This is a genomic window from Pontibacter sp. GD7, assembly GCF_058216375.1.
This window is the reverse complement of the sequence record NZ_JBYZMP010000006.1, coordinates 173,015-288,357: the sequence shown is the minus strand read 5'-3', so window position 1 is coordinate 288,357 and position 115,343 is coordinate 173,015. Positions and strand designations below refer to the sequence as shown.

At 47.7% G+C, this 115,343-nt stretch carries 90 protein-coding genes, 2 tRNA genes and 1 pseudogene (2 of these 93 running past the window's edge); 32 read left to right on the top strand and 61 right to left on the bottom strand.

The window, feature by feature from the left end; all coding sequences use genetic code 11:
* Positions 1 to 2,377, top strand: the 3' portion of a protein-coding gene (locus AC4BAP_RS11905; RefSeq protein ID WP_490582875.1) for a TonB-dependent receptor. 737 nt of this gene lie to the left of the window's left edge; only the last 2,377 of its 3,114 coding nucleotides appear in the window; the start codon falls outside the window, past its left edge; its stop codon occupies positions 2,375 to 2,377.
* A 67-nt stretch (positions 2,378 to 2,444) separates the two neighbouring features.
* Here the strand turns inward: AC4BAP_RS11905 and AC4BAP_RS11900 are convergent, their stop codons facing one another.
* On the bottom strand, positions 2,445 to 3,590 hold the full coding sequence (locus tag AC4BAP_RS11900; RefSeq protein WP_490582874.1) for a hypothetical protein: 1,146 nt from the start codon (positions 3,588 to 3,590) through the stop codon (positions 2,445 to 2,447).
* Between the two features lie 11 nt (positions 3,591 to 3,601).
* The gene (locus tag AC4BAP_RS11895; RefSeq protein WP_490582873.1) at positions 3,602 to 6,157 is read right to left on the bottom strand and encodes a TonB-dependent receptor; all 2,556 of its coding nucleotides are present in this window, start codon (positions 6,155 to 6,157) and stop codon (positions 3,602 to 3,604) included.
* Positions 6,158 to 7,251: 1,094 nt separating this feature from the next.
* Here AC4BAP_RS11895 and AC4BAP_RS11890 point away from each other — a divergent pair.
* The 5 genes from AC4BAP_RS11890 (at position 7,252) to AC4BAP_RS11870 (ending at position 14,789) form a co-directional block, all read left to right on the top strand.
* Positions 7,252 to 10,572, top strand: coding sequence for a TonB-dependent receptor (locus AC4BAP_RS11890; protein ID WP_490582872.1), 3,321 nt, complete (start codon positions 7,252 to 7,254; stop codon positions 10,570 to 10,572).
* Positions 10,573 to 10,775: 203 nt separating this feature from the next.
* Complete coding sequence (locus tag AC4BAP_RS11885; RefSeq protein ID WP_490582871.1) at positions 10,776 to 14,030, top strand: TonB-dependent receptor; 3,255 nt, start codon at positions 10,776 to 10,778, stop codon at positions 14,028 to 14,030.
* Positions 14,031 to 14,241: 211 nt separating this feature from the next.
* Positions 14,242 to 14,315 (top strand) — tRNA-Ala (locus AC4BAP_RS11880).
* 170 nt (positions 14,316 to 14,485) lie between these two features.
* The gene (locus AC4BAP_RS11875; protein ID WP_490582870.1) at positions 14,486 to 14,737 is read left to right on the top strand and encodes a GIY-YIG nuclease family protein; all 252 of its coding nucleotides are present in this window, start codon (positions 14,486 to 14,488) and stop codon (positions 14,735 to 14,737) included.
* Positions 14,720 to 14,789: transfer RNA gene (locus AC4BAP_RS11870), tRNA-Leu, on the top strand. Before AC4BAP_RS11875 ends, AC4BAP_RS11870 begins: the two co-directional genes overlap by 18 nt.
* 59 nt (positions 14,790 to 14,848) lie before the next feature.
* Here AC4BAP_RS11870 and cysK read toward each other — a convergent pair.
* The 6 genes from cysK to AC4BAP_RS11840 all read right to left on the bottom strand — a co-directional run bounded on the left by cysK (position 14,849) and on the right by AC4BAP_RS11840 (position 20,964).
* Entirely contained in the window at positions 14,849 to 15,766 is a 918-nt protein-coding gene (gene cysK, locus AC4BAP_RS11865; RefSeq protein ID WP_490582869.1) for a cysteine synthase A, read from the bottom strand.
* A gap of 10 nt (positions 15,767 to 15,776) precedes the next feature.
* Entirely contained in the window at positions 15,777 to 16,619 is an 843-nt protein-coding gene (epsC, locus tag AC4BAP_RS11860; protein WP_490582868.1) for a serine O-acetyltransferase EpsC, read from the bottom strand.
* A gap of 141 nt (positions 16,620 to 16,760) precedes the next feature.
* Complete coding sequence (locus AC4BAP_RS11855) at positions 16,761 to 17,888, bottom strand: hypothetical protein (RefSeq protein ID WP_490582867.1); 1,128 nt, start codon at positions 17,886 to 17,888, stop codon at positions 16,761 to 16,763.
* A gap of 317 nt (positions 17,889 to 18,205) precedes the next feature.
* On the bottom strand, positions 18,206 to 18,850 hold the full coding sequence (locus tag AC4BAP_RS11850; protein ID WP_490582866.1) for a hypothetical protein: 645 nt from the start codon (positions 18,848 to 18,850) through the stop codon (positions 18,206 to 18,208).
* Positions 18,851 to 19,185: 335 nt separating this feature from the next.
* Positions 19,186 to 20,385, bottom strand: coding sequence for an MFS transporter (locus tag AC4BAP_RS11845; protein WP_490582865.1), 1,200 nt, complete (start codon positions 20,383 to 20,385; stop codon positions 19,186 to 19,188).
* A gap of 84 nt (positions 20,386 to 20,469) precedes the next feature.
* Complete coding sequence (locus AC4BAP_RS11840) at positions 20,470 to 20,964, bottom strand: hypothetical protein (RefSeq protein WP_490582864.1); 495 nt, start codon at positions 20,962 to 20,964, stop codon at positions 20,470 to 20,472.
* Positions 20,965 to 21,316: 352 nt separating this feature from the next.
* Between AC4BAP_RS11840 and AC4BAP_RS11835 the strand changes: the two genes are divergently transcribed.
* The gene (locus AC4BAP_RS11835; protein ID WP_490582863.1) at positions 21,317 to 23,257 is read left to right on the top strand and encodes a peptidylprolyl isomerase; all 1,941 of its coding nucleotides are present in this window, start codon (positions 21,317 to 21,319) and stop codon (positions 23,255 to 23,257) included.
* 1 nt (position 23,258) lies between these two features.
* Positions 23,259 to 23,678, top strand: coding sequence for a VOC family protein (locus AC4BAP_RS11830; RefSeq protein ID WP_490582862.1), 420 nt, complete (start codon positions 23,259 to 23,261; stop codon positions 23,676 to 23,678).
* Between the two features lie 51 nt (positions 23,679 to 23,729).
* Here AC4BAP_RS11830 and AC4BAP_RS11825 read toward each other — a convergent pair whose 3' ends face one another.
* Together AC4BAP_RS11825 and AC4BAP_RS11820 are read right to left on the bottom strand one after the other, a co-directional pair.
* A complete protein-coding gene (locus AC4BAP_RS11825) occupies positions 23,730 to 24,392 on the bottom strand; it encodes a thioredoxin family protein (RefSeq protein WP_490582861.1) in 663 nt (220 codons plus the stop codon).
* 231 nt (positions 24,393 to 24,623) lie between these two features.
* A complete protein-coding gene (locus tag AC4BAP_RS11820) occupies positions 24,624 to 25,544 on the bottom strand; it encodes a DUF1684 domain-containing protein (RefSeq protein ID WP_490582860.1) in 921 nt (306 codons plus the stop codon).
* Positions 25,545 to 25,864: 320 nt separating this feature from the next.
* Between AC4BAP_RS11820 and AC4BAP_RS11815 the strand changes: the two genes are divergently transcribed.
* Together AC4BAP_RS11815 and AC4BAP_RS11810 are read left to right on the top strand one after the other, a co-directional pair.
* Positions 25,865 to 27,274, top strand: coding sequence for an alpha/beta hydrolase family protein (locus AC4BAP_RS11815; RefSeq protein WP_490582859.1), 1,410 nt, complete (start codon positions 25,865 to 25,867; stop codon positions 27,272 to 27,274).
* Between the two features lies 1 nt (position 27,275).
* Positions 27,276 to 27,749 (top strand): GNAT family N-acetyltransferase, encoded by a 474-nt coding sequence (locus tag AC4BAP_RS11810; RefSeq protein WP_490582858.1) that lies wholly within the window; start codon positions 27,276 to 27,278, stop codon positions 27,747 to 27,749.
* Between the two features lie 50 nt (positions 27,750 to 27,799).
* Here the strand turns inward: AC4BAP_RS11810 and AC4BAP_RS11805 are convergent, their stop codons facing one another.
* The 3 genes from AC4BAP_RS11805 to yidD all read right to left on the bottom strand — a co-directional run bounded on the left by AC4BAP_RS11805 (position 27,800) and on the right by yidD (position 30,363).
* Positions 27,800 to 28,495 (bottom strand): ABC transporter ATP-binding protein, encoded by a 696-nt coding sequence (locus tag AC4BAP_RS11805; protein WP_490582857.1) that lies wholly within the window; start codon positions 28,493 to 28,495, stop codon positions 27,800 to 27,802.
* A gap of 21 nt (positions 28,496 to 28,516) precedes the next feature.
* Complete coding sequence (locus AC4BAP_RS11800; RefSeq protein WP_490582856.1) at positions 28,517 to 29,995, bottom strand: DUF5687 family protein; 1,479 nt, start codon at positions 29,993 to 29,995, stop codon at positions 28,517 to 28,519.
* A 146-nt stretch (positions 29,996 to 30,141) separates the two neighbouring features.
* Positions 30,142 to 30,363 (bottom strand): membrane protein insertion efficiency factor YidD, encoded by a 222-nt coding sequence (yidD, locus tag AC4BAP_RS11795; RefSeq protein ID WP_490582855.1) that lies wholly within the window; start codon positions 30,361 to 30,363, stop codon positions 30,142 to 30,144.
* 100 nt (positions 30,364 to 30,463) lie between these two features.
* Here yidD and AC4BAP_RS11790 point away from each other — a divergent pair, with 100 nt between their 5' ends.
* Together AC4BAP_RS11790 and AC4BAP_RS11785 are read left to right on the top strand one after the other, a co-directional pair.
* Positions 30,464 to 32,794, top strand: coding sequence for a S46 family peptidase (locus AC4BAP_RS11790; RefSeq protein ID WP_490582854.1), 2,331 nt, complete (start codon positions 30,464 to 30,466; stop codon positions 32,792 to 32,794).
* Between the two features lie 126 nt (positions 32,795 to 32,920).
* A complete protein-coding gene (locus tag AC4BAP_RS11785; RefSeq protein ID WP_490582853.1) occupies positions 32,921 to 33,781 on the top strand; it encodes a PorV/PorQ family protein in 861 nt (286 codons plus the stop codon).
* Here the strand turns inward: AC4BAP_RS11785 and AC4BAP_RS11780 are convergent.
* Positions 33,778 to 35,025, bottom strand: a complete 1,248-nt coding sequence (locus AC4BAP_RS11780) for a cation:proton antiporter (protein WP_490582852.1) — start codon at positions 35,023 to 35,025, stop codon at positions 33,778 to 33,780. The genes AC4BAP_RS11785 and AC4BAP_RS11780 overlap by 4 nt on opposite strands.
* Before the next feature lie 83 nt (positions 35,026 to 35,108).
* On the opposite strand from AC4BAP_RS11780, the gene AC4BAP_RS11775 reads away from it, so the two are divergent.
* The gene (locus AC4BAP_RS11775) at positions 35,109 to 37,196 is read left to right on the top strand and encodes a ComEA family DNA-binding protein (RefSeq protein ID WP_490582851.1); all 2,088 of its coding nucleotides are present in this window, start codon (positions 35,109 to 35,111) and stop codon (positions 37,194 to 37,196) included.
* A gap of 768 nt (positions 37,197 to 37,964) precedes the next feature.
* On the opposite strand, the gene sigZ is transcribed toward AC4BAP_RS11775, so the two are convergent.
* The 5 genes from sigZ to AC4BAP_RS11750 all read right to left on the bottom strand — a co-directional run bounded on the left by sigZ (position 37,965) and on the right by AC4BAP_RS11750 (position 43,625).
* On the bottom strand, positions 37,965 to 38,579 hold the full coding sequence (gene sigZ, locus AC4BAP_RS11770) for an RNA polymerase sigma factor SigZ (protein ID WP_490582850.1): 615 nt from the start codon (positions 38,577 to 38,579) through the stop codon (positions 37,965 to 37,967).
* Between the two features lie 98 nt (positions 38,580 to 38,677).
* On the bottom strand, positions 38,678 to 39,091 hold the full coding sequence (locus tag AC4BAP_RS11765; RefSeq protein WP_490582849.1) for an ArsI/CadI family heavy metal resistance metalloenzyme: 414 nt from the start codon (positions 39,089 to 39,091) through the stop codon (positions 38,678 to 38,680).
* Between the two features lie 110 nt (positions 39,092 to 39,201).
* Positions 39,202 to 39,648, bottom strand: a complete 447-nt coding sequence (locus AC4BAP_RS11760) for a hypothetical protein (protein ID WP_490582848.1) — start codon at positions 39,646 to 39,648, stop codon at positions 39,202 to 39,204.
* Positions 39,649 to 39,665: 17 nt separating this feature from the next.
* The gene (locus AC4BAP_RS11755) at positions 39,666 to 41,567 is read right to left on the bottom strand and encodes a DUF3857 domain-containing protein (RefSeq protein ID WP_490582847.1); all 1,902 of its coding nucleotides are present in this window, start codon (positions 41,565 to 41,567) and stop codon (positions 39,666 to 39,668) included.
* Positions 41,568 to 41,657: 90 nt separating this feature from the next.
* On the bottom strand, positions 41,658 to 43,625 hold the full coding sequence (locus tag AC4BAP_RS11750; RefSeq protein WP_490582846.1) for a DUF3858 domain-containing protein: 1,968 nt from the start codon (positions 43,623 to 43,625) through the stop codon (positions 41,658 to 41,660).
* A 238-nt stretch (positions 43,626 to 43,863) separates the two neighbouring features.
* Here AC4BAP_RS11750 and AC4BAP_RS11745 point away from each other — a divergent pair, with 238 nt between their 5' ends.
* The gene (locus tag AC4BAP_RS11745; protein ID WP_490582845.1) at positions 43,864 to 44,559 is read left to right on the top strand and encodes a hypothetical protein; all 696 of its coding nucleotides are present in this window, start codon (positions 43,864 to 43,866) and stop codon (positions 44,557 to 44,559) included.
* 59 nt (positions 44,560 to 44,618) lie between these two features.
* Here the strand turns inward: AC4BAP_RS11745 and AC4BAP_RS11740 are convergent, their stop codons facing one another.
* The 4 genes from AC4BAP_RS11740 to AC4BAP_RS11725 form a co-directional block, all read right to left on the bottom strand.
* A complete protein-coding gene (locus AC4BAP_RS11740; protein ID WP_490582844.1) occupies positions 44,619 to 44,987 on the bottom strand; it encodes a hypothetical protein in 369 nt (122 codons plus the stop codon).
* A gap of 160 nt (positions 44,988 to 45,147) precedes the next feature.
* Entirely contained in the window at positions 45,148 to 45,936 is a 789-nt protein-coding gene (locus AC4BAP_RS11735; protein ID WP_490582843.1) for a TIGR03915 family putative DNA repair protein, read from the bottom strand.
* A gap of 13 nt (positions 45,937 to 45,949) precedes the next feature.
* Positions 45,950 to 46,084: a hypothetical protein gene (locus AC4BAP_RS11730; protein WP_490582842.1), complete on the bottom strand. Its 135-nt coding sequence runs from the start codon at positions 46,082 to 46,084 to the stop codon at positions 45,950 to 45,952.
* Positions 46,085 to 46,171: 87 nt separating this feature from the next.
* Entirely contained in the window at positions 46,172 to 47,437 is a 1,266-nt protein-coding gene (locus AC4BAP_RS11725; RefSeq protein ID WP_490582841.1) for a putative DNA modification/repair radical SAM protein, read from the bottom strand.
* A 229-nt stretch (positions 47,438 to 47,666) separates the two neighbouring features.
* Here AC4BAP_RS11725 and AC4BAP_RS11720 point away from each other — a divergent pair, with 229 nt between their 5' ends.
* The 6 genes from AC4BAP_RS11720 (at position 47,667) to AC4BAP_RS11695 (ending at position 55,225) form a co-directional block, all read left to right on the top strand.
* A complete protein-coding gene (locus tag AC4BAP_RS11720) occupies positions 47,667 to 49,562 on the top strand; it encodes a BamA/TamA family outer membrane protein (RefSeq protein WP_490582840.1) in 1,896 nt (631 codons plus the stop codon).
* Positions 49,563 to 49,745: 183 nt separating this feature from the next.
* Positions 49,746 to 50,582 (top strand): CvfB family protein, encoded by an 837-nt coding sequence (locus AC4BAP_RS11715; protein ID WP_490582839.1) that lies wholly within the window; start codon positions 49,746 to 49,748, stop codon positions 50,580 to 50,582.
* Positions 50,583 to 50,656: 74 nt separating this feature from the next.
* On the top strand, positions 50,657 to 53,110 hold the full coding sequence (locus AC4BAP_RS11710) for a DUF5916 domain-containing protein (RefSeq protein WP_490582838.1): 2,454 nt from the start codon (positions 50,657 to 50,659) through the stop codon (positions 53,108 to 53,110).
* A gap of 9 nt (positions 53,111 to 53,119) precedes the next feature.
* Complete coding sequence (locus AC4BAP_RS11705; protein ID WP_490582837.1) at positions 53,120 to 53,791, top strand: oxidoreductase; 672 nt, start codon at positions 53,120 to 53,122, stop codon at positions 53,789 to 53,791.
* 42 nt (positions 53,792 to 53,833) lie between these two features.
* The gene (locus tag AC4BAP_RS11700; RefSeq protein WP_490582836.1) at positions 53,834 to 54,619 is read left to right on the top strand and encodes an SAM-dependent methyltransferase; all 786 of its coding nucleotides are present in this window, start codon (positions 53,834 to 53,836) and stop codon (positions 54,617 to 54,619) included.
* Between the two features lie 114 nt (positions 54,620 to 54,733).
* The gene (locus AC4BAP_RS11695) at positions 54,734 to 55,225 is read left to right on the top strand and encodes a hypothetical protein (protein WP_490582835.1); all 492 of its coding nucleotides are present in this window, start codon (positions 54,734 to 54,736) and stop codon (positions 55,223 to 55,225) included.
* A 557-nt stretch (positions 55,226 to 55,782) separates the two neighbouring features.
* On the opposite strand, the gene AC4BAP_RS11690 is transcribed toward AC4BAP_RS11695, so the two are convergent.
* From AC4BAP_RS11690 to cmk, 8 genes are all read right to left on the bottom strand, one after another.
* Entirely contained in the window at positions 55,783 to 56,724 is a 942-nt protein-coding gene (locus AC4BAP_RS11690; RefSeq protein WP_490582834.1) for a succinylglutamate desuccinylase/aspartoacylase family protein, read from the bottom strand.
* Between the two features lies 1 nt (position 56,725).
* Positions 56,726 to 57,628 carry a 30S ribosomal protein S6--L-glutamate ligase gene (gene rimK, locus AC4BAP_RS11685; protein ID WP_490582833.1) on the bottom strand — a complete coding sequence of 301 codons (903 nt, stop codon included), beginning with the start codon at positions 57,626 to 57,628 and terminating at the stop codon, positions 56,726 to 56,728.
* A 4-nt stretch (positions 57,629 to 57,632) separates the two neighbouring features.
* Complete coding sequence (locus AC4BAP_RS11680) at positions 57,633 to 58,118, bottom strand: ATP-dependent zinc protease family protein (RefSeq protein ID WP_490582832.1); 486 nt, start codon at positions 58,116 to 58,118, stop codon at positions 57,633 to 57,635.
* A 132-nt stretch (positions 58,119 to 58,250) separates the two neighbouring features.
* A complete protein-coding gene (locus tag AC4BAP_RS11675; protein ID WP_490582831.1) occupies positions 58,251 to 59,432 on the bottom strand; it encodes a PQQ-dependent sugar dehydrogenase in 1,182 nt (393 codons plus the stop codon).
* Between the two features lie 79 nt (positions 59,433 to 59,511).
* The gene (locus AC4BAP_RS11670) at positions 59,512 to 60,324 is read right to left on the bottom strand and encodes an alpha/beta fold hydrolase (RefSeq protein WP_490582830.1); all 813 of its coding nucleotides are present in this window, start codon (positions 60,322 to 60,324) and stop codon (positions 59,512 to 59,514) included.
* Between the two features lie 183 nt (positions 60,325 to 60,507).
* Positions 60,508 to 61,050 carry a DUF502 domain-containing protein gene (locus AC4BAP_RS11665; protein ID WP_490582829.1) on the bottom strand — a complete coding sequence of 181 codons (543 nt, stop codon included), beginning with the start codon at positions 61,048 to 61,050 and terminating at the stop codon, positions 60,508 to 60,510.
* Between the two features lie 75 nt (positions 61,051 to 61,125).
* On the bottom strand, positions 61,126 to 62,016 hold the full coding sequence (locus AC4BAP_RS11660) for a 4-hydroxy-3-methylbut-2-enyl diphosphate reductase (protein WP_490582828.1): 891 nt from the start codon (positions 62,014 to 62,016) through the stop codon (positions 61,126 to 61,128).
* On the bottom strand, positions 62,013 to 62,735 hold the full coding sequence (gene cmk, locus AC4BAP_RS11655; RefSeq protein ID WP_490582827.1) for a (d)CMP kinase: 723 nt from the start codon (positions 62,733 to 62,735) through the stop codon (positions 62,013 to 62,015). Before cmk ends, AC4BAP_RS11660 begins: the two co-directional genes overlap by 4 nt.
* A gap of 262 nt (positions 62,736 to 62,997) precedes the next feature.
* Between cmk and ade the strand changes: the two genes are divergently transcribed.
* On the top strand, positions 62,998 to 64,632 hold the full coding sequence (gene ade, locus AC4BAP_RS11650; protein WP_490582826.1) for an adenine deaminase: 1,635 nt from the start codon (positions 62,998 to 63,000) through the stop codon (positions 64,630 to 64,632).
* A 52-nt stretch (positions 64,633 to 64,684) separates the two neighbouring features.
* Positions 64,685 to 65,533 carry a sulfite exporter TauE/SafE family protein gene (locus tag AC4BAP_RS11645; protein ID WP_490582825.1) on the top strand — a complete coding sequence of 283 codons (849 nt, stop codon included), beginning with the start codon at positions 64,685 to 64,687 and terminating at the stop codon, positions 65,531 to 65,533.
* Positions 65,534 to 65,660: 127 nt separating this feature from the next.
* On the opposite strand, the gene AC4BAP_RS11640 is transcribed toward AC4BAP_RS11645, so the two are convergent.
* Both AC4BAP_RS11640 and AC4BAP_RS11635 read right to left on the bottom strand, forming a co-directional pair.
* Positions 65,661 to 66,083 carry a response regulator gene (locus AC4BAP_RS11640; RefSeq protein ID WP_490582824.1) on the bottom strand — a complete coding sequence of 141 codons (423 nt, stop codon included), beginning with the start codon at positions 66,081 to 66,083 and terminating at the stop codon, positions 65,661 to 65,663.
* 222 nt (positions 66,084 to 66,305) lie between these two features.
* Positions 66,306 to 67,289 (bottom strand): annotated as a pseudogene (locus AC4BAP_RS11635) (PLP-dependent cysteine synthase family protein); the annotation flags it as partial.
* Between the two features lie 314 nt (positions 67,290 to 67,603).
* Between AC4BAP_RS11635 and sucD the strand changes: the two are divergent.
* Positions 67,604 to 68,494: a succinate--CoA ligase subunit alpha gene (gene sucD, locus AC4BAP_RS11630; RefSeq protein WP_490582823.1), complete on the top strand. Its 891-nt coding sequence runs from the start codon at positions 67,604 to 67,606 to the stop codon at positions 68,492 to 68,494.
* 86 nt (positions 68,495 to 68,580) lie between these two features.
* On the opposite strand, the gene AC4BAP_RS11625 is transcribed toward sucD, so the two are convergent.
* Positions 68,581 to 69,054 carry a Dps family protein gene (locus AC4BAP_RS11625; RefSeq protein WP_490582822.1) on the bottom strand — a complete coding sequence of 158 codons (474 nt, stop codon included), beginning with the start codon at positions 69,052 to 69,054 and terminating at the stop codon, positions 68,581 to 68,583.
* A gap of 154 nt (positions 69,055 to 69,208) precedes the next feature.
* Between AC4BAP_RS11625 and AC4BAP_RS11620 the strand changes: the two genes are divergently transcribed.
* Complete coding sequence (locus AC4BAP_RS11620; RefSeq protein WP_490582821.1) at positions 69,209 to 70,153, top strand: hydrogen peroxide-inducible genes activator; 945 nt, start codon at positions 69,209 to 69,211, stop codon at positions 70,151 to 70,153.
* A gap of 748 nt (positions 70,154 to 70,901) precedes the next feature.
* On the opposite strand, the gene rny is transcribed toward AC4BAP_RS11620, so the two are convergent.
* The 6 genes from rny to AC4BAP_RS11590 all read right to left on the bottom strand — a co-directional run bounded on the left by rny (position 70,902) and on the right by AC4BAP_RS11590 (position 78,820).
* Positions 70,902 to 72,467, bottom strand: a complete 1,566-nt coding sequence (gene rny, locus AC4BAP_RS11615; protein ID WP_490582820.1) for a ribonuclease Y — start codon at positions 72,465 to 72,467, stop codon at positions 70,902 to 70,904.
* Positions 72,468 to 72,587: 120 nt separating this feature from the next.
* Positions 72,588 to 72,878 (bottom strand): cell division protein ZapA, encoded by a 291-nt coding sequence (locus tag AC4BAP_RS11610; RefSeq protein ID WP_490582819.1) that lies wholly within the window; start codon positions 72,876 to 72,878, stop codon positions 72,588 to 72,590.
* A gap of 76 nt (positions 72,879 to 72,954) precedes the next feature.
* Positions 72,955 to 73,251: a hypothetical protein gene (locus AC4BAP_RS11605; protein WP_490582818.1), complete on the bottom strand. Its 297-nt coding sequence runs from the start codon at positions 73,249 to 73,251 to the stop codon at positions 72,955 to 72,957.
* 4 nt (positions 73,252 to 73,255) lie between these two features.
* A complete protein-coding gene (pheT, locus tag AC4BAP_RS11600) occupies positions 73,256 to 75,673 on the bottom strand; it encodes a phenylalanine--tRNA ligase subunit beta (RefSeq protein WP_490582817.1) in 2,418 nt (805 codons plus the stop codon).
* Positions 75,674 to 76,349: 676 nt separating this feature from the next.
* On the bottom strand, positions 76,350 to 76,970 hold the full coding sequence (locus AC4BAP_RS11595; protein ID WP_490582816.1) for a DUF1684 domain-containing protein: 621 nt from the start codon (positions 76,968 to 76,970) through the stop codon (positions 76,350 to 76,352).
* Positions 76,971 to 77,332: 362 nt separating this feature from the next.
* Positions 77,333 to 78,820 (bottom strand): NADP-dependent isocitrate dehydrogenase, encoded by a 1,488-nt coding sequence (locus tag AC4BAP_RS11590; RefSeq protein WP_490582815.1) that lies wholly within the window; start codon positions 78,818 to 78,820, stop codon positions 77,333 to 77,335.
* Between the two features lie 195 nt (positions 78,821 to 79,015).
* Here AC4BAP_RS11590 and AC4BAP_RS11585 point away from each other — a divergent pair, with 195 nt between their 5' ends.
* From AC4BAP_RS11585 to AC4BAP_RS11575, 3 genes are all read left to right on the top strand, one after another.
* Positions 79,016 to 80,857 (top strand): pyruvate kinase, encoded by a 1,842-nt coding sequence (locus tag AC4BAP_RS11585; protein WP_490582814.1) that lies wholly within the window; start codon positions 79,016 to 79,018, stop codon positions 80,855 to 80,857.
* 444 nt (positions 80,858 to 81,301) lie between these two features.
* Positions 81,302 to 81,787 (top strand): hypothetical protein, encoded by a 486-nt coding sequence (locus tag AC4BAP_RS11580; RefSeq protein WP_490582813.1) that lies wholly within the window; start codon positions 81,302 to 81,304, stop codon positions 81,785 to 81,787.
* 59 nt (positions 81,788 to 81,846) lie between these two features.
* Positions 81,847 to 82,047 (top strand): YwbE family protein, encoded by a 201-nt coding sequence (locus AC4BAP_RS11575; RefSeq protein WP_490582812.1) that lies wholly within the window; start codon positions 81,847 to 81,849, stop codon positions 82,045 to 82,047.
* A gap of 409 nt (positions 82,048 to 82,456) precedes the next feature.
* On the opposite strand, the gene radC is transcribed toward AC4BAP_RS11575, so the two are convergent.
* Entirely contained in the window at positions 82,457 to 83,179 is a 723-nt protein-coding gene (radC, locus tag AC4BAP_RS11570) for a RadC family protein (RefSeq protein ID WP_490582811.1), read from the bottom strand.
* Positions 83,180 to 83,332: 153 nt separating this feature from the next.
* On the opposite strand from radC, the gene AC4BAP_RS11565 reads away from it, so the two are divergent.
* From AC4BAP_RS11565 to uvsE, 4 genes are all read left to right on the top strand, one after another.
* Complete coding sequence (locus AC4BAP_RS11565) at positions 83,333 to 84,571, top strand: metallophosphoesterase (protein WP_490582810.1); 1,239 nt, start codon at positions 83,333 to 83,335, stop codon at positions 84,569 to 84,571.
* Between the two features lie 182 nt (positions 84,572 to 84,753).
* Complete coding sequence (locus AC4BAP_RS11560; RefSeq protein ID WP_490582809.1) at positions 84,754 to 85,194, top strand: hypothetical protein; 441 nt, start codon at positions 84,754 to 84,756, stop codon at positions 85,192 to 85,194.
* Positions 85,195 to 85,383: 189 nt separating this feature from the next.
* Complete coding sequence (locus tag AC4BAP_RS11555; RefSeq protein ID WP_490582808.1) at positions 85,384 to 86,019, top strand: carboxypeptidase-like regulatory domain-containing protein; 636 nt, start codon at positions 85,384 to 85,386, stop codon at positions 86,017 to 86,019.
* Between the two features lie 48 nt (positions 86,020 to 86,067).
* On the top strand, positions 86,068 to 86,961 hold the full coding sequence (gene uvsE / locus AC4BAP_RS11550) for a UV DNA damage repair endonuclease UvsE (protein WP_490582807.1): 894 nt from the start codon (positions 86,068 to 86,070) through the stop codon (positions 86,959 to 86,961).
* Here the strand turns inward: uvsE and AC4BAP_RS11545 are convergent.
* The 3 genes from AC4BAP_RS11545 to AC4BAP_RS11535 form a co-directional block, all read right to left on the bottom strand.
* Positions 86,958 to 87,455 (bottom strand): DUF4112 domain-containing protein, encoded by a 498-nt coding sequence (locus tag AC4BAP_RS11545; RefSeq protein WP_490582806.1) that lies wholly within the window; start codon positions 87,453 to 87,455, stop codon positions 86,958 to 86,960. The two genes, uvsE and AC4BAP_RS11545, sit on opposite strands and share 4 nt — an antisense overlap.
* Before the next feature lie 81 nt (positions 87,456 to 87,536).
* On the bottom strand, positions 87,537 to 87,767 hold the full coding sequence (locus AC4BAP_RS11540; RefSeq protein ID WP_490582805.1) for a hypothetical protein: 231 nt from the start codon (positions 87,765 to 87,767) through the stop codon (positions 87,537 to 87,539).
* A gap of 194 nt (positions 87,768 to 87,961) precedes the next feature.
* The gene (locus AC4BAP_RS11535) at positions 87,962 to 88,231 is read right to left on the bottom strand and encodes a hypothetical protein (RefSeq protein WP_490582804.1); all 270 of its coding nucleotides are present in this window, start codon (positions 88,229 to 88,231) and stop codon (positions 87,962 to 87,964) included.
* A 272-nt stretch (positions 88,232 to 88,503) separates the two neighbouring features.
* Between AC4BAP_RS11535 and AC4BAP_RS11530 the strand changes: the two genes are divergently transcribed.
* Entirely contained in the window at positions 88,504 to 90,150 is a 1,647-nt protein-coding gene (locus AC4BAP_RS11530) for a UxaA family hydrolase (protein WP_490582803.1), read from the top strand.
* Between the two features lie 152 nt (positions 90,151 to 90,302).
* Here the strand turns inward: AC4BAP_RS11530 and AC4BAP_RS11525 are convergent, their stop codons facing one another.
* The 17 genes from AC4BAP_RS11525 to AC4BAP_RS11445 all read right to left on the bottom strand — a co-directional run.
* Positions 90,303 to 90,959: a LamG-like jellyroll fold domain-containing protein gene (locus AC4BAP_RS11525; protein ID WP_490582802.1), complete on the bottom strand. Its 657-nt coding sequence runs from the start codon at positions 90,957 to 90,959 to the stop codon at positions 90,303 to 90,305.
* Positions 90,960 to 90,976: 17 nt separating this feature from the next.
* Positions 90,977 to 91,735 carry a rhamnogalacturonan acetylesterase gene (locus AC4BAP_RS11520; protein ID WP_490582801.1) on the bottom strand — a complete coding sequence of 253 codons (759 nt, stop codon included), beginning with the start codon at positions 91,733 to 91,735 and terminating at the stop codon, positions 90,977 to 90,979.
* Positions 91,735 to 92,175 carry a VOC family protein gene (locus AC4BAP_RS11515; protein WP_490582800.1) on the bottom strand — a complete coding sequence of 147 codons (441 nt, stop codon included), beginning with the start codon at positions 92,173 to 92,175 and terminating at the stop codon, positions 91,735 to 91,737. Before AC4BAP_RS11515 ends, AC4BAP_RS11520 begins: the two co-directional genes overlap by 1 nt.
* 46 nt (positions 92,176 to 92,221) lie before the next feature.
* The gene (locus tag AC4BAP_RS11510; RefSeq protein WP_490582799.1) at positions 92,222 to 93,451 is read right to left on the bottom strand and encodes a dienelactone hydrolase family protein; all 1,230 of its coding nucleotides are present in this window, start codon (positions 93,449 to 93,451) and stop codon (positions 92,222 to 92,224) included.
* 238 nt (positions 93,452 to 93,689) lie between these two features.
* Entirely contained in the window at positions 93,690 to 96,287 is a 2,598-nt protein-coding gene (locus AC4BAP_RS11505) for a pectinesterase family protein (protein ID WP_490582798.1), read from the bottom strand.
* Between the two features lie 223 nt (positions 96,288 to 96,510).
* Positions 96,511 to 97,323, bottom strand: a complete 813-nt coding sequence (locus AC4BAP_RS11500; protein WP_490582797.1) for a rhamnogalacturonan acetylesterase — start codon at positions 97,321 to 97,323, stop codon at positions 96,511 to 96,513.
* Between the two features lie 433 nt (positions 97,324 to 97,756).
* The gene (locus AC4BAP_RS11495) at positions 97,757 to 99,505 is read right to left on the bottom strand and encodes a glycoside hydrolase family 28 protein (RefSeq protein ID WP_490582796.1); all 1,749 of its coding nucleotides are present in this window, start codon (positions 99,503 to 99,505) and stop codon (positions 97,757 to 97,759) included.
* A gap of 12 nt (positions 99,506 to 99,517) precedes the next feature.
* Positions 99,518 to 101,224, bottom strand: coding sequence for a glycoside hydrolase family 43 protein (locus tag AC4BAP_RS11490; RefSeq protein ID WP_490582795.1), 1,707 nt, complete (start codon positions 101,222 to 101,224; stop codon positions 99,518 to 99,520).
* Positions 101,225 to 101,238: 14 nt separating this feature from the next.
* The gene (locus AC4BAP_RS11485; protein WP_490582794.1) at positions 101,239 to 102,927 is read right to left on the bottom strand and encodes a T9SS type A sorting domain-containing protein; all 1,689 of its coding nucleotides are present in this window, start codon (positions 102,925 to 102,927) and stop codon (positions 101,239 to 101,241) included.
* A 37-nt stretch (positions 102,928 to 102,964) separates the two neighbouring features.
* A complete protein-coding gene (locus AC4BAP_RS11480; RefSeq protein WP_490582793.1) occupies positions 102,965 to 103,951 on the bottom strand; it encodes a pectinesterase family protein in 987 nt (328 codons plus the stop codon).
* A gap of 207 nt (positions 103,952 to 104,158) precedes the next feature.
* Entirely contained in the window at positions 104,159 to 105,388 is a 1,230-nt protein-coding gene (locus tag AC4BAP_RS11475; protein ID WP_490582792.1) for a glycoside hydrolase family 88/105 protein, read from the bottom strand.
* Between the two features lie 27 nt (positions 105,389 to 105,415).
* Positions 105,416 to 106,363 (bottom strand): pectinesterase family protein, encoded by a 948-nt coding sequence (locus tag AC4BAP_RS11470; protein ID WP_490582791.1) that lies wholly within the window; start codon positions 106,361 to 106,363, stop codon positions 105,416 to 105,418.
* 9 nt (positions 106,364 to 106,372) lie between these two features.
* Positions 106,373 to 107,764, bottom strand: a complete 1,392-nt coding sequence (locus tag AC4BAP_RS11465; protein WP_490582790.1) for a pectate lyase family protein — start codon at positions 107,762 to 107,764, stop codon at positions 106,373 to 106,375.
* 59 nt (positions 107,765 to 107,823) lie between these two features.
* Entirely contained in the window at positions 107,824 to 109,128 is a 1,305-nt protein-coding gene (locus tag AC4BAP_RS11460; protein WP_490582789.1) for a DUF4861 domain-containing protein, read from the bottom strand.
* Between the two features lie 84 nt (positions 109,129 to 109,212).
* The gene (locus tag AC4BAP_RS11455; protein ID WP_490582788.1) at positions 109,213 to 110,859 is read right to left on the bottom strand and encodes a DUF4957 domain-containing protein; all 1,647 of its coding nucleotides are present in this window, start codon (positions 110,857 to 110,859) and stop codon (positions 109,213 to 109,215) included.
* A gap of 21 nt (positions 110,860 to 110,880) precedes the next feature.
* On the bottom strand, positions 110,881 to 112,671 hold the full coding sequence (locus AC4BAP_RS11450; protein WP_490582787.1) for a RagB/SusD family nutrient uptake outer membrane protein: 1,791 nt from the start codon (positions 112,669 to 112,671) through the stop codon (positions 110,881 to 110,883).
* 19 nt (positions 112,672 to 112,690) lie between these two features.
* Positions 112,691 to 115,343: the 3' portion of a SusC/RagA family TonB-linked outer membrane protein gene (locus tag AC4BAP_RS11445; RefSeq protein ID WP_490582786.1), read on the bottom strand. Its footprint extends 542 nt past the window's final position; 2,653 of the gene's 3,195 nt are visible here — the last part of the coding sequence; its start codon lies beyond the right edge, outside the window; it ends in the stop codon at positions 112,691 to 112,693.

Sequence of the window (115,343 nt, the reverse complement as noted above, 5' to 3'; positions counted from 1 at the left end):
TACATTTTCAGGTTCGGTGTATGGCTTTGGCCGTAACGAGAATACCATTGGTAAAGCGATACAAGGGCCGCGCGTAAAGGCAGATGAATTCAGCAATTACCAGTATGGTGTACGCTTGGGAGGACCTATAATCAAAGACAAGCTGTTTTTCTTTACCAACTACGATGCTACCCGCATTACGGAACCGTTGCGTTTTGCGCCAGGCTCGGCAGAGTCGCAGATACCACTTAGCGCAGCGCAGCAGCTTGCCACATTTGTGCGTGAGACTTATGGATATGATGTTGGCTCTTTTGGAAGTATAGACAGGGACACAGAAAGTGACAAGTTCTTTATCCGCTTCGACTGGAACGTGTCTAATAATCACCAACTGACCCTGCGGCACAACTACGTGGATGCTTTTGATGACAATATATCCAGGAGCAACAGCTTTATTCGTTTTGGCAATAATGCCTACCAGTTTAATAGTACTACAAACAGCACTGTGCTTGAACTGAACAGCCGTTTCAGCAACTCTATCTCAAATAACCTGATCATGGGCTACTCTCGCATCAGGGAAAGCCGTGATATACAGGGGGAGCTTTTCCCTCAGGTAACTATTGCAGACCCAGTTGGCACTTTTGAGTTTGGCGCACAGCGTTCATCAACAGCCAATGAACTGGACCAGGACATATTTGAAATAACGAATAACTTAACATACCTCGTTGATCGCCACAACTTCACATTCGGTACACATAATGAGTTTTTCAATTTCCGTAACCTCTTTATAAATAACCTGAACGGCCGATGGGACTTCCGTAGCCTGAGCGACTTCTTTAATAACCGGCCAACCCGTATACGCGCCACGTATTCACTCACAGATGACCCTCGCCCTGCAGCTGAGTTTGATGCCATGCAGCTAGGTTTTTACCTGCAGGATGAATACACAGCATCCGAACGATTAAAATTAACGTTTGGTCTGCGCCTTGATATTCCTGTTTTCCCGGACAAGCCTGCTGAAAACACGAAACTTGAGAACGACTTCCAGAATATTTTCCCGGGCTTAGAAACTGACCGTGCTCCTAGTGGAGAGTTATTATGGGCCCCTCGCTTTGGCTTTAACTTCACCCCAACCGATGAGCGCACCTTCCAGATACGAGGTGGTACAGGGGTATTTACCGGACGCGTGCCTTTTGTATGGCTTTCAAACCAGTTTATAAACACAGGTACTATTTTAGGTACTGTGGATGTGAGAAACCCGCAGACATTTATTCCAGATCCAACACAGCAACGAACTGCTGGGCCTCCGGTAAGGACTGTTGAGGTAAACGTGATAGAAGATGATTTTAAAATTCCGCAGGTTTGGAGAAGTAACCTGGCCGTGGATTATACTTTGCCTTGGGAGGTATTCGCCACTCTGGAAGGTATTTACTCCAAAACACTCAATGATGTAGTATACCGCGACCTTAACCTCGTGCAGCCAACCGGCACACTTCCTGGCGCAGACAACAGAGAGCTATTCCCGGTAAACAGACGCATAAACTCAGACTATACCAACGTGATCCTGCTTGACAACACGAACGAGGGTTACCGTTATAGTATAACCGGTCAGTTGCGCAAGGATTTTACCAATGGTATCCAGACCTCGGTAGCTTATACTTATGGCAAGTCCAAGGATGTGAACTCGGGCACAAGCTCAACTGCGTTGTCAAACTATGAGTTTAACCAGGTGGTAAATAACCCGAACGATCCGCCGCTGTCATTTTCAAGATTTGATGTACGCCATAGAGTTATAGGTACCGGTGGCTATACTTTCAGATGGGGCGATAACTTTGCAACTGGCTTGTCACTGTTTTACCAGGGCCAGTCTGGCCTGCCATTTACTTACCTTTATAACGGCGACCTGAACCGCGACGGTAACTTCGCCAATGACCTGATCTACGTTCCTCGCAGCCAGAGTGAGATCACCCTGGTTACATTTACATCCGGAGGCACCACCTTTACCCCTGCACAACAGTGGGAGGCCCTGGATGCCTTTATTTCAGGAGACGCTTACTTGAACGACCGCAGAGGCCAGTACGCAGAAAGAAATGCTGCCCGTATGCCATGGACACATCAGTTTGACGTACGCCTGTTGCAGGATTTCTACATCAATGCCGGAGATCAGCGCCATACTTTCCAGATCACTTTCGATGTGTTTAATGTGGGCAACCTTATAAACAAAGACTGGGGCCGACAATACTTTGTAAACAACAGTGCCAATGAGGTCATACGCTTTGCCGGTTTTAATACGGCAGGCCAACCTACTTTTACATTCAACCCGAATACACAGGCGTATAATATTGCACAGTTCGATTCCAGATGGCAGGGGCAGTTAGGCGTAAGGTATATCTTTAACTAATTAAACTACCAATAAAAAAGCCCTCCCGATCAGTTTCGGGAGGGCTTTTAATTTATACTACAGCTTCTTAGATAGCTTTGTAGCTACCGTCAGCCTGAAGTTCCAGGGTTACAGTGGCAGTTATGTTACCGCTATTGTAAGCCGCATAAGTAAGTTGGTACTTCTGGCCTTCTTCTGCATTCGGATACTTTTGCTTCAACAAAGCGCCTAATGCTGCTACGATCTGGTCGTTACTCCAGTAGTTGCTTGAGTTAGGATTGCTCTGATAGAAGTTACCATAGTTCGCCAGGTTTCCTCTGTTGGTTTCTGTACCTAACGCAGGGTTAGTTGCGATCCACTGATAGTCAGCTGCCACAAGTGTATACCTGATAGTCAGGTCTGGCTTCCAAACACCGTCTTTCTTTGCGAAAGCCAGCAAACCGGCAGTTGTCAAATTCTCTGTTACAGCATGCCATTTAGCGCCGTCATATACCATGGTGTATACTTTCTGGGTTGTTTTGCCGCTGCTAAAGTATGCATAGCTTACATACTCCACGTCTCCAGCCTCAGCACCAACAATGTTATCTGTCAGGAACTTGTTAAAGAAAACTGGCAGCATGTCATCGTCAGCAGAAGTAAAGTTATCGTAACGGCCACGATCTACCAGTGCATAATCATCCTCAGTCACGAAATAAATGTTGCTCCATTCGCCGTTCATGAAGTAGAATGCATCTTTCACACGCTTGGTAGTGCCAGTGTAATAGTCAAATGTAAGCGTCACCAACATGTTTTCTGCAGCATCAGGGTATTTATACTCCAGAAACTCAATCATCTCGTTAGCACTGTCAAAGTTGTCGAAGCGGTGGCCCATGGCATCGTAATCATCGCTGGTTACAGTGTATGAAACCGCTGATGACACTTTATTGCCCTTAAACTCAAAAGCCAGCTTCTCAAAGCTTACAGCCACAGAGGTGCCGTTCCCCATCTGCGGATACTTTTTATCAAGAATAGTCGGGATCAGATCTGCTGCTTCTTGCTCGGAAGCAAAGTAATAGTTTTTAGCAACTGGCTCACCCTTTAGCAACTCGTAATCCTTTTTCTCGAGTTCGATGTTCATGTCTTTTGCATAAACATCAGGATTCTGCTTATCCAGTTCCTCATATACATCTTCCATTGGGTCACAGGCCGTGAACACCAGCATCAGGGAAGAGATAAGATAAAATATCTTTTTCATCTAAGTATTTTTTAGAAGTTGATTTTTAAACCAGTTGTCCAAGTTCTGCCAGTACCAAAGAACACTGCAGAGTTAGCAGCATTGCTTACACCTGTTTCCGGATGGAATGAAGCCTGCGAATCAGAGATATACTCTGTGTTAAACAGGTTGTTCACATTGCCATAGAAAGAGGCTTTCAGACCACCAAGCTCAAAATTGTAAGAAGCATTAAGGTCAACTAGTGAGTAAGTAGGCACTTCCCAAACTGCCAAGCCAGGCTTACCTAATGATGTTGGATCGAAGTCACTGAAGTTATCAGTGAAGTAATTGTAATCCGCACCAATTTTCAGGCCCTCAAGCAGTTTGTAGCTGATACCGAATGCTGCAGTTGTCTGGGCAGCATCACCAACTTTAAGGCCTTTCATGTACATCGCACCAATTTCGTCAACAGGATTCTGGTTCTCATCAAAGATAGTTACACCTGAAAGGTTGTTCTGCCATGTCCAGTCGCCGAATGAAGCCATACCTGTAATAGTAAGCTTTGTGGTTGGCTGATAGTTAAAATCAAACTCAACACCTTGGTGAAGCGCGTCAACCCCTAACAGGTTGGCATAGTAAATCTGACCGCCTATGGCTCTTGACTTCGTGAAAGATCTGTCAGCCCAGGTAGTTCTGTAAAGGTTCACATTGGCACTCAAAACAGAAGATCTAAAGCCATAACCTAACTCATAGCTAAGGATCTTCTCGTTCTCAGCTTTTTCATTGATGTCGTTCTTGTTGTTCAGGAAAACAGCGTTAAAGAAAGGTGCTCTCTCGAAATAACCCACGTTAGCAAACACATTGTGGTTCTCTGTCAGGTTATAGTTAGCGCCGCCCTTTGTCTGGTAACCAAAGAAGTTAACAAAGTCAGTTTCCTGAAGTGGATCGCTGTCCAGGTAGTTAAAGTAGTCGATACGCTTGTATGAAGTGTTAGAGGCTGCCAGGGAAACAAATGCAGAAAGAGGACCTGATTTGTACTCACCCTGAAGGAAGCCACCTTCCCAAAGCACGATACCGTCGTTGTTGTAGCTGATCTTATCGCCTACTGTAGCTCTGTTTACAGGATTGTTCTTGTCTCTTGAATCCAGCACATAGTCAGCGCCTAACAGGTTTGTAACTTCTGTAAAGTGCTCGCCTTTGTAGTAGCGCAGGTCTAAACCGGCCAACAGGTCGAACTTATTGCTCAGGCTCTTCTGGTAAGTAGAAAGGGCGCCATACCATTTGTGGTCGTTTCTGGATGCTCTCAAATAACCTAAAGCACTTCCGTCCTGTGAGTTAAGATTAGTTTCTACAACTGCATCAAGATCATAAGGAGAGAATTTATCTCCTGTTCTGAAATCCGCAACGTTACCAGCGTAGCCACCGCCACCGCCTGTACCAATAGAAGCGTAAACAGCTGTGGAAAGGAAAGAAGACTGATCGATTGTCCAGTAGTGGTTAAGAGAAACCTGAGGTTTGTGGTAGAAGTTGTCCTCAACATTTACAACTTCGCCATTCAGCACCCCCCAGTCAGAGTTCCATCTTAAACCTTGAGGAGCGTTTCTGTAGTCTTGAATCAATTCTCTGCTCTGACGCTGACCATGACGCTGCGGAGCGCCGAAACCAGTTAATGACAAAGTGTGCTTGTCATTGATAAGCTTAGAAACATTGAAAAAGTAGTTATAACCTTCAAACTGAAGACCTTCAGCCCAGCCATTGCCCTCTGTTTTAGAACCAGATGCCGCTACAGCCCAGCCATCTTCTGTCAGGCCACTCGCGAATGAGAAAGCAACTTTGCTATAACCGTTGTTACCGATACCATAGAATACAGAACCACCTTTTGTAGCATCAGTAGTTCTTGTCTGGATGTTGATCGTACCACCAATAGAAGGCACAGCCACCTTAGAGGCACCTAAGCCACGCTGCACCTGCATCGACTTGGTAACATCTGTTAAACCAGCCCAGTTAGACCAGTACACACGGCCATTTTCCATGTCGTTTACCGGCACACCGTTGATCATCACAGCAACGTTCTGGCTCTGGAAGCCACGTATATTTGTACGTGCATCTCCAAAACCACCACCCTGCTTTGTAGCATAAACACCAGGTGTAGACTTTAACAATTCCGGAAACTCCTGGTTTGACGCCTTCTCAGTGATGATCTCACTTGTAATAGTAGACATTGCCACAGGTGTTTCTCTGTCGATTGCAATGCTGTTTGCGGTAACAATTACTTCGTTAATAGAAGTAGCATTCGCAGACAAGGCAATAGTGCCTAGGTTTTTAACACCATTAACACCTGCAATAGAAACCTCCTTCTGTACGTAGCCAATGTAGTTGACCAGTACAGCCGAGGCATTCGGGTCCTCTACTTTTAAAGCAAAGGTACCATCAGCAGAAGTAGGAACAGCTTGGCTTGTTCCTTTTAAAATGACTGTTGCTCCTGGCAAAGGCTCTTTCGTTGCAGCATCTACAACTTTGCCCTTCACCATACCCTGAGCGAACAAATCCATTGGTGCCAGACTGATTACCAGTGCCAGCATCACAAGACTGAGTAAATTGTACTTCATCTTTAGTGTTTTTGTATTTGGTTGGTTGATTTGGGTGCGAATATACAGTGTTAAAACATTAATCAGCAAATAATTGAATTAAAAATAATACAAATTTAACACTGGGTAAATTTCAGTAAAATTGACTTGCACACATCAAAAACATCCACATCTATAAAATTTACAGATATTTACAAATCCACCAACAGCAAACACAAAATCAACCAAAACACAAAGTACAATTATATCACCAAAACACTGTTTAGACATTGTTTTTAATTTTACTAATATTAACTCAAACAGTCGCCAAGCCTGATAAATTAAGTTTTAGCGCATTTATAGCGAAATAGTATTTACTCTAGATACTTCTACTATATTTTCACTCAATTTCATCGTCCATAATTTTTTTATGATTCAATCGCTGAACAGATAAAACAAAAACACCCTATGTTATATAAATTATACAACACAGGATACATCAAATCTTTTTTACATTAAAGTCACTTTCTTTAATCAGACAAATCTCATATAGATATTATACAAGCATTTATCAGCTTAAAAGCCTGACAACAGGTAAAAAAAATGCGCAGACCACCGTAACCCTATATTGTTAACACAGCGCAAGTTACCTGTATCTCACCAGTGCTCTTTTGACAAGTCCCTATAGCATACTGCAAACAGAATAATACAGTATGCCAGCTAGCAAAAAACAGCTCATATCTAGACTGACCCAATTCAACATAGGGCATATAAACATGATTTAACACAAAACCTCACACCTCTTACTATTTATTGCACTATTCAAACACATAGCACATACCCGCTTAAGCAAATACTCTTTTTATATCGATAGAATTAACATTACATATACAGGTTGATAACATAAAATACACTCAACCAAATAAATGTTATAACACTCATTGTTTCAAGCTATAACAAATACATTAGGTTTCAGCAGCTTGTCAAAGATTTGCTTATACGGTTGTATAAAATAGATTAATAAATAAATAACATTCCGACCGCTTGTAATTTGGATAACTCCAATTACATTTGCGCCAAAATCAATCAACCCATTTATGAAAAACATTTATAGTGCATTATGTCTAGCTCTGGCTATGATACTGTGTGTACAGTATAGCTGGGCGCAAGGGGTAACCACCTCTTCTATGACAGGTATTGTAACAGATTCTAAAGGCGAGGGATTACCCGGCGCTACAGTAGTTGCAGTACACACTCCTTCCGGTACACAGTATGGTACCGCTACTAACGCAGATGGTCGTTTCAACATCGTTAACATGCGTGTTGGTGGGCCTTATGTTGTAAATGTTTCTTACCTGGGCTTCCAGACAAGAAAAGTTGAAAATGTAACTCTTAAACTTGCTGAGCCATTCGTATTAAATACCACTCTTAGCGAGTCTGGAACTGAACTTAAAGAAGTAGTTATCTCTGGTACAAAAGACAAATTGTTGAATGCAGAGAGAAGCGGCGCAGTTACTAACGTAGGCATCCAGCAGATACAGGCTTTGCCAACAGTATCTCGTAGCTTAAACGACTTCACTCGTATTACTCCTCAGGCCAATGGTGCTTCTGTGGGTGGTGGTAACTATCGCCAGAACCAGATCACTGTAGACGGTGCTGACTTTAACAACAACTTCGGTATTGGCGCAAACATGCCAGCCGGTGGTTCTCCAATCTCTCTTGATGCGATCGAAGAGATCTCTGTAAACGTTACTCCATTCGACGTTCGTCAGTCTGGTTTTATTGGTAGTGCTGTAAACGCAATTACGCGTTCTGGCTCTAACAACTTCTCTGCTTCACTTTACAACTATTTCAGAACTGAGAAGCAGCAGGGTAGCAAAGTAGGCGACTTCGAGATCACAAAGCAGAAGATGGATTTTGCTCAGTACGGTTTCAGAGTTGGTGGCCCGATCCTGAAAAACAAATTATTCTTCTTCTTAAACGCTGAAACAGAAGAGCAGACAAGACCTGGTCAGTCAAGAGTAGCAGCTACTGCAGCCAGACCTTACGGCCCTTCAAACCCTGATGTTTCTCGTCCAACAGAAGATGAGCTGAATAACATCAGCAATTACCTGAGAAACACTTATGGTTACGAAACTGGTCCTTACCAGGGCTATGACTTCGTAAGCGACAAAACTAAATTCCTTGCCCGTATCGACTGGAACATCACTAACAACCACCGTTTCAATGTGCGTTATAGCCAGGTAGAAAGCAAAGACCCTAGTTTTGTTAGCTCTTCAAGAAGCCCACTTGCTGGCTACGCAAGCAGCGCTGGTCGTACAAGCATCAACGCGCTTCACTTCAAGAACTCTAACTACTACAGCGATGCGAATTTTTACTCGCTTGCTGCTGAGTTAAACTCTAGCCTTGGTGGTAACCTTGCTAACACTTTTAGAGCAACTTATACTAAGCAGAACGACCCACGTAGCTCTGATAGCTCTCCGTTCCCGTTTGTTGACATCCTGAAAGACGGTCAGCCATTCACTTCTTTTGGTTATGAGCCATTTACTTATGGCAACTTAAGAGATGTTGAGATGTACTCTATCGTTGATAACTTTACCTGGATCAAAGGTTCTCATAACTTCACTTTTGGTGCACAGGCTGATTTCAACACAACCAAAAACGGTTTCCAGCGCTTCGCAACAAGCTACTATACTTTCAGATCTTGGGATGACTTCGTAAACGGTGTTAAACCGCTTGACTTTGCTTTAACTTACTCACTGGAGCCAGGTTTTGCTCAGGCTTTCCCAACGTTTAAGTTTGCTCAGTACTCTGCTTATGCGCAGGATGAGTTTAATGTAAATGATAAATTGAAATTAACTGGTGGTCTTCGTCTGGAGTATGCAACTTACCCTGAAGCCCTTAAAGAACACCCACTGGTATCTAACCTTGCTTTCGCAGGTGGCGAGAAACTGAATACAGCTAACCTTCCTAAGTCAGCGCTGATGTTCTCTCCAAGAGCAGGCTTTAACTGGGACGTAAAAGGTGACCGTTCTATCCAGCTTCGCGGTGGTACTGGTATCTTCACTGGTAAGGTTCCATTTGTATGGATCGTTAGCCAGGCAGGTGATGCTGGTATGCTACAGATCACACAGCAGTTTGAAACTCCAACAGCTGACAGAAACAACCCGGCTAAATTCGTAACTCCTGGTCCATTCAACCCGAACCCAGCTGCTTACCGTCCGGAAACAGTTCCTGTAGCAGGTAAATCTCTTCCAAGCTCAATCACTGTGATCGATGAGAACTTCAAGATGCCACAGACTTGGAAAACAAGCTTTGCTGTTGATGCGAAACTTCCACTTGGTATCGTTGGTACTTTAGAGGGTATCTACAACAAAGACCTTAACACTGCTTATTTCCGCAATCCAAACCTGGTAGACCCAACTGCTCTTAGCATTGCAGGTTACCCAGACAACAGAATGATCTACCCTGCAAATACTCAGGACAGATATTACAACCCGGCAACTAGACCTACTGCAGCTAATGGTTATACTTCAGTTCCAGTAGCAAAAGGTACTGCTGGTGCTCAGGCCTTCAACACTGTAGTTCTGGACAATGGCTCTAAGGGATACTACTGGTCTGTTACTGCTAAATTAGAAAAACAGTTTGGCAATGGCCTTTCAGCTACAGCTGCTTACGTGAAGAGTGCTGCTAAGAACCAGTACGATGGTAGCGGTGACCAGCCACTAGGCGCTTGGGGTGGCAACCAGACAGTAAATGGTGCTAACTTCCCGGAATTCAGCCATGCTGGTTATGTAGTTCCTGATCGTGTTATTGCATCACTTTCTTTCCGTAAAGAATACTTCAAGCACTTAGGTACTACAATCTCATTATTCTACGAAGGCTCTATTCAGGGTAGATTCTCTTATGTTTACTCTGCAGACTTCAACAGAGATGGTCAGAACGGTGACTTGATTTACATTCCTAGAAATGCTTCTGAGATCACTTTCGTGCCTCTGACTGTAGGTTCAGGTTCAACTGCTAAAACTTATACAGCACAAGAGCAGAGTGATGCATTCTTCGCTTATATCGCACAGGACAAATATCTAAGCTCAAGAATGGGCCAGTATGCTGAGCGTAACGGTGCCGTAATGCCTTGGAGAAACCAGTTTGACGTTAAACTTCTTCAGGATGTATTTACTAACATCGGTGGCAAGCGTAACACGCTTCAGGTTACCCTGGATATTTTCAACGTAGGTAACTTCATCAACAGCGAGTGGGGTATTTACAGAACAGTAAATGCAAGTGCACTGTTAACGCCTACAAACATCTCTACATTGTCTTCAACAGGTACGCAAGTGCCTACTTTCAGACTAGCAACATTTGGTGGCGAGCCTGTAAAGACAACGTTTAGCGATAACCGTAGCATCACATCAACTTACTACATGCAGTTCGGTCTGCGTTACATCTTCAACTAAGCTTTAATAGTTTGGTTAACAAAAGGGGCAGCAGTAGCTGCCCCTTTTTGTTTCCAATGCATCAGATCGTTACCTGTTTTCTTAGCCATACCAAGGCACAACGTATAACTATTGTTATATAAATATTACAAATAATTAATATTGGATAACTTGATTTGACAAAAAGTACTTCTACTTTTGCGGCCAAATTAATCAATCCATCTATGAAAAACTTTTACAGTGCGCTGTGTCTTCTGCTGATGATGACACTTACAGTGCAAAAAGGCTGGACACAAGGAAGCACCACTTCCGCGATGAACGGCAAGATTACAGATGAAAGCGGCACAGGCCTTCCGGGCGCAACAGTTGTCGCAGTTCATACTCCTACCAACACACAGTATGTAGCCGGAACTAACGTAGACGGACGTTACAATTTCCAGAACTTGCGTGTTGGCGGACCTTATACCATTAAAACCTCTTACGTTGGATTTCAGGAGCAGCGTTTTGACAACATTTTCCTGAAATTAGGACAGAACCTTAACCTGGACATCAAGCTTACTTCTGGTAATGTAAACCTGAGCGAGGTTGAGATCGTTAGCCAAAAAAATTCAGTGATCAATGCGGATCGTACGGGTGCAGCCACAAACATTGCCCGCGAGCAAATCGAGAAACTGCCAACGCTAAGCCGCAGCTTACAGGATTATACCAGATTAACGCCACAGGCAAACGGCAACTCATTTGCTGGCCGCAGCAGCAGCTACAACAACACAACCATTGATGGCGCCCTTTTCAACAACTCTTTCGGTCTTCAGTCAAACGTAGGCTCGCAAACCAGCGCACAGCCAATCTCGCTAGACGCAATCGAGCAGATCCAGGTTAACCTGGCTCCTTATGATGTGCGCCAGGGTGGCTTTACAGGTGCTGGCATAAATGCAGTTACCCGCTCCGGAACAAACGATTTTTCAGGTTCAGTTTACTGGTTCGGTCGTAACGAGAGCCTGGTTGGCCTGAACGTAGGCGATACAAAGATGCCAAAGCAGGAGTTTACCTTGTCACAGCGTGGCGCACGGGTAGGCGGCCCGATCCTGAAAGATAAAGTTTTCTTTTTCGTGAACTATGAGCAGGAGCGCCAGTCGGCACCGGGCTCAAGCTTTGTAGCGTCCAGACCAGGTTTAAGCGGTTCTAATGTGTCTTCTGCAGACGCAGCGCAGTTAGACCAATTAAGCAAATTCCTGAAAGACAAGTTCGGTTACGAAACAGGTCCTTATGAGAACTACAACATGGAGACTTGGAACAACAAGATCAACACGAAGCTTGACTGGAACATCAACAAGAACCACACGTTCTCTTTCAAGTATAACTACCTGAGATCGTGGAAGGATATTCCGGCATCAAACTCTGGCGCACCGGCAAACAACCGTCAGCCAAGTATAACTTCTCTTCCGTTCAAAGCTTCTACGTACATCATCAACAACAACCTGGACTCCTTTATTGGTGAGTTGAACAGCCGTTTTGGTGATAAGTTTGCCAATAACTTTATTGCCGGCTATACCGCTTTCCGTGATTTCCGTGAGAGCCGTGGCGGTATATTCCCGCTTGTGGATATTGAGAACGGAAATGGTGCTACATTAACATCATTCGGTTACGAGCCATTTTCAGCTAACAACCTTCTTAACTCTGATGTGTACCAGTTAAGCAACAACTTCTCGATCTTTGCCGGAAAGCACATCTTTACGATCGGTACAGCTAACGAGGCTTACAAATTCCAGAATGGCTTTGCACCAAACTACTATGGCCGTTTCCGTTACAAGTCGCTTCAGGACTTCTATGATGACGTGAACAACGGTACAGCAAAAGCAAGTGAGTACCAATTACAGTACTCTGCACAGCCAGGCGGTTTCCCTTACGCAATTATCAAAGCAATGCAGTTTGGGTTGTACGTACAGGATGAGTGGACTGTAAACAATAAACTGAAACTGACAGCTGGTTTACGCGGCGATCTACCGATCATCAACACTGACCTGCTAAGCAACCCTGCGGCGGCTGCTCTTACTTTCCGTAACGGCGAGAAAATAGACGTTAGCAAAACACCAGAAACTAAACTGTTATGGTCTCCGCGCTTCGGTTTTAACTGGGATGTAAAAGGCGACCAGACAACTCAGGTGCGTGGTGGTACTGGTATCTTTACGGGTCGTGTGCCATTTGTTTGGATCTCTAACCAGGCATCAAACAATGGTGTGTTGTTCGGTTCGTTCCTGGATACGAAGCAGAACTACAAGTTTAACCCTGACGTAACTGCTTACATCCCGAGCGGAGGCGCTGCTTCATCAACTTACAACCTGGCAGTAACCGACCCTGGTTTTGAGTTCCCGCAGGTTTTCAGAAGTAACCTGGCAGTAGACAAGCAATTGCCATTTGGTCTGATCGCCACTGTAGAAGGTATCCTGACAAAAGACCTTAACGCTGTGTACCACAGAAATGCTAACCTGCCTAATCCATCTGCTAGCCTAAAAGGACCTGACAACCGTCCGATCTTCTACAAAGTTAACGCAAATGGTGTTCCTGTATACGAGGGTGGTAAACTGGTAGCGCTTAACAGGATCAACTCCAACATCTCGGATGCGATCGTAATGGAGAACACGAACAATGGTTACTCTTATACAGTAACAGGTCAGTTACAGAAGTCATTCACAAATGGCCTGTATACTAGCCTAGCTTATACTTACTCTGATGCTAAGTCTGTAAACGACGGCGGTACTATCGCTCAATCAATATGGAGAGACCGTCAAGTATCCGGCGACCCGAATGCCAATGTGCTGTCATACTCTAACTTCCTGACAGATCACAGAGCAATCATGGCCCTGTCTTATAAGAAAGAGTATTTCCGTCACCTGGCTACTTCAGTTTCTGCATTCTTCGAAGTGTCGTCTGGTAACAGATTCTCTTATACTTACTCCGGCGACCTTAACGGCGATGGCTTAACAAGCAATGACCTGATCTACATCCCACGCGATGCAAGTGAAATCGTACTAGTTCCAGCTAACGGCAGCGACACGCGCGACGCCTCTGTGCTATGGAACCAGCTGGACGCTTATATCAAGCAGGACGATTACCTGAACTCAAGAAGAGGACAATATGCAGAGCGTAACGGCGCTGTTACACCTTACACTACCCGCATGGACGTGCGTGTGCTGCAGGACCTTTTCACAAATGTTGGTGGCAAGAAGAACACACTGCAATTGAGCTTTGACATCTTTAACTTTGGTAACCTGTTGAATAAAGAGTGGGGTATTGTTGAGTCGGCTAACCGACCTACATTGTTAAACTTTATGGGTTACAATGCACAGGGTCAGCCAATGATCTCTTTCCCTTACCTGAATGCAGCAAACAAAACAGTGTTAGAGAAATCATTCCGCGATAACACTGGTGACATTTCTCGCTGGAAAGCCCAGGTTGGCGTACGATACATCTTCAACTAAGCTCAATAAGTATGCTTATAAAAAGGGGCAGCTTTAGTTGCCCCTTTTTCTTTTCTATCATTTTATACTTGCCTATTTTGGAATTCAGAAATTTCATCTATTTTTGTACCACAAGACGGGGGATTAGCTCAACTGGCTAGAGCGTCCCGAAGGCTTTCGTGAAGGTCATTGTACCTGACAGGAGGCAAAGTTAAAAGCCAGGAAAACACATGGGGGATTAGCTCAGCTGGCTAGAGCGCTTGCATGGCATGCAAGAGGTCATCGGTTCGACTCCGATATTCTCCACTGGAAGGCAACCGAATAGGTTGCCTTTTTTTATTACAGGCCACCTCACCCCAACTGATAAGCCAGCTAAGGTTAGAGCGTCCCGAAGGCTTTTGGGAAGGTCATCGGTTCGACTCTAATATTCATCACTCAAAGGCAACCAATTAGGGTGCCTTTTTTGTTTTGCCTGCATGTTATTTTACACTTACATCTTATACTCTGAGAAAAGAGACAGGTACTACGTTGGCAGCTGCGAAAGTATGGAAACACGTCTCATTCAACATAACACAGGAAGGAATATTTCCACTAAAGCAGGTATACCTTGGGAAGTAAAACTCACAGAGGTTCACGCAACCCGTTCAGATGCTCAAAAGAGAGAACTCGAAATCAAAAAGAAGAAAAGCCGAAAATATATCGAGTACTTGATTAGCTCAGCTGGCTAAAGCGCCCCGAAAGCCTTCGGGAAGGTCATCGGTTCGACTCCGATATTCTCCACAGAAAGGCAACCACAATGGTTGCCTTTTTTTGTTACACGCCCAACAGTTTATACTTCCTTACACAAATAGGTCGTCAATTGAAAGGTACCTCTCACCTGTGTCGTAGCAGAAGGTAAGGATGCGTGAACCCTCGGGTATATCTTCCGCTATTTTTTTAGCAACTGCGGCAAGCGATGCCCCTGACGATATGCCGATAAACAATCCCTCTTCACGGGCAGCGCGTCGGGCAAAATCAAAGGCTTCGTCACGCTCAACCTGTATCACGCCATCCAGCACATTAGTGTCGAGAATCCTTGGGATAAAACCTGCCCCGATTCCCTGGAGCGGGTGCGGGCCAGGTTGCCCCCCGCTCAACACCGGAGAGGCAGAGGGCTCTACAGCAAACACCTTAAGTTGCGGAAACTTCTTTTTCAGAACTCTGGCGACGCCTGTTATATGGCCTCCGGTACCAACCCCGGTGATCAGGTAATCAAAGCCCTCCGGGAAATCATTAAGTATTTCACTGGCAGTTGTATCAATGTGCACCTGCACATTAGCCTCATTCTCAAATTGCATAGGCATCCAGGCATTCTCGTTGTCCTGCACAAGTTCATGGGCTTTTTCAATAGCACCTTTCATGCCTTTTTCGCGGGGAGTAAGTTCCAGTTTAGCACCATAGGCGGCCATTAATCTGCGCCTTTCTACCGACATAGACTCCGGCATTACCAAAATGAGGTGATAGCCTTTAACAGCTGCAACCATTGCCAGGCCCACACCTGTATTGCCCGATGTAGGTTCTATAATGATACTGTCTTCCTTCAGGATGCCACGTCGCTCTGCATCCTCGATCATGGAAAGTGCGATCCTGTCTTTTATACTTCCGCCTGGGTTGCTGCGCTCCAACTTCATCCATACTTCAGCCTCATCATTAAAAAGCCTGTTGATGCGGACATGCGGTGTATTGCCGATAGTGCCTAATACTGAGCTTGCTTTCATATAATTGTTCCTAAATTGAAAAGTTGATAATACCTGCCGGGTCTGGTGTTTGGCTTACTTTTATCTGGGGCCGGTGATATACCCTGGAATATGATGGCACGCTTTCCGTAAGCCAGACATTGCCGCCAATAACACTGTGTTTACCTACCACTGTATTTCCGCCAAGTATGGTTGCCCCTGCATAAATAACCACGTGGTCCTCTATGGTTGGGTGTCTTTTTGTGTTGGCCATAGACTTATCTACACTGGCGGCTCCAAGGGTTACGCCCTGGTATATTTTAACATGGTTGCCAATGGTTGCTGTTTCGCCTATCACGATGCCGGTGCCATGATCTATACAAAACACGGCGCCTATACTTGCACCCGGATGAATATCAACGCCTGTTTTTGTGTGGGCATGCTCTGAGTAGATGCGGGGTAGAAGCGGTACATCCAACGTATAAAGTAAGTGCGCTAATCGGTAAACGGCAACTGCATAAAACCCCGGGTAGGTACGGATTACCTCATCAGTACTGACGGCAGCAGGGTCACCGGCCTCAATGGCCTTGGCGTCGGCTAGCAGGTGCATGTATATACTTGGCAATGAATCAAAAAAAGTAGTGGTAATCCGGGCCGGAGCATCCGGCAGGCGTTCTTCCAACTTAGAAAGTATAAACTGAAAATCCGATTCCAACACACGCAGTCGGAGGTCAACTTCATCGGCGGTTTTAATTGTACTCTCGGCTAATGGCGGGAAAAGCAACTGTAGCAAGCCATCCAGAAAGGCACAACTGATAGACTTAGGCACTATGTGTGCCGCATGTAAATGGCTTTGTGCCAAATGGTTTATAAATTCTCCCCTATCAGATGGCATACTATAACTGACTGATCTTTAATGATATCTTTAGCTTTGGTTATACTACAAAGATTGTAGCAGGTTGTTTGAATATGGGTTAAAAGCAAATAGCACCTGTGGCATGGACCACAGGTGCTATTCAGTATACTTTTAAGTTAATTAATCACAGTGTCCCGGGCCTATTCTGCCTTCGTTATAAGCAGTTAGCACTTCAGCCCAGCTAATAATGGTGCTTCTGCTTGGGTTAGACTTGTCTTCAAAATATAGCGTTGCCATATCATAAACATTCCGCACTCTATCCGGCATTGAAGCGCCAGAAATTCTGTTTAGCTTAGCAGCAATGTACTGATGGGCCAGGATATAGTATGCATCACCTTTAGGCGGTGTATTTAGTACGTCCATGTATGTTTTTCCGCTACCATAGAAAATATCATTATACAAACTGCCCCATGCTGGATCTACTTTAGTATTTTTATTGTTGTTCTTGCTATTTGGAGCATGTGTTTTCCAATACCCCTGGGTCTTAGTACAGCCTCTAGGCTCTTCTGGTTTTCTAACGCAGAACACAATATTGTCAATGGCACCGGAACCAACTGAAGTGCCTCGGCCATCAAACACAACTATAAGTTTTTTGGCATTTGCAACATTCATTTCAACAGTTTGCTTACTTCCTTCTTCCTCAAACATAGCTAAAGGAAAATTATGAGCCACATTGCTAGCATCTATCACTCTCACATACGACTGATTTTCAACCACATGGTTATTATCAACATCAACAACAACGATAGATTTTAGCGAAACAGGATAGGCAATTTTAGAAAAATCAAGCTCAATGGTTGCTCCCCAGGCATTATCGCTCGGTTCAGAATATTTATAACCATCTTCGCCTATAGCATCTGGCGTAGCATCAATCTGTGCCTTTGTATACATATTAGCCATTAACATTTTGCCCAATTCTTTACGTTGCCCTAAGTCATGCTCATCATCACCTGTAGGATTATTTGCATCATATACCCTGGCAACGTTAGGGCTTGTGTATACATCACTAGTGTTATCCTTCTCTCTTTTCTTTGCAAATACGCCAACTGTACCAAATGGAGTGCTTACCTGTTCAATAGGAAATGTTCTTACTGAGAACTCCTCAAAATCTATAGTATAGCAATCCCGTGAAATAACATCCTGGCTGTTGGAAGAAGTTAGTGGGAGAATGTCGTTTTCCTTCTCGCATCCGAAAAAGAAAAAAGCGCCTAGCGCTAAGGCACCCATTTTAGATAATTTTAGTTTCATAAACTTTTAGCTTTCATAGTTAAACATTAGAATAAATCATACAGACTACCATAAAATGGCAGCACTACAAAATGGAGTTGTGCACAGCAAAGGCAGGAACAGGAATAAGAAGGGTGATGACAGGTTTACAGCGGAGGCTGTGCAATTATAGGAAGGGCGATGACCTATACAATAAAAAAATAACAGCTGAAAATCATGATGTTAACAGCTACAAGACATTCTATTATACTTGATAAGTCAAATAAAGTATAGAAATGTTTACTATTTTTTTGAGGCTGCTTACTCAATTGTTTGTAAGCAGCCTCAAAGAACATTAATTAATTTCTGCAGAATTCGATTACATCGATAGCACCGGAACCGGCTTTTTTGCCTTCACCGCCAAAGGTAACTCGTATTTTAGCCACACCCGGTGTTCCCTCTGTATTCAGGCGGGTGGCACCATAAGCACCGGTTACTGGCAGCTTAAAAGATTTGATCACCTTACCGTTCTTATCAAGTAGTTCCAGTTTCGAGTCAGCCTCATCCTCTGTGATATCCAGCACATGGATGGCGTTGAGTGTAATACTTCCCATGGCAGAGAAGTCCATTTCCAGTCGGCTGCCCTGGCTGTAGATAGATGTGGACTTGCCATTTACTTTACCAGCGGTTAGCACATTGCCCATTGGCCTGATCGCCTCTTTGTTTGGGGTAATGAAATTTTTGTTCTTCGCATCCGGCTTGCTGGTGTTGTAAAGTATAGCCGCGTTCGCATTCAGGTAGTCGCCTTTGTGGGAGCGCAGTTGCGCTGATACACGAACAGGTGTGCCTTCGCTGTAAACGGTTGTTACGGCACCATCTCCGGTCTCTATCTGGTTATATCCATCAAACTCAATTATCTCGCAGGTACCTGGGGCAGTACCAAAGTTCTTAGAATCAGTTGCTTTAAACGGTGATACTGCTTCGCTTTCATTCTCACAGCTCATCAACACAAGGCAAAACGCAAAAACACACAGGGATTTTAAAGTAAACTTTTCCATACTACACACTTTAGAAAATTAAAACATACTACAAGCTCTTCTATCTGCCCCTTACACATACTTAGCACCCAGCACGCCGGCTTAAAGTATAACCCTTAAAAAATAGTTGAGGTAAAAAGGAAAGGAAATGTAAAGAACTTTTATAGGAGGTGTTTACGGCACGCGCCCTAGAGGGTTATGAGATTTATGTAATTTTTAGTGAATTTTTTTATAACAAAAATTAGCTATACTGCATATTAAAGCAACATTTCAATAAATCACCATATATAATTAGTGCAATATTAACGCAGAAACTTCTGTACAAAAAAAGGCTGATCGAGCTGCTTTTTGGAGAAGACCATAAGGTATAGAAAAGCCACCGACGAACAGGCCGCGGCCACCCAGAAAGTGCGGGCAAAATAAGCCGGTGTGTTACTGTAAAGCCAACCGGAGCAGAGTGCGCCCAGGCCAATGCCTGCTTCCAGGGCAATGTACATGGTGGCCATAGCACGCCCACGATGCGCCACATGGCTCAGGTCGATGGTCCAGGCGTAAACAGTAGGAGAATTCATGCCCACCGCCACTCCGAAAAGAATACCCGCCAGCAATAATTGCGTGGCAGATGTACACAGCCCGATCACAACCATGGCAATAGTAAGCAGGCCAGTGCTTACCCGCAGCACACTGATGCGGCCATACTTGTCGGAGGCGCGGCCGGCCAGGAAACGGATGGCAAGCGAGGACACGGTGAAGCTGGTAAAGAAAAGCCCTTTGTTCTTTATACCCAGGTAGGCGCTGAAGTCCGGGACAATGGTCAGGATGGTGCCAAAGGCGAAGGTTGAGAAAAGCATCACAAAAGATGGCCCCCAAACGCGTGGCTCAAAAATCTCGTGGCGGGATATTCGGAGCAAACCCATACGGAAGCGATGCGGATCGTCCAGGGTTTCGTTCATGCGCGCCAGCACCAACACCGACAGGAAAGCCGCCACAGATGAAGCATAGAACATGGTGTTAACAGAGAACTGATTGGCAATGGCGCCGCCCAGCGCAGGCCCAGCCGCCATGCCCAGGCTCCCCGAAAGCCCCAGCAGGCCCATTGCCTCACCGCGCTTTTCTACCGGCACCACATCGGCTACGTACGCAGATGTGCCTGTAGGCGTAAACCCAGTAGAGAAGCCATGCAGAAAACGCAGCAGCAGAAAAGCCGCCACCGAGCCCACAACAGGGTATAAGACTCCAGCAAGTATACACACTGCCCCGCCAAATATCATAACGGGTATGCGTCCCACTTTATCGGCAAGTTTACCACTGAATGGCCTTGAAAGGCCGGCCGTGAGCGTAAAAAGCGAGATGATAAGCCCTTTGTATTCCTCGCCGCCCAGGCTGCTCAGGTAGTCAGGCAGTTCCGGGATGATCATGTTAAAGCTGGCGAAGAAAAGGAAAGAACTCAGGCAGAGTAAGCCAAACTGTAAACCGTAAACCCGCGATATCTGCTGTGCCATACTTTGGTGGATATACCTGCAAAGGTGGCAAAGCGCGGACTCTGATGCCAGTAAAAGAAGTTAAAAAGTATAAAGGAGGCAGGGCTATGCCAAAGAGTTACGCCTGGAAGTCTGGTTACCGTTTATTGTCACTCCTTTCTCTAAAGCGGCCAGGTGCAGGCTTCTGGAAACGTGCAACATAATTTCAGGCTGTTGTATATTACCTAAACGCATGGTAATGCTTTTACCGGAGGTAAGGTAAAATATTATACTTTGGGCTGAGATATCCATGGCACTGACCTGACTCCAGGCGATCTGGTACTCACGGCCAAAGACAGCTAATCTATACTTTATGCGTTCAGGCGTCATGGAGAAGTAAGCATCTCGGGCGGGAATGTAGTTGTTAGCGACTAACCAGCTGAAAGCGCCAACAGCAAAGACCACTACGCTGGCAACTACCCAGCCTGGCCTTAGGCCATCCAGTAAGTAAAGCTCACGGAACAAAGCATAGGCGCCGCCTAAAATAAGTAATATACCGGCCACCAGCAGGTTGCGCTTAACTTGTGCCAGATGCTTATGTGGAAACAGATTTATATACATGAAATTGCTATACTAAATAACGGCAGTGCATTCCACCGTTCCTATATTAACCAAAACAACACTTAAGCCTGATAACCAATAGTTTACCTTGTATTAAACCTCTTTACTACAACAGCATCCCCTATACTTATAGTTCTCTGAGCAGCAACCTGAAGCTTTTGACATTACCGGTTTTTAACTGCTAAATACAATTAAAACCCAAAACAAGTATAACATGACTTCTTTCCAACATCTCCAAAATCTATAACCTTAAATATAGCGAAGTTTTAAAAGCTTACACCTTTTGTTTAATATTTTTATCGCTTCTGCCTCTGAATGATTTTAAGTATATTGAGGTGCCAATTAATTGCTCATGAAGAAACAAAATTTGATTGCGGTCTTTTTTGTGGCGCTGGCCGGCTGCCAGCAAATGCCACAGCAAAGCCCTGAGGTTACTGTTAATAAATTTTCGGACACTACGCTGCAGCGGATATACACACTGCAGGATGAACGCAATACGTCTGACCTGTTGCCATTTTTGCACCATAACAAGCCAGCCTACCGCACTGAGGCGGCACTTGCGTTTGCCTCGGTACAAGACACGCTTGCCATCCCGGACCTGCTGGGCATGCTTTCTGATACCACCACCGCTGTGCGGAAGGCTGCCGCCTATGCATTGGGCCAGACCGGGCACAGCAAGGCGGAAAGCAGCATTATAAAGCAACTGGCACAGGAAGGCAGGCCAGTGGTGCAGGCAGAACTGCTGGAAGCATTAGGCAAGATCGCCACCCCTGCCGGGGCTGAGTACCTGGCAAATTATAATGCCACCAACCCTGTTGCCCTTACCGGGCAAGCCTGGGGTATATACAGAGCCGGCCTGCGCCAGCAACATACCCCTAAAAGCACCGAAATGGCTGTTAAGCTGCTATCCTCGGTGAGGCCATACGAAACAAGGCTGGCAGCTGCGCATTTCCTGGCCCGCACCCCGCGCCTGGACCTGTCTGCTTACCGGCAGCCATTGCTTACAGCGGCCACCTCGGATGTAGCGCCTGAGGTGCGCATGGCCGTTACGCAGTCTCTGGGCAAAGTAAAATCAACTGACAAGGCGCAGTTTTTATCTAACATTGCACAAAGCGACCCGGATTACAGGGTTAGGCTTAGCGCCATCCGGGCAATGGGTGGATTAGAGTTCAGCCAGATAAAGCCAGCCATACTTGCCGCCCTGCAAGACAAAAACGTGAACACAGCCGTGGCGGCCTCGGAGTTTATTCAGGCAAATCCGGCTGGTGTGGAGATCGCCCCATTGCTGCAATTGTTGCCACAGGTACAGGATGCCCGTGTGAGAAGCGGAATGATCTGGGTGACGTTGAAAAACAGTCAGCCTGAAAACAGGCCCCTGCTTAACTATCGCTACAAGCAGCAGTACCAGAATATCCGTAACCCCTATGAGAAAGCCTACCTGCTGAAAGCCCTTTCCGGAGATGTAGAGAACTACAAGTATATAGCAGATGAAATGTTTGCAGCCAGCCAGCCCATTATTGCCACAACCGGTATGGATGCACTCATCAACATGCGCCAGCAGGTCGATTTTCCAAGAAGACTGGAGCCAGAATTTGCCGAGATCTTTAAACGTGCCGTCGGCTCAGGCGATGTGGCGTTGGTGGGCATGGCCGCAGCCGCTATCCGTGATCCCAAACTAAACCTGCGTAGCCAGTACAAGGACTATGGTTTTCTGACACAGGCACAACAAAAACTGCAACTGCCCCGCGACATGGAAACCAACATAGAGCTACAGCGCACCCTCGACTACCTGAGCGGAAAGCGTGAAAGTATAACCCCGAAAAACCCCTTCACCCACCCTATAGACTGGGCATTGGTAAAAAAGATCCCGGAGGGGCAGCAGGTGCTTTTGAGAACAGAGAAGGGCACTGTGGTGCTGCAGCTGTTTGTTGAGGCGGCACCGGGCACGGTTGCCAACTTTGTAGAACTCACCCAGAAAAACTTCTTCGACAATTTATACTTCCATCGGGTAGTGCCAAACTTTGTGGTACAAGGCGGCGATAAGCGCGGCGACGGCTGGGGCAGTTCAGATTATTCTATCAGGTCAGAGTTTGCGCCTTTAAATTACCTGGAAGGGTACGTGGGCATGGCCTCTGCCGGAAAGGACACTGAAAGCAACCAATGGTTCATTACACATTCCCCTACCCCACACCTGGATGGCAAGTATACCATTTTCGCAAAGGTGATAGACGGGATGGAGGTTGTGCACCAGCTTGAAGTAGGAGATAAAATATTGGAGGTTAGCCTGAAGTAGTATGCGTGAACAATGGCCAGGGAACTTGCCGGTGGCTCAGGTAAGGATTGCCCGTCCCACCGACAACTTGCAGCAGCTAGAGCGGTTTTACTGTGAGGGACTGGGGCTGATTAAGCTGGGTTCTTTTACAGACCACGAAGGTTACGATGGCGTGATGCTCGGACTGCCAAACCATGCTTACCACCTGGAGTTTACACAGCACAAAAATGGCAGCCCCTGCCCTGCCCCCAGCAAAGACAACCTGCTGGTGCTGTACATACCCGACCAGGCAAGTATAAAATCCGTAACTGATCGCCTCAGCCAAATGGGTTACCCGGAGGTTGAACCGGAAAACCCTTACTGGAGAACGAAACAGGCAGTTACTATTGAGGATCCGGATGGCTGGCGCGTTGTGTTGATGCCAACAGCCGGTATAAACTAAAAGAGGTGGCACTGCAGGGTGCCACCTCTTTTAGTTTATACTTTAAAGTTATTACGAACAACGCTCAACCAGTTGCTCCTCCGGGGCTACCAGTTCGCCCCAAGCCGGTATTAGCTGCAGAAACTCCTGCTGCAGGGTACGGCTACGGTCTTTGGCGTACCAGCCATGCAGCTTCTCGGCCATCTCTTTAAAAGGCATATCGCTATGCTTAGCCTGCATTACCATCTCCTGGGCTATGGTAGGGCGTGGGCCCCAGGTGCCCAGTACTTCCAGCGTCTCGCCATGCAGGGCAATCAGCTTCGGGATGGAACGGCCACCATTTGTCAGGTAAGCGTCCATAATTTCAGGGTTCTCGTCGCGGAGTAGCAGTTTAACCTCCACTACCGGTGAGGCATCTGCTATTTTAACTATTGCCGGGATGTTCTGGGCCGCATCGCCACACCAAGCCTCGGTAAGTATAACCCACACCATCGGGGTTTGCAGGCTCAGCATTTTCTGCACCAGTTCATCCTGCAGTACAGTGGTTTTCTCAACGCGGCGCATGCGCTGCATGTTCATCCGGGTATAATCCACCATCGCCTCCGATTGGTTAGTACCCGTAGTTTTATTTTCGGCCAGCAGCTTATCTATCATCTCACGGTATTGTGTGTAGCTGACGGCGTTTGTAAGTGTATCTTTAGAAATAAGGGTGTTTGGCTTCAATGTGTTTATCATAGTGTACATTTATTAAACGAAAATGGCCATACGAATATATAGCCACTTATATATTACAATCCAACCATATGAATGGTTCCTTCCGCTGTTGCTGTTACAACCGAAACGCAGTAAACAAAAGCTGTCCAAAGAAACTTTTTACCTGAAACATAGCGCATTACAACCCATCAGGTACAGTTGAAAAAAATTAAAATTTCAGCTACTACCTTTAAAGTTATGTTGCTACTGAGGCTAATGGCCAGCCTCGTATGCCATCTCTCCGGCCATCACTTTTATAGGCAGAAAGTTTTGCTTTGGAGGAAGCGGGCAGGTAGCATAAGGCACAAAGGCACAGGGCGGATTGGTTGCTTTGTTGAAATCCAGTGTAGTATGGCCGTTGGCGTCTGGCATATCAGTGTACAGGTAGCGGCCTGCGCCATAGGTTTCAGTGCCGTTGGTCTTGTCAGCGAAGATAACAAACAGCTTGTCACCTTCCTGCAGTGCATCCAGGCGGTGCTCCTGCCCATCTACTGTAAACACAAGCGTGCCTGGTGAGTTCTCCTGCGAGGTCTGGCCTAAAATGTTGGTGATGGCGATCTGCTTCGGGAAAGGGTTTGGCTCCAGCCTGGCCTTCAGTTTCCAGCTCTCTGAAACAGGGTAGCGGTTTATACCTTTAAACTGCTTTCTTGCCTCACTTTCCATGTCGCGCAGCCTTATGCCATACTTGTCGCCGCGCTTTATCACAAACCAGCTCAGAGGGCCATACTTTAGTACAGGCGCATGCTGCATTTCAAGAGTAAACACAACTGCCTGCTTCACGGGTTTGCCATCAAAACGTATGGTAATGGTATCGTTCACCTCCACCCTGACTTCGTTTCCTGCAAGTATAAAACTGCCTGCCACAGAGGGAATTTTCCCTTCCGGAAAAACCAGGTCATTTGTTTCGGCGCTGCCAAATGTGTTTTTTCCTTCGTTCAGCCAGAACAGCCCCGCCAAAGACAGCCAGCCTTCCTCGCTTTTCAGGTTTTCTTCACGCTCCAGATGCCACTTATTTATACTTGCCACATAAGCGTTCTGCTCGGCCTTATCTGCCTCGGATACTTCCGGGGTGCTGGTGCAGCCAGAAAACAGCAAAACTGCAACGCTTAAGACTATACTTATACTTCTTATCATCTATTTAATGCTTTATTAATTTGATCTTCAGCATAAAACCAGCCCTGCAATTTAAAAACTTCTGCCTAAATCCCTAAAAAGCGGTGTTTTACCTAAGATTCTTATAAGTATACTTTGGATATCTCATACTTATTTAGATATTTATTTAACTGTCCTGAAAAGCGAACAGCCAAGAAACAGATTGCTAAAGGCTATATTCTGGCGTGGGTGGGAATGTTAAAAACTACATCTGTGCAGAAAGGAGCCATTTCTATGAACTTTTAAACCTTGTGTCACCAGCTTGATCAGAGGCAGAAAATTAGACTATAACCAATCACACCATGAACAGATACTTACTTTCCTTCATTTTTATACTTGCATGCATGACCACGGCTTTGGCGCAACACCAGGATATAACCGGCAGCTGGAACGGGGCCCTGAGCATTGGTGAGGCAAAACTTCGGATCGTTATTAACCTAAGCACTGCGCCAGACGGAAAGCTTATCGCCACCATGGACAGCCCGGACCAGGGCGCCAAAGGGATACCGGTTTCAGAAACAAAACTGGTAAACGACAGCTTATACCTTAGCATAAAAGCAATTGGTGGTTCCTATGCAGGCAAGCTCACCTCCCCTACCACCATAGACGGCTACCTGAACCAGGCTGGCAGAAGCATGCACATTCCTCTTACAAAAGGCGATGTAGCCATAGCTAAAAAGCCACAGGAGCCAACAAAACCCTACCCCTACCAGGAAACGGAAGTAACCATAGAGAACAAGGCGGCCGGCATTAAACTGGCTGGTACGCTTACACTGCCGTTAAATGCAAAGGCACAACTGCCGGCTGTGGTACTGATAAGCGGCTCCGGCCCACAAGACCGCGACCAAACCATTATGGGCCACAAGCCATTCCTGGTGCTGGCCGATCACCTTACCCGCCAGGGCTTTGCCGTACTGCGCCTGGATGACCGTGGCGTAGGAAAATCGGAGGGTAAGTTTGCAACAGCCACCACCGAAGATTTCGCATCAGATATTGAGGCCGCTTATACTTATCTGAAGAACTTTAACAAGGTTAATCCTAAGAAAGTCGGTTTGATCGGGCACAGCGAAGGAGCATTGGTAGCAGCCAAAGTTGCCGCCAGGCACCCTGAAATATCTTTTGTTGTACTGATGGCCGGGAATGCCGTGCCGGGTACGGAACTGCTGGTTTCGCAGAACGAAGCACTGCTGAAAATGGCTGGTATGCCGCAAGAACTTCTGCAAAAATACCTGCAGCTGCGCAAAACACAGTTCGAAGTGGCCGCCACTGAGAAAGACGCGCAGAAAGCCGCCGCTAAGATCAGGCAACTGGAGCAGGAAGCAAAGGTAAACCTTACGGAGCAGGAGCAAAAGCAACTGGGGTTAACCGCGCAAAGCGAACAAACCATCGTAGATCAGCTTGGAACACCCTGGATGCGCTATTACCTGGCCTACAACCCTGTACCTACCCTGAGTAAACTAAAAATGCCCGTACTGGCCATAAACGGCACAAAAGACCTGCAGGTGCCTTACCAGCAAAACCTACCTGCCACCGAAAAAGCATTGAAAGCCGCCGGCAACAAAAAGTTTACTGTAAAACCGCTGCCTGGCCTTAACCACCTCTTCCAGACGGCCAACACCGGCGGCCCAGCAGAGTATGGCCAGCTCCAGGAAACCATTGCCCCTTTTACCCTGGATCTGATAGCTGACTGGATGAAAGAAACCGTAAAATAAAGTGGTGCAGCACTTATTTATACTTCAGAAGCAAACTATGATCAGGCCATACAGAAGCAAAGACAAAAACAAACTTATAGAGCTCATAAGGCTTAATATACCCAAGTACTTCGCCCCCTCCGAGGAAAAGGATTTTATTGATTACCTGGATGACTATGTGGAAGACTACTTTGTGGTGGAAGAGAACGGACAGATCGTGGGCTCGGGCGGCATCAACTACTTCCCCGATGCCGGGCAGGCGCGCATCTCCTGGGATGTGATCCATCCGGAGTACCAGGGCAAAGGAATTGGCCGGCAATTACTACAGCACAGGCTTCAGCATATCCAAAAGGACCCAACCATCTGGTATGTAGTGGTGCGTACAACACAGCTGGTCTATGGTTTTTATGAGAAAATGGGCTTTGAGCTTGAGAAGACGGAGAAAGATTTCTGGGCAGATGGGTTTGACCTGTACCAGCTTAAAAAGACAGTATAAAAAGAGGGCGGCTTAAAATGGCCGCCCTCTTTCAATTTACTTTGGCACTGTTAAACAGTAAAATATGTCTCCAGCTCTTGTAGCGTGTTCTCGTTGGTTTGCATATCCTGCACCAGTTGTCCTTTCTCAAGTATAACTATACGCTCACAAACCTCAATTACATGGCTCAGGTCATGGCTCGAGATCAGTATGGTCATTCGGTGCTGCTCACGCAGCCTTTTCAGCAAGTTCTTTAAACGGATCTGGGAGCTTGGGTCCAGGTTTGCAAAAGGCTCGTCAAGTATAAGCAGCTCCGGGTTCGATAGCGCGGCGGCAGCCACTCCGATCTTCTTCTGGTTACCCTTCGAAAAGTCACGGATGTACTTGCGCTGGTTCAGTATCTCTCCGTTAAACAGATCTGTGAAAGGCAGCAGGCGTTCTGTTATGTCCCCATCAGAGAGGCCGTGTAAATCGCCGATAAACCGAAAGTATTCTTCAGCTGTCAGGTATTCTATCAGAAAGCCCTCATCAAGGTAGGACCCGGTGTAGGTTTTCCAGGCATCAGAATGCATCACGTTCAGTTCTTTGGAGTGCACCTCGCCTTTGCTTGGCCTTATCAGGTCCAGTATCATCCTGAACAATGTGGTTTTTCCTGCACCGTTGTTCCCAACAAGCCCCACCGACTCGCCGGCATTTATGGTAAGCGCCGGCACGTTCACCACTGTAGTGCCATTGTATACTTTCTGTAGATTATTTACTGTTAGCATTGTTCGTAATTGTTAAGGTTGTTAAGATGAGTGGCGATAACCTGCCGCCAGTTTATACTTGTTCTCGATAAAGCGATTGGCAGACCACTGCAGCAACTGCTTTTGAAAGATGATTCCCAGCAAACCCACGCCTCCTATAGCGGCCACGCCGGCATAAGGCACATCCATCAGGCCAAAAGGAAGGTAGATCAGTACAGGCAACAGCATGGCAGGCAGCATCATCACAAACTTTGAGGCTCCTACGCCCTGCCAGTTAAAAGCGCTTCCCTTGCTCAGGTCTAACCTGTCTTTGTTATAAACCGAGAAGAAGAAGATAACGAATACATTTACCCCGATATTAAATAGTAGGGTGGCTGTGTTTATAAGTATGATCTTGTATCCAAAATAGCCATATGGCAAAGTAATAATATAAGCCAGCACCATAATGGGCACCATCAACCAATACTTAGCCCGGTAAAACTGGAAAGGCGATATGCGCTGTGTAAGCAACCCATCGAAATGTGCGCTTTGCCAGCCCGGCAAGAACTGGCCATAGTTAAACATGGGCATCCCTGATAAGATGATCCCCACAAATACCAGAAATCCGAATCCCTCCATATATCTTTCATTGGGATAAAAGATAAAGCCGTAAAACAGGAAGAACACCGACATGAACAGGATTGACTTGGTGCGCTTATGCCGCCAGATCAGTTTTACCTCCAGCTCGATCAGTTTACCAATCTCTCCGAAGCGGTTCAGGAAGGAAATGGTTGCGCCTGTGGCTGCCGAGGCTTTGTGCACTTTCAGTTCCTCGGGGTAGGTATGGGCTCTTAGGTATTTAAAGTTAAGGATGTATGCCCCAGCCGTTAAAAGTATGGGTATGGCTACCAGCCACGGCTGCTGCAGTATAGCTCCGAATACTGCCCTGGACACAAGCTTTAATTGCACCAACCCGAAATAGTCGAGCAGCATCAGCGACGTGATAAACAAACCGAACGCTAAGGTATAGAGTGGCTTCGTGCTCATCTGCCGCTTAAAGTATAGCAGCAGGAAATTGTTGAGCAACGTAACGGCCATCAGGGCCAGTAGCCACACAGCAGCCGCACCCGACCCTACAGCAGGCACCACCGCCGACACCATAAATGGCACAATTACCAAAAAGGGCAGGAAATTAAAGAACCCCGGAACAGACTTTACCAGCAGGTAATGTACCAGTTTGTTCTTTTTGATGGGCAGGTGCAGGTATGGCTGCACTGCCAATACGGGCAGCTCTTGCAGCAGAAACCGAAAGAACAGATCCATCAGGAAATAGTATAGCAGGCCACCATTGAACACGGCCACTACATCCTGCCCCGGAAACGCCTTTACCAGAATATCATCAAGATAAAACCCCAGCAGCAGGAAAATGCCGCCAAAGTATAGCACCAGCAGGCCCAGGATGATATTGAGCGCAATGCTTTTATTAAAGACAGAAGAGCGGATCTCGGATTTCCACTGGTGCTTGAGTAGTGTTAGAATCATAGGCGTGAGTAAAGAAAGTATTTCCTTTTTCCAATATAGCAGGAAACTATCTAATTCTCAACTTCTGCCCGCATCCTTTATACTAACACAGTATAAACGTATAATTACCGGCCATAACTGCCGATAAATCTATCATCAGAAATTGCTTATGGCACCGGGTCGTAACCGCTTCCGCCCCAGGGGTGGCAACGGCCAATGCGCCTCAAAGCCATCCAGCCTCCTTTAAAAGGCCCATACTTGTTAATGGCGTGCACAGCATAAGTAGAGCAGGTAGGCGTATAGCGGCAGGTGGCTGGCTTTAGTGGCGAGATCATGTGGCGGTAAACCCAGATCAGTGCCAGCATCAATTTCTTAAATATCCAGGTCATGGTAAGGTTTTTGTGCGAAATCTTAAGTCGCCTAACATGTGTTAGGTAACGTAATTTTTTATTAAATTAGCGACAGTTTAACTCATTTAAACAAACATTCATGCTAAAAAGAATCCTTTCACTTGTACTTTTAGTTTCGCTTAGCGCGCCTTTTGCCGCTAAAGCGGACGAGGGCATGTGGCTGCCGATGCTGATTAAACGTCTGAATTACACAGACATGAAGAAGCAGGGCCTCCAACTTACTGCCGAAGAAATCTATTCTGTAAACAACTCCAGCCTTAAGGATGCCATCGTTCAGTTTGGTGGCTTCTGTACCGGTGAGTTTATCTCCCCGGAGGGTCTGTTGCTAACAAACCACCACTGCGGTTACGGCCAGATACAGTCGCACTCCACACCGGAGCATGACTACCTGACGGATGGTTTCTGGGCAACGTCTAAAGACAAGGAGCTTCCGAACGAAGGCCTTTTCGTGGACATTCTGCACCACATGGACGATGTTACCGGCAAAGTACTGGAAGGTATCAACTCCAACACGCCAGAGCAGGAACGTGCCAAGCTGATCGGCCAGCGCATGCAGGCTATCGCGAAAGAGGCCTCTGAGAACGGTAAGTATGTAACATATGTGCGCGATTTCTTCAACGGCAACGAGTTTTACCTGTTCGTGTACAACCGTTACAGCGACGTGCGCCTGGTAGGCACACCGCCATCATCTATCGGTAAGTACGGCGGCGACACAGACAACTGGATGTGGCCACGCCATACCGGCGACTTTTCTATGTTCCGTGTGTACATGGCACCAGACGGGTCTCCGGCTGCTTACAGCAAAGACAACGTACCTTACAAGCCTAAGCACCACCTGCCAATCAACATCGGCGACAGAGAGCCAGGCGACTTTGCCATGGTATTCGGTTTCCCTGGCCGTACCAAGCGTTTCATGACATCGCACGGCCTGAAGCTGGAGGTTAACCAGCTGAACAAGTCGCGTATTAAACTGCGTAACGACAAGCTGAACCTGTGGAAAGCAGACATGGACAAAGATCCGGCTACCCGCATCAAGTATGCTTCTAAGTATGCTTCCACGGCTAACTATTACAAATACTCTATCGGTCAGAACGAAGGCATCAAACGCATGAAGACCATTGAGGGCAAGATTGTGGACGAAGACAAGTTCCAGAACTGGGCCAATGCCGACGCTACCCGCAAGGCAACTTACGGCAATGTGCTGGCTGACATCGCAGATGCGTATGCTAACATTGAGAAGTATAACCTGGGCAATGTTTACCTGAACGAGGCTGTGCTGGGCACTGAGGCCTTGTTAATGGCTTACCGCATGATGCCACTTTATACTGCCCTGAAGTCTAACAACGATGCGGCTGCCAAGAAAGCTGTTGAGGACCTGCAGCCACGCATAGATGCTTTCTTTAAGGACTACTACATGCCAGCTGACAAGAAGGTGTTTGCTGCCCTGATGAAGTACTACTACGACGACATCCCGAAAGACCAGCAGCCAGACGCTTTCAAGAACATGGTGAAGAAGTATAACGGTAACTTTGAGAAGCTTGCTGATTACGTGTACAGCAACTCTGTAGTAACCACTGAGCAGAAGCTGCGCAACTTCCTGAAGAACCCAACGCAGAAAGCCCTGGAGAATGACCCTGCTTTCACGATCGTGAACTCGATCATCGACAACTACAGAAACAACATCTCTCCTAAGCTGGCTGACAGCAATGCCAAATTAGAGAAAGCAAACCGCCTTTATGTGGCTGGCCTGCGCCAGATGCACCCAGACAAAGTGTTTTACCCGGATGCTAACTCTACGCTGCGTTTAAGCTATGGCGCTGTTAAGGACTACAGCCCAGAGGATGGCGTTATCTACAACTATTACACGACACTTGACGGTGTTATGTCTAAAGAAGATCCTAACAACGAAGAGTTTATCGTGCCGGCTAAATTGAAGCAGCTGTATCAGGGTAAAGACTATGGCCAGTATGCTAACTCTAAAGGCGAACTGGTTGTAAACTTCATCACTGACAACGACATCACTGGCGGTAACTCAGGTTCTCCGGTAATCAACGGTAAAGGCGAACTGATCGGCCTTGCTTTTGACGGTAACTGGGAAGCCATGACAGGTGACTTAGTTTACGACCCGGCTTACAAGCGCACCATCAATATGGATGCCCGCTATGTACTGTTTATCGTGGACAAGTATGCAGGCGCTCAGAACCTGATAAAGGAAATGACAATTGTGAAGACTGACAGCCCTGGTGCCGGCGACGCTGCCAAAGCAGAAGCCAAGCCAATGACTGCTCAGGAAGAACTGCTGCAGGCTGCCCTGAAAGAAGCCCAGGATAAACTGGACAAAGGCAGCAAGCAGTTTAAAGTTAAAAAAGAGAAAGGCGACGTAGAGGTTAGTATCAAAGTAAGAGACTAATTTCCGTTTAGCCATCACCAAAAACGGCGCCGGGTCATTCCGGCGCCGTTTTTGTTTTCAGTCTTTTCCTAACTCTTTCCCTTCACATCCTATACTTCAGTCCACGATCATGCGTAGAGTATACTTTTGAAAAGTATAACCCAGAACCTAAATGTGAAAAGCAAACTGATACGCCATCCGCTATACTTTATACTTTGCTTCATGCCATGTTTTGTCATTGCCCAACCCGATACACCTGCAGGGGCAAGGGCAGCTGCTTTGGGAAACGCTACAGCTGCTGTAGCTGATGTATGGGCATTGCACAACAGTGTGGCAGGCATCGCTAAAATGCAACAGGCACAGGTGGGTGCCTACGTAGAAAACCGTTTTGGCATGCGTGAACTTACCACTGTAGGGTTAATGGCTGTATACCCCACGGCAAAGTATGGCAGCTATGGCCTTCATTTCAGCCGTTTCGGGGATGAACTTTACAGTCAGCAAAGTATAGGCCTGGGCGCTGCGCACAAATTGGGGCAGTTTAGCCTGGGTGCAAAGCTGGATGTCTGGCAGATTGCAGTGAAGGGCTACGGAAACCAAAGGGCTGTATCTGTTTCAATTGGCGGCCAGGCGGAGATCATACCGGATTTATACTTTGGCACCTACGCCTACAACCTGACACAGGCAAAACTGGCAGCGTTTGAAGACGAAAGGTTACCTACCATCATGAAAGCAGGTATAGCTTACCAGCCCTATCGAAAGCTCCTGTTACTGGCAGAAACCGAAAAGAACATAGATTATGATGCTACTTTTAAGGCAGGTATCGAGTATCAGCTTTTAGATGAAAAGTTCACCTTACGAAGCGGCTTCCAGACGTTAACCAATACCCTTACATTTGGTGCTGGTTTTCAGGCCCGTTCACTTTTAATCGACTATGCTTTTGGTAATACCACCCAGCTTGGCAACAGCCATCACCTTTCTGTTACTTACAGCTTTAAACGCGACTCTTAGGTATGCATCTTACGGGAAAGCCGCCGGATAAACGGCTCTATTGTTAATCCCTGTAAGGTTAAGGACACCAGCACTACGGCATAAGTAATAGCAACTATAAGCTCACGGTGCATTTCTACGGTAAGGGAAAGTGCCAGCGCAATGGAGATACCGCCCCGCAAACCGCCCCACGTCATGATAGGCAGTGTGTTGGGAGCAAATGCCCTGTGAAAGCCAAGCGCATAAGAAGGTATGGACAAGGCAATGTATCGTACCGCCAGTACAATTACCGTCGTTATTCCGCCAATCAGGATGTATTCGCTGCGGAAAGGAATTAACATGAGCTCTAAACCGATCAGCACAAAGAGCACCGCATTCAGCACTTCATCCACCATCTCCCAAAATTTGGTAAGGTAATCTGCCGTGAGTTGGCTCATAGCCAGCTGCGTGCCCTGGTTACCGATCAGCAGGCCAGCGGCTACCATGGCCAGCGGGCCCGAAAAATGCATGAAATGTGCCAGGCTATACCCGCCCGTTACAACGGCCAGCGAAATAAGCACTTCTGTTTGGTAGTGGTCCAGGCGCCGCATAAAGTAAAAAGCAATGTACCCGATTAACAAACCTAATCCAATACCGCCACCCACTTCCAGTAAAAACAACTCACCTATAAAACCACCGGAAATATTCTCCACGCCACGCTGCGCCACCTGGAAAAGCGCAATAAACACCACTACCCCAACGCCATCGTTAAAAAGCGACTCACCGGTTATACTTACCTCCAGCTGTTTCGGGATGTTAGCTTTCTTAAGTATACCCAACACGGCGATCGGGTCGGTGGGTGAGATAAGTGCCCCGAACAACAGGCAGTAAATGTATTCCACAGGCTGGTTAAGCAACTGCAGCAGGTAATAAAAAGCGGTGCCCGTAATAACCGTGGAGATCAGCACGCCAATGGTGGCAAAAACAAGTATAGGCCATTTGCTCTCTCTGAGTTTATCAAAATCGGTGTGCAAGGCACCGGCAAATAAAAGAAAGCTCAGCATAAACTCCAGCAGCACCTCCGAAAAGTCGATTTCACGCAGCCACCCCTCTACTGCCGCTTCAAACCCCGGCGACACCTCGCCAAGCCCTTGCACCAGCACCGAAATGAGCAAACCCGCCAGCAACAAGCCTATAGCACCAGGCAGCCTGATGTACTTCTGGTTGATGTAGGCAAAGATGGCAGAGATAACAAGTATAGCTGAGAAAATGTAGAAAAACTCCATGTAACTATTTATAGGTGATGTATAGTAGTGGTAGTACGTGAGATATACAGTTTATTGTTTTTCCGTTCCGTCTTGAGCTGCTTATGAAGCAAACTTTACTCTGTTGCCTGTTTATACTTTTGCCGCTGGCTGCGTGGCCTCAGGACTACCCGCGGCAGCAGATAGAGTTCGACCTGTTTGTGCAGGAGCTTTTTGCGCAGCAGGAAGACGACGACCTGCCCTACGAGGACTTTTACGAAACGCTTTTCCAGTACTACCAGCGGCCTATTGACCTGAATAACACCACCCCCGAAGAACTGGCTTCGCTGTTTATACTTTCACGGCCCCAGATAGCATCGCTCTTCAAACACATGGCCGAAAACGGAAAGCTGCTGAGCATTTACGAACTACAGGCTGTACCCGACTTCGACCTGCTAACCATTTACCAGCTGCTGCCCTTTGTGCGGGTGGACGATGCGGGCCTGAATGCAGACCAGCGGCCGCTGTGGCAACGCGTGATCGGGGAAGATAACAATGCACTTATAATTCGCTACGAACGCACCCTGCAACAGCGACGCGGCTATATGCCCTTAGATACTAACAGCCGCTCGTCGTCCCGCTATCTGGGCTCACCGGATAAACTGTATATGCGCTATAGGGTTAGCCATACAAGAGATTACAGCTTTGGCATTACAGCAGAGAAAGATGCCGGAGAAGAGTTTACCTGGAGCCCGAGCACACGGCGCTATGGGTTCGACTTTTACTCGGCTCACATGCAATTCTACAACAAAGGCCGGTTTAAAACCATTGCCCTCGGCGATTATCAGCTGCAGATCGGGCAGGGCCTGCTCTTATCGTCAGGGTACAGTGTGGGCAAAGGCAGCGAAACGATAACCACAGTAAGCAGGGCGAACCTCGGCATACGGCCATATAGTTCGGTGCTGGAGTATGCTTTTTTTAGGGGTGGCGCGGTAACGTATACTTTGGGCAAGGTAGATGTTACAGGCTTTTACTCTAATAAACTGATAGATGCGAATCTGCAGTTGCAACTAGATACGCTGAGCAGGTTCAGCGATTTCTTTACCGGCTTCCAGACCACAGGCTTTCACCGCACGCCAACAGAACTTGCTAATAAAGACCAGGTGCGGGAGCAGATCTATGGCGGCCATCTTGGCTACCAGTCCACCAACAGGACACTGACTCTGGGCCTCACCGCACTGGGCACGCATTACAGTTCGCCGGTTCAAAAGGCTGGCGCACCCTACCAGCGCTTCGAGTTTAACGGAAACAGCAACTATAACCTTGGGGCCAATTACAGCTATACCTGGCAAAATGTATACTTGTTCGGCGAAACGGCTCTAAGCAAAAGTGGCGGAATGGGTACTGTAAACGGAATGATAGCCAACCTGTCAAACAAAGTGGAGCTGGCGATGTTGTACCGCGATTATGCCCGCAATTTCCATACGTTTTACGGCGGTGCCTTTGGCGAAGCCACCCGAAACATCAACGAACGCGGGTTTTATACTGGCATCAAAATCAAGCCTTTTTCCAGGTGGGAAATAACGGCATATTACGACCGCTTCCGGTTCCCGTGGCTGCGCTACAGGGTAGATGCACCCTCCGTAGGGGATGAGTACCTGGTGCGGCTGCTCTTTAAACCAACACGCCAAAGCACGCTGTATGCTCAACTCCGGACAGAAAGCAAGGGCCTGAATGCAGCCAACAATACCAGCAACATTGATTTTGTTGCCCAAGCGCTACGCCGGAATTACCTACTATATTATGAGTTTGCCCCAACTAAGGTGCTAAGTCTGAAATCAAGGGTGCAGTTCAGCAGTTTTGAGCATGAGTCGCCGCAGGAAACAGGCTACCTTATCGCACAGGACATTAACTTTAATTGGGGCAATGTACGCCTAAGCACCCGCTACGCCATTTTTGACACCGACGGCTACGATACCCGCCAGTATGTGTACGAGCGCGATGTGCTCTATGCTTTCTCGATACCAGCGTTTAGCGGTAGAGGCACCCGCATGTATGCACTACTACAGTTCAGGCTGCTCCGGGACCTGGATGTGTGGGTAAAGTATGGACTTACGCATTACCGCAATCAGGATAGCATTGGTTCTGGTTTAGAAACGATTGAAGGCCCGAGAAGGTCGGATGTGAAGGCGCAGGTAAGGTATAAGTTTTGAAGATTGTACTTTGTAGCCTTTTTACTGGCTGATTAGTCCTTGTCTTTTCATCAAGTTGCAGTTCTTCCTTGTTCTAAAAGACTATACTTTCTGCTATCCTTTCTAGCTAATTGTAATCCTCATTTTTATTTCCCTATCGTTTCACATTAAACTTTGGTGCGCTCAAGGCGGGGGAAGGGGCCCTCTTTATGCGGGGCCTCGCCTTTGCGCATCGCGCTGTCTATTGAAGCTGCTCCTCGCTCCGCTGCGGGCTGCCCTTGCGGGCACCGCAACAATAGAAGGCGCTCTTTAAAGAGGGCCCCTTCCCCCACCCAAAGGCTGAGATGAACACTTCTTAGCTTACGACTATTGCAACTGGCCACTAAGTATAAATTGGTAACTGCCAAATTCCCCTCCTTGGCCAAGGAGGGGTAGGGGTGGTTGGACCCGGTAATGCGAGATTCCCCTCTCGAGAGGGGTGCAGGGGTGTGTCAATCGTTCTCCATAAACTTACCTCCTTGGGCAAGTCGAAGATCCCGGACTTGATTTGGGAAAGAGTATGAAGGGGTGGTTTGACCCGGTATAGCCAAAATAAGCATTTTGAGTTGGCGAGCATAGCTCTCAAGGGCGTACAAATCATCTCCAGAACATCTCCCTCTTAATGGCAGAGCCACTACATTCCAGCAAAAAATACAACATCATAGTTTTAAGTTTTCACCCAAAACCATTCAAGTTTTACTCACTGGTAAACAGACATGTTAAACAGGAGAAAAGAACACTGAACCGGACTTACTTTTTAGACAGATGCTGCAGCGGCTTACAGGTTTCCTTCACGCTTGCCCCAATCACCTGCCCGTCGTGGCTGAACTCCAGGTGGCAGCACTCCATAAACAGTGCCTTCAGCTTTTCACGGCCACGCTGCACCCGCGACTTGGCACCGGAATAAGAAATCCCCAAACGCTCGGCAATTTCTTTCTGGCTGATCTCCTCCAGTTCGCTCAGGCGCAGGGCCTCGGCATACTCGGCAGGCAGCAGATTGATCAGTGGCTCCACCAGCGCTTCCACCTCATGGCGGGTATCTTCAGGCAACTCCCCTTCGGCCAGTTCCATATCAGCTATACTTTGGCGGCGGCTGTTTTCTCTGAAGAAATCATACACGGCATTACGCGTGATCTGGTAAAGCCAGGCTTTCGTATTTTTTACTTCCTGCAGCTGTTCACAGTTTTTATAAACTTTTAGGTAAAGCTGCTGCAGAATGTCGTTGGCTTCGTCTTTGTCTATGATGCGCTTCTGCACAAAGCCTTTTAGCTGTGCTTCGTAAGCCAGGAACACAGGCGCCACAGCAGCGCAACTATCGGCCACGGGCCTTTGGTTTTCGTTGGGTATGGTGCAGCAGTTTTCCATAGTTAAATAAACGAAATTAAAATAAAGAAAGCAGCAGTAGCAAGTATAAATTTACTGCCGCTGCTGCCTGTAATGCGTTTTATTTTGTACTAGATGGCTTATACTGTTTCTGTTTTCGTAGCTCTGGAATTGGCACCCTCCCCGTAAACGGTAGACTCTCCGAAAGTATAAAATGCTTCCCAGTCTACCCCCTGTGGGTCTGTGATCCACGACTTCTCGGATTTGGCATAGCAACAGGTGCATTTGCCCTCTTCGCGTATGGTACCCTTGGCCGCTTTTAGTCTGCCGTATACTTCGGTCAGTTCTTCTTCGCTTTCGGCTTGTATGCCCAGGTGCTCGATGCCCGCATTCTCGGGGTGCAGCGAGATGGCAAAATTTATGCGTGGGTCTTCCAGCATCCATTTGGCGTAATCACCTTTCTGCACGGTTGGCTGCGCACCAAACAAAGCAGTATAAAACCCAACCGACTCCTGCAAGTCTTTTACCCTTACGTTAACGTGAAATCTTTTCATGGCATATCTCCTTTCTGAATTTTCTTTTTGGTTTACACCCTGATGACGGGGAGATGCCTGAAAAGACGCAGCCCTTTGTAAAAAATTTACAAAGGGCTGCTAAATATTTTTTATGGTAAAATTAAAATCAGGGGCAGAATAAGCAGGAGTGTAAGCACAGCACAAACCAAACCTACCCACAAGGCGCGCCACCTGGAAAACAATAAACCGCCTTGTACCCGGTGGCAATCCAGCACCTCCCCCTGAAAATGCTTTGCTATAAAATAGACGGAAATTGTAGTCAGGAATGGTATCAGCGTGGTAGGCATTTTCTCAAGGGTTTGCTCGGGCAACATAAACAGACTACCAAACATCAGATAGGTAATCAGTATGGTCCAGATCAAAATGTTCTTTGCACCTTCTTCCTCACCAAGCTTTTTATAGTTCGCATACAACATGTAGCCTGGAGCTAAGGGGCCACCCCAAAAGGCACCCAAGGCAATGGTGTTAATGTCGTACAGTTTTCCTTCTGCAACTACCTGCTGCCCTTCCTCTTCTAACAAAACTTCTTTCTCCAAAATATTGATTCTTTAACTTATGGGATATTCTTTACAAACACTACTTGTTGTGAGTCACTCTTGATGACCTGGTTTAGAAACTCGATGTATTTCGGGTAAAGCGCTTTGTCATAGGTGCCCTTGTTCATCTGAAACACACGCGTATAGGTTACTTTCTGGCCATCTACTTTTATACTTGCCTTATAGTCCCCGAACTCCGATTTATAAATCACATCCTGAGGCTTATACTCCAGGGCGTAGCCGGCAGGCAACTCATAGGTTATGTTGTCCTCGTCCAGGAAAGCCATTGTCCGGATGATATCCGTTTTCCTGTTTTCGATCGGCTCAGGCACATACCTCCATTTGTTCATCAGGTTCACGGTCAGGAACATGCGCTTGCCGCTTATGGTGGCGCTTTGGCGCAGGTCCAGGTCCAGTTTCTCTGTTACGGATGGCAGGCGTTCTTTCTTCTCCTCCAGCGAGAATTTCACGATCTCGAAAGATGGGATGCGGGTTTGCTGGTAGATCCACTTCTTCTGCTCTTCCGGTTTATAGTTGTTTAAAACGCCGCTGCGCGACTCCTGCTGCAGCCCTGAGTAGAGCGTGGTTACAGAAGCCGTGGCATTTCCTGCCTCATCCAGTTTTACCAGGGCGTTGCGGCGAAGCAGGTTGTCTTTGGCAGTATAATCGGGTGTAGCTATCAGTCGGCCTCCTTCTGGCGTTATCAGCAGCGCATGGCGGCTACCGGTATGGCTGCCAGCATAGCCTGCAGCCACATCCTGACTAGTGCACTCCAGCCAGATGGTATCGTTGGCGGTTGGCACACACAGCACCACGTGGTTAAACTGGCTGCTCGGGAAATCGGCAATTAGATCAGCCTCGTCGTCGCCGGCGCGTATCAGTGCCTGGTACGAGGTAACGCCAACGGCTTTCAGCATTGCCTGGGTGTAGTTTGTAAGTGCTTTACAGTCTCCGTAGCCTTTGCTATCCACAAAGCTGGCCTCGAAAGGCTGCCAGCCGCCAATACCCAGCTGTATAGACACGTAGCGGGTTTTGCTTTGCAGGTAATCGTATACTTTCTGTATCTTCTCTTCCGGGGTTTTGGCAGATGCTACCATACTTTGCAGCTTTTGCACGGTTTCGGCTGGCAACACGTCGCGGCCCTGGTTCAGCTTATCCATAAAAAGGCCATAGCTCTGCCAGCTCTCCATATTGCCCTGGTAACCATCTATTTCGAAAACAGAGGGTGCCGTGCGCACCATCGGCACAATATCTCTCAGCTCCGGGCCGAAAGGCTCTGTGCGCACAGGGCTTAGTTGCTGCACCTGCCACAGGTAAACATCGTGCGTTGCCGTACCCTCTACCTTAACTTTTTCAGGCATGTTGGTTTCGTGGTAGCGCAGCTTCATGCCTTTGGGCATCTCTACGCGCAAATTTGCCTGTTCCACTGTCAGGTCCTCTTCATCAAGGGGTGCCCACATCGGGTAAAACATCATGTTGCGCGAAGTAAGCTGGTACTCGAACTCTACTGTATAAGGGTAGTAAAGGTGCACCAGGTCTACCACTTTCATCCTGTTATCGTCGAACAGGGAGCTGTTGGATACCGCGCTTACATCTTTGATGTCACTGTTCTTGAGCTGCTTTATCTTTTTACCAAACGCATCATACAATGTCCCCTTCACATAGTTTACCTTGCTCAACTTGTCATAAGGCACATAAAGCCTGGCCCTGTGGTCGCCGTTACTGTTAAGTATGGTAACCTTTGTTTTAAAAGTAGTGGTGGCGTTGTTGATGGCATTGACCGTGAAAACGGTTTCCTCGGCACGGATGATGGCATTGCCCTTAGCAGCAGGCTTATTGTCGGCCTTTGCCGCTGTTATACTTACCAACAAGTATAAAATGCCGGTGCAAAGGTGTTTTAAGTTTGAAGTATACTTCATGAAAATGCTATTAAGAAAGTTTTTTACCGGCAGGGTGTCTTTTACGGCGTTATGCCTGTTAAAAACACCCTGCCGGCATGTGGGGTTACCTTAGCGTGAGCTGCTTGCCAGGGTTTTCTTGATCACCAACTGCTCGGCGTGCTTGGCTATGATCTGGTTATAAAACTCCTTCAGGTATGGGTATTCCTCTGCGTAGAACAAAGGTTTGTTAATGGTAATCTTGCTCATCACCTGCACTTCCCTTCCTTCCTTCTGTATCAGGTAAATAAAGCGGCCATGGCCATCCGGCAGGTTCACAGCCACATTCTTAGGCGCCTCGTCCAGGTCATACCCTTCTGGCAGCGTGAAACGACAGATATAGGTTTCATCTATTGGTGTGGCAAAATCAACGGGGTAAAGGCGTTCCTGCAGCTTAAACGGATTTTCTTTCTCGCCATGGCCCAGCATAGGGTTAATGTACAGCATATCGTTCATCTGCCCGTTCCCGCTCGACGACATGCTGTAGGTGATGTTCAAAGAGCTGGATACATCATTGAGGTTTTCAATTTTGGGCTTACCTACTTTCAGGTTACCCACTTCCTTTGCTATTTTCTCCAGGTATTTGTCTTCGCCCTGCTCTTTTATGGTGCTGCGCAGATTTAAGGCATTGTAACCCGCCGCAGACTCTGTACCCGAGCCTACCATATCGCCGTTGCTGGCTATACTTAGCTGTGCGTTAAACAGCTTGGTGTAGTTGTACGCCGGCTTTATATCTACCCAGCGCTGGTCATTGCTTTTTATCAGCCTGCCTATACCGTTCAGGCACCTTACCGGAAGCATGCCAAGCGGCACCAGTGGCTCTGTAGCATCCAGCATGTATTCCTTATCGCCAATTTTCACATGCGATACCACATAGTTAAACTTTGACAGCATAGGTGCTCCGTGGCGCAAATGCCCGTGGTCACGGGTGCTAAGTATAAGCGGTGCGGCATCCAGGCCAGCCTCCAGTAGCATCGAGGTCATCAATAGGTTTATCTCCGCCACGCTGCCGGTGCTGGCTTCGTATACTCTCCGGATCGGGTCTTTGGTGTAAATACCGTATCTGCCGTTCCAGGTCATGCGCTTCTTGATATGCTCGTAGATCGCATTCATTTTCTGCTCGGGCTCGGTTTGTTTTGCCAGCAGCGCCGCCAGGTTATCCTTAAAGAAGTTGTTGCGATTAAGCTGTGTACCAAAATTCTCGTTCTGCAGCAGTTTCTTGGTCACATCCTCCCAATTACCCGTCATAATTCGGGCAGGCTCATTTGGAAATCTTACGCGCTCCAGCTCAAACTCAATTTTAGACTGGTAGTCGCTTAAAGTGGTAATGTAACGCTCTCCTTTCAGGGCAGGCACATCTTTCATGATCCAGTAGTACTCGCTATTCTGAACTTTAGAGATGTTGTCGTTTGTGCGCTCATGCTTTGTATCATCAACCGCCAGGTAGCCCTGCATCAGAAACTTGTAGTCGAAGTACTCAGGTATCTGGGCACGGTACTCACTCCACACCGTCGGGATGGAATGCTGAAACTCCCACTCACGCATTGTGTAAATGAAGTCAGAGTAGATAGTGTAGTTGATGTCGAGCACTGAGCCTTCCTTTACGTTGGGCAGGGTAAATTTCTTCAGGTGCTTGTATTCCGTCTGCTTCTCATCAAAGATATCCTTCGACTCCAGCTTGTCCTTCTGTTCCTTTCCATCAACCAGGTTAAAAGTATAGGCCTTTATGTTGCTTACCCGCTCTTTTGTGGTACCGTTGATGTAGTATGGCACGAGCACATTGGCCCAGTCATACCCTGATTTTTTGAGGATCTTAATGCGGATGTGTCGTTCAAAAACTACCTGTATCTTCTCGTTGAAAGCAAATTTGGTAGTGCCCAGGTCGTAGAGGATTACGGCTGCGGCGCTGGTGTCTTTGTCATAAGACCTCATGCGTAGTTCGGCTTCGTCTACTTTGCCAAACTTTTTCTGAGGGTTCTGGGCAACACACACCAGACTGAATAGGAATAAACATAACGTGAGGGTAAAATTTGCTTTCATAGGCAATTATTAAAAGTTTAATTAGGTACTTAGCTCCAGACAGGTAGAAAGCAATCGTAATCAATTCGTACAAGCGCTACATCATTTCCCGTTCTTAGATATAAAGAAACTAACATATACCTATATAGCCAAAATTTTTATCCAAAATATTTTATCTTATGTTATAGATTTTTAGCGAAATGCTGTCAGAACATTAAAAAGAATCTGCTATACTTATACTTTAGCCATACTACATACTATGAAAAGAATACTGTTTATACTTCTTCTGCTTACCTCTACCCTTGCACGCACTCAAGCCCAAACAAACGACCCTCGGGTGATGAAGGCAAAGCAAGCTATGGTAAATGCCCTTGGCGGCGACGAAGCGATAAATGGCATCAGGCACTTCAGTTACGCCATTATCAGGTCTTCCTATGGCACCGACACCACACAAATCCGGACGGATTATACTTTGGACCTAGTCCGGCAACATGTTCAGGAGAAACAGGTGCTCGCATCCGACACTATCACTAAAAAGATTGATGACACCGGCGCCTGGCTTATTAAGAACGGTAACAAAACTGCCCTGCCTGAAGAAGACATTGTGCGGCTGCAGCGCATGCTGCTCACAAACTTTATCCCGATGCTCCGCAATAAAGCCCTGGAATATGAGTATAAAAAGCGCAGTACTTACAAGGGCCGGCAAGTCGATATTATTAAAGTGTACACCCCGCAAAAGCAAACCCTTATACTTGATCTGTTTGTGGATGTGGAGAATGGGCAGATTCTTACCTCTTCCCGCCCTGATAAGAACGGCAAGTATGGGTATTATGCGGATGAGTTGGAATACAGGCCAATTGGCGAGGGGGTTGTTTTCCCGTTGGTGTACCAGATCTGGGTAGACGAAAAAAAAACGGCGGAAGGCCGTTTTGTGGATGTCTTAGTAAAAAAATAAAGCGAAGCGGCAGGGTAGGGTGTGAAGAGTGCAAAGCATCTCTGCCGCTTCGCTTCAGATTATAGGTAGGCAGTGTAATTTGTTTTATCTTTCCAGAACTCCCGGCAGGCTTCACGCTGCTCTTCAATAAAAGTGGAGTTTCGCTTTAGTTCTTTCCAGTTTCCGAAGCCAAGTCTTTCACATAATCTGAAAAAGCTGTCGCCCTGGTTTTTCTGTCCTTTTGTGTGTACCAGGCAGCTTAATAAGGGTCTTCCTTTTTTATACTCATTCTCCGATATCTCGTCTATCACTTCCGATAGCATAGACTTTTCGTGGGAGTTTTCAAGGTTAAGGCCTAGTTCTGCCTCGTAAATAAGGCTTTGGAACGTCATTAGGTTAGCTCTGCCGCGAGCTACTTGAATTAGTTTCTTTCGTACGCGTGTGTTCATGGTGTGAGTTGTATTTGTGATCAGGCAAGCATTCTGATTGGCGTGGGGCCGGAAGCTAAACCATCTAAAATAAAAGATCTATATATTAATTTAAACGTATCTATTCACCTAAAAGTTTCGTACTAGGCGGATTTATGCATTTAACGCAGCTACAGCCAACTTATTTCGCACTGATAATCAACCCTCTAGGTTGTTTTTCGGAAAGATATTTCCAGTAACGCTTTGGCACATGCCTTAAGTGCAGCTTCGGATTTTTGCGTTCCGGTATGTTTACATGATCAAAGTATACTTGCCAGAGTTGCTTATACTTATCCTCCTCTTCTGCCAGCAGATCACCTTTCAAGGCTACTTTTCTTTGGCCAGTGGGTTGGTCCAGGTTTACAAGCGTAACGGAATGCAGATCGTAATAGGCCCCGTAGCCCCGCTTTGTGTCGTAAATGGTCCAGCGTTGGTCGGCGTAGCGCTTTTCGAAGTGCTGTATAATAAGCGGCAGCACATTAAAGTCCGGGGAGATGGTGGCAAAGTATAAATCGTCGGCTGTTTTCTGAAACCTGACAAAGGCTTCCATGCGGTGCTTTTCCCGAAACATTTGCTTGGCAACCTGCTGCACCTGCAGCACACAACTTGCCGCATAGTTGTCTTCTATACTTTGCCCTGACTCAAAAGCCAGTTTAATGTAGCTAAAGATCAGCATTTCGAAACCGGGCTGCTCCCACAAGTAAGTATGGTAAAGAGCTTTTAAGGCACCCACCGAAAGTTTCTTCTGCAAACCTTTCCAGACACGGCTCACTTTTTCCTCATCGGTTGCCACGGCAATGGTTTGGCCAAACATGATGGGTTGCGCCAGGTATTCCTGCTCAATGGCAGTTGGCCAGGCTTTTCGCTCAAAGGCCTCGAACACCACCGTCAGGAGGCCTTCAAAAGTGCCATCGTAAGTATAAAGACACATGGCCTGTGGCAAACTATTGGTGGCTGCCTGCCCTGTTTTTCTCGTTAGCCTCTGCCTGCATCCTCGCCGACAGGTTCTTAAGTTGCGGCACCAGCATGTTTAGTTTGCAGTAAAGTGATACACGGGCTACTTTCTGGTTCTTTCTCATAATGATAACCTTCTTAGCTTGTAAAGGCGGATTAGAATGATTGCTTTGTGATGATTTCTTTTTTCCGGAGGCCATAACACTTTATACTTAGCCTACATTTTTAAACAGATCCAGCTGCTGCGTTAATAAGGCACTTCTCACCGACCCGTCTCCAAACAGGATGCGGCGCTTGAGCGTCTCCGAGTCCATATCTTGGCGCTGTATGGCTTTGGTCTGGCAGGTGATGAAGTATTTGGCGCGCTTCAGCACCACTCCCATCTGCCGCAGGTGCTCATAGTTAAGCGGCGTAAACCGCCTCGCCGACACGATCTTCTGGGCTGACTTCACTCCTATACCCGGCACACGCAGAATCATCTCATAGTCGGCGGTATTTATCTCCACCGGAAAAACGTGGCGGTTACGCAGGGCCCAGCCTAGTTTCGGATCTATGTCCAGGTCAAGGTTCGGGTGCTGCTCATCCACGATCTCCTGCACGCTAAAGCCATAAAAACGCATCAGCCAATCGGCCTGGTAAATGCGGTTTTCACGGATTATTGGCGGCTCAGTGATAATGGGCAACCTGTTATCGCTGCTGATTGGCACATACCCCGAGTAATACACCCGCTTCAGGCTATAATCCTTGTACAGCTGGCTGGAAAGCTGCAATATCTGGTGGTCGTTTTCTTTTGAGGCCCCTACAATAAGCTGCGTACTCTGCCCCGCCGGCGCAAAAATGGGTGCCGACTTAAACAGCTTCTTTTCCTCTTTTGCCTGCACCAACTGGTCTTTTATACTTCCCATCGGCAACAGTATCTCCGAGTAGTTTTTCTCGGGGGCCAGTTGCTGCAGGCTCATTTCAGATGGCAACTCTATGTTCACGCTCAGCCTGTCGGCATACAGGCCTGCTTCCTTTATCAGTTCATCGCTGGCACCCGGTATCGTTTTCAGGTGGATGTAGCCGTTGAACTTATGATCCTGGCGCAGCTTCTTTGCCACACGCACCAGGCGCTCCATGGTAAAGTCAGCGTTCTTGAAAATGCCTGAGCTAAGAAACAACCCCTCTATGTAATTGCGGCGGTAAAAGTTTATGGTCAGGTCCACTACCTCCTGCACAGTAAAGGCGGCGCGCTGCACATCATTGCTCTTCCGTGTTACACAGTAGGCGCAGTCATAGATGCAATGATTGGTAAGCAGGATCTTTAATAGCGAAACGCAACGGCCATCCTCAGTATAGCTATGGCAAATCCCCATACCTTCGGCATTGCCCAAGCCCTTGTTCTCATTCTTGCGTTTACCTCCGCTTGAGGAACAGGAAACATCATACTTTGCAGCATCTGCTAATATCTTTAGCTTCTCAGTTATTCTGCTATCCATTTGCTTCACACTTTTTGTTTCTGCACAGGTATAAAGGTACTACTTTTTTACACATATGCCTAATAATTTTAGCAAAACTTATCAACTAAGATATCAACATACACACAATACTAATTTATTTAGCAATTCTAATCTTTAAAGCGTCCTCGGCAGTAAAAACCCGTACATGCAAACTCTGAAACTGTAAATATTCGTTATATTAGGAAACCTTTACCCGCTACTAAAACCTATGCTATCAGCACACCCTTTCTATAAAAAGGCGAGCTACCCTTTTATGGTAGGGCTGTTACTGCTGTTTAGCTTTGTGTGCCAGGCACAGGACCCCGTAAAACCCAGAACCGACTCAACAGAAACCCGCCAGGACACGGTAAAGCAAAAATTTGATGAGCGCATTCTTGAAAACCTGCGCCGCATGTCGGAGCGCAAGACCATTATGGGCAAACTGCTGGATGCCATACTTGTGTTTGACAAGAAAGAGGAGGAAGTTTATGGCTTGGATGCCGAGCTTATTCAGCAGGAGTACGAGAAGCACAACTACAAAATTGTTCGCCGGCTTGATGTGGTTACCCTGGATGCATTTGGATATTCGATAAACGACTCCAGCAGGGTGCCGCGAAATTTCCTGGAGAAGGCCGGTAATGCCATTCACATAAAAACGAGTCGCGGGCTTGTTCGCAACCAACTCCTGTTCAGAAGAAACCAACCACTGGAGCCGCTTGCCCTGGTAGAATCGGAGCGTTTGCTGCGCCAGACGGATTACCTGCTGGATGCCCGCATTGTGGTAAACGAGCTAACCACCACCGACGACAGCGTGGATGTGTTCGTGATTACGAAAGACGTATTTAGCAAGGGAGGATCCGGCTCCTATACACCCTCCTCGGGCAGGGGTAAAGTATCGCTCCGGGACCTTAACTCTTTAGGCTACGGACACCAGGTAAGAGGCACCTACAGGTTTAACATGGAGAGGCCCCGCCCCTGGGAAGTTTACGGCGCATACTCCATACCTACCATTGGCCGCACTTACGTAGGCGCAGACCTGGTATATGCCGACGAGAATTTTTACAAAGAGAAAAGCGCTTACCTTCGCCGGGACTTCTACTCTACTACCACCAAGTATGCCGGTGCCGTTGGCTTTGCCGCCATAGAGGAACAATTGCTACTTCCGCCGGAGCCACAGGACACGCTGCCCCGGTATGGCGACCTGGTGTACAACCGCACCGATATATGGCTGGGCCGTGCATTTAAATTTAAGACCTACCATTTGGGCTTCGAGCCCCGCGGACGCCTGATCGTAGGGCTACGGGTGATCAACACTAATTACTCGGAGGTTCCGACGGATAATTTTCAGAGCAATATTTTAACGCTGGCAAGCGTGGGCTACAGTGTGCGGAAATACTACAAGGACCGCTACCTGTTTGGCTTTGGTAGAACAGAGGACATTCCGGCAGGCACGCTGGTTTCTTTTACAAGTGGCTATGAGAAAGGGGATGTTACAGAAAGGAGATATTTCGCGGCATCTACCTCCTATGCCAAGTACCGCGCCGAAACCGGCTACTTTTACGGCAGCGCCACCTGGGGCTCTTTTATACGCGACGACAGGTGGGAACAGGGCGTGCTGGAACTGGAGACCTTATACTTTACCGGTTTGAAAGAGTGGGGCAACTGGAAGCTGCGGCACTACATACAGGGCAGGGCAACCTTCGGCATAAACCGCAACCCTGAGGAACTGCTGGCCATAAACAACGAGGATGGCTTACGCGGATTCCGGTCAGAGCTGCTGCGCGGTTCGCGGCGCGTTACGTTCAACTACGAGGCCAACCTTTACACGCCCCTCTCCTTGTTCGGTTTCAGGTTAGCAGCCGTGGCATTTGCCGATGTGGCCTGGCTATCTACCGGCAACAAAAGCTCCCCGTTCAAGAACACGCCTTACCGAGGCTATGGCATTGGCTTCAGGTTCCGGAACGAGTACCTGTCTTTCAGCACGATACAGATACTGCTGGGATATTACCCTAAACTGCCACCAAACGAAAACTTCGACAACTTCAGGATACTGGAATCATCGCGCCCATACTACGATTTTACCGACTTCAGATTTACCAGGCCCGGTGTGGCAAACTTCAGGTAACGGCCCGGGTGCACCAGCACGATTAGCTGGCCACATCCCTGAATGTTATACTTTCTGACCTTTACTTTAAACTTTTCAGATTTTGCTCAGTCTAACGCCAACTATAAGGCGTTCAGGCTTTCGGTCTGCCATGCTTTTTAGTAGCTTTGTACAGCAGCACTTTATACTTTACAACCGCATACCATGGTAGAATTAGGCGATTACAACGAACTGGAAATAGCACGCGAAGTAGACTTTGGCGTTTACCTGACATCTGAGGACGGCGACATCCTGCTCCCGACAAAGTATATACCGGAGGGAGCACAAGTAGGCGACAAGGTGCGTGTGTTTATTTACCGTGACTCCGAAGACCGCATGATCGCCACCAACTTACACCCGTACGCCACTGTGGGTCAGTTTGCATGCCTTACCTGCACCGATGTAACGCCTTTTGGCGCGTTCCTGGACTGGGGATTGGAGAAGGACCTCCTAGTACCACTCAACAATCAAAAAGACAAAATGCAGGTAGGCAAAAAATACTGCGTGTACTTATACCTGGATGAGGCCTCTGACCGTGTGGTAGCCACCTCCAAGCTGGGCAAATACCTGCAAAACGAGCACATACAGTTAACCGAGGGCGAAGAGGTACAGCTGCTGGTAGCAGGCTACACAGACCTCGGCATTAAGGTTATCATTAACAATGACTACATGGGCATGCTTTACCGGAACGAGGTTTTCAAGGACCTGCGCATCGGCGATACGGCTACTGGTTTCATCAAGAATATCCGCCCGGACAATAAGATAGACGTGACCCTGCGCAAACCAGGCGCCACCCAGAAAACAGAGTCTGACGAGGCCTCTGAGAAGATACTGCGACTGCTTAGAGAAGGCAGAGGCTGGCTTCCGCTTTCAGACAACAGCACCCCGGAGGATATCTACCAGACACTGGGCATGAGCAAAAAAACCTTTAAGCGTGCTATCGGAGGCCTTTATAAAGCCGGCCAGATCACCATCTCCGAAGACAGTATAAGGCTGAGCTAAAACCCCATATTACCTGATCTAAACCGAGTACCTAACCTTAATAGCTGCGATTACAGCTGCCGCAGCAAAGTATAATGCTATACAGATTTTTACTTCTTTTTACTGCACTCTGTGCAGCTGCCGGTATGGCCACTGCCGGTAATAACCCCGAAGCCAATGCCCGTTACAAAACCACCACAGCGCTGCGCACCACACAGGCGCCGGTGGTTGATGGTGTTTTAGAGCCTGAAGTATGGCAAACGGTGATGCCTGCCACTAACTTTATCCAGTTCGACCCGATAAACGGCAAACCCTCTAAGCAGAAAACCGAAGTATACATGCTGTATGATAATGACGCCATTTACATTGGTGCGCAACTCTACGACACAGCCCCGGATTCTATACTTACCCAGCTAGGCGACCGCGACTCCGGCGAGAACAACTCGGATATGTTTGGTGTGTACCTGGACACCTACAACGACAGGCAGAACGCCTTTGCCTTTCTGGTATCTGCTGCCGGTGTTCAAACCGACATCAAGATATCGCAGGGCCGCGAAGATAAAAACTGGGATGCCGTGTGGGCAAGCAGCGTGAAACGCAACAGCCTGGGCTGGGCCGTGGAAATGAGGATACCATATGGCGCCATCCGTTTCCCGAAGGCTGAAGTACAGACCTGGGGCATAAACTACATGCGCATTATCCGCCGCACCCGCGAGAAATCTTACTGGAACCACGTTGATAACTCTGTTGCAGGATTTGTAAACCAGTCGGGCCGCACGGTGGGCATCGAAAGTATAAAATCGCCGGTACGCCTGCAGTTTTCGCCATACGTGTCGGGCTATGTAAACCACTACCCATCAAATGTGCCGGGCAAAAGCAACCTCGGCTATTCTGTTAATGGTGGCATGGACGTGAAGTATGGCATAAACGATGCTTTTACCCTGGATGTGACCCTGATCCCGGACTTCGGGCAAACGCAGTCTGATAATCAGATACTGAACCTGTCGCCGTTTGAGGTCAAGTTCAGTGAAAACCGACAGTTCTTTACCGAGGGCACTGAGTTGTTTGATAAAGCCGGGCTGTTTTACTCACGCCGCATTGGCGGTACGCCTCTTCTGTATGGCAAGGCCAGGACATTTTTAAATACCGGCGAAACCCTGGAAGAAAACCCAGATGTTAGTAGCCTGGTGAATGCGGCCAAAGTGTCCGGCAGAACACGAAAGGGCCTGGGAGTAGGCATTTTTAATGCCATCACCCGTAACATGTTTGCCACCGCCAAAAACGAGGAAGGCGAAACACGAGAGATCTTAACCGACCCCACAACCAATTACAACGTTTTTGTGCTGGACCAGACTTTCCGGAACAACTCTTTTGTAACCTTTACAAATACCAACGTTACTCGTACCCAGGAATTTTACGATGCCAACGTATCAGGCCTGCAGCTACGCTTTGCAGACAGGTCTAATACATATGCCATCCGGGCCGGTGGCAACATAAGCCAGCTGTTTGGAAAGTTTGAGGGAGAGGATGTAACGCTTGGCCATCAGTACAACATCAACTTAGCCAAGATAAGCGGTAACTTCAAGTATAACCTGAGCCACAATGTGGAGTCGGACAAGTATGATATAAATGATCTGGGCTTTATCAGAAATAACAACGAAGTAAGCACCTCGGCACAGGTACAGTATAACTTCTACCAGCCTGTATGGAAGTTCCTGACCTGGAATAATCGCCTTAACGTGAACCATAGCATGTTGTATGCCCCACGTGAGTTTGTAAGTATGAATATCGGCGGTGGGCACTCGGTTAAGTTCCGAAGCTTTACAACTGCCTATGCCAACTGGTCTGTGAGGCCCGGAAACGCATATGATTATTTTGAAGCACGATCTTTTCCGAGAGTTTTTGTAAAGCCACCAGCGTTCGAAGCAAGCAGCGGCATCTCAACAGATTACCGTAAACGTTTGGCCTTTGATGCAAATTTGGGGCACTGGGAGTCCAGGCGCTATAACCAGAGCAACTGGTGGGCAAGCATTAACCCAAGGTTCAGGGTAAACGACAGGCTGCTGCTTATAAACGGCTATAACTATAGCATCGAGAAGAACAACATCGGGTATGCCAGGAAAATGGGGAGTGATGTTATTTTCGGAGACCGTGACCTGAATGTGCTGACAACTACGTTAAACGGCACTTACACATTCAATAACAAAACCGGGCTTTCGCTTAACATGCGCCATTACTGGTTCAGGGCCGAGTATGATTCGTTTTACAGCTTAACGGACAAAGGCTTGTTACAGCCATCCGCTGCCACTGTAGATGATATTAACACGAACATTTTTAACATTGACCTGGTGTATACCTGGCGCTTTGCACCTGGCAGCGAGTTGCGTGTTGTCTGGAAGAATGCGATACAGGAGAGAACCAACACGATAACGCCTCAATATTTCGACAACCTGTCGCGCACCATGCAGGCACCGCAAAACAATAATTTTTCGGTTAAGCTACTATACTTCATAGACTATATAGCCATTAAAAACGTACTTTCTGCATAAGCCAATTTTATGCAGAAAGTACGATACGCACTTATTGCCGGAGCCAGCGGATTGGTAGGCGGACACTGCCTGGAGCTGCTGCTCAAAAGCGACCGATACAGCCAGGTTATCTCTGTGGGCCGGCGCGACCTGCCCCTGATACACCCGAAGCTGGAGCAAAAGATCATAGACTTTAATAAGCTGGCAAGTTATGCCCCCGACCTGGCCGTGGATGACGTGTACTGCTGCCTGGGCACTACCATTAAACAAGCCGGCTCCAAAGAGGCTTTCTACAAAGTAGACCATACATATGTGCTGGACCTGGCCAGGATAACTGCAAACAAAGGCGCCTCGCAGTTTATAGTTGTCTCCGCCATGGGTGCCGATGCCAACTCCATGATATTTTACAATAAGGTTAAGGGCGAGATGGAGCGGGATATTCAGCAACTGGGCTTTGAAACTGTGCACATACTCCGGCCATCCTTGCTGCTTGGCGACCGGGAGGAACACCGCACCGGAGAGGAACTGGCCTCCAAGATCATGAAGCCCCTAAGCAACCTGATGGTGGGGCCACTGAAAAAGTATAAGCCCATCGAGGCCGAAACCGTGGCGAAAGCCATGCTGCAGGTGGCATCACAGCAACAAAAGGGCTTATTTATCCATTCCTCCGACGAAATTGCCGCATTAGGCGCTAAACTGTAGCCTATACTATGCCGTAAGTTGCTTGCATATACTTAAACCAACATGCAGGCACAACACTTACAGCATATATTCCCGAAAGCATCCCAGTACGACCCGGAGTGGGTACGCAAGCACTCTATGGGCGAAAACGTTTTGTTTAACCTCGAAAGCCTTACCAAATCGCTGGACCTTAAACCAGGCATGCGTGTGCTGGACCTGGGTTGCGGCAAGGCCATCAGCTCTATTTTTCTGGCAAAGGAATTCGGTGTTAAAGTATGGGCCGTAGACGAGGCCGTGTCGGCCAGCGACAATTACCACCGCATACGCGAAGAAGCATGCGAGGACCTGGTGATACCTTTGGAAGCCGATGCCCGCGCCCTGCCCTTTGCCGAAGAGTATTTTGACGTGGTGATTGTGGTAGACTCTTATACTTACTTCGGGACCGACGAAAAATACCTGCCATATATTGCCCGCTTCATAAAACCGGGTGGTTGCATTGCCATTGTGGATGTTTGCTTCACAAAAGAGATCGAGTCGCTGGACCAGGTGCCTGGTTTTCTGAAAGAGGACTACCAGAACTACTGGTACTTTGTGCACACCATAGACTGGTGGAAAAAACTCTGGGAAAAAACCGGCCTGGTAGACATACAGGCCGCCAAATATTTAGACGAGGCCGAACTGGTACGGGAAAACTATATCAAAGACTTTAAGGATGCTGAAGATGAGGACCCTTTTGCCAAAGCCCTCCAACTTGATACGCAGCACTTTATTTCCTTCTTTAAAATTATAGGTCAGCGCACCAAAAAGTCGGTTTACCTGCAGGACTATAAAGTTGAACTAAAAAATTAATCCTCCCTTATACAATATTCGTTTGTTACTCCGTTAGAAGTATTAATTTTGCCCGCCCTGATGCCTTTTTAGCAGGCGAGGCGAATGACAATTTTTCAATTTTTTAATAATTAAATGAAAACTTTACTACGCTTGACAATTGCACTGGCTCTGTTGCTTAGTGTTACTGTTGCTGCAAAAGCACAGAGTGGCTACTCTACAGGCATCGGCTTTAGAGGTGGTATTGCCTCTGGCCTCACTGTTAAACACTTTATCAAAAGCGATGCTGCCATCGAGGGTATTTTAAGCACAAACTTCAGGCACCGCGGCACAGTTATCACAGTGCTTTATGAGAAACACGCGCAGGCCTTCAATGCAAAAGGCTTACTGTGGTACTATGGTCTGGGTGGTCACGTTGGTTTCCATGAGGGCCGCCACTACTACGACTACGGTCACAAGCATTACCAAGATAACGTGGTGGCTTTAGGCGTTGACGGCATACTTGGCCTGGAGTACTACATCCGCGATATCCCTTTCACGATCGGCGCCGACATTAAGCCATACATCAACATTCCATCTGGCGGCGGCTTCTGGGACAGCGCCCTGCACGTGCGTTATGTGTTTTAATCTGATGAATGGTTGATGGCTACATTGTTTAATTGCTAAACTACACAGCCGTTAAAGTATAAAAAGGCCTTGCTAAAGTATAGCAAGGCCTTTTTAAATTCTATGAGCCTGTTTAGAGTTTATTAAAATCCATACTGCCTGCCCTTGCTGCGTGTTATCACCAGCAAGTATAATAGCCAGTGCCTTATATTGTTGGTGAAAAACACCAGCAATGACGGGTCGATTTCTTTTAACCAAAACCCTAAACAGCTTTTATATCGATAAGTATAGCATCTGCATACTTGCAACAGAATTAATCACGCTAAATCAACTTAATCCCCATTAATCTGTGGTCAGCCCCCCATTAACCCTAGAGTCGTTTCACTCTATTTTTTTGTCATCCTGGAAGGATCTTGGTGGCTGGGAGGACAAGCTTAACCTCCGGGGGTAGGGGCCCTCTTTCTCTCACAAGTTTCCCCGAATCAAGTTCGGGGTTAAAACTTAACAGAATGACAGAAGTTTTTTCAATTTTTATTAGAATGAAAAAGACCCAGCCATTAATCCGTGGTCTGATTAGCTTACCAGGCAATGTGCAGCAAGGCGTCGCCCTGGTTTACAACAGGCATGTTGTTTAAGCCAACAATATAGCCTGCCGCAGGCGCATTCAGCCTTACTTCCATTTCACCGTAAGGGTCGGTTATACTTCCTACCTGCTGGTTCTTCTTCACATACTCGCCAATTTTGATGGAGGTGCGCCACAAGCCGGCGTTTTTAGCACGAACCCAGATGTCTTTCATGCACACGATGCTTGGCTCTGACGGCTCTGTGTGGTTTGCCATCATGCCCAGGTGGTGCAGCACACGGCAAGTGCCCTCAATGCCCATGTTTATACCTTTCTCGTCAAAGCGCAGGCTTTCTCCGGTTTCATACACAAGTATGGATTTGCCCAGCTTTCCGGCCTCTTTTCGCAGCGACCCCTGTCGGTAAGGCGCGTTCATGATAAAGGGAGCGGCAAACGCTTTGGCAAGCTCTTCGTTCCTATAATCGCTGAGCACGCAGCGTATCTGTGGGTAATTGGCCCGGCTGGAGCCTCCGGTATGGAAATCGAGGCCGTAGTCCACGTAAGGCATTACCTCCTTCATAAAGCGGTGCGCCACACGGCTAGCAAGTGAGCCGTCGCGGTTACCCGGGAAGCTCCGGTTCACGTCTTTACCGTCCGGCACCTCTCTTGAGAAGTTCAGGAAGCCATAAATATTTAACACCGGCACTGCTATGATGGTACCTTTTAGTGGGTAGAGCATCTTTTTAGACAGCATTCTCCGGATGATCTCCGTGCCATTTACCTCATCGCCGTGCATGCCGGCCATCAGCAGCACCACCGGCCCATCGTGCACAGACCGAAAAACATAAACAGGAATATCTATTACGGTGCCGCTGGGTAGTTTACTGATTACCAGCTTTGTAAGCACCTTCTCACCACGGTCTATACTTCTACCGTTGATTACAATTGCTTCGGGCATGCTATTCTTTTACTCTCTTCTTCGGCTTTTTCTGGATCAGCCCTTCAACGTACTCTATAATTTTGGAGGCGATGTCTTTTTGTGTGGCTCGCTCAATACCCTCTAAGCCCGGCGAGGAATTTACCTCAAGTATAAGCGGCCCACGTTTAGACTGCAGCATGTCTACGCCGGCTACGCCCAGGCCAAGTGACTTTGCGGCCAGCAGGGCAGCAGCCTTTTCCTGGCGGGTTAATTTGATAAGAGATGCCTTGCCGCCACGGTGCAGGTTAGAACGGAATTCGCCCTCTTTGCCCTGGCGCTTCATGGCTCCCACTACCTCGCCGTTTACTATAAACGCGCGGATATCGGCACCACCAGCCTCGGCAATAAACTCCTGCACAATAATGCGCGCCTTCAGGTTATGGAATGCCTCAATCACAGACTCTGCTGCCTTTCTGGTCTCGGCCAGCACTACACCCAAACCTTGCGTGCCCTCCAGCAACTTAATTACCAGCGGAGCGCCGCCCACTTCCTTCACCAGCTCTGATGTTTCTTTGGAATAGTTGGTGAATGCTGTTTTAGGCATGCCCAGTCCTGCCCTGGAAAGGATCTGCAAGGAGCGCAGTTTGTCCCTGGAGCGCACAATACCCTGCGACTCAACCGCGCTTTTCACTTTCATCATCTCAAACTGGCGCACCACGGCCGTACCATAAAAGGTAACCGATGCACCAATTCTTGGGATAACGGCGTCAATGTCTGTCAGGCGTTCGCCTTTATAAAGAATGTGCGGGTCGCCCTGCTCGATCACAAGGTCGCAGCGCAGGTGGTCTAACACAATGGCTTCGTGCCCCCGCTGCTCCGCGGCCTCCACCAGGCGGCGGGTAGAGTATAGCTTTGGGTTACGGGAGAGTATGGCTATCTTCATGGAATTACTTATTCTGCTGTTGTTTGATTTTATACTTCTGTGCGACGTTTTTACGGGAAACATCAACAATAAACCGCCCTTTTAACAATTTTCTGCCGATAAGCACCGGATACTTCATGTCGCTGCGGTCCGAAAGCGAGAACTCAGCCTCTATTGTTTCGTCGTAAAGCCTGATCTTGGTCTTGATCACGAAACGCTCCTGCTTCTCCCCTATTGAGCTTTTGATCTCGCGCAGCTCGTACTCGGCAAACTCCAGCTTTTTGTGGTTGTATTGCGGGTGCGAGGGGTCCAGCAGGTCCAGGCAAATTACTTTGGTACCGTCGGGTTTTGTCTCTTCATGTATGTCGGAGCAATGGATGGCGGAAGTAAAAGCACCTGTGTCAATTTTGGCCTCAACATCCTCTATGTCCAGCTCCGGAAACGAAACCAGTTCCCGCCGCCCAATAAGCTTTTTCTCTGTTTTAGGTTTTTCTGTCTTATCTGCTCTCATCAAGGGCAAATTAGGAATTCTGAAGTATGAATTACGAATTATGAATTAGATTTTTTCATAAAAGTATAAACCGGGCTATTAACCCCTGTTCAAAGCAAGCCCAATTCATCATTCATAATTCATAATTCGTAATTATCTATTATAGCTGATCCGGTAAATGGCATCGTTCTTATCGTCGGAAACCAGCAGCGCTCCGTCTGGCATTACCAGCACATCCACAGGGCGGCCCCAGTCGTTCTCACCTTGCAGCCACCCTTCGGCAAACGGCTCATAAGACGTGGCTTTTCCGTTGGCATCCAAGTTGACCTGCATTACCCTGTAGCCAGACTTTTGGGAGCGGTTCCAGGAGCCATGCTCTGCAATCAGTACCTTGTTCTTATACTCCTTCGGGAACATGTTGCCTGTATAGAACTTCATGCCCAAAGCGGCCACGTGCGGCCCCAGCTTCTGAACTGGCTTTATAAACTCGCCGCAGCTGCGCTTGTCTCCAAACTCAGGGTCCTTTATATCGCTGCCGTGGCAATAAGGGTACCCAAAATGCTGGCCTTTGGCAGTGGCGCGGTTAAGTTCATCCGGTGGAATGTTGTCTCCCAGCATGTCGCGGCCGTTGTCGGTAAAGTATAGATTTCTGGTTTTAGGGTGCCAGTCGAAGCCAACGGTATTGCGCACGCCATGGGCATACACCTCTAGTCCGGAGCCATCGGGGTTCATGCGTGCAATGCTGGCGTAGATGGGCTTGTCACGGTTTTCGCAGATGTTGCAAGGGGCACCAACCGGCACGTACAGCTTGCCATCGGGCCCGAAAGCGATATACTTCCAGCCATGATGGCGCTCGGTTGGCAGCTTGTCATTTACCACCTCATACTTTGGCTTATCCCGGAAGGTGCGCTCAATATTCGGGAACCGAAGCACACGGTTTATCTCTGCCACATACAAATCGCCGTTGCGCAAAGCCACCCCGTTGGGCGTGTTCAGGCCAGAGGCTACCTCCACTACTTCTTCTGCCCTGCCGTCTTTGTTCTTGTCCACGATGGCAAACACCTTGTCGTTGCTGCGCGTGCCTACAAACAGGATACCCGATGGACTTAATGCCATAGAGCGGGCATTTTTCACGTTTTTGGCATAATAGTCTATCTTAAAGCCGGCGGGTAGTTTTATTTTGGCCAGCTTCTCATCAGCAGGCTCCGGAGATGCCACAGGGTTTTCGGCAACTACTTCTGTATTTTCACTTCTGTCGGTGGTGGTATTATCAGAGGAGCAGCTGGCTGTAAGCAACAGCAAACTACCCCATAACAGACTGATCGGCATGTTCATGGTATAATGAAAGGTTTAGCTAAAGTTATAGTATAAGTATAAAGCGGCCTCAGGTTACTTCCTGATCTGAAACCCTTTGTCAGGTTTTCTGCTTTTGTTTCCGCTCGTGCAGCAGATCTGCCACATCACTCAGCAGGTTAGAGTGTCCGGCTTTCAGCACTACCAGTTCTCCCTGGTTCAGGGCTTTTACAAAAACACCTACACGCTTTGGCGTAATGATCTGGTCATACTCTCCGAGAAACATGGTTACCGGTACTTCGTGCTTGTTGAGCAGGCCTACTATCTGCCGGATATCAAAATTCAGTTCCCGGAAGCCTATCCAACTGCGGTACACGCGCAGACGCTTGGCCGTGCTGTCCATCTGGAAATGGGCAAACCGGATCAGGCTTTTATGCACCATGTTATACTTGTCAAGCATGCGCAACAGGCCAAAGAAAAACTCCGGCTTTACCACCGTGCGCTTGAACAGTTGCTGCAACCAGCCCGGATAAGTGGCGATGTTGTACCAGAAACTTGTTTTGATACCGTCCGGCGCGATCAGGAAAAGTTCCTCAATGCGTTCAGGCATGGTCTCTACCAGGGTAAGCGCAAACTTGCCGCCCATGCTAAAACCCATCAACGAGAATTTCTCCAGCTTATACTTCCTGAGGAAGTGAAGTATAAACTCCTTGAGGTATGGTTTTGTTAGCGGCAGGCTTTTTTTATGCAAAGTGCTCCCCCCATGAAAAAACAGGTCGAAAGCATAGATGGTATAGTCGCTGCCCAATGCCCGCTCCATACTTTGGTAGTATGCGCTGCTTTGCCCATACCCATGAAAAGCCAGCAAAGGCTTATCCCCGTGCCCAATTACACGGTAATGAAGCTTGGAGCCGTTTTTAAGGATGTAAGGCATTGTTTAATTGTTGATTGTTAAATTGCTTAATTGTTAGATGGTTTAATGGTTTAAATTGTTGGATGGTTAAGTGAGGCTATACTTTGTCTTCGTTGTTTCCGGTGTTATTCATACCATACATCAATAGATGTCATCTTACGAAAATCAACAATTAAACCATTAAACAATTAAACCATTTAACAATTAAAGTTTAGAAACTCCCCCTGATACGATGAATTTCATTACTTCGCTGCTAGGGGCATCCAGAAATGTTACGTTACGGATCGGTACGAGAAAAAGCTCACCGGAGAAGTTATAGGAGTGCGGAAAGTATACGGCCACTTTATCCTGACAATCGAAGCTGATAATGGCATCCTGGGTTACGAACCCTAGCTTACAGTTCTCAGAATCTTCAGACATCTTTACCATAACCGGCTTATTAAACTTCTGGTTATCTCCCACAAAGGCATCAAACAGGTCTTTAATACTGGAGTAGATGATGCTTACCAGCGGGACTTTGTGAAAGAGCCTCTCTGTGATTATAAAAAAGGGCTTCACTAAAAACGAGGACCCTATATAGCCAACCAGCGTTAGCAGCACCACCATAATCAGGATACCCAGACCCGGAATGCCCAGGTCGAACAAACCGTTCAGCCAGTCTATGATGGCTACCACGATCCAGACGGTAATAGTGAATGGGGCAATTATCAGAAGCCCGTTAAGAAAATATCGGAATAGGTTTTTCATTGTAAGGTCAAAAAAAAGGCTTTGCCGAAGCAAAGCCTAAATTAGCAAAAATGCTTTATAGTATAAACGCTATACTTATACTTCGGCCAGACTTAAATTTTCAATGTACGTTGCAACACGCTGCATCAACCACATTGGCGTAGAGGTAGCACCACAGATGCCCACGCTCTGCACACCCTCAAACCACTCTGGCTGTAGTTCCTGCTCGTTTTCTACAAAGTAGCTGTTCGGGTTGTGCTGCTTGCATACGCTGTAAAGGGCCTTTCCGTTCGAGCTTTTCTTGCCGCTTACAAATACCAGCACATCATGCTCTGTTGAGAATTTGGCAAGCTGCGGCTCACGGTTAGATACCTGGCGGCAAATGCTGTCGTTGGCGTTAAAGGCCGGTTGCGTGCTGTCTGCGTTGGCCTGCTTTATACGCTCCTCGATCAGTTCCTTGATATGGTAAAAGCCCTTCGTGCTTTTGGTGGTCTGGCTAAACAGGGTAACCGGACGCGTAAAGTCTATTTTCTCCAGGTCTGCTTCCGTAGTAACGATGATGGCTTCATCGCCGGTCTGGCCCGCAAGACCAATTACCTCGGCGTGGCCCACTTGCCCGTAAATCACGATCTGGCTGTTCTCGCTGCGGCCACTGTCATAGGCGTGCTTTACACGGTTTTGTAGCTTCAACACCACAGGGCATGAAGCATCGATAAGCTCGATGTTATTCTCAAGAGCCAATTTATATGTTTCAGGCGGCTCACCGTGTGCCCTGATCAGTACTTTGCAATCACGAAGCTCTTTAAGCTGATCACGCTCGATAATACGGAGTCCTTTTTCATAAAGTCGCTGCACCTCCATGCTGTTATGCACGATATCGCCCAGGCAATAAAGCTCCTCACAGTTTTCCATTTCGTCTTCGGCCATTTGTATGGCGAATTCCACGCCAAAGCAATAGCCTGAGTTCTTATCAATGGTTACCTTCATGATTCTTTTACTTCAATTTTATTAGCGGCCTTCTCCTCATACCCTAGCAAAGCAGATGTGGCATGCTCCAGCACAAAGTCAACCTGCTCGTCGATGGTCATGTGCGAGGTATCCAGCAAAGCGGCATCATCAGCTCTGCGCAAAGGGCTCTCTGCCCTCGTAGAGTCGATCAGGTCGCGCTTCAGCAGGTTCTCCTTTATCTCATCCAGGTTTACCAGTTGCTTTTTCTCCAGCAACTCTACCTGTCTGCGCTTGGCACGTGTGTCCACGTCGGCAGTCATGAATATCTTTACCTCGGCATCCGGGAACACAGCCGTACCGATATCCCTGCCATCCATTACCACGCCACGCTTACGGCCCATTTTCTGCTGCTGTGCCACCATGGCGCGACGTACCTCGGGCACTACGCTTACCTCGCTTACCTGGTTCGAGATATACATCTTCCGGATCTCATCTTCAACATTCAGGCCATTCAGGAAAACCTCGTTGCGCTTGGTCTTAGGGTTGTAATGAAATTCTATCTCGATGTTGTTCAGAGCCTCCTTAATTTCCTTAGGGTTAGTAAGCGAAACATGGTGCTCCAGAAAGTATAATGTAACCGCACGGTACATGGCGCCGGTATCAATGTAGGCGTAGCCCAGGTCGGCGGCCACCATTTTGGCTGTTGTACTTTTACCACAAGAGGAGTAGCCGTCGAGTGCGATTACGATCTTCTTCATAAAGAGAAAAATATTGGGGAATTAATTTGAATCGCAAGGGCAGGGTTGTTTGCCGCGCTTGCTCTTTTTCTGGTACTTAGCCGTCTTTTTTTGCTGAGGTGTTTTGTTGGAGCAACCAGCCAACGTACCTGTGGCCAGAAAGCTTGCTAAAACCAAATATGAAATATACTTTCTCAAAACGACTGAATTTAACGCAAATATAAAGTAATTTACCGTTTTAAGCCTTATAACAAGGCAATTTATCGTAACAAAGCACAACACCATGCACGCAGACTTCACCGTTTCCGGACATATCATCGATATACAACAGCAAGAAACATACGCTGGCACAGTCCATGTTTCAAACGGCCGCATTTCTAAAATAGTTCGTGAGGAAACTACCTCTACCAATTATATTTTACCCGGCTTCGTGGATGCCCATGTGCACGTGGAAAGCTCGATGCTGGTACCCTGCGAATTTGCACGCCTTGCAGTTCCGCATGGCACTGTGGCCACTGTATCAGACCCACACGAAATCGGCAACGTGCTGGGCCTGGAGGGCGTGGAGTATATGATCGAGAATGGCAACAAGGTACCTTTTAAGTTTTACTTTGGCGCTCCATCCTGCGTGCCGGCCACCCCTTTCGAAACAGCCGGCGCCGAGATAACGGCAGCTGACATAGAGAAATTGTTTCAGCGGGAAGAAGTAAAGTACTTGGCAGAGATGATGAACTGGCCCGGCGTACTAAACCGCGACCCGGATGTGATGGAGAAGATCGCGCTGGCGCAACGTTACGGCAAAGCCGTAGATGGACACGCACCCGGCCTGCGTGGCGAACAGGCAGCACTGTATGCGGCAACCGGCATCACCACCGACCACGAGTGCTTTACCGCTGAAGAGGCCCTGGACAAGCTGGCCGTTGGCATGAAGATACTGATACGCGAAGGCAGCGCTGCCAAAAACTTCGAGGCCCTGATTCCGCTGTTGCCAGAACATTACCAGAACATCATGTTCTGCTCCGACGACAAGCACCCGGACAACCTGGTGGAAGGCCACATAAACCTGCTGGTAAAGCGCGCCTTGGAAAAGGGAAATGATTTATACCATGTGTTGTGGGCAGCCTGCGTAAACCCGGTTCTGCACTATAAACTGGACGTAGGCCTGCTGCAGGAAGGCGACCCGGCAGATTTTATACTTATCGATAACCCAGAGGACTTTAACATACAGGCAACCTACATAAACGGGGAGTTAGTGGCCGAGCAGGGTAGAACTAACATTGCGTTTTCGGAAAGCGAGGAGGTAAACAACTTTGACACGGACGTGAAGGTGCCGCAGCAGTTTGAAATACCTGTAGGCGATGCTCACAAGATACGCGTGATAGAGGCATACGACGGACAACTGATCACTAAAGAGGCATGGGCCACGCCCAAGGTGCACAACGGCTTTATAGTTTCGGATGTGGAGCAGGACGTTTTAAAAGTGGCCGTTGTAAACCGTTACGAGAACACCATTCCGGCTGTGGCGTTTATTAAAAACATTGGCTTAAAAGAGGGCGCCATTGCCTCGTCGGTGGGCCACGACTCCCACAATATTATTGCCATTGGCGTAGACGATGCCTGCATTACCCGAGCCGTGAACATGATCATAAAAGCAAAGGGTGGTGTAGCTGCTGTTGGCTTGGGCAAAGAAGAGTTGCTGCCCTTACCGGTGGCGGGCATCATGTCGGCGCAGGATGGTTACAAAGTGGCAGAGGCATACTCAGCCATTGATAAGATGAGCAAGGAGATGGGCAGTAAACTAGCATCGCCTTTCATGACGTTATCTTTTATGGCCCTGCTCGTAATACCCTCACTTAAACTCAGCGACAAAGGGTTGTTTAATGGCGACGTGTTTCAGTTTGTACCATTAGCAGAGTAGTTGGCACGCCGTTGATTTCAAAGTATAAAGTATAGCCTTAGGGCTGCAATAAATGGAGGAGCTCATCCTTTTTCTGGTTGGCATGCTGGTAAGCGCATTCGGCACCATCATCGGGTTTGGCGGCGGGGTGTTCATGGTGCCTATACTTATCATCTTCTTCGGCTTTAACATCGAGATCGCCATTGGGTCCACGATGGCCTCGCTGGTGCCGGCATCCATTATTGCCTCTGTGTTTAACCTCCGTGACAGAAGTATAGATTATGTGGTGGGCACCCTGATTCAGCTGCCGGCAGTGGTGGGCACTGTGCTGGGCGCTTTTATGGTGGCCTTTTTGCCGGTATTTAAGCTGCAGTTTGTGTTTGCTCTGTTTGTGGTTGCCATTGGGGCCACCATGTTTGCCCCTAAAAAGAAAAAAGTACGCTCTAAACGTTCCGGGATGATGTACCGCATGCGCAGGGTACCTACTTCCTTTATCCGTAAGAACAGGGCAAAGCACATCGCGTACAGGCTTAATGGCGGGCTAGTTTCTGCTTTCGGGTTTATTTCAGGTGTAATGGCAGGGCTTTTTGGAATTGGCGGGGGCTTTGTGCAAACGCCAGCCATGATCAAGCTGTTCCGGATACCGCACCAGATCGCTACGTCAACTTCGCTGTTTATACTTGTCATCACCAGCTTTACCGGCTTTATAAGTCACTTTTTGCTGGGCAACGTAATGTGGAGCCGTGCCTTGCCATTGGTGGCGGCTTTTGCGCTGGGTGCACTGGGCGGCAACCTGGTAAAGAAAAGGCGCAACCCACAGGGCTTAAAAATGGAACGACTGATCGGTATCGGGCTTTTTCTGGCGGGATTTGGCGTGCTGCTAAACCTGGCTATAAAATCTAACTTTGGCTTTTCTTTTTAGCGCCGTGGCATACAGGTATCAGAGCCGGATAAATCCTTAGCATAAGATCAACTTATACTTTATACTATAAAACAAAGGGCCGGCTCTGATTTGAGCCGGCCCTTTGCTGTTATACTTCGTGTTAAATTTAGTTCTGGAAATACTTTGTAAGCAGCCCTTTCACTTTCTCTATACTTAGTGGCTTTGTCAGGTACTCTGCTGCATACTTTTTAGAAGTTTCGGTATCCTGGGGGTGTGTAGAGCTTGTAAGCACTGCCATCACGATCTTCTTTCTGAAATCCGCATTAAGGCGTTCGTACAGGTCCAGCATCTCAAAGCCATCCATCACGGGCATGTTAATATCCAGGAAGATCAGTTCCGGCTGAAAGTAATCCTTGTTGCCTGGGTCGTAGTTGTTATTGCTGACGTTGTACAAATAATCAAAGGCCTGCTTGCCATTCACAAAGGTGCGGATATTGTCAGTCACCTCCAGCCTCTCCAGCAAGCGGCGGTTCAGGAAATTTGTTGTTTCGTCGTCATCAATAAGCAAAACCCCGGATAACTTTTTCATGATGAACAGTTGAGTTAAAGTATAAAATCAATGCCTTTCCTCTACGCTTTTACGGCGTTTAAGATCATGTGGCATTCAGCAAAGCTATACAATATTGTGGTTATGAAAAATCATTTGTGCAAAGTTATAACAACGCACCTCCTTTTATAAATATAAAAAGAGCCTGATTTATGGATCAAGGCTCTTTTTAAAACAGGCAATTACTTTATTACCTGTAGCTTAGTCAATGTACCCCTGGGCACGCATCCAGTCGTCGTTATAGATTTTACCCAGATAGCGTGTACCGTGGTCTGGCAGCAACACAACAATCACGTCGTTCTCTGTCAGGTTATTCTCGCGGGCATACTCTAAAGCGCCATACACAGCCGTTCCGCTAGACCAGCCCACAAACAGGCCTTCCTCGCTTGCCAGTCTGCGTGTCATCACGGCACCGTCCTTGTCAGTTACCTTCACAAATTCGTCGATCATGTCGAAGTTAACGTTCTTTGGCAGAATGTCTTCGCCTATGCCCTCAGTGGCATAAGAGTAAATCTCATTCTCGTCGAAAATTCCGGTCTCTTTATACTTCTTGAATACCGAGCCATACGTATCGATACCGATCGTTTTAATGGCAGGGTTCTTCTCTTTCAGGTAAGTAGAGATACCCGTAACCGTGCCGCCTGTGCCTACACCTGTAATAAAGTGCGTTATCTTGCCGTCTGTCTGCTCCCAGATCTCTGGTCCGGTGCTTTCGTAGTGCGCTTTCCAGTTAGACAGGTTATCGTACTGGTTCGGGTAAAATGAGTTCGGGATTTCCTTGTTCAGGCGCTTTGCCACCGAGTAGTAAGAATCCGGGTGCTCCGGTGCTACGTTGGTAGGGCAAACAATTACCTCAGCTCCCACTGCACGCAGGATATCCATTTTCTCTTTGCTCTGCTTGTCGGCCAGCGTAAAAATGCACTTGTAGCCTTTCGCGATGGCAGCCAGGGCAAGGCCCATGCCTGTGTTGCCCGATGTACCCTCTATAATGGTGCCGCCTGGTTTCAGGATGCCCGCTTTCTCAGCGTCTTCAATCATTCTGATGGCCATACGGTCCTTTACGGAGTTGCCGGGGTTCATGTACTCCACCTTGGCCAGTACAGTGGCTTTTATACCGTCTGTAACTTTATTCAGCTTTACAAGAGGTGTGTTTCCGATAGCTTCGGTAATATGATTAAGGTATTTCATTTAGTGCAGTTTTAAATTTCGGTGCAAAGTTAAGAATTTAATACAAAAAGAAACGGTGCATAGTATAACTCCGGATTACAGTGATGATGAAGTTTAAACCGAAGGATGTTATGGCTCAAACTGGAAACCCGTATGCATTAAATACTAGCAGGCAGCATTTTACCCAAAGCCGCCTGCCTGATGCTGCCTCTTTCGGGGCCAGGTAAAAAAGCTTGCTATATTAGCTTTAACTATTTTTTGTATGCCCCACAAAAAAGCCTATTTTTGCACATCCTTATAGTTCGACCTGTTTTTAAAAACTAAAAAAGATACACATGAGTGTTTTAGTAAATAAAGATTCGAAAGTGATCGTACAGGGCTTCACTGGCTCAGAGGGTTCTTTCCACGCTTCTCAAATGATCGAGTACGGCACCAACGTAGTAGGTGGTGTAACTCCAGGCAAAGGTGGCAACAACCACTTAGACCTTCCTGTTTTCAACACAGTAGAAGAGGCTGTTAAAAGAACCGGTGCAGACGTATCCATCATTTTCGTTCCGCCTGCTTTCGCTGCAGACGCCATCATGGAAGCTGCTGATGCTGGCATCAAGGTAATCGTGGCTATTACGGAGGGTATCCCTGTAAAAGACATGGTAGTGGCTAAAAATTACCTGAAAGGCAAAGACATTACACTTATCGGACCAAACTGCCCGGGTGTTATCACGCCAGGCGAGGCGAAAGTTGGTATCATGCCAGGTTTCGTGTTCAAGCCAGGCCGTATCGGTATCGTGTCTAAGTCTGGTACGTTAACGTACGAGGCCGCTGACCAGATCGTGAAAGCCGGTTTAGGTATCTCTACAGCTATCGGTATCGGTGGTGACCCAATTATTGGCACGCCTACTAAAAATGCTGTTGAAATGCTGATGAACGACCCTGAGACTGACGCGATCGTGATGATCGGTGAGATCGGTGGTAACTACGAGGCAATGGCTGCGAAGTATATCAGCGAAACTGGCAACAGAAAGCCTGTAGTAGGTTTCATTGCTGGCCAGACAGCTCCTGCTGGTCGCCGTATGGGCCACGCTGGCGCCATTGTAGGTGGTGCTGATGATACTGCTGCTGCTAAAATGAAGATCATGCGTGAGAATGGCATCCATGTGGTTGAGTCTCCTGCCGAGATCGGTGAGGCGATGGTAAAAGCACTTCAGGAAGCTGGCATCACTGCTTAATTCAGACCTGCTATACTTTTAAAGTATAAAGCATAAAGAAGGCTGCCCCAAAAGGCAGCCTTCTTCTTTTTATTGTGTGCTATAGTTTAACTCAGGAAAGCATTCAGCATCCAGAGGGTTTTCTCGTTCTCGTTTATGTCTTCGCTTATCAGGCTAACAGTCCCTTCATCCCCAGTCTCAGCGGCCATACTCAATATCTCACGCTCAAGGTTCAGCAGTACGGTAAGGTTATCGTGCGTGGCCTGCACCGTTTCCATATCGCCGCTCAGGCTACCCGCCTCTTTTATACTTGCCACACGCACATAATCCGAGAAAGTATGCAGCGGCGCTTGCCCAATCGTGAGGATGCGTTCTGCAATTTCATCGATTCTGGTAAGGGCATTGTTGTAAAGCTCCTCAAACTTGGCGTGCAACTGAAAAAAGTGCACCCCTTTGATGTTCCAGTGGAAGCCGCGCAGGTTTTGGTAGTATAAATGGTAATTGGCCAGCAGTTCGTTAAGCTTTTCACCTATTTCCCTGCTATCGGCTTTCTGCAATCCGATCTGAGTTAGTTTCTCCATAGTTCTTTCGTAATTTTATTATAAACGGTATTCTACAAAATTCCTTAAATATGCCTTATAAGTCAAATTGATAAATATTATACTTATATTGATAACTTCTATTTCATACTTTTGTTATCAAAATCACAGGCATCTGCTTTTTATACTTTAAAACATGACCTTAGTTCAGCTGGAATACCTGGTTGCCGTAGATACACACCGCCATTTTGCCACAGCCGCCGAGCATTGCTTTGTAACTCAACCTACCCTAAGTATGCAGTTACAGAAGCTCGAGGATGCGCTGGGCGTACAATTATTTGACCGCAGTCGCGTACCCGTAAGGCCAACAGAGATCGGGAAGGAGATCATCGCGCAGGCCCGTGTTATACTTGCTGAGTCTAAAAAGATACAGGAGATCGTGCAGGGCCAGAAACAGGAACTGGCCGGCGAATTAAAGATAGGTGTGATACCTACCCTGGCTCCCTATCTTATTCCACTTTTCATTACAGGCTTTCTGGAGAAGTACCCTAACGTGCATATTACAGTGCAGGAGATGCTCACAGACCAGATAATGGAAAAGCTAAAGCTGGAACTGCTGGATGTGGGCTTGCTGGTGACTCCCCTTGAGGATAAAAGTATAAAAGAGATACCCTTGTTCTATGAGGCCTTCGTTTCATATATCAACCCTGATCATCATCTTGCACAAAATAAAACCATTAAGCCCGGTCAGCTGGACATGGATGAACTGTGGGTGCTTAACGAGGGGCATTGCTTCAGAAGCCAGGTCCTGAACATCTGCAACCGCAGCAACAAACCCAAAGCCTCCCAAAGCCACAACTTTGATTATAAAAGCGGCTCTCTGGAAACGCTGAAGCGCATAGTAGAAACGCAGCACGGCCTCACCCTGCTCCCCGAGCTCTCTGTTCTGGACATGCCTGAGCAAAAACGACAGCTGGTGCACTTATTCCAGGACCCGCAACCCCTGCGCGAAGTAAGCCTGGCCGTACACCGAAGTTTTCTAAAGAAGAAACTGATTGAAGCGCTCCAGCAAGAGATCATCGCCTCGATTCCGGAAGATATCCGAAACAGGAAGAAAGAAAAAGTAGTGGCTGTGAAGTAGTTACCTCCCCCTGCCCCCTCCTAAAAACAGGAGGGGGTATATTGGTAGTGCAGAGTTCTTATTCTAAGTGTACCTATTCCATATACTGCTGCGCTCCAAGCGGGGATTTATACTTCCTAACATAGTTGAAACCTTTAACAACTCGCAAGAAAGTATAAATCTTGATTGGTAGGGACAGGTCGCGACCCAATGCAGTCAACTTTAGGAAACAGCTCTTTCGGACTTCTCAGTCCGGAAGCTTTCTGACGAGGATTTCCTAATCCCCGTGTTACTGTAATGCGCGGACTAGGAAGTCCGCAGCAGAAAAAGATTCGGACAAGGATGTCCGAATCAGCTTTAAAAAATCCTTAAGTTGACGGCATTGGGTCGCGAACTGTCCGAGGAATAGCCGAAGCTATGAATTTTATACTTTGGCTAAAGTAATAGCAAAAATTCCCCTCTTGAGAGGGGTAGGGGTGTGTCAATCGTTCACTAAAAATTCCCCTCCTTTGACAAGGAGAGGTAGGGGTGGTTAGACCCGGCTTTGCAGAGATTCCCCTCTCGAGAGGGGCGCAGGGGTGTGTAATCGTTCATAGAAACTTCCGTTTTGGTTAGTCTACGGTCCCGGATGTGCTTCTGAATGGGCTGAAGTAGTTGGACCCAGCAAATCCCAAAATCAATCTAATCCCCTTAATCACCGGTCAAAGAAAAACCGCCTGCCACAAACGTAGCAGGCGGTTGAACCTTAATTTATACTTGGGCTAAGAACTTACTTTGCGTAGCTGATGGCGCGCATCTCACGGATAACCGTGATCTTGATCTGGCCAGGATACTGCATTTCCTTCTCGATCTTCTGCGAGATATCGAATGAGATCTGTGCTGCCTTGTCGTCAGACACGTTTTCGGCATCAACCATCACGCGCAGCTCACGGCCAGCCTGGATAGCATAGCACTGGTTCACACCCTCAAACGAGATGGCAGTTTCTTCCAGTTCTTTTAAGCGCTTGATGTAAGACTCCATGATCTCGCGGCGTGCACCTGGTCTTGAGCCAGAGATGGCATCGCAGGCCTGTACCAACGGAGATATCATCGCAGTCATTTCGATCTCATCGTGGTGGGCACCGATGGAGTTACAAACATCCGGATGCTCCTTATACTTCTTGGCAAGCTCCATACCAATGATGGCGTGCGGTAATTCCGGCTCGTCTGGCGTTACTTTACCAATGTCGTGTAGTAAGCCGGCGCGTTTCGCGTGCTTCACGTTCAGGCCAAGTTCGGCAGCCATAGTGGCGCAAAGGTTTGCTACCTCACGTGAGTGCTGCAGAAGGTTTTGGCCATAAGACGAACGGAAACGCATACGACCAACCATTTTAATCAGCTCTGGGTGCAGACCATGGATACCAAGGTCGATGGCGGTACGCTCACCGATCTCCACGATCTCCTCTTCAATGTTCTTGCGGGTTTTGGCAACCACCTCCTCTATACGGGCCGGGTGAATACGTCCATCAGCAACAAGGCGGTGCAGCGAAAGGCGTGCTATCTCACGGCGAACCGGATCAAAGCCTGAAATGATGATTGCCTCTGGCGTGTCGTCCACGATGATCTCAACACCAGTAGCAGCCTCTAAGGCACGGATGTTACGACCTTCACGGCCAATGATCTTGCCTTTAATATCGTCGCTCTCGATGTTAAACACCGAAACGCAGTTCTCGATGGCATGCTCCGCGGCTGTACGCTGGATGGTCTCGATAACGATCTTTTTGGCCTCTTTTGTAGCGGTAAGTTTGGCCTGGGCCACAATGTCTTTAATATGCGAGGATGCCTGCGTAGTAGCTTCGTTTTTCAAAGCCTCCACTAGTTGCTCGCGGGCCTCAGAAGCAGTCAGTCCGGCAATCTTCTCCAGCTGTGCCACCACTTCCTCGTGCTGCTGCTCTACCTCTTCCTTGCGCTTTTTAAGGTGCTCCAACTGCAGGTTAAGGTGTTCCTTTTCCTTGTTCAGTTCGTTTTCCTTGCGCTTGGCCTCTTCCATCTGCTTCGAAACATGCTGCTCGCGCTGCTTCACTTTGTTCTCATTCTGGATGATGATGTTCTTTTTCTTGTTCATCTCCTCCTCGAACTCCGACTTCAGCTTCAGGTATTTTTCCTTGGCCTCCAGGATGCGGTCTTTCATGATGCTCTCACCGTTGATCTCGGCTTCGCGGATGATGTTTTTGGCACGCTGGCGCGCGTCGTCCTCCTGCTGCTTGTAGATCTTTTGCAGCAGCGAACGGCCAATGTATACGCCCACTCCGAGCGCTACGACGGCCGTTACTATAATTAAAAGGATATTGGGCATAACTATAAGTTTTATGGTTGATAAAAACGTATAGCCGGTGCCTGCAAAAAGATAGGGTTCAGGCTCAGGGTCCTAAACGAAAGTATAAGCTGATTATAAAGTATAAGTTTTTACAATAGCCTATTTATTAGCAGATGATGACAGGAGTTCATCGAGTACATTAAGTTGCTGGCCAACTTTAGTGAAGTGAGCAGATTTCTCCTCCTCCATCTTTATTTTCTCTACCATGGTTTCAAAAGCCACCATAGCCAGCAAATCCTGTTTGTCCTGAATTCCGAACTGGTCCTTGTAAAAACGAAGACGCTCGTTCAGTATTTTTCCAACAGCTCTTAATCTTTCCTCTTCCTCCTCTTTTACCCGCATCGGATACTCGCGTTCCGCGATGCGAATCTTTATAGATAATTCACCCATCCGTTGCGTTTTTTATGGTGATGCATACTTTCTCAACTTTCCGGTAAGGCTCTAAAGGAGCTTTACCATCTGGTGCTTAGTCTTGTAAGTATGCGATACACTTATCAATTTCTCTAATGTATTCGTTTAGTTTGAGCTTTAGCTCTGTCGAATTTGCAGTATTTCCTGCTATCGCATCTACAATTTTAACAATATTCTCCTGATTTTGAAAATTTTTTATTTGCTGTTCCTTCTCCTGCACCAAACCCTCCAGAAACTTAATTTCTTCCTGGGCCTGCGTAAGCTTCTGCTTTACATCGGTGTAGCGTGAGATCAGCTTGCGAAGTTTATCTTCAATATGCTGGAGTTGTTGTAATTGTGCTTCTTTTGGCATAACACTATTTGCGGATAAAAGCTCCCAATTGTTTCTCAAATTGCTGCATCAGGCGATTCATTACATTGTCGATCACCTTATCGGTCAGGGTTTGCTGTTTATCCAGCAACGTGAAGCTAACGGCATAGGCTTTTTTGCCTGCCTCTATTTTATCGCCTTCGTATACATCAAATACATTTACATCCTGCAACAGCTTACGCTCTGTACGCAGCGCAGTCTGTTTAACCTGGTCGAAAGTAACGTTTTTGTCGAGTACCAACGAAAGGTCGCGGCGAACCTCCGGGAACTTCGGCAGCTCTTCGGCCACCAGTTTGTTTTTATACTTCTTCAGCAGGTAATCCCAGTTTAGTTCGGCATACCATACCTGCTCCTTCACTTCCATAAACTTGCAAACGCCGGCATCCAGTAAGCCCAGCTTTGCTATCTCGGTGCCGTTTTTCTGGTAAGAAATACCCTGGCGCATGTATGGGTTCTGCTCCAGATTCTGCACTTCAAACTCACCTGCATTTAGTTTGCGCAGCACGTTCTGCACTACTCCAGCCAGGTCGTGGAAGGCGGTTTTCATACTTGGCTGCTTCCAGCTTTCGGCTGTGGCATTGCCAGCCATGTATAAAGCCAGTTTACGGCTCTCCTTAGATTCGCCATCTAACTGCTCGTATACTTTACCCAACTCAACCAACTTCAGGTCGCGCTGACGACGGTTAATGTTGCGGCGTAGTACCTCCAGGCCAGAAAACACCATGCTCTTGCGCAGTACATCCAGGTCTTCGGAGTTATAGTTCAATACTTTTACCAGGCTCTCTACCTCAGCCTCGCCAGCTGGTTTGTAGTAGTTTGAGTTGGTAATAGAGTTAGTGATGATTTCGTTAAAGCCATTGGCCGTGATGTAGTTCATGATGGTATCCGTTACATCTTCGGCGTATGGCGTGGCAAACTTGGCCAGGAAAGTGGTTGCCAGGTTCTCATCCATCTCAATGTTATTGAAGCCGTAAATGCGCAGAATCTCTTCCACTACATCGGCCTCACGGGTAACATCCACCTTAAATGGCGGAACTGATAATGTCAGATCAGTTTCCGTTGCTGATTTTACATCTATACCTAAAGCTGTAAGTATACTTTTGATGCGCTCTGCTCCTATGTGCTGACCGATTAAAGTATGGGCACGCTCCAGGTTTAGCTCTATTTCGCGGTTTTGGATCGGCTGTGGATAAACATCCACAATCTCTGAGGCAATTTCTCCGCCGGCTACCTCCTGTACCAGCAAAGCAGCACGCTTCAGGGCAGTAATCACCATGTTAGGGTCAGTGCCGCGCTCAAAACGGAACGAGGCATCGGTTTTTAAACCATGCGTCATTCCTGTTCGACGAACCCAATCCGGAGAAAAGTATGCGCTTTCAATGAAAATGCTCGTTGTTTCCTCGGTTACGCCAGAGTCTTCTCCTCCGAACACACCACCTATGGCCATTGGCCCTTCCGTGTCGCAGATCATCAGGTCGGTTGCCTTCAGTTTGCGCTCTACACCATCCAAAGTTTTCAAGGTAGAGCCCTCTGGTAGGGTTTTCACGATGATCTTTCCACCTTTTATCTTGTCTGCGTCGAAAGCATGCAGTGGCTGACCTAGCTCGTGCAGCACGTAGTTGGTAATATCTACGATGTTGTTGATCGGCGAAAGGTCGATAGCGCGCAAGCGCTTCTGCAACCACTCCGGCGATGGGCCAACTTTTACACCAGTTAGTGTTACACCGGCATAACGCGGACATGCCTCTGTGTTCTCTACCGCAACTGCTATCGGTTTAGAAGTGTTGTCTACTTTAAATGCCTCTACATTTGGCAACGTGGCCGGGGTATCCAGCAAAGCCTGCAGGTCGCGGGCTACACCGTAATGCGAAGCGGCATCGGCACGATTTGGCGTTAAGCCTATTTCAAACACCTTGTCAGAACCCAAGCCGAAGAATTCGGCAGCCGGTGTTCCGTTTGGCAGGTCTGTGTCCAGCACCATAATACCTGCATGCGATGCCCCAAGGCCGATCTCATCTTCGGCACAGATCATACCCTCCGAAACGGCCCCACGGATCTTTGATTTCTTGATTTTGAACGGCTCACCGCCTGATGGGTAAAGTGTGCTGTTTACAGTTGCCACTACCACGCGCTGACCAGCTGCCACGTTAGGCGCACCACACACGATCTGGCTTGGCTCTCCGTTACCAATATCCACAGTGGTTATGCTTAACCTGTCAGCATCCGGATGACGTTCACAGGTAAGCACCTCTCCCAGCACAATGCCTTCAAGTCCGCCCTGCACCTGGTCAAATGTATGGATGCCCTCTACTTCCAGGCCTGCGCCGGTTAGCAAAGCACCTACTTCTTCTGCGGTTTTATCTGTATGAATAAGTTGTTTTAGCCAGTCGAATGATATCAGCATGTTGTTATTCTATATCTATTAAGGTATAGCTTCTGTAGTGAAAGCCTATGTTCTCCAAAATTAAACATTATTCTGCTTAGTGCCGCAAGGGAGGGGAAATTATGATGGTATTGGTTTTTGCTGACATAAGGCAACTGTATATTTTGCATTTTTATCTAACTGCCGCTAACCCTCAGTCTTGCTTGCCTATCGTTTCACCTCTGGCTTTGGTTCGCTCAGGGCCGCGTGGCCTCGCCTTCGGGCATCGCGCGGTGTATCTGAAGCTGCCTACGCTCTGCTTCGGCTGCCCTAGCGGGCACCGCAACAGCTACAAGGCGCTCTTTATCGAGGGCCCCTTCCCCCACCCAAAGGCTGGGATGGACACTTCTTCGCTTGCGACTGATGCAACTGGAAAGAAAGTATAAATCAGCAGTAAGGAGATTCCCCTCTTAAGAGGGGCGCAGGGGTGTGTTAAACACTTTCCCATCAAAGCGACGACTTGTGACATGTGCACCACCGACGATTTTTTGTTTGAGCGTTCAGCGAGTTCAAAATCGTCTTGACTTTTTTGCCTACTTTTTTTGTCAAGAAAAAAAGTAGGGCCCAGCCGGCGAGGCGAAAGCTGGCTAAGGGCAAAAAGCTAAAATAAATACTCAGGACTTATTCCCTCCAGCACTACCAAACCAACAATCAACAATTACTCCCCCTTCTCATACGTCTTCTCCCCTGCCGGAATAGCTACGCTCAACCTGTTATCCTTTGGCGGAACAGGGCATACATACTCAGGGTTATAGGCGCAGAAAGGACTGTAGGCGCGGTTAAAGTCCAGCGTTACGGAGTTGTCTCCTTCCTCAAACGGCACATCCAGGTAACGGCCTCCGCCATACGTCTCAAAACCGTTAGTCTTATCAGTGAAGGGCACAAACAGCTGGTCTTTCTCGCCGCTTAGTTTCTTGTATAAGGTAAGCTGCTGTGGCTGGCCACTCACTTTAAAATTGGCAAGGGCATAACGCAGGTATGGCTCATAGCTACCGTTGGTAAGAGGTATCAGCAGCGTGTCCTGTTTTGGAAGTGGTTCCACTTTAGCCTTGATGCGGTATTCAAGGTTCGGCTCGTAGTAAACCAGGCTCTGAAAGTTTCGGCGCTCATCGTCATTCAACGGGGAGTTAGCCTGACTCCTGAACGACAGGTCCTTATCCTGACGCTCTTTTAAAAGCGGCTTTGTATAATTCTCCTCATTAAAAAAGGCATCCTTCACAAAATAGAAAAGCACCAGCACCACACCGGCAAACAGGATCAGCTTATGAGCTCGTTTCATAATCAGGCAAATTTATACTTGCAAAGGTCGGAAAATTTTGATGAGGATGTAAGTATAAAATAAAGCAAGCTTAAAGTATGGCTGCACTATATTCCATACTACGGCTCTTATCTTCTCAAACAAACTAAATACCCCACTCCGCTTACATTCAAATCCCATCTGCCTGGTGCGTATTTTAACACCCGATGTACTAATGATGTATGATTGATGTATTCTTGATGTACCTGTTTCTCAAACTAACCGGCCAGTATAATAGTACCTTTTGCTTTACACTATCAAAAGTAATAAGGTGAGTGTAAAAGGTCCTGAGGCTTTGCTTCAGGGCCTTTTTTATGCTCACACAAGTAATTTTATACTTTAAACTACTGCCCCTGGCCAAGCGAGAAAGCAGGCTTGCCGTCAAAATGATAGAGGTTTTCTATTTTGATAAAATCAATATTTCCCTCTGTGACTTTGATTAAGATATTAATGATCTGCTCTTTCTTGATCGGCGCCCCATTGTCATGCTGGAACCTGCAACGCCAGTGATCTGTACAGAATGTTTCGGCGAATCCTTCCGGCCATACTTTTATACCTCGGTTCGTGATCATCTGCAACTTAACATCCTGCATTTGTAACTTTTGCAGCTTTGCAGCTAATTTTTCCGGGTCTGAACCAGCCCAGTGCACGAATACATCCACGCCTACCAGTTCTTTCTGTTTCTGAGGGGCGCGTTTATACTTTGGAAGATTTAGCTTGATACCTTTTGGATACGTAACCGGTGTAAGCTGCGCCGGCTTGTGGCCTAAATTTCTGATAACTGCAGTGGCAAAATCCTGTGTGCCTACCTTCTGCTTACTAATACCTTCCTGATAAACATCCGGTGTGTGAATGCCGCTTTCGATGGTTTTAAGCCAGGCGTTGTGTATCCTTTCCGCCACTTCATTCTGGCCAATATGGTTCAGCATCATGCAGGCTGCCTGCAACAGGCCTGATGGGTTTGCAATGCCTAAGCCGGCAATATTCGGGGCCGAGCCGTGTATTGCCTCGAACATGGCACAGGACTCCCCGATGTTGGAAGAGCCGGCCAATCCGACCGAACCGGTTATCTGTGCCGCCACATCCGACAGGATATCACCATAAAGGTTAGACATCACGATCACGTCAAACCTCTCCGGCGAGTCTGCCAGTAATGCAGCCCCTATATCCACAATAAAATGATCGTTTTCAATATCGGTATACTCGCTGGCTATCTCATTAAACACCTTATGAAACAAGCCGTCTGTCTGTTTCATGATATTGTCTTTGCTGAAGCAGGTCACTTTTTTTCGGCCATACTGACGGGCATACTCAAAAGCATAGCGGATGATCTTCTCGCAACCGGGTCTGCTGATCAGCTTTAAGCACTGTACTACTTCATCTGTTTGCTGGTGTTCGATGCCAGCGTATAAATCTTCTTCGTTCTCACGCACGATTACCACATCCATAACAGGATGCTTTGTGCTTACAAAGGGGGCCAGGCTGATGCACGGACGCACATTGGCATAAAGGCCGAGCGTTTTGCGCATTGTTACATTCAAGCTTTTAAACCCGCCGCCCTGTGGTGTAGTAATGGGAGCTTTTAACAATACTTTGGTACCTCTGATAGCTTCCCATGCCTCTTTTGAAATACCCGTTGAGTTGCCTGCCAGATAGGAGTTCTCACCAACTTCAATTTCTGTAATGTCTAACCTAGCGCCTGCTGCATCCAGTACACGAAGTGTTGCCTCCATAATTTCCGGCCCTATGCCATCGCCCTTTGCGACTGCAATTCTGGTTTTAACAAGTGTTTCAGCCGCAGGGCTTACCGTTTGATTTTCAGCTAATATCATAGTGGTTTTCTTGGTTTGTGCAAAATCATTACGCAAACATCCCCATAATCATATATAAATGATATTTTATAATATTTATACAGAACATAAATATTGTTTATGTTATACTTTTGAATGCCTGAAGTTCTGCCAACAAGGCAAAACCTGCTCTTTGCTTCTTCAGTTTGTAAGCATATATCATTTGCAATTTCCGTTATGGCCAAGCAACAGAAAGCAGACTACAGCCACCTGATAGGGCAACTGGAAGACCTTTACGAGCAGGCAGTTACACTTGAGAAAAAGTTTGCCCCGACACTTGAAAAGATAGCCCCGGAGTTTAAGAAGAGTGCCAAAAACCTGCTGCACTACCTGGCCCTTCGCCACAACGACATCCGGGAGTTACAGCAACAGTTAGCCGGGCTTGGCCTATCGTCGTTAGGCAGGGCCGAGGGGCATGTGCTTGCCAGTTTGCAGGCAGTGCGCAAACAATTGTGCTTTTTGTCGGAGTGCGAGGCCAGGCCAAAACACCTCGCTGTCAGTTTTAATGAGAACGGGAAGCTGCTCGCATCCCATACCGAGGCATTGCTTGGCCCCAAACCCCAGAAGCGCAGCACCAGCATCATGGTCACGCTGGCCGCAGACATCATAAATGAGTATGAACTTGTGCTCCGTATGCTGAAGGCCGGGATGAACTGTGCCCGAATAAACTGCGCCCATGACAATGAGAAAGTATGGCTGAAAATGGTGCAATTGATTCGGAAGGCAGAAAAAGAGACCGGCAAAAGCTGCAAGATCCTGATCGACCTGATGGGCCCTAAACTGAGAACTGGCCCATTGAAGGAAGGCCCGAAAATGCGTGCTATTCACCCCGTGCAAAACGACCTGGGGCAGGTAACCGAAGCTGCCAAAGTATGGCTAGCGCCACCAGGAGTGGAACCGCCCCGAAATATAGATGCGGTACTACCCGTGGACGCCGAATGGGTTGCGCAACTGCAGGAGAACGACAAAATAAGCTTTACAGATACCCGTGGCCGCAAACGCACCTTTACAGTTGCAGGTAAAGAAGACAATGGCTGTCTGGTGCGTTTGTTTAAAACATCTTACCTTGTAACAGGCACTGAACTGCGGGTAAAAAGCAAGACCGTGTCGGACAGGGTGGCGCATGTTGGGGAGTTGCCGCCTATTTATTCGCCGTTGGTACTCAGGACTGGCAGCTTGCTGGTGCTTACGAAAGATCAAATTCCGGGAGAGCCCGCCCAATACGATGCCGAAGGCCACATTGTACAGCCAGCGCATATTGCCTGCACCTTGCCGGAGGTGTTTACGCAGGTTAAAGTAGGGCAACCCATACTTTTCAACGATGGTAAAATAGGCGGTATTATTGAGGAAGTGAGCAGGGAAAAGCTTCTCATTAAAATCACCTCAGCCAGCGAAAAAGGCAGCAAACTGCGAGCAGACCGCGGCATAAACTTACCTGAAAGCGACATCCACATCAAAGGCCTCACCAAAAAGGACAAAAAAGACCTCCGGTTTATTGTGAAGCACGCTGATATTGTAAACCTCTCGTTCGTGAACCATGCAGACACTGTAGAAGCGTTGCAACAGGAGTTAAAAAAACTTAAGGCAAAACACCTGGGCATCATGCTGAAAATCGAAACAAAAGAGGGCTTCAGGAACCTGCCCTATCTGTTACTGGCCGCAATGCAGTCTTACCCGGCAGGCATTATGATAGCCCGCGGCGACCTGGCCGTGGAATGTGGCTGGGAACGGCTGGCCGAAGTGCAGGAAGAGATCTTATGGCTTTGCGAAGCGGCGCACATGCCAGTAGTCTGGGCCACCCAGGTGCTGGAAACCCTGGCAAAAAAAGGCCGCCCATCCAGGGCCGAGATCACTGACGCGGCCATGGCCCAGCGTGCCGACTGTGTGATGCTAAACAAAGGACAGCATGTGGTAAGGGCCATCGAAATGCTGCACGATATATTGGTGCGCATGCAAGAGCATCAGCACAAAAAAACCTCCATGCTCCGGAGCCTCCATGTATCCGAGTTGGCTGGCTAACACCCGCCAAAAACAGGTAACATCACACTCACTTAAAACTACATCAAAAGTACATCTTTTTGAATTTCAGCAATATAAACTAAACTTTTATCGTTTTTATACATATATTACCACTGCAAAGTACCAATACAACTTAAGCTTAAAGTAATATTGGTACTTATCGCATGTTCAGATTTGTTCAACGAAACCATTCACCATGAGATCGAGAACAGTAGAGAAACTGCTTTATAAGGCAGCCATTTTATTGGTTATAGTTGGTGCTTTCATTAAATTTATACTTGTCCCCGACAGCGATTCAGGCCTATATATGATATTAGCCGGACATGTTATTGGTGTAGCCTGCATTTTGGCCTATATGAAACATGCCTGTAATAAAGAACGCCGGAACGAGATACAACATCAAAGAGACAAACTTACCCACTATAAAAACAGCTGACCATAGCTATGAAACACCTGCTCACCCTGTTTGCCCTTATCTTTTGCTTTTGCGCACAAGCACAGTCTTCAAACCCGGCAGAACTAATTATCTCCACCCGCAGTCCTGTATCTTCTTCTAACCCGCTTGTTGTGATCAATGGAGAGCAAACCGCTATGGGTGCTTTTGTGCTGGAGCCTGAGAAAATTAATCATATTGAAGTGCTGAAAGGCCAACAAGCTACCGACAAGTATGGCGATAATGCCAGAGAAGGAGCTATAAACATCACTCTTAACGAGGACACAGAGTTGGTCAGGCTGCCCCAGGTATATGCACACCTGGATATTCCGGCAAAGCACCAAAAGTTAAAGGTTGCTATTGATGGTAATGTGGTGCAAAAGCCAGAACTGCTGCTTATAGCGCTTTCTTCTATAAAAAGAGCAGAAGTAACAAAGGCAGAAAACCCATTTGCAACCGGTGGCAAAGAAAAATTCCTGAATTTAATAACACGCTAAGCACGCTCTAACCGGAAGCTTCCGAAAACTATGTTTATCTTGCCACTTTATACTTAGCAATGGACGGCAGAAAAAGATCAAACATTAAACCAGGCCTTCGGGTAAACATTGTGCTAAAGGAAGACCAGCGCACCGGCGATCTTACCGAGGGCTACGTACAGGACATCCTCACCAAATCGCCCTCGCACCCGCACGGCATTAAAGTAAGGTTGGAGACGGGTGAGGTTGGAAGAGTTAAGGAAATTTTGGAGGAAGATTAAGTAGTTAAAAAACGTTCTGCTTTTCTATCTATTTGCCTCTACTCCTCAGTCTTAGAGGCTGCATTGTTTTATCTCTGGCTTTGGTGCGCTCAAGGCCGCGTGGCCTCGCCCTTGGGCATCGCGCTGCTTTCGCTTCCTGCCTTCGTACCTCAGGCTGCCTCACTTCGTTCGTCACCGGAACCTCTCGAGGCGCTCAACCCAAGGACTGGAATTGACACTTCTTCGCCAGCGGCTGTCGCAACTGGCAAGCAAGTATAAATTGATAGTAGCGGAAATGCCCCTCTGGGGGTAGGGGCCCTCATTTAAAGAGAGGGGTACAGGGGTGTGTTAATCGTTCTCTCCAATGCGATAACCTTAACCATGTGCACAGAAAGAACTCTCTAACTCCCAAACTCTCTAACTCTCTAACTCACAAAAGCCCTTCATCAGCGAAGCTGTAGTAGTCGTTATCCGTAAAAATGATGTGATCCAGGATGGGGAGGTCCAGGAACTGGCCGGCTTCTTTCATTTTTTTGGTCAGGGAGATATCTGCGGCGCTAGGTTTTATGTTGCCGCTTGGGTGATTGTGCACCAGAATAACAGAGCTTGCCAGTTGCTCCAGCGCTTTTTTAAAGATGATCTTCGGGTCTGCTACAGTGCCTGCCACACCGCCAGAACTTATATTTTCCTTTTTCATCACCACATTGGCGCGGTTTAAAAGTATAATCCAGAATTCCTCATGCGGAAGGTCCAGTAGTTGCGGTTTTATGTAATTGTAAATATCCGTGGAACAGGTGATCTGGGTACGAGCCGCGGCTGCTGTCTCTTTTCTACGGCGGCCTAACTCCAAAGCACTCACAATAGTAATGGCTTTCGCCTCTCCTATGCCTTTGTGCTTCATCAGGTCCTTTACAGATAGCTTTGCCAGCTCGTTCAGGTCGTTGCCAACTGCAGAAAGTATAAGCTTGGCCACATCCACGGCGGTAAGTTTGGGTGTACCGGAACCTATAAGTATGGCGATCAGTTCGGCATCGCTGAGGGCGGCCTTCCCTTTCAATAAAAGCTTTTCACGGGGACGGTCCTCTTCGGCCCAGGTCTTGATGTTGAGGGGCTGCAAGTATGGCGCAATGGCAGTGGCTTCGGTGTCTTTCACTTACGGTACAGAATTTGATAATAAGAAGATGCTACTGCAATTATTTTCACAATAAATTAGTTCAGCTATAGCAGCCAAATTCAAACATCTTTTACCTAAAGTGGTTAAAACCGCGCTGGTTTATACTTTTAAAACCTGCCGCATTTACTCAATATGATACAACGCATCTTAAATTTCGGCATCATCATCCTGATACTTTTCCTGGTTGATCTGTATGTCTTTCAGGCTGTGAGGACTGCAACACAGAACCTGGCCCCTGTTACCCAACGCATCTTGCACACTGCTTACTGGCTGATCTTTGCCATAACGTCAGGCACATTTATACTTGCTGCCACTACGCGCGGCACGCCTCCCAGCAACTTTCAGACGTACCTGGCCAGCACGCTTTTTATCGTGTTTGCCTCCAAGCTGGTGGTGGTTGCCTTCCTTATGTTTGATGACGTGATCAGGGTAGGGAAGCTTGCCCTGAACGGCCTGAGCAAGGAGACACCTTTCGACCCGTCGCGCAGCAGGTTTATTAGCCAGCTAGGTCTGGCGGTAGCGGCTATCCCGTTCACAGCATTTATTTATGGCATGGTAAAAGGCGCTTATGATTACCGCGTAAAGCGCGTTACGCTGCGGTTCCCTAACCTGCCAGCTGCTTTCGATGGCTACAAAATGCTGCAGATCTCTGACCTGCACACAGGCAGCTTTACCTCTACGGAGCCTTTGCAGGAAGCTGTAAAGATCATCAACCAACAGGAGGCCGACCTCGTGTTCTTTACCGGCGACCTTGTGAACAACCTGGCTTCGGAGGTTGAGGCGCATATTCCTGCCCTAAGCCAGATCAGAGCAAAACAGGCTGTTTACTCAATCCTGGGCAACCACGACTATGCCGACTACGTGCGCGAATGGCCACACCCGAACGCCAAGAGCGAGAACCTGCAGCGTTTAAAGCAAACCCACGCCGAAATGGGCTGGCAATTGCTTATGAACGAGAACCGCATCATCGAGAAAAACGGTGAGAAGATAGCCATACTTGGCGTTGAGAACTGGGGCAACCGGGCAGGATTTCCGAAGTATGGCCGCTTAGACGATGCTTACAAAGGCACAGAGGGTGCCCCGTTTAAAGTGCTTCTCTCCCACGACCCATCGCACTGGGACGGCGAGGTAAACCAGAAGTATAACGACATCGACCTGACACTTTCGGGGCATACGCATGGCATGCAGTTTGGTGTAAACATACCCGGTTTTAAGTGGAGCCCTGTACAGTATGTATACAAACAGTGGGCAGGCCTGTATAAAAAAGGGCAGCAGCACCTGTACGTGAACACCGGCCTGGGCTTTATTGGCTACCCGGGCAGGGTGGGCTTTTTGCCGGAGATAACCGTTTTTGAATTGAAAAGAGCCTGAAAGCACTAAATTTATACTTTGAAAAGCCGGACCCAGTGCCGGCTTTTTTGTGTCTCAGGGCCATTGCACGGCCACTTATCAAACATAACATACTACCAGCCGTAAGTAACTGAAGCAAACAAATTTACCGGTTTCTGTACTTGACAAGCCGATAATAAACCCACTAAAAACTGTTTCAGACCATGAAAAACGTATTGTGTACTGCCATGGCATTGGCCATGCTTTTACTGGTTAGTGCTTGTGGCGAAGACCGGGGCACATCTTACGAGATAGAGGATGCAAATGAGAATGAGCAAGTAAACCCACTCCATATCAGGCCCTATTCCAACCTCGACTCTTTGTCTAAACTGATTACCCTTACTACCTCCACTGTGCCAGCAAGCGGACAACTTGCCACCGAAATGGTAAAAGTATACTATATGCCAGGACGCGACATTAGTGGCATCATCGAACAGTTTGACCTGCTGCAGGGACCCGTTACCCAAACAGCACGCATGGTGGGCCCGCCACAGATCGAGGTAGGCGGGAAACGTGACATGGAAGCAGCCGCTGAACTGGACACCCTTAAAACGAAAGCGGATGGCGCTAAAACAAAGCCATCCAATCCACAGAAGAATAAATAAGCAAAGCCTGAAAATAGCTTTTAAAGCACCGTAAAGGCAGGTCCTGAAACTCTGTTTCGGCCTGCCTTTACTTTTTCGCAATCTTGGTCTATCTTTCAGGAATAATATTTTGAGGCCGGTATACTTTTTGTTGAATTTAGGCGTAATTACTAAGTTCCGCTTAAACTGCTGCCGCTCAACCTGTACCACATGCTCCGACTCTCTTTAGTGCTAAGCTTTGTTTGCGTTCTGATGTGCTTTAGCCAACAGGCTGTAGCGCAGCGCACCTTGCGTGTAAGCGGCACTGTGGTACAAGCCGATAAGAAAACCCCTATACCCGGAGCCAGTATTGTAAAACTCAATACAAGTATGGGCGTAGTGTCGGATGAACAAGGCAAATTCGCAATTGATGTAGCCCTGGAAGATACCCTGATGATACGGGCCATCGGATTTAAACCGCTTTTATACTTGCCTAAACCCGTGCCTGTGTCTGAGATTAGGGTAAACATTGTCTTGCAGGAAGACAGCGTGATGCTGGGTGAAGTGGAGGTAACCAGCCGCCCCTCCCCTGAAATGATACAGCGCGCCCTGCGCAATATGAAACAGAGCACCACCAGCCAGGCCAAAAAACCTGGCTACATACCCGGCCTTGACACTCCGCCTCCTACTACTCCGGTACCTGCCACCATCATGAGCCCCGCCACCCTGCTCTATGACCTGCTCTCGAGAGAGGGGCAGGAAAAGCGTAAGCTACAGGAGTTGCTTATACTACAGGAACTGGAGCGGCTGCAAAAAGAAAAAGAGGCCTACAACAGGTTTTTTAAGGATAATACCGGTTACGAGTAGCAAACATTTCGTATCTGCGTAGGTTAAGAGAGCATAACCTGACCACGCATGAAAATCGGATATCCCTGTATTAACCAATCCCTGGACTGCACTTCTTCCCGCACCTTCCGGCTTGCCTCTTACTCAGATGAACGCCTGATAGAGACAGTGGAGCAAAACCTTGCGTGCCTGCGCCGTATACTGGAGTATAACGTGCAGCATGGCCTTCTTTTTTTCAGGCTCACCTCCGACCTAGTGCCTTTTGCCTCGCACGAGGTAAACAAGTATAACTGGCAGGAGCATTTTAAAATGACCTTCCGGCGGCTGGGCAATTACATCAAGAGCAACAACATGCGCATATCTATGCACCCCGACCAGTTTGTGGTGCTGAACTCGCCAAACGAGCAGACAGTTAAGAACAGCATTGCAGAGCTCGTTTACCAAGGAAGCGTACTTGACCTGATGGGGCTGGACACGACGGCTAAGTTACAGATACATGGAGGAGGCGCTTATGGCGATAAAGGCACGGCACTCAGCCGCTTTGCCGAAGTATACCACTCCATGCTGCCCGATGCCGTGAAAGCGCGTCTCTGTGTAGAAAACGACGACCGCACTTACTCCCTGCAAGACTGTTTATACTTACACGAACTTACCGGCATGCCCATTATCTTCGATAACCTGCACCACGAATGCATAAACAACGGCGAACCGATGCGGGAGGCAGTGCAACTGGCAGCAGCCACCTGGCACCCTGAAAAAGACGGAATCCTGATGATGGACTATAGCTCGCAGGCAACAGGAGAACGCAAGGGCAAGCACACCCAAAGTATACAGGAGCAACTGTTCCACGACTTTCTGGCCGAAACCGAAGGCTTGGACATGGATATTATGCTGGAGATAAAGGACAAGGAGGAAAGCGCACTGAAGGCCCTGGAAATAGCCAGAGCCATGGGCCGTGCCTAAAACAAGCCGGCAATCAGGTGGTAGGCCCACTCGGCCAGTTCCCACAGTGCCCAAAGCAAAAGTAAGAACAGCAATACGATGCCAATACCCACCATGATGATGATATTGCGGCCACTACCCTGGTATTTGCCTTCCTCGTAATGTGCACGCAACATGCGCACGTTGCGTTCATTGGCTTTATAAAAGAAGTCGAAGATATTACCAAGTATGGGAATGCTGCCTATCAGCGTGTCCAGGGCAATGTTTAGCATCATCAGCACCACCAGCTTTTTACTGGCACCATGCCGGGCCATGGTCATTACAATGGCTGCAGACATGGCAAAGGAAGCCAGGTCGCCGGCTACCGGCACAAAACCAAGTATAGGGTCTAAGCCAAACCTGAAGTTGGTGCCCGGAAACCTGAACTGGCTATCCATGAGTTTGACCATGTGCTCAATCCACTTCAGCTTTTCTGTGCGGGGCGTACGGGAGTATCTACTGCTATATTCTGCCATAAGCGCATATACGGCACCTTGCCGCTAAGGATGTTATCAATGCATTTTTTCCTATACTTGGGCACCCTCTCAGTAATGCGGTTATCCGCGCTTTCTTTTAGAGAACTTCTTATTTCTCTTTTTATGCTGCTTACCAAGGCTTTTCGAGCTGTTCCACTTCTTGTTTTTACTTTCCTGCCGGCCATTGTTAAAACGCATGCTCCTGCCGTCATCATCCACTACAATAGCCTTACTGCTCCTGCCAAGGGGCGAGCACGAAGCAACCATTGCACCAACTGCCAATACCAATAATCCTTTTGTAAAAAACTGCATAAATAGACTGGTTAAATTTTTATAGCTAAGAGTGCTATATAATTTTATTTTAATAGTGTATTTATACTGTATAATTCCACAATGGTTTTATCCAATTTTCATTTCCGTCTATAAACCCCTCCCGCTTGCTTTAGCAATAAAAAAAAGCGCTGTGGTTTAAGGCCACAGCGCTTCCTTCAAGGCATCAAGAAACGTTATTTCTTTTTACCCTTCTTTCCATTACCCTGACCATTCTGCTTTGTGTGTCCGGGGTTTGTAGTGTTGGGGTGATGCGGGTTGTTTGGGTTTTTGTACCAGCCTTTGTGCAGTCCGTTGTCTTTTTTGCCGCTCTCTACGCGTACCTGCTTGCCATCCACAATAATGATTCGTCCATTGCTACTGGTTGTCCTTCTGGAAGATGAGCAGGAAACCACAGCCATTGCCATTGCCACTATCAGTATTCCTCTGCTTAAAGTAAAATTCATAGGTTTTTAATTTCTGAATCCGATTAACGACAAGTTAGGCTTCAAAGTATAATACTCCAATCATAGAATGAAATATCTTGAATTAGAAGCACAACACCTTAATTAAGTGCAATTAAACAGGACTAACACAGTTTTATTCCAAATATTAAAATCATCCTTATCCCAGTTAATTCGAAAACATTCACAAAAAATCTTGACCATAATTCTGATTTATCAAAAAAATTAACATTCTTTGCATGTGTGCAATCGATTGCGCAGTAATAAAGCATAACATGGCAAATAGAGTTTTAAAGATACACCAGAATGACAATGTGCTGGTAGCGCTTGCCGATCTGAAAGCGGGGGAAACAGTAGCGTATAACGGCACAACCATTAACCTGACATCGGATGTGCCTGCAAAACATAAATTTGCGCAATTTGAGATGATACCCAACCAGGAGATCATCATGTATGGCACGCTTGTGGGCAAAGCCGTTGAGCCTATACCTGCAGGAGGCATTCTTAGCACAGCGAACGTGAAGCACCAGGCATCGTCGTTTGGCTCTAAAACAGCCAATTTTAACTGGCTTGCACCGGATGTTAGTAAATACACCGACAAAACTTTTCTAGGCTATCATCGCCAGGACGGACAAGTAGGCACTGCCAATTACTGGCTTGTGATTCCGTTGGTATTCTGCGAAAACCGGAACGTTAACATTATAAAACAGGCTTTCCTGGATGAACTTGGCTTTGGCCACCAGGACATGTACAAAGACTATGTGCACCAGATGGTGGAGCTGTATAAAGCCGGCAAAACTGATGGGATAGCACAACTGCCGCTGCAGACTCAGGCACAGAACAGTCAAAAACGCCTTTTCGAAAACATAGATGGTATTAAGTTCCTGACACACGAAGGTGGCTGTGGCGGTATTCGTCAGGACTCGGACATGCTTTGTGCTTTGCTGGCAGGATACATCCATAACCCTAATGTGGCTGGCGCAACCGTGCTTAGCCTGGGCTGTCAAAATGCACAGGTAAGTATACTCGAAGAGAAGATCAAAGCCCTGAACCCTGATTTTTCGAAACCGCTTTTTGTGCTGGAGCAGCAAAAAGAGGGCACTGAGCAGGAGCTACTTTCGCAGGCTATCAGAAAAACCTTCCTGGGACTAGTGGAGGCGAACAAGGAATCGCGTAAACCTGCCCCTTTAAACAAGTTGGTAATTGGCCTGGAATGTGGCGGCTCTGACGGGTTCTCCGGTATATCTGCAAACCCATCCATAGGTCATACTTCCGATTTGTTAGTGGCTTTGGGAGGCAGCTCAATCCTTTCGGAGTTTCCGGAGCTGTGTGGCGTTGAGCAGGAACTGATAAACCGCTGTGTAACTAACAATTCCGCCGATAAATTTGTGCACCTGATGCGCTCTTATGCACGCGCCGCCGAGGCTGTGGGCTCCGGCTTCGACATGAACCCGAGCCCGGGCAATATTAAAGACGGTTTGATTACCGATGCTATTAAGTCGGCGGGTGCAGCAAAAAAAGGCGGCACTTCACCGGTAGTGGATGTTTTGGACTATACAGAGTATGTTACCAAGCCGGGACTTACATTGCTTTGCACACCAGGCAACGACGTGGAAAGCACTACCGCTATGGCCGGATCTGGTGCCAATATCATACTTTTCACTACAGGTTTGGGCACACCTACGGGCAACCCGATCACACCTGTCATCAAACTTTCATCTAACTCAAAGCTGGCTGAGCGCATGCCGGATATCATTGACATTGATACCGGAGCCGTGATTGCAGGCGATAAAACAATTGAGGAAATGGGTGAGGCTATCCTGGATTACATTATTGATGTAGCCAGCGGCACCATCAAAACCAAAGCCGACCTGCTTGGCCAGGACGACTTTATACCCTGGAAGCGAGGGGTTTCACTGTAAGCACACAACTACACAATATAGGTTCACAACTACAAACCAACCTAGCTATCTTAGAGAAGCCTTCCGAATTTTCGGGAGGTTTTTTTCTTTTGTGCCCAGCCTTATAAAAAGCTGTGTAAAGTATACTTCCAGCGCACTAACAAAACCCGGCACTACTCTAAACGCTGAAATGATACGCTCCGGATCTCACCTTTAAACCAGGAACGCTTGTCCATGCGTGTGCCGATGGAGGTTTTTGCGTTTGGGCTGATGGGCATGTAGGTTATCTCACCGGCAACTTCCTCTACCCCATTCACATAGCCTTTCATAATTCCATTTTTATACTTTAGCGTGATAGTTGCCCACTCGTTAACCGGATGCGTTTTAGTTGGATCAACCAGGGTAAGCGAAGCGGAATCAGTGCGCATAAAAAAGTCGGCGTACCACTGCTGCTTGTCATTTAAACGCAGCTCGATAAGTATGCGCCGGTTAGGGTTTTCCGGGTCCTGAATGTGCAGGAAGCGCTGCTCTATGTTATCCGGATAGGCGGCAAAAGGCTTGAACTTTACCTCAACGGAAAAAGCAGTTGCACCGGCAATCGGGTTAGCATCAATCAGCAATCCATCATCTACGCCATCAAAGGCAATTGCTTTGCCGCCACCTGCTGCTTTCACCACACTGGGCTTTCCTATTATGGCAGTTTTATGCCCACCAATCGCTTTCAACGATTTCAGCTGCCATACTTCGGCTCTGGTCTGAGCATTTACTGTATAAAGGCAAAAGCTTAAAATAGTAAGGCAAAGTATAAATCTATACTTCTGTTGTTCCATGACTGCTGTAAAAATTATTAGTTGGCCTTCACCTCTCTCTTTACAATCCTGTCTGCCAGGTCCAGCTTAAGGTCCTTTATGCCAGCCAACACCAGCTGTGCTACTTTTCTGGCACCCAACTCACTAAAGTGTGTGTTGTCGTCCTTCCCTTCAGGGTAGTTCGGATGCTCGCCTGGCTCCAGTTGCAGGAACAAATGCTTCGAGTGTTCCGGCCCGAACTGCTGCATCAACTCCTGGCTCTTTACATCCAGGTCAATCAAGGGCACTTTATACTTTTGTGCCACCTCGCGCACCAAAGCAGAATATTCGTTGTGTGTACCCTCTATTTTACCGTTGGCATCAAATTTTCGGCGGGCAGCGGGGGTAAGCAATACCGGGATGGCTTTTTTGCTTCGCGATTCAGAAATAAACCTTGCCAGGTTAGCTTTATACTGATCTTTGGGTGTGTAGCTTTTTTTGGTTTCCACTTCGTCGTTGTGGCCAAACTGTATGAACACATAGTCGCCTTCCTGCAGGTTTTCCGCTACTGGCTGCCACAGGCCCTCTTCCATAAAAGTGCGGGTACTGCGGCCGTTCTTTGCGCGGTTGTCTACGGTTACACTTTGGTCAAAAAAGTATACAAAGGGCATCCCCCAGCCTGTTTCCGGGTAAGCCTTAGTTTCCTTCACCGACATGGTAGAGTCGCCGATCAGGTATACTTTTATAGGTTTCTTTTGCTGCACCATTACGCAGGACATCAGCAAGGCACAGGCAGTTACAATTAAAAATCTAAACATTAACTCTTCACTAACTTGTTTAACACGAAGCCATTGCTGTTGGTAAGGTCCCTGTCTGCGAGCATGGGCACACCACGTTTACACAACTGGATAGAAAGCCCCCATGGGTCGCGCAGCATAACCAGGTGCGAGCCGTCAATCAGAAACTGCTCAGACACCAGGCTTGCCCCGGCTTTAATCAAACGCTCACAATCATACTTTGGGTTTAAGGACACAAAGGCCAGGTGCACCATCAGCGGATGCATGTGCTGGTAATCGGGTATCTCGGCTTCGGGGTTGGCATAAACCTCTACCATTATCCGTCCGCTTTCATCTGCCATAAACGTGGTAAACGGCGCATCGGCCAGCTGCCTTACAACCTGTAACCCCAGGTGCTCCACATACCACCTCGACATAGCCACAGGGTCAGAAACGTTCAAAGCAAAATGTTCTAATTTCATACTAATTAAAGTTTATTGATGTAATTTATATCCTGTTGATGTTGATCTATTTCAGCCATTTCTCCAGCCAGGCAAAGGCATCTTCCTGCATTCGGATCGTCATGGAATGCGGCACGTCATAGTAGCTGCACTTAAATTTGTCAGGTGCCTTCATTTTGGTGTAAACAGCCTTTAGTTTCTGCTCGGCAGCCTGCATTCCCAGCATGTTAAACAGTTTGTCCTGGCTGCAGTTCATCACCATAAGTGGCCGGGGAGCATTGAGCGAGGCTACATCGGGCAGGTCCAGGAAATCATACTGACGCGGCACATACATCATCCAGGTATGGCGTGCGTGTTCTTTCAGCATGTGCTGGTATGTGGTAGAAAAGGCTGCTACCACACCCGTTTTTATCCTACTGTCCAAGCCAAACAGGTAGGTGCTTCTTAGGCCACCCAGCGAAAGCCCTATGCAGCCAATCTTCTCAGGGTCTACTTCTGGCCGGGTAAGCAGGTAATCAACGGCTACTCTGTCGCCTTGCGCGATCATGCCCAGCCAGGTGGTGCCCGCTGTAAGTATGGTTTTGTTTACCGGTATTTCCTGTGCGTTTGCAAACTTGTTGTATACTTTGATGTTCTCGTTTTCATCGTCTGTCAGGTTGCTATAGTATTGTTTGGCATTGCCGGGACTTGTGCTGGCCGGGTCTAATTTCTGCGAGCCAAAGTATACCGCATCGGGGCAAAGCACCACAAACCCTCTCTTTGCCAACTCATCGGCATAAGTGCGTCCTTCGTACAGGTTCTGGATGTACGCTTTAAGTATGGCTGGCTGATCGTCTGTTAAAGTATGTTTTTCTTTGCCGTAAAAGTAAAAGCCACCGTGGTCGTGAAGGGCTATAATGGCGGGTGCAGGTTTGGTCAGGTTATCAGGGATGAGCAGGAAAGCTTCCGTTTGCTGCAGGGCGTTCAGGTTATACTTTACCAGATACTGCGTATAGCCATTTCTTTTAGTTGTATCAAGAATTTGTGGGTTAAGCGGTGCCGGCTCCGGTGCAAAAGCCAATAGCCCATGAAGTTTTCCCCTGGCTTCTTTTCGCCACTTTTCGGTGTTCTTCCAGTCTTTTGCCAGGTAGGATAAGCTGCTGTTGTCTTTAGAAGCATAAGCCTCCAGAATGGGATATAAATTCCCTGCATCAGATACAGGCTGTTGCGCAGTAGCGGTTATACTTTGCAAAAGCGGCAGTATAACAAGTATTAAAAACCGTTTGCCTGCCAGTCTAAAAGATCCCCCTTCCCTCATGCCATAAAGTATAAATGTAAATCTGAAAAAGTTTAAAAAAGAGGGGCAAAACCCCTCCCCTTTATATACTAAACTTGATTGATAAAAACCTGCTTCATCTTTGGTCTACCACTTACCACGCATCCAACTTCTCAGTGGCATACACCAGCCTTTTATGCCAATTGGCTTGCAACCTGATCTTGATCTAATTTTAAACAGCAGCCCACTACCCGCGCAAACGGCTGTGGCAAATACCTCCTTAGCGTTTAACAACCCTGGAAGTCACACGCGTATGCTCATCACTGTAAACCACCAGGTAACTTCCTTTATTTAACCTGCTCAGGTCCAGTGTAGTGTTTACCAAGCCTGCCTGTACAGCATAGCCTGCCACTTTTGCGCCATGTAAAGTATAAACCGTGATACTGGCGCCTTTTCCAGCCATAGGATGTGCAACGGCCAGGTTCCCTTCTGTAGGGTTAGGGTAGGCTGTCAACTGTTCTTTTGCCAAAGCCCTTTTACTTGCCAGTATGGTCAGGTTTTCACCTTTAACTTCTACATCTTTCAACAAGCCATACCTGCCCGAGCTGGAGCTTCCGCAACTAAAGTATAGCCTGATGCTGAGTGTTTCGCCGGCATTCAGGGTAACACCCTCCGCATCGTTCAAAGCAATTCTGTAACGCTGGTTGGCGCCTGTATTCTGATTAGCCAGTACTATTGGGGTAGCAAAGGCCCCGTTCCCAGTGCTTGGCAATACACCCCCGGGCCCTTTACCACCTGTCACGTTGGTTGAATCGGCTGTTGTAAACCCGGTTTTGGAGTATACCACGGCCAATTTGGTGTTGCTGTTTGTATTGTAGAAGGCAGACCAAACCAAAAGCGAATCGATGCGAAGTGAAGCACCAGGTGCAGCTGTTACCGTAAATTGCTCGTAGAAATCTCTTTTTATACTTCCGCCAGGGCCTCCGCTAGCTGTACCCCACAGGCCGCTGCCATCGGCAGCCGCAGAGAAAGCCTGACCATACGTTTCTGAGTAAGCCGGCACACTTGCAACTGTGGTACCGTTGGCTACATGCAGCTTTTTAAACGTTGGAGTGCTGGCCATCACACCCGAAGACCTCACCCCTGCATTGTCCTGGTTGTTGGCGGTAAGGGGCCATTGCTGTAGTACCACCGAGGTACGGGGCGTTTCATTTAGTTTCTCCCCTGATACACTAACAGTTGCCGCTGTTGCTCCATCACTTGCATGGGTAATAGTGCCTGCATATGCTCCTGCTGCGTTTGCATTTAGCCTTACAGAAATGTTTCTACTGCTTACTTCGTTGTTAGAGTGCATAAGTACAAGCGGCGATGCGTTATTATGCCAGGTATTGCCATCGACTGATACCTCGAATTGCGCAGGGGGTGTGATGGTGATGTTATCCGTTAAGTTTGTACCCGACAAAGTGTATACCTTTATGGCTGATGGGCCGTTCAGATACTGAGTAAAGGAACTGAGCGTTCCTGCCACATTGATAGTAGGTACCCGACTGATCTCAATAGTCTTGGTTGTGTGGGTAGCCAATCCGCTCCTGGATGCACTTAAGTAGTAGTAGAATCTGCTGCCCGCCGCAGGCAATACGTCTGTAAGGCTAAAGTTAATGTTCTGGGCATCGGCAGCGGTTACCTCTCCTACTTTAGAAAAAGTAACATTGTCGCCGGACCTGTACAACTCATACTTTACATCCGCAATAGCCCAGCTGATGTTCCACCTGAATGTGGTGTTACTGCTTCCTTTTGTGCCTTCAAAATTAGACACGGCAATGTCAGGTATCTGCTCCTGGCATATTGCTGCATCAACGCTACAAGGGTCCCAGTCTGTAAAGAGGTTGTTGAGTGTATAAGCGGCAGCCTCAGCGTCTGTCAGTTGCTTAGACCATGCTACGCGCTGGCTTACATTGTGCAGGCTACCATCGTAATTCACGCTTTTATACTCTGCATAAAGTATAAGGTCGGTATTTGTTTGTTCTGTCCACTTGGCCCAGCCTTCCGGCTTCACTGCGCTGCTCATGGTGGTATTCAGGAAAACCGTTTTATTATGGGCAGGCGTGCTTTGCGATCCGTCGTTTTGCCAGGGCCTGCCAAGCACATACTTTGTTACACCTCTGTTGGCTGGTATGATGCAGTTTTTAAACACATAACCGTGCTCCTGCCCTGCCTGCGTGTTTGCGGCCGTAATGTAGCTGCCGCTTAAATTGTCTTTTCGGTCTTTGGCATAGATAACACAACGCTCAAATACGGCTCTTGAGCTCCCGAAAATAAAGTCAACCACACCATCAATGTAGCAGTCCTTGAAATATTGCCTTTTACCGTCGCCATTTGCCAAAACCGTGTCCTGGCCACCCAGGAAACGGCAATTCTTAAAAGCCACTTTATCACCATTCACGTTTATTGCCAGGGCCTGCGGGGCATCGCCGGTGGTGTTTTCAAACGTGATGTTCTTAGCAAAGAAGTTATTGGCGTTTACAGTTACGGAAGCCGAGGTAGACGTACCATACGTTCCGCCTCCCGGCATTGCCTTGCCAGAGTAGTCGTCATGCGTTAGGATGGTGTTGGCAACACTTTCACCAAAAAGGTAAATGTATGGCTTATTAGACGGAATGCTTATTTTCTCTTTATACACCCCGTTTTTGATATGAATAATAAACGGCGTGGTGCGGTTAGTTGGAGCAGCATTAATAGCAGCCTGTACGGAAGTATAATTTCCCGTGCCATCTGCAGCTACTACAACATCCTGTGCCTGTGCAGCCAGGTTTAACCCACAGCAGAAGAGTAGCAGGAACACGGAAAACAACGTTGTTCTGGTAAAGGCTAGATTCATAGGGACATAAATTTCAAATGCGTCTGTGCAATCGATTGCACATAAATACAAATAAAAGAAACCCTTAGTTATTGTAAAACTTTCTCACCTGATTTTTTCATTCTTCGGGTATGGATTTATGGGTTTTAGCTTAAGATCAACCAGCACTCCTATCACTCTCAATTTATACTTTTGCAGCACTAAAAGCAAAGTATATTTTCCTGTTACACAAGTGTTAGCGACATTACTTTTTAGCAGTTACAGTTCCTAAACCTTTAAGGCCATTAAACACGAGTTGCGCAACAGCTTGTGCCCCCTCCGGCTGAAAATGCGTGTTGTCTTTCTGCCCTTCCGGGTAAGCCACATACTTCCCAGGTGGCAGGTTCATAAAGTAATATTCTGTTACATAGTCCTGGCCCTTAGCCGTGAAAGCTTCTATGGAAAGCTGCGTCAAGTCTATTAGTTGTACCTGCAATTCTTTTGCTACGTCTTTTGCCGCCTGTGGGTACTCGCCGTGTACATTGCTTAGCTTACCGTCTTTCCAGGGGTAGTTGCGGTTTACTGGCGTCAGTATGATGGGAATTGCTCCTTTCTGGCGGGTCTGGTTTACGAACAGGCGCAGGTACTCTTTGTAAGCGGTTACATTTGTGTACCGCTCCGGTTTGTTCTCGGCAGCATCGTTGTGTCCAAACTGCATCATCACCACATCACCTTTTTGCAGGGCTTTGTATACTTCTGCCCAACGGCCTTCCTCAAAAAAAGTACGGGTGCTACGGCCTCCTCTTGCCTTATCCAGTACCAGCACGCTATCCGCTTTAATCAAATGCTTTATCTGTCTAAGGCTATCCGAGTGCATAAATGGCTGAAACACCTGCCCCCACCCTGCGATCGGGTAGCGGGTGGTCATGTAATCCTTGTCATCGTAGTTGCCTGTATAGTCTGCCACTGTGGAGTCGCCGATCAGGTATACTTTTACAACTTTCTTTTTAAAGGGCACAAAGGCTGTAAGCAACAGGCAAAGGGCCAGTATAGAGAACAGGTAAGCAAAGTTTCTCATGTTTCTTATACTTTGTGATCTTAAATAATTAACTCTCGTGTAGTCTATCATCCCCCTACACCCTTCAAAGGCAGGGTCGTTTCATTCTAACAAATTACATGATTATGGCGCGAGCGTCCTCGCTCGTGTCGGGTTATAGCTGGGCCTCTGGCCCAGTTGGATTGCAAATCCAACGGTATAACAAGTCACGGATCACAGATCCGCGCCAGCAAAAGGTGTTTGCTCATTGCGAAAGGTGTTCTCAACTGGATTTACACCCCTGTGGTCCCCTCAAGGTGACAATTTTCATTAGAACTTAATGGCCCTGCCTTCAAAGGAGGCAGGGGGATTACAATTCTGAGTCAGACGTCTGCAACTCAGTTATACTTGCTGATCAGGTGTGGTAAAAAAGTATGGCCCAGCGAGTCATGCTTCGTTTACTCAAGCTAAATCATTAATTCAGTTTTAAAGCAGAGGCACTCAGGTCTTTGCCTTTTGATACCTGCTTCGAGGCATCCTTAAAGTCTTTGCTTTCCAGCTTTACGTTTTTGGTAAGCGGCCCCAGTACGCGTACCACCTGCTCCTGGCCTTCTTTATACTTCAGGCCCTCCACTACAATATTCTTGCTGTTGTAGATAGTTAAAGCCGGGCCTTTCTCCGTTATCACTTTCACATTCTTCAGCTCAATGCCATCGGTGTCTACTGCGGTAATGCCTTTGGTAGCCTTCAGCATGGAGTTCTCGATCTTCACGTTTTTCAGGTTCATCTCAGGCAAGCCCTGCAGCGCCACAGCCTCGTCGGCACCGGCTACGGTAATGTTGCGCATGTAGATGTCTTTAAAGGAAGGGGTCTCAACAGTAACCGACAGCAGGCGTTCGTCGCGCTTCTCGGTTTCGGCGCTTTGGGTATCATCCAGCACAGGTGAGTTGCCACCATAAAACAGATTAAAGCTGATGGCCTGCGTTGGGATGTTGATCATGTCGATGTTGGAGATATAGATGTTCTCTACCACACCGCCTCTGCCACGAGTACTTTTAAAACGAAGTCCGATATCTGTACCGATGAACGTACAGTTTGATACGTGCACATTTTTAACGCCACCTGACATTTCGCTGCCCACCACAAAACCGCCATGGCCGTGGTACACGATGTTGTTTTTCACGATCACATTCTCTGTTGGCATGCCGCGTTTTCTTCCGTCTTCGTTCTTGCCTGATTTGATGCAGATGGCATCGTCTCCCACATCGAAGGTGTTATCATAGATCACAGAGTTTTTGCAGGACTCCAGGTCCAGTCCGTCGCCATTTTGGGAGTACCATGGGTTGCGCACGTTCAGGTTACGGATGGTCACGTCCTCGCACATCAGCGGGTGGATGTTCCAGGCCGGGGAGTTTTGAAACGTAGGGCCGTCCAGCAAAACTTTTTTACAGTTTACCAGGCTTACCATCACAGGGCGCAGGTAATCTTTTACAGCCTCAAACTCTTCTATTGTCTTAAAGTTCGGCACGTTAAAATTGTCCTTGCCATCGCCTTTTTTCGACTTTTCGGATGGATACCAGGTTTTCCCGTCATCACTTAAAACGCCACCAGACTTAACCAAAGCTTTCCATTGGGCATCTGTCAGCTTGCTTTTTTTGGTAGGACGCCACGCATCGCCGGAGCCATCAAAAGTACCGGAGCCGGTAATGGCCACATTCACCAGGTCTTTGCCGTTTATCGGGGAGATGGTTCTGTAAGTATCCAACCCCTCGAAGCTTGTCTTTACCAGTGGGTAATCGTTGAAATCTGAGCTGAATATAACAAGTGCCCCAGCCTCTGCGTGCAGGTTGATGTTGCTCTTCAGGGTAATAGGACCCGTAATCCAAATGCCGCGCGGAATCACCACTTTACCGCCGCCTTTGGCAGCCACAGCATCAATGGCTTTTGCAAAGGCCTCAGTGTTTTTAGTAAGGCCATCACCCACAGCTCCGAAGTCGGTTATACTTACGCTATTTTTCGGGAAGCTAGGTTCCTGCACAGGTGGCATGTCAAACTCAATGCCTGCATACACATCGGTGGTAGTGCTCTTTGCAGCGGCTATACTTGCAGTAGCTGATGCGGTGTTTGCCTGAGCGATTGGCTGTTGCTGGCACGACACCTGCAGTGTACCTGCCAAAGCAACCAATGCTAAAAACCTGTTGATCGTTATTTTTCTGATATTCATATCCTTGGTTAGTTATTTCTTGCTCTGTAAAATTGAAGCGGCATTAACGTTTGGTGTGATCCTGAACCAGTCAAAGTCCACGAAGCCGGCATCGTTTGTTTTATCCTGCCTTATGGCAAAAACGCCTACCTTGGCCCCGATCCATCGGCCCGGCGCAGCAGTAAAGCTGCTGCCTACTTTCTTAAACTGATTTCCGTTCTCGCTGTAACTGAACTGGCACTTGCCGCCTTTGTCCACCTCTACCCTAAAGTATACTTCACTGCTATTCAGTTTACCGATTACTTCCTCTTTTTCAGGGGTTCCTTTGTGGGCATCTTCAACAAAAGTATAAGTCAAGTATACTCCTTCTTTTTTACTCACCAGGCCAACGTAGGCATAATCTTCTCCCATTACTAACAAGCCGGTGCGCTCGTTCTCCAGCTTTGGATTTGGCGTGAACTTCAGTTTGGTGGTGGCGGTAAATATCTCTGCCGGGAATTTCTGCAACAACAGGTTCGGTACATCCCACAAGTTCTTGGCGCCCTCCGGCACCTGATCGGTAAACAGGCGCAGATGCCCCTTGCCTGGGTTTGAAAATGCCCATGTTACTTTCGGGTTGGCGTGCCACTGCCATTGCAAGCCAAGCTTGTTACCATCAAAATCATCCGATTCCTGCGGAGTAGAAACAGGGTATACTTTGCCCACATCAGGTTTTCTATGGTGCATCACCGGTTCCCCTTTCCCGTCGACGTCTTTATCCTCACCGATCACGGGCCAGCCATATTTCCACTTCATCGGCTGCAGGTGTACAATGCGGCCATAGGCCTCCACATCCTGAAAATGGAAGAACCAGTCTTCGCCACCCGGAGTACTTACCCAGGCTCCCTGGTGCGGACCATTTATACTTGTCTTGCCCTGGTCCATCACGATCTTCTCTTCGTATGGGCCGTACGGGTTTGTTGATCTTAAAACCAGTTGCCAACCAGTGGCTACGCCGCCTGCCGGTGCAAAAATGTAGTAATAACCGTTGTACTTATAAAACTTCGGCCCTTCCACAGTCGGGTGCGCATCATGTCCGTCAAAAACCAGCGTGCCTTCATCCAGCAGCTTAGTACCGTCCGGACTCATTTCGCGCACCGCCAGCACGCTTTTTATACCGGCACGGCTTCCGGCAAAGGCATGCACCAGGTAGGCCTTGCCATTGTCATCCCAAAGCGGACAGGCATCGATCAGCCCCTTTCCTTCTTGCACCAGCACCGGCTTCTCCCACTTGCCTGCCGGGTCTTTGGTTTTAACCATGTAAATGCCAAAATCCGGATCTCCCCAGTAAATGTAGAACTCGCCGTTGTGATGACGTATGGATGGTGCCCAAACGCCGTTGCCGTGCTGTGGTTTGGCAAAATGCTCGTAAGGCGGAATCCGGTCCAGGGCATAGCCGATGATCGTCCAGTTTACCATGTCTTTGGAGTGCAGGATCTGCAGACCAGGTATGGCATTAAAGCTGGAGGAGGTCATGTAATAATCATCACCTACGCGGCAAACATCCGGGTCAGAGTAATCGGCATAAAGTATAGGGTTCTGGTAAGTACCGTCACCTTTATCGGCTACCCACACCTTCGATACCTGCACGTCTGGCAGTGCGCTGGCTGCATTTATACTTTGCTGCGCTACACATGAAACCGTGAAGCTGCAGGAAAGCACTGTGAAAGCAACAGAGACTATAAACCGGACTGCTGGCATACTTTTACCTGTTATTATTCCTTCAAAAGGGCTATTCTTTTAACGACCTTCTCCTGGCCAACCTGTATGGTGCAGAAGTATAAACCAGCCTTCAGGTTATTGCTGTTACTGTCTTTCCCATTCCAGAATATTTCGTAGTTGCCCGGCGCTGCCTGCTCGTTCATCAATACTGTCACCTGTCGGCCAGCAACATCGTGTATCACAACCGATACCGACACACGCTGCTTCACTTTAAACACAATGGAAGTAAGGCCAGAAAACGGATTTGGGTAAACAGATACCCCATACTTTTCAGAGTGGTCGGGCAGGCTCGTTACCGTTTTAAGTGTCAGTGAGTTAAGGTACTTCTCAAGGTTAGTGTAGCCATTGCCGTTAAAGTCGCCGTTTCTGTCGGAGGCATCGTTCGGGTTAAGGCCGTTTGCCAGTTCCCAGGCATCCGGCATTCCGTCTTTGTCGGTATCGTCAGGGGCCGGTGCAGAGTTTAGCGTTGGCCAGCCTCCTACGGTTCCCTGCGTGTCAATGATGCCTCTGCCTGCTCCATAGGCTCCTCCGTAAGTGGCAGTGCCGGTTTTGGCTTCATTTACGACGCGGGCATCCACGGCATCGCGTTTCGGAAGTATGGCCCCGGCACTGTCCAGCACACTCAGGAAAGCTTCTTCGGCTGTCTGGGTGCGAACAGGCGCAAAAGCAAAGGGCTCATTAACTCTTATTTTAGTCTGCCAGTCAGTGTAGCTTACGTTTTGCACACCGCCGTTCCAGTTGTCTGCTGTGGTGACCGGGTAGCCAAACACGTAATTGCCATTGATGTACCATTTGCCCAGCTCGGCCTCGGATGGCGCATTGGCATCCAGTATGCGGTTTCGTTTAGAGCTGCTGGTGGTAGCAGGGCCATACTTATAGTAATTGTTAACAATGTTATGGTTGCCTCTTTCGCCGCCATAAGCGCTGTTACTACCCCAATTGTAAATTACATTGTTTCTGAAATCTACATACTCCAGATCGGGGCGGTTGCTGTAGCGGGCACCGTTAAAGCGTGGGTTGCGGTTAGAGTGGTGCGCCAACAGGTTGTGATGAAACGTGGCCCCCTGCCCTCCCCAGATACCGCCATAACCGTGGTCGCCTTTGTTATGCACCGATCTGTAAAGACTCTCACTCAGGATACACCACTGCAGGGTAAAATTTTTGTTATCGTAAAAGCTTCCGGTCTCGTCAACAGCCCAGCTTAGTGAGCAATGGTCTATGATGATGTTCTGGCGGTTGCGTCCCCAGATGGCATCGTTCTCTACCTGTGCCTCGTCGCCAAGCCTGAAGCGCATGTACCGAATAATGATATTGTCCGCCTCAATTACAACAGCATTATTTTTGATGGCAATACCGTCGCCTGGTGCTGTCTGCCCCGCAATGGTGAGGTTTCCGTTCTTTATTCTCAGTTCGCTAAGCAACGTGATCGTGCCGCTTACCCTGAAAACAATTGTCCGGGCACCGGTTTTGGTCACGGCATCACGGAAGCTTCCTGCACCAGAGTCGTTCAGGTTGGTAACTTCATACACGGCGCCGCCACGGCCACCGGTTGTAAATCTGCCAAAACCTTCTGCCCCCGGAAAAGCAAGTTGCTGCGCCTGTAAAGGGCTATAGCCAAGTATAAAAATTAGCAGCAGGCCAAGCAGGCTTATACTTTTAGAGTGTGTAGAGGTTAAGGTCATAGGTTAGTTACTGTAAAAGGTAGTAGTGTAGGTAGATTTATTTGCTTGATGCGGTTGCTATGCCGGGAACCCAATCGCCGAAGATCTGCTCCAGCGTATACTTCTGCGCCTCTTCTTTTGAAAGGTGGTGCGCCCAGTTCACTCTGTTGCGAGGGTTCGCACCCGGACCTTTGGAGTTATACTCTGCGTAGTAGCTTGTTTTCTCTGCTTCGGGTTTGTTCCAGTTGTGCCAGCCTTCCGGCTTTATGTGGTTACCCAGGTAGCAGTTCAGAAACACGGTCTTGGCATAAGGCCTCCAGGGGCGGCCCAGGTAAACAGAACTGGCCGGCGCATCGCCTGTCAGGCGGCAGTTCATAAACACAAAGCCGTAAGCGGTTTCGGGTAATGTAGAAGCAGCCGTAATATAGTTGCCACCCTTTTTACTGTATATCTCGCAGTTGTCGAACACTGCCGTTGACCACCCGAAAATAAAATCCGTGGTGCCCTCAATGTAGCAGTCTTTGTAGTACTGGCGGCTTTTTTCTCCGTGTGGGTACAGCGTGTCCTGGAAACCGAGAAAGCGGCAGTTTCGGAACATAACCTTATCGCCGTCTATGCGCACTGCCACGGCCTGCCCCACCGGCCCTGAACTGTTCTCAAAAGTGATGTTCTCTGCGGTGAAATCATCTCCAAACACATAAAAACTGGTAGAGCCTGTCGTGCCCATTTCCTCTCCAAAGCGGTTTTTCTTCGAGGCGTAGTCGTCGTAAGTCAGGATGGTGGCCTTTACATCTTCGCCAACAAACCGCACATTCGTTTTTGATGCCGGCAGTGTCAGCTTTTCTTTGTAAACCCCTTTCTTTATAAGGATGCTTGTTTGATTTTTCCTGAAGTCCGGTACTGCGTTAATGGCTTCCTGCACTGTTTTAAAATCGCCGCTTCCATCCTTTGCCACCACAAAATCATACTTCTGCGCTTGCACTTTTAGTGCAAATACACAAAGTATAAATGTGAAGTATAAAGTATGGAGAAAGCGGGAGTTCATTCTATTAGTTTTTTTATTTAAGCTGTTCTTGTTTGCCGTCTTGTCATCCCCCTACCCCCTTCAAATGGAGTGTAGTTTCATTCTAGTATTTGCTGGCGCGGATCTGTGATCCGTGACTTACTATACAGTTGGATTTGCAATCCAACTGGGCCGGAGGCCCAGCTATAGCCCGACACGAGCGAGGACGCTCGCGCCATGCTGAGTCTTCTACCTCAAAGCCGATGCCGTACCTAATTCCTCAAAAATCAAAGAAGCCATGATAAAGGGTGCCACTGCTTTGGGGTCGTTGTCGCGGCGTTCTTCGTTGATGTAGTACTCGTAGGTGCCATCGCGGTAAGGTGTGCCGCCCAGGCCTGCCACAGCACACACATTGGTTATACTTATCGTGTCATCCGGATTCTCTTTTATCAGGTTTGTCAGTATTCCGTTGTAGCTTTTCTGGGCGACTTTCAAGTACTTCTGGTCGATGTGGCCATTTTTAGCAGCCTTGACCAGAAAATAAGTAAACATGCTGGAAGCCGAGCCCTCTAAATAATTGCCTTCTCTGCCGCCCTGGTCCACTACCTGGTACCACAGGCCAGTCTTTTCATCCTGGTACTTTACCAGCGCATTGGCCATTTTCCGGGTTATCTGCAGTATCTCGGCTCTGCGCGGGTGATCTTTCGGAAAGTAGTCCAGCACATCCACTAAAGCCATCGCATACCAGCCCATGGCGCGGCCCCAAACATTTGGCGCCTGACCTGTTACCGGATCGGCCCACTTCTGCTCCTTGCTTTCGTCCCAACCGTGGCGCCAAAGCCCTTTCTTCGCATCCCAGGTATACTTGTCTACCAGCACGATCTGGTTTGCAATGTCGTCAAACAAAGCCGGTTCGTTATACTCCACAGCATACTGCGCCAGAAACGGGGATGCCATGTACAAGCCATCCAGCCACATCTGGTGCGGATATATTTTCTTGTGCCAGAAGCCACCTTCTTTTGTGCGGGGGTGCGTGCGCATCTGGTCGCGCAGGTTCTCGAATGCCAGTTTATACTTGGTATCACCGGTTTCCCTGTAAAGCTCCATCAGAAACTTACCCGGATTCACGCGGTCAATGTTGTAGTCTGCTTTTTTATAGGTTTTAATGGTGCCGTCTTCGCTAATCATCAGGTCGGCGTATGCTTTTATGTAGGCCAGGTATTTCGGGTCACGGGTTTTCTCCCATACTCTTTCGATGGCGCTGGCAAAAAGGCCCTGCGTATAATCCCACTTCGGCTCTGGCCTGAAATCGATCATCCAGCCCTCTGGGTTGCGCTTTATGTCAGAGTCGGCCATACGCACCGACCAAACTTTGGCAGCTGGCTGTGATACTGAAGAAGTTGTAGCTACAGGCTCTCCATTCTTGCAGGAAGCAGCAAGTAAAGTTAGTGCCACAAATGCGTATCTGGTAAATTTCATCTTGTTACAGATTTATACTTTGCTCTTTCATTTCTTCGGCTGCCACTTATCCTCACCGGACAAAACCAGCTCAGGTTTATACTTTTTAGCATCCTTACTGCTTAACTGCTTTGCCCACGCCACTCTGGCTCCCGGCGAAGCCCCCGGCCCCTTGGATCTATACTCTGCATAAAAAGCCGTGCTCTCGGCATCTGGCTTGTTCCAGTTATGCCAGCCCTCCGGACGAATATGAGGCCCTAGTTTAGTGTTGATGAAAACTGTTTTGGCAAAAGGCCTCCAGGGACGTCCTAAGTATACTTTGAGGTTTGGGTCAGCGGCAGTCACATCGCAATTCAGAAAAACGAAGCCAAATGCTTTGTCCTGTGGTGTGGAAGCAGCTGTAATGTAGGAGTTTTTCTTGCAATGGATCGTACAGTTCTCGAAAACTGCCGTAGCGGGGCCAAAAATAAAATCCGTGGTGCCCTCTATGTAGCAATTAAGGTAATACTGTCGGCTGTTGGCCACACCTGCATACAATGTGTCCTGGTCACCGATGATGCGGCAGTTCATAAACACACAACGGTCTGCTTCTACGTGCAATGCCACGGCCTGTCCTTTTGTTGGGCCTGCTGTGTTCTCGAAAGTGATATTCTCAGCCCTGAAATCGTTTCCCTGCACCAGCACAGTATATGATGTAAAGGTATTGATATCGCCTTTGCCGGAATGGTCGTCCCAGGTGATGATGGTGTTTTCTTTGCTCTCGCCGATGAGGGTGATATTTGTTTTCCAGGAGGGGATGATCAGTTTTTCGCGGTAGGTGCCGTTTTTTACAAAGATCTCTACACCGTTTACCGGAAAAGCCGGCACGGCATCCAAAGCTGCCTGCACGGTAGTATAATCACCTGTGCCATCCTGTGCCACTACCAGCCTGCCCTGCTGCGCATGCAGCTGCAAGTATGATAGTAACAGTAGCAGTATGGCAGCTATACTTTTCACGGTTATACTTTATTTTACTTTCGGATCAGTGTTTACCAGGCTATTCAGGTATACTTCCAGGTTCGTGTACTGCTTATCTAAAGTATACTTTGTGGCATCGTCTGCGCTGTTTGGGTTTAGTTTATATTTTAGCTCCCATGCGTCCGGCATGCCGTCCTGGTCTATGTCTTTTGGGGTGGCTGTGGCTTTCAGCTCAGGCCAGCCTCCCACTTCTGCCTGCGAGTCGATGATACCGTTCTTGTTCTTCCCATTAACAGGATTGCCATTTTTCACCTCATTTACAATGCGGGCATCCACGGCATCGCGCATATGGCTGGCACCAGCAAATGCCAGCACCTGCTCGTAAGCCTGTTGCGCAGTGTTGGACGGTATCGCCACCACAGTATAGGCCTGTGCTACTTTAGCAGAATCCGGGTGATTGCACTGAACGCCACCTGCCCAGTTATCTTTTGTTATCTCCGGAAAGCCATCTACATAATTACCTGCAACATAGAATTTGCCATATGGCTGCGATGGGTTTATGATGCGGTTTCTTCTGGATTTCGAAGTCGCCGGCCCTGCCTTAAAGTAATTGTTTGCCACATTATACTTTCCTTTCTCCCCACCATAGATATTGTTGTTCATCCAGTTAAAGATGACGTTGTTTCGAAAATCTACCAGTTCGTGCTCGGAGTTTGGTGTTGTGCTGGAACCGCTGAAACGGGGCATGCGGCTATTGTGGCTGGCAATCAGGTTATGGTGGAAAGTGGCGCCCTCTCCACCCCAAATGCCGCCGTAACCATGCGCCCCTTTATGGTGCACTGAATTATTGAGGCTCTCGGAGATGATGCTCCACTGAAGAGTAAAATTTTTTCCCCTGTAAAAAGACGCACACTCATCGGTGGCCCAGCTCATGGAACAATGGTCAATAATGATGTTGCTGTTACCTTTGTTGGCCCCTACAGCATCTGCCTCCTGTGCGGAAGTATCGCCTAGCCTGAACCGCAGGTAGCGAAGTATAACATTGTCGGCTTTTATACTTACCGGGTAGTTACGGATGGTAATGCCATCCCCCGGGGCTGTCTGGCCTGCTATGGTTACATCGCCGTTGTTTATATCCAAAGGCCTTTCCAGCTCAATCGTCCCAGACACCGCAAACACAATGGTTCTTGGCCCCTTCTTCTGAATCGCATCACGCAGGCTGCCCTCGCCGTCATCGTTCAGGTTGGTTACATATACTACCTGTCCTCCGCGGCCACCAGTCGTATACTTCCCAAAACCCTCTGCCCCCGGAAACGCCAGCGGCTTTTCGGCTGTAACGTCAGGTGTAACTCCAGAAGATACAGCTGCCGGTTGCGGAGCGCAGCCGGCAGAGAATATCAACTGAAAAACTAAACCAAACAAAGTGTTACCTATAATCATCTTTTTCAATGTGGCACTACCTTAAAGTATGAACCTGCTCGTTTGCTACTTGCAGTTCTTTAGCGTTTCGCCTGTTTTCTTCCGGCAACATGTACCTGCACCGGATTGGCCAGTTCCCTGGCTGTTTGGTTCAGGTATTCAATAAACTCAGCCTCTGTTTTGATGCCGTTTGGCTCAAGTTCCCAGGCCGAAAGGAAATAATATTGCAGCTTGCCATCTTTAGGCGTAAGCTTTACAATATGACTGTTGTCGTCGGAGGTAAACTCCTGGAAATCCTGCGGACGGAAAAGTACGGCTATGCCCAGGTTGTCGTTGTTAAGGCTCTGCTTGCCGTAGCTTGCCAGGTAACCCCAGCTGTTTGCGTCGCCTTTCTGTGTAATCACCTTAGCGTTTTTGTCTTTGTTAAGGCCGGTGCTCAGGTTCTGTGGCACGCCGCCTGTTACCTTTACCATGTGCTCGGTTAGCCTGGTGCCGGCATGTATACTTAGCTGCGACTGTACATTCAATGTTAACCCTGCTACTTTCCAATTGCTGTAATCAGTTTGGATGGAAGAATAAACAGGGCCATTTTCAGTGACTTTACTTACTACCTGATCTGTTTTGTCAACACGTATGGCCAGGCCTTTATCCACGATAGCCAGCGAGCCCACACCCAGCGACTTGCCCACTTTCAGCACATCCATGCCCCAAAGCTGGTATTCGTGGTAAGAGTCGAAGCCGTCTAAGCCCACTTGCTGCAGTACCATGTCTGGTGTGGTCTTGCCAAATACATCCACAGCATTGCGCCAGTCCAGGTAAAAGCGGTACCCTACTTTATCCGATTCCCAGCCTGGGCCTTCGTAACGGATGTAAAACGAGTGGTCGGTATGCTCGGCGGGCACAAAAAGTGAGTCTACGTTGGCAAACGTACCACCAATGTATTTCCTGTTCTCGAACTTACCGCCAACTTTATGCGAGATCTCAGCCTGTGTGCGCTTGGTATAGTTGCGCTTGTTAACGCCCTTTTGATTGTACCTAACAGTAAGGCTGCGTTTCTCGTTTGCCTGTAGCCTGTCCAGCACCAGCATCACCCCCTTGTTACCGGCATCTTTCAGGTTATACTGGCTCGCTATTTCTTTCTTTCCGTCCAGCACTATAAATGCATTGGGGTTAAATGTGCCGGCCACTGTTCTGATGGTTTGCTCAGGTATAAGTATAGCAACACTTTCACGCTCCTGTGCAATCGGGTTGGTAACAGTAACCGTAAATGCCCCCGGAAACTCTTTTTTCAGGTTCTGAGCAGATACGGTGCCCGCCAACAGCATGGGCAGCATCAGCCATACTTTCACTGACAAAAGGCGTTGGGTTAGCTTGTTAAAGTTCATGTCTGGAAATTCAAATACTGTTTAAGTACCGTGCAAACTAAACTATCAGGGCAACCGTGTTGGCTGCCCTGATAGTCTAAATCATTACCACCACCTTGAGTCACCGATCGGGCCGTTGGTTGTGCTGGCCGTTCTCAATGGTGTGCTGGTTGGCAGGTTAAATGTAGTTGTGGCTGCAGTCCAGCCAAGGTCTATTGTTCTGTTATCAGAAAGCGAAGCATATCCCGGGAAGGTAAGTTCTACCGGAGGCGTGGCGCCATCCAATAACTTAAAGAAGTTGTTGTTGCGGATGACGATAGAAGAAGAACCATCCGTTGACGCACGCAGCAAGCTGGTACCAAGCGTACCTTCTTTAGGGGTGTTTGCCACAATACTGTTCTGCAGTGTAAAATCGGCAGCATTACCATTCGCATCGAAAATGATGTTGTTTCTTCCGCCAAAGCCAAAGTTGTTAAGCGTCATATTACTGATCGTAATAACCGGCCTTGCTGGCATCGACATGTTGGTAGCCCAGCTGATCAAAGCCCTGGCTGAGTTAAAGAATGTCGAGTTCTGTATATCCAGCTTCTTGAACTCCAGCTTATCGATCATGAAGTAATGATAAGAGCCTGAGCCGTTGTTAGAGCCTACCGTGTTTCTTATGGTTATACTTTCGATCTTGTGAGCGTTTGCAGCAGCTCTGTTGGCACGCATAAAGCAGAAAGCCGTAGAGTTAATCTTACAGTTCTCCACAAGTATGGACGTGAACGTGGCCGGATCGGCATCAGCATTCAGGCCTGTCAGGTTCAGGAAATAGCTTGCGCCACCAATAGCACCATCGAATGTGATACCAGATACCTTTATACCTGCACCGGTTCCTTTTAGTGTAAACTCCTTATAATGCACGGTTGTATTGGCAGGGTTTCCTGATACCGACTGTATGGTAATATGCTTTGCGCTGATAACCGTTGCGGCGGCAGAAATATCATACACGCCAGGCTCCAGACCAATCACGTCGCCGTTTGCAGCATTTGCCACAGCAGCCTCCAGTTCTGTGCCATTGGTCACGATAGTGGTAAAGATGCTAGGCTCTTTCGTGGTAAAGGTTGTGGTACCCTTGCTCTTGTTGCCTGCAAAAATCTCGGCAGTATAAGCTGTGCTTGCAGTAAGTCCTGTGATTGTTTTTTCAAGCGCAGTTAACTCAGCAGTGGTAATAGTATAGTCAGTTGTGCTACCTGCAGCAGTCTTTAGTGTGATCTTGGTTAAACCGGCTGTCTGTCTCCAACGCAGCACAACAGATTTATCTTTTACTTCAGCGCTCTGTATTGGCAGGAAGATCTGCTCGCCTGTAATTCTGAACTCAGGGCTTGTGATCCAGTTAGAAGCAGCCGAAGAACCAATTGGGTTTGCTTTAATACGGGCAAAGTATGGTTGCTTAATCGCTACATGCTCGTCTGTAATAATAGCCTGCGCACTGTTCACAACCATTGTATGCTCAATAGCTGAAAAAGCCTGGTCTTTAGCAACTTCAACTGTATAAGTAGCATCCTTACCTTGCGTAAACAGCGATGGGTTCCAGGTAAGGGTGGCCTGCGTTTCGCCGTTTACCACTTTTACGTTTACAGGAGTAAATACACGCTGCGGCTCAAAATCTTCCAAAGCCTTGTCGTCTTTACACGATACTGTGCCAAAAGAAACAAGTAGCGCCATAAAGCAACCTGCCAGTACTCTATAAGTATATCTTCTTTTCATTTTCGTGATCATCTTAAGTGATTAATAACCGTACTCCTGTTTCAGCAGCGGATTGGCATCAATAATTGATGTGTGCAGTGGCATCAATTCGCTCTTATTAGGTGTGAATCCAACCGCGTAATAAGTAAGAATGGTTGTGTTAATACCATTGCCAACCCACGACACGCTGCTAATATCTGCACCAGACGGCACAGGGCTTGGAACAGGGGCATATAGCGAGTTAACCCACTCCACTTTGGTAGAGTTGTTTTTGAAGTACATCGTTCCTGGCAGGTTCTGGTAAGGAGCCTCTTTGGCAACCATCGCAGCTAGGGCGGTTTTCGTTTCGCTCAGGCGCTGGCCCAGCATGTTCCAACGGATCAGGTCATACTTACGGATACCTTCGCCGCCAAACTCCCAGGCTCTCTCCTGTACCACAGCCTTAAAGAAGTCTGCTTTGCCCAGGCCTGCCGGCAGGTCCACGGTTACATCAGGTGTGGTAATGGTTTTTCCGAATGCTCTCCTCCTTACCTGGTTCACTGCCTCATAAGCCTCAGCGGTAGGGCCACTTAACTCATTTTCAGCTTCTGCAAACATCAGCAGCACATCCGAATACCGGATCATTGGCCAGTTTACACCAAAGTACTGCGCCGCAGAAGTAAGCATACCCGGAATCCAGTCGCGGCGGAACTTACCGTCTACCATTGTCTGGAGCGTACGCGGCTGAATAATAGAAGCTGAGCTAATGTTATAAGGCGCAGCCGTCACATCGCGGCGCAGGTCGTTCTGGTTAAAAGAGTAGAAGTATGTAGGAAGTATAGTCAAGGCACCGTTACCTATGCTACCGTTCAGCCTTGGGCCGTTGTAATAACCCAGCTTACTGTCGCCGGCTGCGCTGCTACCGCCTGTCATGGCTACTTCCCAAAGCACCTCGCCGTTTGGCTCAATTCTGCGTCCGGCAATATTCTCTTTAAAAACAGCCTCAAAGCTCGGGTTCAGACGATGATCGTTGCGGTTGATAATAGTTTTTGCCTCGTCTCTGGCGATTTTGTAGAACTCCTGGTAGTTGGCAGCACGTTCCATCTGGCGGTTGGTTCTTAAAGAGTAACCGCCTCTGTAAAGCGCGATACGGGCACGCAAGGCACGTACAGCACCTTGTGTTATACGCTCGTCCTTCACGCCGATCTCACTTCTCCATGGCACCAACGTTGCGGCCTCTGCCAGGTCTGCCAACAGCTTGTCGTAAATTTCGTCGCGGTTAGTTCTGGCTTTAAACGCTTCCTCCTCAATGCTTGCAGGCACAAAGCGCGCCGGCACATCACCCCAGTTGCGGATCAGCTCCAGGTAAAACTGTGCTCTCAGGGTAAGCGCCTCGCCGTGCAGCCTGCGCAGTTCTTTCTTCTGGGCCTCTGTACCGTTTGTATACAGATCCATTTTAGGGATGTAGTAGATACTGTTGTTGGCTCGCTCTATACCCTGGTACAGCTGGTTGAAAGGGTTTGCCAGCTGTGTGTTGCTTGGCTGCACCGTATAGTGTGCAATATCCCTTCTTTCATTATCCGGGAAAGGAGTCGCGCCCTGGCCCATCATCAGGTCATCATCCAGAGTATAATACATACTCAGTCGGATGCCATAACCATTATCGCCTGCCAGAGAAGCATAAACGCCCAGCACCTGCTTCTGCGCACTGTTTACATTGCTGAAAATGTAATCCGGACCAAACAAAGAAACAGGCTCTGTTTCCAGATAGTCTTTACACGATGACACCGAAAAGGTCAGGCCACCTACGAGTAGTGCACTAAGTATAAATTTAGACAGTTTAGTAGTTCTCATGTATGAAAAGACTTTTAAATTAAATGGTAAGGTTTACACCAAAAATGTAAGCGCGGCTTCTAGGATAAGCTGAGTAATCCACACCGGAAGTGATCGGGCTGTTGCGACGTGTATTTACCTCTGGGTCGTAGCCAGAGTAATTTGTAAATACCTTCAGGTTGTTAACCGTACCGTACACACGCAGTTTGCTGATCTTGGCTTTAGCAGACAAGTTCGTCGGCAAAGTATAACCCAGCGATATGTTGTTGATTCGGATAAAAGAACCGTCTTCTACAGCCCATGAGTTAACATAGAAAGATGTAGAGGTTGTAAGCGGAGACCACAGGGTAGCATTTTTGTTTAGCTCAGCCAGTTCTGTAGGATCAGTAACTACCTGGCCCTGGTCGTTTACGTTTCTCCAGCGGTTATTCATGATGCTAAGCAGGTTGGAGTTTGGCGTGTAGCCGCTGGTAAACTCCAGCTTGTTCGCATTCAGCACGTCGTTGCCATACTGGAAATTCACGAACACACTCAGGTCAAAATTCTTGAAGGTAAACTGGTTGTTTAAACCGCCGAAGAAAGCTGGCTGCGTGTCCCCGATGATCGTTCTGTCCTTGTCGTCAACAATGCCGTCGCCGTTCAGGTCTTTGTATTTGATAACACCTGGTTTTGGGTCAAGGGCTGTTACAGACTTGTTGTTGGCAATACCCTCTTTTAAAGTATAAACGCCGTTGTTGTAGTTGAAGTCATTGATCGTATAGAAGCCATCATTCACAAGGCCCCAGATCGTGCCAACCGGGCTACCTACAATAGCGATGTAATCGAATGGCGCGTTGCTACCTGCCCAACCCGACTGGAACAACTCGAAGTCACTGGTTCCATAGGTGTCGATCACGTTCTTATTGAAGGAGATGTTGAAGTTAGAGTTCCAGGTGAAGTTCTTGTTCGTTACCGGCACACCGTTCAGCTGTAGTTCAATGCCTTTGTTGGTTGTGTTACCAATGTTCTTCATCTGGTTTTTGTAACCCGATGTCGGGTCGATCTGAACGTTTACCAACAGGTCTTTAGTGGTATTCTGGTAGGCATCAAGTGTAACCTGCACGCGGTTATTCAGGAAAGCCATATCCAGGCCTACGTTTCTGGATACTGTTGTCTCCCATTTCAGGAACTCGTTGCCCAGGTTGTTTGGTCTGAATGCTGTTACCTGCCTGTTGTTCAGGCCATAGAAAGCGCCTGGCTCAAAAAGCGTTTCAAATAAGCTCGGGTCAATTCTGTTGTTACCGGCTGTACCGTAGCTTACACGTACTTTCAGGTCATTGAACACAGACTTGTAGCGTTCCATAAAGCTTTCGTTCAGCACTCTCCAGGCAACTGAGGCTGACGGGAAGTATCCCCATCTGTTGCCGTCACCAAACACCGAGGATCCGTCAGCACGCATGGTCAGCGTTACCAGGTATTTGTCGTCGAACGTATAGTTTAGTCTTGAGAAGAAGGAGAGCAGTTTCGTTTGCTCTTCGAAGGACCTTGGCAACTGCGGGTTGGCACCCAACACCATGTTAGCCAAAGCAAATTTTACAGGAGTAAAGGCCGGAAACTCACGGCTCTCAATAAAGTAGCTCTTGCTCTTTTCGTTCACGATCTCGTGGCCTAACAGGAAGTTAATGCTGTTGCGCGCACTGAAGGCATCTTTAAATTTGCTATTCGAGAATGTAAGCACATTCGAGTTTGTCAGCACGTTTCTATCACGTGTATCAATAGAGGCAATCGGCAAGCCTGCGCCGTTCTGTCTTGATGCTGTGGTGATGGAGTCATTGAATATGTCTGTGCGGAATTTGTTCAGGTCAACACCTACCGTGCTTTTAAAAGTCAGGTAGTTGGTCAGGTTTAAGCTGATATAACCGTTCAGGTTTGTTGTGTTGCGCTGGTTGTTTCTATACTCTGCCTGTGTCAGCAACAGCGGGTTAACCAGTGCAAGGCTGTTGGCGTTTGTTTCTTCGGCGTAGTCCTGGTCGTAATCATACAATCCCTGGCCACCCATCAAAAACGGACGGTATTTAATACTGTGGCGCAGCCTGTTTACAGAAGAAGAACCGGCAGTTGCTGTACCTGCACCGTTTACGTCAGTGTTGTTATACCTTACGTTGAAGCCAGTCTTAACTTTTTTGCTCAGGTTATGGTCAAAACGGAAGTTTACAAGCTTTCTGTCGAAGTCAGACCCAAGCATGATGCCTTCTTCCTTGTTGGAGGTAACGCTCAGGTTAAACTGTGTCTCGGCTGTACCGCCTGTCACGCTCAGGTTGTGCGTCTGCATCACGGCATCTCTTCCAAACACCTGGTCCTGCCAGTCTACAAACGGAGCATTTTTGTAAAGCTCAAGGTCAGCAAAAGTGCCGTAGGTGTTCTGGAAAGATGTTTCAGAGGCAGCGCTGCCACGGCTACGCTCATACTGGTACTTCACGAAATCATACGGGTTCATCACCTCCAGCTTGTTAGCCAGCTGCCTAACGCCAAAAAGACCACTATAATTAACAGTAGTCTTCATTTCTCTTCCTCCTTTGGTCGTAATGATCACAACGCCGTTTGCACCGCGCGAACCGTAAATTGCTGTAGCCGACGCATCCTTCAACACGTCAATTGATTCAATATCCTGAGGAGAAAGCACATTAAGCGCGTTCTCTACCTGAATACCATCA

What these genes read in the sequence shown, in the direction of transcription:
- AC4BAP_RS11590 (WP_490582815.1), bottom strand. Translation starts at nt 78,820, where the DNA reads ATGATATTAGCTGAAAATCAAACGGTAAGCCCTGCGGCTGAAACACTT.
- AC4BAP_RS11525 (WP_490582802.1), bottom strand. Translation starts at nt 90,959, where the DNA reads ATGGAACAACAGAAGTATAGATTTATACTTTGCCTTACTATTTTAAGC.
- AC4BAP_RS11790 (WP_490582854.1), top strand. Translation starts at nt 30,464, where the DNA reads ATGCTAAAAAGAATCCTTTCACTTGTACTTTTAGTTTCGCTTAGCGCG.
- AC4BAP_RS11490 (WP_490582795.1), bottom strand. Translation starts at nt 101,224, where the DNA reads ATGCCAGCAGTCCGGTTTATAGTCTCTGTTGCTTTCACAGTGCTTTCC.
- cmk (WP_490582827.1), bottom strand. Translation starts at nt 62,735, where the DNA reads ATGAAGAAGATCGTAATCGCACTCGACGGCTACTCCTCTTGTGGTAAA.
- AC4BAP_RS11645 (WP_490582825.1), top strand. Translation starts at nt 64,685, where the DNA reads ATGGAGGAGCTCATCCTTTTTCTGGTTGGCATGCTGGTAAGCGCATTC.
- AC4BAP_RS11740 (WP_490582844.1), bottom strand. Translation starts at nt 44,987, where the DNA reads ATGAACACACGCGTACGAAAGAAACTAATTCAAGTAGCTCGCGGCAGA.
- epsC (WP_490582868.1), bottom strand. Translation starts at nt 16,619, where the DNA reads ATGCCATCTGATAGGGGAGAATTTATAAACCATTTGGCACAAAGCCAT.
- AC4BAP_RS11620 (WP_490582821.1), top strand. Translation starts at nt 69,209, where the DNA reads ATGACCTTAGTTCAGCTGGAATACCTGGTTGCCGTAGATACACACCGC.
- AC4BAP_RS11730 (WP_490582842.1), bottom strand. Translation starts at nt 46,084, where the DNA reads ATGAGAAAGAACCAGAAAGTAGCCCGTGTATCACTTTACTGCAAACTA.
- AC4BAP_RS11585 (WP_490582814.1), top strand. Translation starts at nt 79,016, where the DNA reads ATGGCCAAGCAACAGAAAGCAGACTACAGCCACCTGATAGGGCAACTG.
- AC4BAP_RS11605 (WP_490582818.1), bottom strand. Translation starts at nt 73,251, where the DNA reads ATGCCAAAAGAAGCACAATTACAACAACTCCAGCATATTGAAGATAAA.
- ade (WP_490582826.1), top strand. Translation starts at nt 62,998, where the DNA reads ATGCACGCAGACTTCACCGTTTCCGGACATATCATCGATATACAACAG.
- AC4BAP_RS11800 (WP_490582856.1), bottom strand. Translation starts at nt 29,995, where the DNA reads ATGATTCTAACACTACTCAAGCACCAGTGGAAATCCGAGATCCGCTCT.
- AC4BAP_RS11465 (WP_490582790.1), bottom strand. Translation starts at nt 107,764, where the DNA reads ATGATTATAGGTAACACTTTGTTTGGTTTAGTTTTTCAGTTGATATTC.
- AC4BAP_RS11485 (WP_490582794.1), bottom strand. Translation starts at nt 102,927, where the DNA reads ATGACCTTAACCTCTACACACTCTAAAAGTATAAGCCTGCTTGGCCTG.
- AC4BAP_RS11885 (WP_490582871.1), top strand. Translation starts at nt 10,776, where the DNA reads ATGAAAAACTTTTACAGTGCGCTGTGTCTTCTGCTGATGATGACACTT.
- AC4BAP_RS11735 (WP_490582843.1), bottom strand. Translation starts at nt 45,936, where the DNA reads ATGTGTCTTTATACTTACGATGGCACTTTTGAAGGCCTCCTGACGGTG.
- AC4BAP_RS11450 (WP_490582787.1), bottom strand. Translation starts at nt 112,671, where the DNA reads ATGAGAACTACTAAACTGTCTAAATTTATACTTAGTGCACTACTCGTA.
- AC4BAP_RS11780 (WP_490582852.1), bottom strand. Translation starts at nt 35,025, where the DNA reads ATGGAGTTTTTCTACATTTTCTCAGCTATACTTGTTATCTCTGCCATC.
- uvsE (WP_490582807.1), top strand. Translation starts at nt 86,068, where the DNA reads ATGAAAATCGGATATCCCTGTATTAACCAATCCCTGGACTGCACTTCT.
- AC4BAP_RS11505 (WP_490582798.1), bottom strand. Translation starts at nt 96,287, where the DNA reads ATGAATCTAGCCTTTACCAGAACAACGTTGTTTTCCGTGTTCCTGCTA.
- AC4BAP_RS11850 (WP_490582866.1), bottom strand. Translation starts at nt 18,850, where the DNA reads ATGAGCTGTGAGAATGAAAGCGAAGCAGTATCACCGTTTAAAGCAACT.
- AC4BAP_RS11565 (WP_490582810.1), top strand. Translation starts at nt 83,333, where the DNA reads ATGATACAACGCATCTTAAATTTCGGCATCATCATCCTGATACTTTTC.
- AC4BAP_RS11895 (WP_490582873.1), bottom strand. Translation starts at nt 6,157, where the DNA reads ATGAAGTACAATTTACTCAGTCTTGTGATGCTGGCACTGGTAATCAGT.
- AC4BAP_RS11830 (WP_490582862.1), top strand. Translation starts at nt 23,259, where the DNA reads ATGCGTGAACAATGGCCAGGGAACTTGCCGGTGGCTCAGGTAAGGATT.
- AC4BAP_RS11825 (WP_490582861.1), bottom strand. Translation starts at nt 24,392, where the DNA reads ATGATAAACACATTGAAGCCAAACACCCTTATTTCTAAAGATACACTT.
- rny (WP_490582820.1), bottom strand. Translation starts at nt 72,467, where the DNA reads ATGCCCAATATCCTTTTAATTATAGTAACGGCCGTCGTAGCGCTCGGA.
- AC4BAP_RS11610 (WP_490582819.1), bottom strand. Translation starts at nt 72,878, where the DNA reads ATGGGTGAATTATCTATAAAGATTCGCATCGCGGAACGCGAGTATCCG.
- AC4BAP_RS11820 (WP_490582860.1), bottom strand. Translation starts at nt 25,544, where the DNA reads ATGATAAGAAGTATAAGTATAGTCTTAAGCGTTGCAGTTTTGCTGTTT.
- AC4BAP_RS11500 (WP_490582797.1), bottom strand. Translation starts at nt 97,323, where the DNA reads ATGAGAAACTTTGCTTACCTGTTCTCTATACTGGCCCTTTGCCTGTTG.
- AC4BAP_RS11530 (WP_490582803.1), top strand. Translation starts at nt 88,504, where the DNA reads ATGGCAAATAGAGTTTTAAAGATACACCAGAATGACAATGTGCTGGTA.
- AC4BAP_RS11510 (WP_490582799.1), bottom strand. Translation starts at nt 93,451, where the DNA reads ATGAGGGAAGGGGGATCTTTTAGACTGGCAGGCAAACGGTTTTTAATA.
- AC4BAP_RS11775 (WP_490582851.1), top strand. Translation starts at nt 35,109, where the DNA reads ATGAAGCAAACTTTACTCTGTTGCCTGTTTATACTTTTGCCGCTGGCT.
- AC4BAP_RS11745 (WP_490582845.1), top strand. Translation starts at nt 43,864, where the DNA reads ATGAAAAGAATACTGTTTATACTTCTTCTGCTTACCTCTACCCTTGCA.
- rimK (WP_490582833.1), bottom strand. Translation starts at nt 57,628, where the DNA reads ATGAAGATAGCCATACTCTCCCGTAACCCAAAGCTATACTCTACCCGC.
- AC4BAP_RS11835 (WP_490582863.1), top strand. Translation starts at nt 21,317, where the DNA reads ATGAAGAAACAAAATTTGATTGCGGTCTTTTTTGTGGCGCTGGCCGGC.
- AC4BAP_RS11640 (WP_490582824.1), bottom strand. Translation starts at nt 66,083, where the DNA reads ATGAAAAAGTTATCCGGGGTTTTGCTTATTGATGACGACGAAACAACA.
- AC4BAP_RS11855 (WP_490582867.1), bottom strand. Translation starts at nt 17,888, where the DNA reads ATGAAACTAAAATTATCTAAAATGGGTGCCTTAGCGCTAGGCGCTTTT.
- AC4BAP_RS11695 (WP_490582835.1), top strand. Translation starts at nt 54,734, where the DNA reads ATGAAAACTTTACTACGCTTGACAATTGCACTGGCTCTGTTGCTTAGT.
- AC4BAP_RS11715 (WP_490582839.1), top strand. Translation starts at nt 49,746, where the DNA reads ATGGTAGAATTAGGCGATTACAACGAACTGGAAATAGCACGCGAAGTA.
- AC4BAP_RS11700 (WP_490582836.1), top strand. Translation starts at nt 53,834, where the DNA reads ATGCAGGCACAACACTTACAGCATATATTCCCGAAAGCATCCCAGTAC.
- AC4BAP_RS11725 (WP_490582841.1), bottom strand. Translation starts at nt 47,437, where the DNA reads ATGGATAGCAGAATAACTGAGAAGCTAAAGATATTAGCAGATGCTGCA.
- AC4BAP_RS11765 (WP_490582849.1), bottom strand. Translation starts at nt 39,091, where the DNA reads ATGAAAAGATTTCACGTTAACGTAAGGGTAAAAGACTTGCAGGAGTCG.
- sigZ (WP_490582850.1), bottom strand. Translation starts at nt 38,579, where the DNA reads ATGGAAAACTGCTGCACCATACCCAACGAAAACCAAAGGCCCGTGGCC.
- AC4BAP_RS11480 (WP_490582793.1), bottom strand. Translation starts at nt 103,951, where the DNA reads ATGAACTCCCGCTTTCTCCATACTTTATACTTCACATTTATACTTTGT.
- AC4BAP_RS11460 (WP_490582789.1), bottom strand. Translation starts at nt 109,128, where the DNA reads ATGAACTTTAACAAGCTAACCCAACGCCTTTTGTCAGTGAAAGTATGG.
- AC4BAP_RS11555 (WP_490582808.1), top strand. Translation starts at nt 85,384, where the DNA reads ATGCTCCGACTCTCTTTAGTGCTAAGCTTTGTTTGCGTTCTGATGTGC.
- AC4BAP_RS11705 (WP_490582837.1), top strand. Translation starts at nt 53,120, where the DNA reads ATGCAGAAAGTACGATACGCACTTATTGCCGGAGCCAGCGGATTGGTA.
- AC4BAP_RS11560 (WP_490582809.1), top strand. Translation starts at nt 84,754, where the DNA reads ATGAAAAACGTATTGTGTACTGCCATGGCATTGGCCATGCTTTTACTG.
- AC4BAP_RS11815 (WP_490582859.1), top strand. Translation starts at nt 25,865, where the DNA reads ATGAACAGATACTTACTTTCCTTCATTTTTATACTTGCATGCATGACC.
- AC4BAP_RS11660 (WP_490582828.1), bottom strand. Translation starts at nt 62,016, where the DNA reads ATGAAGGTAACCATTGATAAGAACTCAGGCTATTGCTTTGGCGTGGAA.
- AC4BAP_RS11670 (WP_490582830.1), bottom strand. Translation starts at nt 60,324, where the DNA reads ATGCCTTACATCCTTAAAAACGGCTCCAAGCTTCATTACCGTGTAATT.
- pheT (WP_490582817.1), bottom strand. Translation starts at nt 75,673, where the DNA reads ATGCTGATATCATTCGACTGGCTAAAACAACTTATTCATACAGATAAA.
- AC4BAP_RS11545 (WP_490582806.1), bottom strand. Translation starts at nt 87,455, where the DNA reads ATGGCAGAATATAGCAGTAGATACTCCCGTACGCCCCGCACAGAAAAG.
- AC4BAP_RS11455 (WP_490582788.1), bottom strand. Translation starts at nt 110,859, where the DNA reads ATGAAAAGAAGATATACTTATAGAGTACTGGCAGGTTGCTTTATGGCG.
- AC4BAP_RS11575 (WP_490582812.1), top strand. Translation starts at nt 81,847, where the DNA reads ATGGACGGCAGAAAAAGATCAAACATTAAACCAGGCCTTCGGGTAAAC.
- AC4BAP_RS11540 (WP_490582805.1), bottom strand. Translation starts at nt 87,767, where the DNA reads ATGCAGTTTTTTACAAAAGGATTATTGGTATTGGCAGTTGGTGCAATG.
- cysK (WP_490582869.1), bottom strand. Translation starts at nt 15,766, where the DNA reads ATGAAAGCAAGCTCAGTATTAGGCACTATCGGCAATACACCGCATGTC.
- AC4BAP_RS11495 (WP_490582796.1), bottom strand. Translation starts at nt 99,505, where the DNA reads ATGAATATCAGAAAAATAACGATCAACAGGTTTTTAGCATTGGTTGCT.
- AC4BAP_RS11515 (WP_490582800.1), bottom strand. Translation starts at nt 92,175, where the DNA reads ATGAAATTAGAACATTTTGCTTTGAACGTTTCTGACCCTGTGGCTATG.
- AC4BAP_RS11900 (WP_490582874.1), bottom strand. Translation starts at nt 3,590, where the DNA reads ATGAAAAAGATATTTTATCTTATCTCTTCCCTGATGCTGGTGTTCACG.
- AC4BAP_RS11845 (WP_490582865.1), bottom strand. Translation starts at nt 20,385, where the DNA reads ATGGCACAGCAGATATCGCGGGTTTACGGTTTACAGTTTGGCTTACTC.
- AC4BAP_RS11680 (WP_490582832.1), bottom strand. Translation starts at nt 58,118, where the DNA reads ATGAGAGCAGATAAGACAGAAAAACCTAAAACAGAGAAAAAGCTTATT.
- AC4BAP_RS11720 (WP_490582840.1), top strand. Translation starts at nt 47,667, where the DNA reads ATGCTATCAGCACACCCTTTCTATAAAAAGGCGAGCTACCCTTTTATG.
- AC4BAP_RS11580 (WP_490582813.1), top strand. Translation starts at nt 81,302, where the DNA reads ATGAAACACCTGCTCACCCTGTTTGCCCTTATCTTTTGCTTTTGCGCA.
- AC4BAP_RS11890 (WP_490582872.1), top strand. Translation starts at nt 7,252, where the DNA reads ATGATACTGTGTGTACAGTATAGCTGGGCGCAAGGGGTAACCACCTCT.
- AC4BAP_RS11665 (WP_490582829.1), bottom strand. Translation starts at nt 61,050, where the DNA reads ATGAAAAACCTATTCCGATATTTTCTTAACGGGCTTCTGATAATTGCC.
- AC4BAP_RS11690 (WP_490582834.1), bottom strand. Translation starts at nt 56,724, where the DNA reads ATGCCCGAAGCAATTGTAATCAACGGTAGAAGTATAGACCGTGGTGAG.
- AC4BAP_RS11595 (WP_490582816.1), bottom strand. Translation starts at nt 76,970, where the DNA reads ATGAAACGAGCTCATAAGCTGATCCTGTTTGCCGGTGTGGTGCTGGTG.
- sucD (WP_490582823.1), top strand. Translation starts at nt 67,604, where the DNA reads ATGAGTGTTTTAGTAAATAAAGATTCGAAAGTGATCGTACAGGGCTTC.
- AC4BAP_RS11840 (WP_490582864.1), bottom strand. Translation starts at nt 20,964, where the DNA reads ATGTATATAAATCTGTTTCCACATAAGCATCTGGCACAAGTTAAGCGC.
- AC4BAP_RS11755 (WP_490582847.1), bottom strand. Translation starts at nt 41,567, where the DNA reads ATGAAGTATACTTCAAACTTAAAACACCTTTGCACCGGCATTTTATAC.
- yidD (WP_490582855.1), bottom strand. Translation starts at nt 30,363, where the DNA reads ATGACCTGGATATTTAAGAAATTGATGCTGGCACTGATCTGGGTTTAC.
- AC4BAP_RS11475 (WP_490582792.1), bottom strand. Translation starts at nt 105,388, where the DNA reads ATGAAATTTACCAGATACGCATTTGTGGCACTAACTTTACTTGCTGCT.
- AC4BAP_RS11520 (WP_490582801.1), bottom strand. Translation starts at nt 91,735, where the DNA reads ATGTTTAGATTTTTAATTGTAACTGCCTGTGCCTTGCTGATGTCCTGC.
- AC4BAP_RS11625 (WP_490582822.1), bottom strand. Translation starts at nt 69,054, where the DNA reads ATGGAGAAACTAACTCAGATCGGATTGCAGAAAGCCGATAGCAGGGAA.
- AC4BAP_RS11750 (WP_490582846.1), bottom strand. Translation starts at nt 43,625, where the DNA reads ATGAAAGCAAATTTTACCCTCACGTTATGTTTATTCCTATTCAGTCTG.
- AC4BAP_RS11710 (WP_490582838.1), top strand. Translation starts at nt 50,657, where the DNA reads ATGCTATACAGATTTTTACTTCTTTTTACTGCACTCTGTGCAGCTGCC.
- AC4BAP_RS11875 (WP_490582870.1), top strand. Translation starts at nt 14,486, where the DNA reads ATGTTATTTTACACTTACATCTTATACTCTGAGAAAAGAGACAGGTAC.
- AC4BAP_RS11805 (WP_490582857.1), bottom strand. Translation starts at nt 28,495, where the DNA reads ATGCTAACAGTAAATAATCTACAGAAAGTATACAATGGCACTACAGTG.
- AC4BAP_RS11675 (WP_490582831.1), bottom strand. Translation starts at nt 59,432, where the DNA reads ATGAACATGCCGATCAGTCTGTTATGGGGTAGTTTGCTGTTGCTTACA.
- AC4BAP_RS11535 (WP_490582804.1), bottom strand. Translation starts at nt 88,231, where the DNA reads ATGAATTTTACTTTAAGCAGAGGAATACTGATAGTGGCAATGGCAATG.